Source organism: Shewanella sp. GXUN23E (assembly GCF_050865035.1).
In the GTDB taxonomy this organism is placed as follows: domain Bacteria; phylum Pseudomonadota; class Gammaproteobacteria; order Enterobacterales; family Shewanellaceae; genus Shewanella.
The window spans coordinates 1-87209 of record NZ_JBOZWP010000024.1; the positions used below are offsets into that span (position 1 = coordinate 1).

Sequence of the window (87209 nt, forward strand, 5' to 3'; positions counted from 1 at the left end):
AAAATTATCCACACAACCTATATTCAGGGCCGCTTCAAGCGGTATTTCAGCTTTGTGGATTCCCGCCTCCTCTGCTCAAAACCCACCTCAACTATTAAGTTGAAACGCAAACTCCGAGCCGGGCGAACAGGATTGGATCATTTATTGGCCACCCAAAGTCCTTTGAAGGTATTAACCTGTCAGGGCGCAGTTAATGTCCTTGTCTATATAGATAGAACCGGTAGTTCATCAGTCAGACAGCAAAACACCGGCAATTGCCGGTGTTTTTGAAAATAACGCCTGTTTATACAAGTAAGCCGATTTTCTCATAGACTTGTTTAAGCGTAACTTCAGCTCGAGCCTGCGCTCTTTGCGCGCCATCAAGCATCACCTGATTCAGAAATGCCTGGTCAGCACGATACTGGCGGAATCGCTCCTGCAATGGTTCCAGCATAGCGACAACCGCCTCACCGGTTGCAACTTTCAGTGGTCCATACATAGCTTGATCAGCATATTCGGCTTCTATGTCAGCAATGGTACGACCGGTAACACCGGACAGGATGCTCATCAGGTTGGCAATGCCTGGCTTGTTTTCGATGTCATAACGCACAACAGGCGGGTTATCACCGTCAGTCATGGCCTTCTTGAACTTCTTCAATACTGCCTTAGGGTCTTCCAACAAACCGACGACATTGTTGCGGTTGTCATCGGACTTGGACATCTTCTTGGTTGGATCCTGCAATGACATCACCCGGGCACCTTCTTTCGGAATAAAAGGCTCGGGGATAGTGAAAGTATCACCATAGATGTTGTTGAAGCGGGTTGCGATATCACGGGTCAGTTCAAGGTGTTGCTTCTGATCCTGACCAACCGGGATCTCATTAGCCTGGTACAACAGAATGTCTGCCGCCATCAGCACCGGATAACCAAACAAGCCAACGTTAATGTTGTTGGCATGCTTCTGCGACTTGTCTTTAAACTGAGTCATACGATTCAGCTCACCCATTTGTGCATAGCAGTTCAATGCCCAAGCCAGCTGAGTATGCTGTGGTACCTGTGATTGGATGAATACAGTGCTCTTCTGTGGGTCCACGCCACACGCCAGATACAGAGCCAAGGTATCCAAACAGGCTTCACGCAGTTTGATTGGATCCTGTCTTACTGTAATCGCATGCAAATCGACCACGCAATAAAGGCAGTCATGGCTATCCTGCATGGCAACCCATTGACGCAGTGCACCCAGGTAGTTACCAATGGTCAATTCACCGGACGGCTGGGCGCCGCTAAGTACTATGGGTTTAGTCATCGTAGTTCATGCTCCAATACTGCCTGACGAGGTATAAACCATCGTCAAAATTTCTAAAAAGTGGTCACATACGGCATCAGGGCCGCAAAGCTCAATATCTTCACCGTAGTTATAGCCATAGGTCAAGCCGATTGACGCCGCACCGGCGGCTTTGGCGGCGAGAATGTCATTACGGGAGTCTCCAATCATCAGCAACTCATCAGCGTTGACCCCCAAATGCCTCATTACGTGTATAAGTGGTAAAGGACTGGGTTTCATTTCGGCTAATGAATCCCCTCCCAATACCAGGTCAAAATATTGATCAATGCCAAAACCGCGTAACAGCGGCTCGGTGAAACGATAGGGTTTATTGGTTACCAGCGCCAGCGGCATGTTTCTCGCTTTAAAAGCCGTCAATACTTCAGTGACTCCTGCATATAAACGACTGTGCTGCTCCAGATGCTGACTGTAGTAGTGCATAAATTCCGGCATTACTCTGTCAAGTTCAGCATCAGTAACAGCGGCGCCACGCGCCCAGGTCAATGCCCTTTGCATCAGTGTTCTGGCACCATTTCCCACCCAGGTTCGCACCTGATCTTCCGTACATTCAGGTAAGCCCTGGGAGGCCAGAGTCAATCCGGTCGCAACAGCCAGATCCGGCACACTGTCGACAAGCGTGCCATCAAGATCAAACGCTATGGCTTTAATTCCAGAGAATTTCATATCAAGAATTCACCTTCGCCAACTCTGCACGCATATCTTCAATAACTGCACTGTAGTCAGGCTGGCTGAAAATGGCACTGCCGGCCACAAACATATCCGCACCAGCGGCGGCTATCTCAGCAATATTATCGGTCTTCACGCCACCATCAACTTCAAGTCGAATATCAAAACCACTGGCATCAATAAGCTCACGCACCTGACGAAGTTTATCCAGTGTTGACGGGATAAAAGACTGGCCGCCAAAACCCGGGTTTACCGACATCAGCAAAATGACATCCAGCTTATCCATCACATAATCCAGATAATGCAGCGGCGTTGCGGGATTGAATACCAAACCAGCCTTACAGCCGTGGTCCCTAATCAATTGCAAAGTGCGGTCTACATGCTCGGAAGCTTCTGGATGAAATGTAATAATAGAAGCGCCGGCCTTGGCAAAGTCAGGAATGATGCGGTCAACCGGTTTAACCATCAAATGCACGTCAATATCTGCAGTGATACCGTAATCTCTGAGCGCTTTGCAAACCATAGGGCCAATGGTGAGGTTCGGTACATAGTGATTGTCCATCACATCAAAGTGAACCACATCAGCGCCGGCATCCAGCACAGCTTTGACATCATCACCCAAACGAGCGAAATCAGCAGACAAAATTGAAGGGGCAATCAGGTAAGGGCGCATAGTGTTCTCACATATGGGATATAGGTAACAAAGACTGAACACCTAACCGAAAAATCAATGACTGATAAGGCCTTGTCTTTTTATGACATTGTGTTCAGCTTATTTTTTATGGGAGTCATTCTACTATCCGGGTACGGCATTTCTCCACCGCATATGGCAAATATTCACCAAATACCGGGTAAAAACCACTGCATATTGAATTCACTGATATCTGAGAATGACTCACTGTTCCGAGCACTACATTTACCCTTAATCAACATCAAGCACCAATGTGTTTAAAAAACACCCAACCGTTGATATACTCTGCTACCTATTATCGGTGAGATATTTTCAGGAAATCGATCAGGAAGGTCATTATGGCGATACTCAGGGCGTCAATAAAAAGCTGTATCAAGCCACTGTTGGTCGCAGTTATGCCTGTATTGCTGTTTATCGCCATCAGTGTTTCTGACTCTTCCGATTCAGTCATGAATCAAGCTTGCGTATGCGATGGTACAGTAAGTTATGACACTGCGTTACCCGCAAGTCATCCCAAAAACCTGTGTGCAGCAGAACGTCAGGATGTCAGTTGGATTGGATGGTTAACCGGGCAAAATGGCACCAGCCAATTCCATTTTGTTGACCTGTTTGAATTGTTGTACAAGAAGCACAGTAAACCCGCCGAGAAACTGCCCTCACACAATGGGTTAATGGGAGACTAAGTGCTCAGACTGTGGCAAATATTCAGCAGTACCCTGGCGGCGTTTTTCGGAGTACAGAATAATACCAACCGCCAACGGGACTTTCAGGACAGTTCTCCTCTGCCCTATATTTTTATGGGGATTCTGCTGGCTGCAGTTCTGGTGGGATTGCTGGTGTTGATAGTACAGCAGGTATTGAGCCAGTAACCCTGGCTCACACAGTGTCTTAACTCAATGCTTCGGTATGATAAGTTTCATCGTACAAGGCCATCAATTCATCAACCTTTACTCTGCCACTGCCCTTCTGGCTAATATTGCGCTGCACCTTAATGGATTCAAACCTGGCTCCATGATACAGCTCGCGAGTTAAGGCGATATCGTGATTACTGATTAACACAGGGATCCTTTTTTCGATGGCAATGTGCCTTGAGTATCTGGCCAACAGCGCCTGATCATCCAGAGAGAATCCCGCCCCGACATAAGTCGTGAAGCTGGCAGTTGAAGACAGTGGCGCATAAGGCGGGTCACAGTAGATCACATCGCCCGGCTCAGCCATATCAAAAGCCTGCTCATATCCAATACAAACAAACTCCGCCCGTTGGGCCTTAGCCGAAAACGCTCTTATTTCCTTCTCAGGGAAATAGGGCTTTTTGTATGAGCCAAATGGCACATTAAATTCACCCTTGCGGTTATAACGGCACAAGCCGTTGAAACCGTGGCGATTCAAATACAGGAAATAGACCGAACGTTGGAACGGATCCCGACTGGCGTTGAATTTTTTGCGCACATCATAGTAGGCCTCTTTATTGTTCATCTTGTCGACAAACAATGCCTGGGCCGCACGTATATATGCATCAGGTCTGTGTTTAACTATGTTGTATAACTCAATCAAATCCCGGTTGATGTCGCACAACAGGTAGCTGTCATAGTGGGTATTAAGAAATACCGAACCGGCGCCGACAAAAGGCTCAATCAGGCGCTTGCCAGCCGGAAGGTGACGGTTCAGGGCATCAACCAATTTAAATTTACCACCAGCCCATTTAAGGAAGGCTCTGTTTTTTATGCTCATTTAACCTGATTAGCGCCCAAAACAAAAAGAGTTGAAGATTGTACTCTGTTTGCCGTCAAAATTCACGGGCTCAAGGCTTATAGAGGGCGAGGCGTTGCATGGATGACCAATTTCGCACCCATGGTTGTCCCAGTCGGTACTCATCCTTCAATCTGAATGCCGCTATCTCTGCCTCAGATTTGCTCGCGTACTGTCCCTGCAGTACCAGCCACCATTGGCCGGATTGCAAAACCACTATGTCAGCCTCAGCCCTGAGAGAAGTCAGTATTTGCTTCAATGAATCAGCATGCTTGACCGAAGCCAGTTGGATCCCGTAACCGACTGCAGGCATTGCACTATCAAGGGCGTCAGTGTCAGCTGCAGCAAGCTCAATCCTGGGATCATCCATACCCGCCTGACTCAGCGGTGTATCAATCTGATGTGGCATGTCCGCCACTGTTTCGGCGGCGAGACTGGGACTCACGTTATTCTGGCCAGTGGCAGTAATTAACTCCTGGGGGAGCACCAATTCTTTCGTATCTGCAAGTGTGGCAGCAGGCAGAATAGTCAGAGCTGTGGTTAGGTCATCCATTTGGAGCCTATCGATATCGTCGTCATCCCGCAGTTGCCCGGGCGCTGTTTCTGAGTCTGCAGCCAAGTCCGGAATTGACATTGAAGCAAGATCAGCGGCAGACGCGCTTTCTGCCAATGATCCGCTTTCGAGCAAAATGCTGATGTCAGTCGCCGAAGATGAATTGGCTTGATATATGTTCACAACCGGCACAACCCCATCGGCGGGGGAACGGCTATCAAGCAGCATCGCCCCGCGCTGAGACAGACGTTCGAACTGCTGCTCCGATAATCTGATTGAAAAGTCCGGAGGCTCGGGTTCAGGTACAGAAACAAACGCCCACAGTAAAACAGCGACAACCAACGAGCTCATACCCGCTAAAGCCAGCCACCATCCAATTCTGCGCTTGGGCCGTTCTTCCTGAGGGAACAACACCCTCTCCAGCAGCGCTACAACTTCTGCTGGAGTTCCTGATTGTTGCTGTAACTGAGCATCAACTGCATTGCTGGCAAGAAACGGCGTTTCGCCGGTGCGCGCAAGCAACATATTGAACAACTGCTCACGCTCTGCCAACCCCAGATAACTCAAAGGCACAGTCAACATCAACTGCTGCTGCACATCCGTCATCTGAGCGGTGAGTTCTGCCATAAACGCTGTAGTCGCAGTAAAGGTAAGAGAGACAGGTTTGCCGCCACACTCAAGCTGACTGAGAACCAAGCACTCAGCCCAAAGTGTCATCGGCAATAGATGAGCATCATCAACAATGATATGCACAGGTTGAGTCAGTTCGTCCCTGAGGCGAAACAGTGAATCAGCAAGCGGGAGCTCATCATCAAATATGGCACTGGAAGTGAGTTGGACCAGGATCTTGCGACGAATTTCAGCGCAATCGGCATGCGCAGGGCAGATGACCAGCGCAGAATTATAGCCCTCCAGTTCATCTGCCAGCGCAGTCACCAGAGTCGTTTTCCCCATCCCTTTGCCACCGGTAACAACCTGTAATTGGCGGGTATAGCTGGCATTGAGATGCAGACGTTGCAACAGCGCCTGTTGGGATGGAAGCAAGGCGAACATAGCCGACACAGGAATATCCTTAACCGTGGCGGCGAATGATCTCCTCAAGCAAAGTGTCATTGTTTACGACGACAACTTCTGCTTTGCCGATATCCGTTGGCAACACCAACCTGAGTTGGCCAGCCAGTACTTTCTTATCTCGCCGCATATGTTTGATAAAACTATTAAAGTCCATGGAGTCAGGTGCTTTAATCGGTAAGTCAAATGCCGCAATAAGCGCCCGAATACGACAGAGTTTTGACTCATCCATAAACCCCATGGCTACTGAGGTCTCAGCTGCAAGAATCATTCCAGCGGCTACTGCCTCCCCATGCAGCCACTTGCCATAGCCCATTTCAGCTTCGATGGCATGGCCAAAAGTATGACCAAGATTCAACAGCGCCCGAACACCCTGTTCAGTTTCATCTTCACTGACAACTTCAGCTTTGATTTCACAACATCTTTTGATGGTATATGCCAGTGATTCGTTATCCAGGGACGTCAACATATCGACATTGGTTTCAAGGTAGTCAAAAAATGCACTGTCCCAGATAATGCCGTACTTGATCACCTCTGCCATGCCTGCCGCAAACTCTCTGGCGGGCAGAGTCTTGAGACACTCAGTGTCGATAATCACCTGTTTGGGCTGATAGAAGGCACCTATCATGTTCTTGCCAAGTGGATGATTTACTGCGGTTTTACCGCCGACGGAAGAATCAACCTGTGATAACAGCGTCGTCGGGACCTGCACAAAATCGACCCCACGCTGATAACAGGCTGCCGCAAAGCCGGTCATATCGCCGATAACCCCGCCACCCAGTGCGATAAACACACAATCACGGGCAAGATTATGCTCAAGTGCAGAGGTATAGATATCGTTGAGGTATTCCAGCGTTTTGAACTGCTCGCCGTCCGGCAGGATGATGACATCAGTGTGTCCCAGTGGCGCGAGAGCATTAACAAGAGATTGAAGATAAAGCGGAGCGACCGTTTCATTGGTCACAATAAGGAAGCGTTTGTTGAGGAAGCGGGACCAGGTCCCGCTCTCTGTCATCAAATTCCGGCCGATATAAATGGGATAACTACGTACACCTAGATCAACCTGAATTTGCTGCATTTTCCTGCCCTAGAAACCGAGTTGTTCGATAATCTGATTTGCAACGACTTTGGCGCTCTGATCGTCAGTCTTAACGATTAAGTCGGCAATTTCCTCATACAGAGGATTACGAACTTCAGCCAGATTTTCAAGTACTTCACGTGGATCATCCACCTGCAGCAGCGGGCGGCGTTTATCACGTTGGGTACGTGCAACCTGCTTGTCGATAGTGGTTTCCAGATAGACCACAATACCCCGTGCAGACAGGAAATTGCGGATGTCTTTGCTTTGTACGGAACCACCACCGGTCGCCAGTACAATGCCTTGTTTTTCAGTCAGGTCAGCAATGACCTGCGCTTCGCGACGACGAAATCCCTCTTCGCCCTCGACGTCGAATACCCAGCCAATATCCGCACCGGTGCGGCTTTCGATTTCCTGATCTGAGTCGTGGAATTGGAGATGGAGCATCTGTGCCAGATGACGGCCAATGGTACTTTTACCTGCGCCCATAGGGCCAACCAAGAAGATATTACGTTTTTCAGCCATTTCTTATACGTCTGAATCTGATGAAAGTATGCCTATGTCAGCCCAGAAACGGACCGACCAATGATTTGTTACCTTGCTCTAAAGAGACTTGACCGTGGATTATCTCAGTTTCGCGCCGGAAAAGGCAAGTAAAGCTCAAGAATTATCCCTGGATTGGTGAGTTGACAGGCACTTTCCATCAAGCGGCAAAAACGAAAAATCCGGCTCAAAAGGCCGGATTTTCGTGCCGCCATCCAGAGTTAGATGGACTCTGTCACTATCTTGGGAGTGACAAAAATCAGCAATTCCTGCCTTTCGTTTTGGTCGGTGGAATTTCTGAACATAAACCCAAGATAAGGAATGTCACCCAGCACCGGCACCTTGCTTACCCTGCTTATCAGGTTTTGCTGGTAGATACCGCCAAGCACAATGGTTTCACCATTATCCACCAACACCTGAGTACCGATACGCTGGGTATCGATTGCCACTGCAGGGCCTGTGGGGGTATCCACGGTTGTCCCCTGAGAATCCTGAGTAATTTCCAGGTCCAGAATAACCCGGTTGTCGGGAGTAATCTGCGGTGTAACCCGCAGCGACAGCACTGCCTTTTTGAAGGTTACTGAGGTTGCTCCACTGGAGGTGGACTGCACATAGGGGATTTCCACACCCTGCTCAATGTAGGCGGATTTCTGGTTGGATGTGGTGATCCGGGGGCTGGCGATAATTTCCCCCTTGTTTTCCTGCTCAAGAGCGCTCAGCTCCAAATCCAGTACAGTGCCATCCGCGAGCTTGGCGACATGGAATGCAATACTGGTCGGATTGCTGACCGCAGCAGGCAAGTTAACATTAAGTCTGTCGTCAATAGAGGGTACCTTGCCACCGGCAATGCTGTCAGCACCTTCCAGAGTACCGGAAGTACCTTTGCTGCCCTGCTGATCGGTAATCCCCCAGCGGATACCTATGTCTTCAGACACGTCATCTTTCACTGTCACCATGCGGGATTCAATCAATACCTGGCGGATTGGAACATCCAGCACCTGCACCAAACGCGCAACGCTTTCCAGCGAATCTGAGGTGTCTTTCACCAGCAATGTATTAGTGCGCTCATCCACGGCAACCGACCCTCTGGAAGACAGCAGGCTGGAGTCAGAGCCCTTGAGCAGGTCGGCAATATCATTGGCCTTGGCATAATTGATCTGAATAAACTCAGAGTACAGCGGTGCCAGTTCTTTGACTTCCTGCTTGTTCTTGAGCTGCTGACTTTCGCGAATAGCGATCTCCTCTGCCGGCGCGACCATCAGGATATTACCTTCAATCCGCTTATCCAGGCCTTTGGTTTGCAGGATAAGATCCAGCGCCTGATCCCAGGGCACATCATCAAGACGCAGGGTAATATCGCCTTCCACAGTGTCGCTGGTCACCAGGTTGAAGTTGTTGTAGTCCGCAATGATCTGCAACACAGTGCGCACGGGAATGCTCTGGAAATTAAGAGACAAGGCTTTGCCGTCATATTTCTTCTCTTCCTTGGCCGCGACTTTGGCCTGTTTAACTTTATCCACATCCAGCACAAATGTACTGCCCTGCTGTTGATGCTGATATTCATAAGCACCACCAACATCGACCAGAATGCGGGTAGTCAGGTCATCCCTGAAAGTTTCGAAACTTTTTACCGGGGTCGCAAAATCCTGCACGTCCATGACATACAAGAGATCATTTGGGATTGAGGTATTAAAGAACTTCAGCTCAAGCTTGGCGCCTATCTGCTCGACGTCCACGGCAACTGAAGAGTTGTCCATTTTGACCAGCAATTTACCCCCACCGTCTGCATTACGGCGAAAATCGATATTATCGACCCCATTGATATAAGAGACTTTTTTATCCTCTCCCGCAGACACGGCATCATTGATTGTCAACCGGTACACCTTACCGTCTACCGCAGATTGATAGGGCTTTACTTTGTCAAGGTTCAGGGTGACCTGCAGATCGGCTCCCTGCTGATCTGTGACCAGAGTCGTCACATCATATTTCTCAACGGGGATTTCGCGCTTTTGCAAGGCAGAAGCGGTATCAGCAAAATGCAGCAGCAAGCTATTGGCATTCAGAGTGACTTCAGGATTACTGATATCCTCGTTGAAAATAAATTCAAACTCCACCTGACGGTCAACCACCGCGTGATACTTAACATCGACAAGTTGATTGGCCGCCAACGCTACGGGAAGTCCAGTCAATATCAACAAGCTCCCCAACAGGCACTTGCCGCAGGCTCTTTGAACCCATGTGTTCAAGGTAATAAGTTCCATAATACCCTCGTCCTTCCCAGGATTATTCGCCTGACAATTCCATGCTGCTTGAACGCTCTGTCCAGCAACCGGATCCATCAGGTACCAACTCTTTAATTTCTATATTTCTGTCTGTCACAACGGCAATTTGCCCATGGTAGAGGCCAAGATAATCACCAATGCCCAAACGGTAAACGTTGCCATCACTGCTTTGCACCAATGCCCAAATCTGTTTGCCTTCGGTCAGTGTGCCCCGCATTTTGAGATTATCCAGCGCATAAGTTTCCAGCCGGCTCTTACGTCGCTTCAGATCCGGTTGTAAACAATCTTTACTGGTATCAATAACCTCTTCCGTTAACTCTCTTGATGGAGGTACAAACGGACTGCGTAATAACTCGCTCTGATAATTGAAATGTTCAAACTTAGGCGTTTCTTTCAGTGGCGGGATATACGCCACATGCTGAGCTTTGGTGGTAGTCACAAATAGTTCAAGATCACTGCGATCACCGCTGCATCCCCCCACCATCAGCAGCATCAGGGAGGTCATGAAATAGCGCATCATTTCCCTCCCTTCTTATCGTTCTTGGCATTTTTAGGTGGCAACTCCGCCCCCTCTTTAAAACGATAGGTTTTAGCCTGAATATCCATTTTCAGCAGACCGTCATTCTGCTTGGTGATGGTAAAGTCGTGCAAACTGACAATCCTCGGCAATTTGGCTACACCAGCGACCATATTGCCCAGTTGATGATAATCACCCACCACAGACATATTGATCGGAAACTCCTGATAAAACTCCCGATCAATTTCAGTTTCCCAGTTCAGGCTTTCCATCTTCAGGCCGGCATCCGTTGCCACAAATGTCAGATCATCCAACAGCCCGGGCATTTCATTTTGCGAAGGCAGCATCTTAAGTAACTCGGCAAACTGAACCTCCATTTCCTGCAATTGTTCCCGATACAGTTTGAGGTTGGCCGCCATCTGATACTTGGTTTTGAAGTCGGTCCTTAACTGCTGCTCAGTAGCTTCTTCGCGGTTTAGTCTGTCCAACGCATCGGACATAAACAAAAAGTACCCACCGGCGATAACACATACCGCCAGAAACACGGCAAACACCACTTTGACCTTAATGGGCCAGCCACCAATATTCTCAAAATCGATATCATTAAAGTCACTGAGATCTATTTTCATTTGCTGGTGCCCTCATTGGTACCGGCCAACGCTTTCAGTTGTTGTTCGTCTATCACTGAAATATTCAGATTAAAGCGTTGCAACTGTCTCATCGCCTCAGTTTGCGACACAATTGACTGCATATTGGGTTCACTCAGCCAGGGCGAGGTTTTTACCTTACGCATCATATTGGCGACGTTGTTGTTCGATTCGCTGCGTCCATCGATCCACAGCATGCTGCCTTTTTTCTCAATGCTGTTGAGATAAATACCGGGCGGCACGATTCGTACCACTTCATCCAACACGTGAGTTGGCAAATTTCTGGCCTGTTGCAGATCCAGAATGATTTCTGTCCGTCTTTCGATATCCTTTTTGCGTTCGCGGATTTCGCGGATTTCTTTAATTTGTTTCTCAAGCAGATTGATTTCAGTCTGCAGGTACTGATTTCTGCCCTGCTGCTCTTCTGTCATTAAATCAATTACCGTCAATGACAGATAGACCAACAGACTGCTGACCAAAAACACCAGCACCAGAATACCTATATATTCACGCTGTTGCTTTTCCCTGGCCTCTTCCCGCCAAGGCAACAGATTTATGTTCGCCATTGTCCGTAACTCCTCAGCGCCAGACCACAGGCCACCATATATTTACCAATATCCTGTCCAAGCTTGGTTTTCAGACTCTCATTGGCATGTAATGCCCCCTGAAATGGGTTCGCCAACACCGTCAGAGTACCAAGCTCATTGGTTAACAGGTTGGCCATACCCTCGAGCAAAGAAGTGCCGCCGCACAGAACGATATAATCAACTTTGTCACGGTCACTGGAAGTGCAATAAATTTGCAGAGTGCGTTTGATCTGTTGGACTAACTGGGTTTGAAACGGTGCGAGGACTTCAAACATATAGTTTCTGGGTAACTCGCCATCGACTTTGGCTTTCTCAGCCTGTTCATAGGACATGCCGTAAAACGACAGAATGGATTGAGTAAACTGCTCCCCCCCAAACGCCTGCTCACGGACAAACACAGTATCGCCCTTATCAACCACCGCAAAAGTCGTGATGTTGGCGCCTATATCAACCATGGCGATGACTTTGTTTTTGGCACCTTCAGGTAACTGGTCATAGATGAGTTCAGCTGACCGGCCCAAAGCATAACCCTCAACATCAACAACTTTGGCTTCAAGCTCAATGGCATCAAGCGCATCGACCCTAGAATCAATGATTTCAGTGCGACAGGCACTGAGCAAGACATCCACCTTGGAAGGATCGGTACTGTTCAGCCTCAAAGTTTCAAAATCGATACTCACTTCATCAAGTGAGTAAGGGATAAGGTTGTCTGCCTCAATCTCGATCTGCGCTTCCATTTCGGCTTCGCTCAACGAGGCATCCATATAAATCACTTTGGTGATAACGGCACTGCCGGAAACCGCCACCGCTGCGCATTTAACGCTTTTGGGTAACTGCCTGGCAATTTGTCGCAGACTTTCCACCACGGCTTCGGAGTCCCGAATATCATGGTCATTGACTGCGCCCTTCTTCACCGGGACGCTGGCGAAACCTTCAACTTTAAATCCATCTGCGGTCTGCCCCAATAACATGGCTTTGACATCGTGCGAGCCGATATCAATACCAACCATTTGTGGTGCCTGACGCTTCCATAGCTTAGCGAACATAGTCCTTTGCCAACTCAGTTATTTTTATTAGCCCAGCTTTGCTAGAGTAGCACAATTATCATAGGTTATAACCATTTGAATCAAATGTTACCACCTTTACTTTCAAGCGTTTTGGTTAACCGGCTATTTTGCTTCACGACAACCAGCGTGCCCGATATAATTACTGGCTTTAAAATTCTCAACGGGAAAATGCAGTGAAGTGGATAAAACGTGCCTTAATCGCTCTGTTTGCGCTGGCCCTTCTGGCTATAGGTGCGATTGTGGCTGCCTATCTGTATGTCAAACCGGATCTGCCTGACGTAGCGGCATTAAAAACAGTAAAGCTGCAAACACCTTTGCGGGTATTCAGTCAGGACGGCAAACTGATTTCCCAGTTTGGCGAAAAACGTCGTATTCCGGTGTCTCTGGACGAAGTTCCCAAGCCGCTGATCCAGGCTATTCTGGCTACGGAAGACTCCAGATTCTATGAACACCATGGTATTGACCCCATAGGTATTATTCGTGCTGCCGTAGTACTGGCCACCACGGGTCAGAAACGTCAGGGCGCCAGTACCATCACCATGCAGGTAGCCCGTAATTTCTTCCTCACCCGCGATAAAACTTATATCCGGAAAGTTAAAGAGATCTTTATCGCCCTGCACATTGAACAGCTGCTGAGCAAGGATGAAATCCTTGAGCTGTACATCAACCGCATCTATTTGGGTCAGCGTGCCTATGGTTTCGGCGCAGCCGCTCAGGTCTATTATGGCAAGACACTGAAAGAACTCACATTGGCCCAGCAGGCCATGTTGGCTGGCTTGCCCAAGGCGCCTTCGTCGATGAACCCCATTACCTCACCGGTTCGGGCGGAAAGTCGCCGTAATGTAGTGTTGATGCGGATGCAGGAAGTCGGCTTTATTACTCAGGCAGAATACCGGGAGGCGATTGACTCCCCCATTACCGCCCGTTATCACGGTGCGGAAATCGATCTGTATGCCCCTTATATCTCAGAGATGGTACGGGATTATATGGTGCAGAAATATGGGGAAGAGGAAGCCTATACCGGTGGTTATGACGTTTACACCACGATAGATTCCCGTTTGCAGCAGCTGGCGCAAAAAGCGCTGCGCAACAATGTATATGCCTATGATGAACGTCATGGCTATCGGGGGCCAGCAGCGGTGCTGTGGACTGGCAAGCGTCCTGATGACGCCACCATTTTAACTGAACTGGCTAAAGTGGAATCGGTCAATGAACTCGAACCTGCAGCCGTTGTGAAAGTTGATAATCAGCAGGCGGAAGTGATGCTGGCCAATGGCAGCACGTTGACCTTGCCCTGGGCGGGGTTAAATTGGGCCCGCAGCTTTATCACTGACATGAAGCAGGGACCACTGCCAAAAACCGCGGATCAAATTGTTAAAGTCGGAGAGCGTATCTGGGTTCGCCAAAATGGCGATATCTGGCAGTTGGCTCAGATACCTGAGGTTTCCAGCGCCGTAGTATCGCTCGATCCCCACGATGGTGCCGTTCGGACGCTGGTTGGTGGATTCAGCTTCAAGCAAAGTCAGTACAATCGTATTACTCAGGCCAAGCGTCAATTGGGCTCCAACATCAAGCCTTTCATCTACGCTGCAGCGCTGGAGAGAGACTACACGCTGGCGACCATTATCAATAATGCGCCAATCAATGAGCCCGATATCAGTCAGGGCATCGCCTGGCGTCCGAAGAACTCTCCCAACGTTTATGGGGGGCCAACCCGCCTGCGTATTGGTCTGGCGCAATCGATCAACGTGATGTCAGTGCGAACTATGCGTCATGTGGGACTGGACAACACCATCAGCAAACTGGAGCAATTTGGCTTCGATGCCGCCGATCTGCCACGCAACGAATCTATCGCTCTGGGCTCAGCCTCAGTAACACCTATGCAGGTTGCGGCAGCCTTTGGGGTATTTGCCAACGGTGGATATCTGGTAGAGCCTTATTACATTGATCGGGTTCAGGATGCAGAGGGCAAGGTCATTGAGAAGTCTCATCCGACACTGGCCTGCAAACCTGTAGCTGACAAGAGTGAAAATGCACAGTTGACCCAAGCCGGCGTGGTTGCCGGTGAGTCCGAAGCTCTGGCACAGCATGAATCAGAAATCACTCAGCTGGAGCAGGAAACCACGGCACTGGCCTCATGCGATGCGCCGGACAGCCGTCATGCCAAACAGGTCATTTCTGAACAAAATGCCTTCCTGATCACCGATACCCTTAAAAGCGTCATTTGGGGTGGCGGTAACTGGAGTAAAGGTACCGGCTGGAATGGCACAGCCTGGCGCGCGGCCCGGGTGATCAAACGCCACGATATCGCCGGTAAGACAGGTACCACCAACGAGTCTCGTGATACCTGGTTCAGCGGATATACACCGGATCTGGTGACAACCTTCTGGGTTGGTTTTGACGATCACAGCCGTGAGCTGGGACGTACCACCTGGCGGGAAAATGGTCCAAAAGATCAAATATCCGGAGCCGAATCCGGTGCTAAAACCGCCGGTCCGGGATGGAATGAGTTTATGCGAGACGCTCTGGAAGGTACGCCTGAGCATCAGATCACACCACCCGAAGGGATTATTTCGGTGAGAATTGATCGGGCTACCGGTAAGCTGACCCACAAAACAGACTATACCTCCCGGTTTGAGTATTTTGTCGATGGCACTCAACCCAGAGATTATGCCACTGAACATCAACCGGATACGGAACTGTTCAACGATACGCCGGTATCAGACGATCTGTTCCAATAAACACTTCCACCCCGACCCTATGTCGGGGTGGTTGCTTCAACCCTAATATTTATCGAGTGTATGTAAATCATGATGATGACAATGCTGGCCATAGTCGGTGGCTTTATTATTCTGACCGTTGGTGCTGAATCACTGGTACGTGGTGCCAGTGCCGTGGCGCTGCGTCTGGGGATTACCCCCCTGGTTATCGGTCTGACTATCGTTGCCTTCGGTACCAGCGCCCCTGAACTGGCGGTCAGCCTCAAGTCAGCTCTGGCCGGTAACTCCGGCATTGCCTTGGGCAACGTCATCGGCTCCAACATTGCCAACATAGGCCTTATTCTGGCGCTGACCGCACTGATCCGCCCAATCCAGGTACAGTCGCAAATGGTGAAACGCGATATTCCGCTGATGATTATCGCCAGTCTGGTTTTCTGGTTCATGCTGTTCGATGGAGAACTGGGCTTTGTCGATGGACTGATTCTGGTGATTGCGCTGTTAAGCTACCTCACTTTCAGCTATATGAGTTCCAAAAACAGTGATGAAGAGCTGGATGTCGATACCACACCCCAGCATCCGGCGCTGTCAGCCCTGTTTATCATTGCCGGTATTGCCATGTTGATTGGTGGCGGTGTGCTGTTTGTCGATGGTGCGGTTGAACTGGCTAAAGCATTCGGCGTCAGCGAAGTGGTAATTGGTCTCACCATAGTGGCCATTGGTACCAGTATGCCTGAACTGGTGACCTCTGTAGTGGCGGCCATGAAAGGGGAAAGCGATATCGCTATTGGTAACGTCGTCGGCTCTAACCTGTTCAACATTCTGGGGATCCTTGGTATCACCGCATTGGTGCAACCGGTATCTTCAGCCGGACTGGAAAACTTTGATTTCACTGTGATGCTGGCGTTGGCAGTGGTGCTGCTGCCATTTGCCTGGACCGGTCTGCGTATCGGTCGCCGCGAAGGTGCCGTCATGTTAGCCGCCTATCTTGGTTATATTGGCTATCTGGTGGTCAATGCTGCGTAATACCAATTTCATTTAATCGTTGATCTGTTTCAGCGGGAGCTCAATGCGCTTGAGGTAAGTTCATTGAATCAGAATCCCTGACACGTGCTGAATTAATCAAACGATTAATGAGGTTGGTATAAACGATAAACCAAATGAAACGGGCGCCCTGGCGCCCGTTTTTTATATACCGCGACGGAATTGACTCTCCTTCGGGCTGTGATGGCTTTTACGCCATTGCCTTGAGCCCAGTGTCTGATAGTATATGTATAAATTCACAGTAATTGAGTGCTAACGCCTTGCAGCGGCTGGATCTTATCCCCATTACAGAACTCAAAGGTGTCGCCGCCAAAATGGCTGAGCGACTGGCCAAGCTGGGTATCCACACAGTTCAGGATGTGCTGTTTCATCTGCCTGCGCGTTATGAAGATCGCACCCGCATTTTCCCGATTGCCGATTTAATCCCCGGCAGCTATGCCACCGTTGAAGCACAAATCCAGTCGACCCAGATAATCAACGGTCGCAAGCGCATGCTGATCTGCAATGTGCGTGATGATTCCGGCGCCCTGACCCTGCGTTTTTTTAATTTCTCCATGGCGCAGCGTAACGGTCTGCAAACCGGTATGACAATTCGTGCTTATGGCGAAATCCGTACCGGCATGCATCAGTTGGAAATCATCCACCCGGAATACAAACTGACCCAGCCCGGAGACTCACCGGTACTGCAGGAGACTCTCACTCCCGTCTACCCCACTACCGAGGGCGTTAAGCAGGCTGGCTGGATAAAACTCACGGATCAGGCCCTCTCGATGCTCAGCGACGATAATCTGCAGGAGCTGTTGCCGCCAGCGCTGCAACCCGGTGGCATCAGCCTGGCTGACGCCATTCGTTTGCTGCACCGGCCTCCGGTGGATATTTCTGTGTTTCAACTGGAGCAGGGGCAACATCCGGCACAGCTGCGACTGGTGCAGGAAGAGCTGCTGGCCCACAACCTGTCCATGCTCAAGCTGCGTCAGCGCAGTAATCAGGACAAAGCCGTTGTACTGCGGGCCACAGGCCAATTGCTCACCCCATTTCTGGCGTCGTTACCCTTCAAACCGACCAACGCCCAGCAAAGGGTAGTGAAGGACATCACCACAGATATTGAAAAGCCAACGCCCATGATGCGACTGGTGCAGGGCGATGTGGGATCTGGTAAAACCCTGGTCGCCGCCATGGCCGCGCTGCAGGCAATTGAAAGCGGCTATCAGGTCGCCATGATGGCGCCAACCGAGCTGCTGGCCGAGCAGCACGCCACCAATTTTCAACAATGGTTTGAGCCTTTGGGTATTCACGTCGGCTGGCTGGCGGGCAAACTCAAGGGCAAGGCCAGAACTCAGGCACTGGAAGACATCGCTTCAGGTCATGCGGCCATGGTGGTGGGCACTCATGCCATTTTTCAGGAACAGGTGAACTTTCACAAACTGGCACTGATCATCATTGATGAACAACACAGATTTGGTGTTCATCAGCGACTTGGGCTCAGGGAAAAAGGCGCCAGTCAGGGATTCCAGCCACACCAGCTGATCATGACCGCCACACCTATTCCCAGAACCCTGGCGATGACGGCCTATGCCGACCTTGACACGTCGGTGATCGATGAGTTGCCGCCGGGCCGCACCCCAGTTACGACTGTCGCGATTGCCGACTCCCGTCGCCAGGAAGTGATCGAGCGGGTCAGGCAGGCGGCGCTGAATGATAACCGCCAAGCCTATTGGGTCTGCACCCTGATTGAAGAGTCCGAGGTGTTGGAGTGTCAGGCGGCAGAGGATACAGCTGCGGAGCTGAAGTTGGCGCTGCCGCAACTGCAGATAGGCCTGGTGCACGGGCGCATGAAAGCGGCTGACAAGCAGGCTGTCATGGATGAATTCAAAGCCGGTAAATTGAACCTTTTGGTGGCAACCACTGTCATTGAAGTAGGGGTAGATGTACCCAATGCCAGTTTGATGATTATCGAAAACCCGGAACGACTGGGTCTGGCACAACTGCATCAATTACGGGGTCGGGTCGGCCGGGGCGCGGTGGCCAGCCACTGCGTTCTGCTGTACAAACCACCGCTGTCCGTCACCGCCACCAAGCGTCTGGGCGTACTGCGCCAGAGCAACGACGGCTTTGTGATCGCCCAGCAGGATCTGGAGATCCGCGGACCGGGTGAAGTGCTGGGTACCAAGCAAACCGGTATTGCCGATATGAAAATTGCTGATCTGGTCAGGGATCAAGCGCTTATCCCGCATATACAGAAACTCGCACGGCATGTGATGGAACAGGCACCGGACAATGTCGACGCCATCATCTATCGCTGGCTCGGTGACAGGGAACAATTCGTTCAGGCGTAATAGTGCAGATTAATTGCCGTTAGCCCTGGTAGGCATCCCTGGGGAATTTTGGCAGAATGAAATCCCGCAGTTTGCGTGTTTTCAGTTTATTACCTGTGATGGCCTGCGGCCGACACAACAGCTAAGGAAGTAACATGCAAGTCAATAATGAAGACAGATTGGCCCCGCAGGAGAAATCCTCTGGCACCAATGGCGTCGCGATTATCGCAATAATCCTGGTGCTGCTGCTCTCGGGCGGCGCGTATTTCTATTTCAGCAAAGACTCGGCTCCCGAGCCGGAAATTACGGTAGAGGAAATCACCCTGCCGGAGCAGGCTCCACCAGAGCCACTGCCGGTGGCAGAAGCGGTACCAGAGCCAGAACCAACGCCGGTGCCCCATCCCCAGCCAGAACCTCAGACGCCGGCTGCACCGGCGAGCGAGCCGCTGCCCAGTCTGAATGACAGTGATACTTTTATTGAAGACAAAACCCTGAAATTGGCTGATGGCATGGATATCAGCAAGTTGCTGGTTACCCAGAATATGGCACGCCAGTTTGTGGTGTTTGTCGACAATCTGGCTCAGGGGGAACTGGCCAGAAAAGTCAGCCCGCTCAAGGGCCCAAGCCAGATATTCACCGTCACTGATATCACTGACAAGACATATCTGAATCCGGACAGTTACCACAGATACGATGTGTATGCCGATTTTCTTTCCAGTCTGGATGAACAGCAATTGGTCGCCACTTATGACAAACTGCAACCACTGCTGAATGAAGCGTTCGACGAGCTGGGATATCAGAATACCGACTTCAACGAGCGGGTGACTCAGGCTATCGACCAGATGCTGGCAGCACCTGTGATCGAAGATCCCATTGAACTGAATACCATCAGTGTTAACTATCAATTTGTGGACCCTGAACTGGAGGCACTGCCTGCAGCTCAGAAACTGATGATCCGCATGGGACCGGAAAACAGCCGTAAAGTCAAAGCGGTATTAAAGAAGCTCAAGGCACAGCTGACGGCCCAGTAACAGACTGACTTTGCCTGAAAGGAGCCTTGGGCTCCTTTTTTTTGGTCAAATTTCGGCTTGAACCCAACAATTCATTAGAATAATCTAATCAAAAATCACAACACTGTATCCAACAATGAAGGAGTGAGATATGCAATCCATACCTCCCGTTGAAGTCGAGCTGACCAGTCCGGCAACATGTAGACAATGGGTCGGCAATCAATGTCAGATTATCGATGTCAGAGGAGAAGCGGAGTTTGCAATGGCCCACTATCCGGGTGCCTGCAATATTCCCCTAGATCAACTGGCCGACTGGGCCCGGCAAATCACTGACAAATCAACACCACGGATCTTCTATTGCGGCAAAGGTATTCGTGCACAGATGGCAATCAATCTGCTCAGGGAGCAGGGTTTTACTCAGTTGGCCAACGGCGGCTCACTGGAGCAGCTAAAGGCGACTCTGGCCTGACAGAAAGAAAAAACGCTGCCCGATTACTCGGGCAGCGTGTAGAGCCAAGGTTCAGAATTAATGTAACACTAACTTTGAACAGGGTTGATGATGGTATAAATGGCTCTGAAACCAAAAAGGCTTAATCAGCCTGATTGATGAGGGCTTCCAGCTCGTTTGCAGCCTGCTTCATGCTGGCCTTTGCCTGTTCCCCATCCATGTTTAATGCTTCGGCATAAACGACATCAATATCGTTAATACCTATAAAATTCAATACAGTCTTCAGGTAGGGCACAACATGATCCGTCGCCGCTCCCTGATGGATCCCGCCCCGGGTCGTCACCAGGATGACGTTCTTGCCCTGAATGAGCCCCTGCGGACCTGTATCTGTGTAGCGAAATGTCACGCCTGCACGACAGATAAGGTCTATCCAGCTTTTCAGTTGTACAGGTACGCCAAAGTTGTACATGGGCGCAGCTATCACCAAAGTATTGTGCCCCTGGATTTCAGCAATCAATTCATCCGACAATACCAGCGCCTCGCGTTGACGCTCACTGAGCGAATCTCCGCCCCGCAATCCCATCACCAATTCGCCATCAAGCACTGGCAAAGGGCTGGCAACCAGATCCCGGACCGTCACACTGACGCCTTTATCATGGTACAAAGATTCGGCATGATTCAGCAACTGGCCAGACTGCGACCAATCTCCCAAAATGCTTGATTTTACGAACAATACTTCTGACATACCTGGCTCCAATCTGGCTCATTTGATGATTTAGGCCAGTCTATTGTCAGTCTGTGCAGAATAAAATTACCAATATTGCAATCTAATGTTCGTATAAAAAGAATCGTTGTTCCCCAAAAAACAATCTGCCACAGACTTCTTATGCCTGGAAAATTGTTCACGGAACAGTCAGGAGCCCACTGTGGATGCAGAGGTTATCAGAAACAATAAATCAACACCATACAAACAGTTGCACATCAAATGTTGACTATGGGGAGGCTGACATAGATCCCCCGGAACTGAGCACAGGGGATACCTTCACAGCTAAGTGAAATCTGCAGCTCCTGCTTGAGTTTCTGACCTCGCCGCAATTTGCCGACATCGATATTGTCAAATCTCACAGACGCCACAGGCGCGCTGACAATAGGCGCCAGATAGCGGATATCTGCTCGGCCAAGAACGATATCCCCCTCAACATCTCCCAGTTGCTGTGCCAGCCAAACAGCCCCCCAGCCGGTCAGGGTACACAGGGTATAAATACTGCCGGCAAACATGGATTGGTGAAGATTGATATTCGGCTCTAGCGGCGCAGACACCGACAGCACGCCATTGTCGGCATCCACTGGCTGCAACTGCATAAACCGGCTCACCGGGATAGTCTGATGCCAGGTATGAGCCAGCTCGTTCAGCAGTGTTTGAATATCCTTATCCATATTTAATGCCTTCAAACCTGTAGATGGAAAGTCACCGGGCCGTCGTTGAGCAGCTCAACCTTCATGTCTGCCGCAAATTGACCGGTTTCAACCTGCATCCCCTGCGCCCGGCAATACCCGACAAATTCAAGATACAAGCTCTCTGCCAATGCGGGAGTACCCGCTCCGGAAAAGCTGGGACGAAGCCCCCGGCTGGTGTCTGCCGCCAGCGTGAACTGGGAAACCACCAACAGACTGCCGCCAGCCTGGCTGACGTTCAGATTCATCTTGCCAGCCTCATCACTGAACACCCGGTATTTCATTACCTTGTCGGCAAGCTTTCGCAGTTTTTCCGAATCGTCACCCTGCTCTACCCCAAGCAGTACCAACAGCCCTGTCCCTATGGCACCGATAACCTGATGCTCCACAGTCACACTGGCGCGGGATACCCGCTGAATTAACGCTATCACTGACCTTTCCTCGTTGGCAAAACCGCCGCCATTACCGGCACCGGAAAAACGGGGATCATAATGGGTCACATCGACCTGCGCCAGCCATCTGCTCAATCGCCATCTTCACCGCGGCAAACATGCGCGGATCGGCCAGTGAATGATGAGACGCCGGTACAACCCGCAATGTCAGATTGGCGGGGAAAGGTTGCAAACCACGTTTGAGCAAGGTCGCCGGACATACCCAATCATTCTCGCCCTGCAGAATGTCACAGCGAACAGCCAGGTTCCCAAGCATACTTTGCCAGCGGGAAAGGCCATCGAAGTAATGATGAATGGCATAATGGAGCTGAATGGCCGCCATCGCCAGAGTACGTCGGGTCGACTCCCAGTGCAGCTGGTTACCGGGCATGGAGAGCTCCGCCTCCCAGCTTATCCAGCGGCGCAGCGCGGCATCCCGCCGCTCTGCATCATTGCCATGTAAATCCCGGCCGAAGCTGGCCAGCAACTCAGATAATCTGGGCTGCAATTTACCGGAAAACCTATGATAAGCATCCGGAAACAGCAGCGCAGCACCATGTTCACCGTACAGCCAGTTAACTCCGGCCGCCGAGGGAATAAACACCCCCCACAGCAACGCATGAACAACCCGCCCTGGGAATTGACCGGCATACAGCAACCCCAGTGTTGCGCCGAAAGAGCCCCCGGCGATATACCACCGGTCAACGCCAAGGTGACCTCTTACCCGCTCTATATCTGCCAGCAGCGTGTCAAAATCATTATCACAGACACAACCCGACGGCGTGGATAAACCGGCACCGCGCTGATCCAACATGATCACCTGCCATACAGACAGATCCCAAAGCGAAATATCCGATGGCAGGCAGCCACTCCCGGGGCCACCATGCAGCCACAGCACAGGTTTGCCATTGGGGTTGCCATAGCGGGCCAGATGCAGCCTATGGCCATCCCCTACAGCAAGCCATTCACGGCTGACGGCATCAGGCATCATCGGTCACATCCTGGCGGTGTAACAAACTGTGCTCAAACTCCGGCAGTGCAGCCGTTATCACAGCACCCAGCAATACCACAATCCAGGACAGGTAAACCCAAACAAACAAAATCGGAATAGTTGCCAGCGCGCCGTAAATCGCCTCATAGCTGGGGAACTGAGTAACGTACAGCGCAAAGCCACGCTTGGTCAGCTCAAACAACAGGGCTGCGATAATGGCGCCCAGCAGTGCGTGCCAGAACTTCACCTGTTTGTTGGGCACAACCATATAGAGCAGCAAAAATGCTGCGATTGAAAACAGCAGCGGCAAACGCTCAACCAGCAGCGACACCAGGCCTGACAGGTGGGCGTCATGGAAGATCTGCAGTGATATCACGTAGGAGGTCGCAACCAGACTGGCCCCCATCAACACCGGCCCCAGTGTCAGCACCATCCAGTACATAGAAAAGGACACCACTGCCCGGCGCTTCTCCTTCACCCGCCATATCTTGTTGAGCGCCTGATCGATGGCAGAGATCAACATAATCGCCACCACCACCAGTGCGGCAATACCGACTGCAGTACCTTTGGACGCATTGCCGACAAACTGATTAATGTACTGCTGCACTGTCTCGCCAGCGGCCGGCAGAAAATTGTTGTAGATAAATGCCTCTATTTGGGTACGGATACCTTTGAACACCGGGAATGCTGACAGCATCGACATTGTCACCGCCACCATAGGCACCAGCGACAACAGGGTGACATAGGCCAGATGGCCCGCCCTGATATTAATTTGATCCTCTGCCAGACGCGCTTTCAGGTGCAGAATAAACTGCCAGCAGGTTATGGCTACGCCTTTAAGGTGGGCGATATCTATCTTGTTTTTCACGACTTTGTCTTGATTCGTTAGCTTCATGGACGATATCTTCGTACCATACCGCCCACAACAGCTTGTTTACAAGTGTGAGGATACTATCCATGTCACAACAAGGATCTGCCGGCAACGTTATTGCCGCCATTGCCAGCTTTTTTATCCCGGGTCTGGGACAACTGGTGCAGGGACGCATTCTGCCTGCGTTGCTGTTTTGTCTGTTTGCTTTCGGTGGCTATGCCCTTTGGTGGTTGATTATTCCCGCCATCATTGGGGGTATCGCCCATCTGTGGAGTATTATTGACGCCGCCCGCTATTCACCCCAGGACTGAATGATGAAAAAAATACTGACCATAGTACTGACGGCATCGGTACTGACATTGACCGGTTGCCAAAGCGCTTATTACAGCGCCATGGAAAAAGTCGGCTACCACAAACGGGATATCATGGTTGACCGGGTCGAGGCAGCCAAAGAGTCTCAGGAAGAGGCCAAAGAGCAATTCAGCTCGGCACTGGCAGAGATGCAGGCGCTGCTGAACCATGATGGTGGCGATCTGCAAAGTGCCTACGAAAAGGCCCGGGATGAATACGAATCTGCCCAAACGGCAGCAGACAACGTCAGCGACAGGATCAACAAGGTAGAAGATGTTGCCCAGGCTCTGTTTGAAGAGTGGCAACAGGAAATCGGTGAAATCAGCAAAGCCAGTCTGCGCCGATCCAGCGAAACCAAGCTGCGCGATACCCGCCGCAACTACGAGCAACTGGTGCGTACCATGCGCCGTTCAGAGGCTAAAATGCAACCTGTGCTCACCGCCATGAAAGACAACATGCTGTACCTCAAACATAATCTGAATGCCCAGGCCATCGGCGCCATCAAGGGTGAATTCAGCAGCCTGCAAACAGATATTTCCGGGCTGATTAAAGAAATGAACAAGTCCATTGACGAGTCCAACAAATTCATCTCGGCGCTCGACAGCAAGTCCTGAGCCCTGCTCGGAGCAACCATGACCGTCGCCTGATGGTCGTGGCTGCTGCCATCAAAAGTTCCATGTCCAAAGTTGCATCGCAACTTTTACCTTGATCTAACTTCTGGCAATAACAGGCTTTAAAACAAGATCTTTCCCACACTTCATTAAAGGCGTAAAAACCTTATCCCGGTTAAAGCGTCACAATGGCATGATTCCTTTTCCATTGTATTTTCCATGACACTGATTGAATCCCTGACATTGATGCTGGCGCTTGTTTATATCGCCGGACAACTCTTCTGGAGCGGCCATAAATATGGTGCCCTGGTCACCGGGGCCAGCCTGCTTGTCGCCACTGTCATCGCCATGCAGCCGCACCTGTTTGTCGCCCTGTTGATTGCCCTGCTCACCCTGATGGCATTGAAATTTGCCAGGCCGCAGCTGTTTGCCAGCGAGATTAGGATCAATCCACTCAGATTCTGGATCCAGCACCTGCTGGCTCTGTCTATTCTGCTGTCGGCGGTGCACTACACCATCTACCACCTGTTGCTGCAGCATTACGGGCAGGTCGACTGGATAGCCCGTCCCAATATTCTGGATGCATTCCTGCCGATTGCCGGTGGCATCGAAGTTCGGGCCATCAGCCAATATGGTTATTTTGACCGGGAACATCCGGCCGCAGCGGTAATGCTCGGCGCAGTATTACTCAGCGGATTGCTGTGCAAGCGCGCCTTTTGTGGCTGGGCCTGTCCTCTGGGATTAGCGGGAGAGTATATCCACAAACTGCGGGTCAAATTACTGCCCGGTGAATATGAGCCGCCCAAGTGGCTGGACTGGCCGCTGCGCATGGTCAAATACCTGCTGCTGGCCTTCCTGGTTTACGTCGTCATCGGCATGCCGGTGCAGATGTTGCCTATGTATCTTGGCGGTGAGTATCACAAAGTTGCCGATCTAAAAATGGCACACTTCTTCGTCTCTCCCGGTACAGTCACGCTGATCTGTTTTGGTGTCATACTGTCGCTGGCAGCCTGGCGACGTCAGGCATTCTGCCGTTATCTGTGCCCTTACGGGGCGGCGCTTGGTCTGCTTAGCCTGCTCAGTCCCTTAAAAATTCGTCGTAATGAGAACCAGTGCATCAAGAAGCTCAAAGGCATTCCCTGCAGCAAATGCACCAGAGCCTGCCCGGTCGGCATCAAGGTCGATGAACTGACCACAGTGCACAGTGACGAGTGTCAGGCCTGTTTGCGTTGCGTCGCGGCCTGCCCACGTAAAGAGGCGCTGGCACTGAGCCTGCCATCTGGACAACGACTGTCCCACCGTGGACTGGCAATCATGCTGCTGGTGATCCTGTTTGCCCTGCCGATGCTGGCCTATTTGCTGGGATACTGGGAAAGTCAGACGCCAGCCGAGTTGCGACTGTATTTGATGCAGCATCTGGATAAGATTGGTATCTGACGCTGATCCGTGTAACAAATTAAAGGCAGTATAATGATGTTGGCAATGTGAGCGTAAAGCACATTGCCAGCGGCTTTACTGATGGCTCCCAAAGGCGACAACACGGGCAACGGTATAACAAAGAGATGGCAGGCATCCTTGTTATTCCAGCAAAGGGTTACAGACAGCGTTCCTGAGGGCGGAAAGGGCCTTTCTACCGCGACCGCTTTACCCTTCCAGGCAAACTGCCAGCCTCGTTGCGCTGTCGTTTTCCTCGCCCGGAGATAATTTGAAAGTGATCCGGCCCAATGTATGGTCAGCGATTGTCCAGTTTATGAAGGTATAAAAAAACCCGCTTATTCAGCGGGTTTTTATTTAACTGGCTAACAACTATCAGGCGCGTGAAGCACGCTTACGATCGTTTTCAGTCAGGTGGCGCTTACGCACACGAATGCTCTTGGGCGTGACTTCAACCAGTTCGTCATCATCGATGAATTCCAGCGCCTGCTCCAGGGTCATCAGGATAGGTGGCGTCAGAACCTGAGCTTCGTCGGTACCGGAAGCACGCATGTTGGTCAGCTGCTTACCTTTCAGACAGTTTACAGTCAGGTCGTTAGAGCGGCTGTGAATACCGATTACCTGGCCTTCATAAACTTCAGTGGCGTGGCCAATCATCAGACGACCGCGATCCTGCAGACCGTACAGAGCGAACGTCAGTGCCTTACCGGTCGCGTTAGAGATCAGTACACCATTGGTACGCTGACCGATGTCACCGCCCTTGTATGGACCATAGTGATCGAAGCTGTGGTACATCAGACCGGTACCGGAAGTCGCAGTCATGAACTCAGTCTGGAAACCAATCAAACCACGGCTAGGAATGATGAAGTCGATACGCACACGACCTTTACCATCCAGCTGCATGTCTTTCATGTCAGCCTTACGGGTACCCAGACGCTCGATCACACCACCCTGGTGCTCTTCTTCCACGTCAACGGTCAGGGTTTCGTATGGCTCGCACTTTTCGCCATCGATTTCCTTGATGATCACTTCTGGACGGGATACCGCCAGCTCATAACCTTCACGACGCATGTTTTCGATCAGGATAGACAGGTGCAGTTCACCACGACCGGATACGCGGAAACGATCAGGGCTTTCGGTTTCTTCAACGCGCAAAGCCACGTTGTGTACCAGTTCCTGCTCCAGACGCTCAAGAATGTTACGTGAAGTCACGTACTTACCTTCTTTACCAGCGAACGGAGAAGTGTTCACCTGGAAGGTCATGGTCATAGTTGGCTCGTCAACAGACAGCGGAGGCAGGGCTTCAACCGCACCGGCAGCACAGATGGTGTCGGAGATCTTCAGCTCACCCAGACCGGTAATGGCCACGATATCACCAGCCTGCGCTTCACCCACTTCGTGGCGATCCAGACCCATGTAACCCAGTACCTGGCCAACTTTACCGTTACGGGTTTTGCCATCAGCACCAACAATGGTCACCTGCTGGTTGGTCTTTACGCTGCCGCGCTTGATACGACCAACACCGATAACACCTACGTAAGAGTTGTAGTCCAGCTGAGAGATCTGCATCTGGAACGCGCCCTCAGCATCGGCATCAGGTGGAGATACCTGATCAACGATGGTTTGGAACAGTGGTGTCATGTTATCGCTGTGCTCATCCGGATCCAGAGACGCGAAACCGTTCAGCGCAGAGGCGTAAACAATTGGGAAATCCAGCTGCTCATCGGTGGCACCCAGGTTGTCGAACAGATCAAATACCTGATCGATAACCCAATCTGGGCGTGCACCCGGACGGTCAATCTTGTTGATAACCACGATAGGCTTCAGACCCTGAGCAAAGGCTTTTTGGGTTACGAAGCGGGTCTGTGGCATTGGGCCGTCCTGCGCATCAACCAGCAGCAGTACAGAGTCAACCATAGACAGAACACGTTCTACTTCACCACCGAAGTCAGCGTGTCCGGGAGTGTCTACGATGTTAATGCGGTAGTCATTCCATTTGATGGCGGTGTTTTTGGCCAGAATCGTGATGCCACGTTCTTTTTCCAGATCGTTGGAGTCCATCACCCGCTCAGTCGCTTCGCCACGGGTTGCCAGGGTGCCTGACTGCGCCAGCAGCTTGTCAACCAGGGTCGTCTTACCATGGTCAACGTGCGCGATAATCGCGATGTTTCTTAATTTTTCCAGCACGGATAAACCTCTTACCATCAATAAATTGGATTTCGTCTAAACTCGCTGACGAGCAAGTCAAGACAAAGGGGGCGACTGCCGCCCAAAGGGGCCACAGTCGTAAAAAGTGGGGTATTCTACTCCACCAGCGCATTGTCGCACAGGATTATTTTTTGCACATTTCAATTGTGCACAAATTAACCAGTTTTCATGCATTGCCTCAGCGCACTAATTTGGTTCACCCATAGGTCATTGCACCAAACCAAAGCAAGCGCAGCACCAACATGGTGCAACCGGCGTTAAAGCTGGTGCAACCCCTAGCACATAAACTTTTATTTTCAAGTAGTTAAATTATTGGCACAGGTCTGGCATTATGTTTGGCACGCAAGAGCAAGCCAGCAACATAGCTGGTGCCCTACACAGCAGAATATTGATTTAAAGGTACCCTACCTTTTCCCAGCGGAGGCTTAGCATGTCATACGAAGCGGTTTTACAACAACTGGCAGACAACGAAGTAAAATTTGTGGATTTACGTTTTACCGACACCAAAGGTAAAGAGCAGCATGTTTCTATTCCTACCCATCAGGTAGATGCTGACTTCTTCGAAGACGGTAAAATGTTTGACGGCTCCTCCATTGCAGGCTGGAAAGGCATCAACGAATCAGACATGGTACTGATGCCAGATCCTGATACCTTCCTGCTGGATCCTTTCACCGAAGAAAGTACTGCCATTATCCGTTGTGACATCCTCGAGCCAGGCACCATGCAGGGCTACGATCGTGACCCACGCTCCATCGCCAAAAAAGCTGAAGAGTACCTGCGTGCCACCGGTATTGCCGACACCGTATTGGTAGGGCCAGAGCCAGAATTCTTCCTGTTCGATGACGTACGTTTCGGCACCGACATGAGCGGTACCTTCGTGAAGATCGACGCCAAAGAAGCAGCATGGAACTCTGCCACATCTTATGAAGACGGCAACACAGGTCACCGTCCATTCGTGAAAGGCGGTTACTTCCCTGTTGCTCCTGTGGATTCCTCTCAGGATCTGCGCTCTGCCATGTGTCTGGTACTGGAAGAGATGGGCCAGGTTGTTGAAGCCCACCACCACGAAGTGGCCACTGCCGGTCAGAACGAAATTGCGACCCGCTTCAATACCCTGACCAAGAAAGCTGACGAAATTCAGGTGTTGAAGTACGTGGTGCATAACATGGCTCACGCCTATGGCAAAACTGCGACCTTTATGCCCAAGCCAATCGTTGGCGACAACGGCAGCGGTATGCACGTGCACCAGTCTCTGGCCAAAGATGGCGTAAACCTGTTTGCCGGCGACAAGTACGGTGGTCTGTCTGAAACTGCGCTGTACTACATCGGCGGTATCATCAAGCACGCCCGCGCGCTGAACGCATTCACCAACCCAAGCACCAACTCCTACAAGCGTTTGGTACCACACTTCGAAGCCCCGGTAATGCTGGCTTACTCTGCCCGTAACCGCTCCGCGTCTATCCGTATCCCTGTGGTTCCAAGCCCGAAAGCCCGTCGTATTGAGACCCGCTTCCCGGATCCAACTGCCAACCCATACCTGGGCTTCGCTGCCCTGCTGATGGCTGGTCTGGACGGTATCCAGAACAAGATCCATCCGGGCGAAGCCATGGACAAGGATCTGTATGACCTGCCAGCGGAAGAAGCAGCAGAGATCCCAACTGTTGCCGAGTCTCTGGAAGTTGCTCTGGCGGCACTGGATAGCGATCGTGAGTTCCTGACCAAGGGTGGCGTATTCAGCAACGACTTCATTGATTCCTACATCAAGCTGAAGACTGCTGAAGCCGAGCGTGTGAGCCGCACCACTCACCCACTGGAGTTTGAAATGTACTACAGCCTGTAATTGTTGGCTGATTCCTACAGGACCCCGCATTGCGGGGTCTTTTGCTTGTAGGCCAGAATGTGCTGCTATTGCCCCAGCGTGGCCAGTTTTTCCGGTGGCAAAGAGTCACCATGCAATTCAATTGTTTTGTTCAAATCTGCCAGCTGCACATTGATCGCCTGTCCCCGCCGCGAAAAGGTCAGCTCCAGCATCGCCGCCTCACCACTGTTTTCCAGCTGTAATCTGAGATCGTCCCGATTGAATATTCTGACGCCGGCAACATGGGTCAGTACATCGCCATACTGCAGTCCAAGCGCTGACGCCTGAGCAGACATGGCCGAGCCAAAATAAAGTACGTTGGGGATCCCGGCGGCATACAATCCCTGCTGGTATTCCGTCTCATTGAGGGTTTCTTTGGCCTCCGCCCATAGCTCACGCCGCGCCTGCGCCAATTGAGTGTCATAGGCCCAACCTTCACGCAGTGCCTGCTTTTGCAGGGCGACATCGGCTTGCTGGATACGGGCGATAAAGGCGGTGGGATCGATACGACTGGCCGGGGCGGCGTCACCCGACTCAATGTCGGGACTGGTAGCAGAAGTGGGTGCCTGACTTGCAGAACGCTGTCTACCCGGCAGTTGCCGATAGGTCTCCATATGGGAAGCAATATCCCCCTTCAGACCAGCCTTGACCATCTTCAGCAGCAACTCATTTTCCAACTGCTGCATCTGCACTTCACGGCGCAGACGCGCCAGCTCCTGTTGTTCCGCCGACACCGCAGCCGCCTGTTCCGCGGCTTCCGGCTGCACCTGCGGCAAGCGCTCTGCATGCAACAGCAGCCAGGCTGCACTAAAACCAGCCAGCGCACCGGCAAGGCTGCTGAGGATTATCTGCTTCGCCATACTGCTCACATCCCTGAGTGTTGGAGATACTTAACGCTAGCAGTTTTCCATTGATTGATGAAGTGAGAATTGGAACTAACACATTGGTTTAATTAAACATAATGCACTAATTAATGCAGCTGCCGACGACAAAGGCACACATCTGCCGCCGCCAGTGGCACTCTGCTTATTCGGCTTCCTGAATGACAGCTATCAACCGCAGGATATCCGCCTGCGTGTTATAGATATGGGGAGAAATCCTCAGCCCATAGCGGCGACAATCTACACTGAAACCTGCACTGTTCAGTGTTAACAACAGAGCCTGATTATCCCTGCCATTGATAATGGCGGTACCACTGCGTTTGTCCGGCGCAACGGGAGAGACCAACATGCCCGGTAATCCCTGATGCAACAGATCCAGCAGTTGCTGGTTATGATGCCTGATATTGTCCACCCCAAGCTGCGTCAGATAGCTGATGCTGTGCGCCGCCATGGCATAGGGCGCTACAGATGGAGTCCCGCCCCAAAACCGCAATGCGCCGGGATGATAGCGAAACTGATGGATATCAAATTCAAAGGGATTTTCATGGCTGAACCAGCCGACATCTTTGGGCTGACACTCATCAAGCCTCGCCGGATTGACCCACAACCAGGCGGCACCAGGGCCACCGCAGAGCCACTTCACACAGGAACCCAGAACAAAATCCGCACCGAGCTTATCCAGCTCCAGCGGCAAAATGCCCGCCGACTGAGCCACATCCACAAGCATGATGATGCCTCTTTCTTTCGCTACTTGAGCAACATCCAGCACTGGCGCACACTCACCGGTATTGGAATACACATGGCTGACAAACACCAGATCCACCTCAGGCGTCAATCGCTCCGCCCATACCTGTGGGTCTGTGATATCCAGCCCGGCAGCAATAAAACGAATGTCAACATCCCCCAGCGCCTGTTGCATGGCAAACCCCATGCTGGGAAAATCCTGCTCACTCATCAGGACCACAGCGCCCCGCGACAGCCGGGGATGAGACATCAATACCTTGGTGAGCGCAGATGACAAATTTACCTGCGGACAGAAATTATCAGCATCTGTGCCATACAACTTTCCAAGCGCCTGACGAAATGCCTCAATGACCGTGAGCCACTCGCCCCAAGGCTCTTTGCCCGAAGTTTGCCAGGGAGCCCAAAATGCCTGCTCAAAAGCCTGCTGCGCCGTTTTAAGCGGTCGCCCCACGGAATGGCTCTGCAGGTAGGTTTCGTCAGGCAGAATAAAAGCATCGCGGCAGTTGTCATCCAGGAACTCTGCCATCATCCAGCGCTCCTTTCTGTCAGCAGAGTCCTGAGTCTGGCAATATCCTCATGGCGGGTGCGAATGTCACTGCGTACCGCCGCGCAGCGTCTGTCTCTGAGCTTTTCCAGCGCCCCAAGCAGCACAGGCAGCGGCGGACCACTGGCGGTCACCTTATCCAGATGCCGGGCTTCCATGGCACCAGCCGGCACGGCAATATACTTGGCAACCAGTTGGTCGTGATGCTGGATAGCAGTATCACCATGGCAGTCGCAGGCGCGCAGAAACAGCGCCAGATTGCGCTGAAACCACTGGCTGTCGCTGCTGTTATCCGCCGCAGCGAGGAAGGCATCCAGATAGTTGGGCATGCGCATGCAGTCACGCAGGATCTGTTGATCCTCAGGCATCATGTACAGGAATTTATCCACCAGCATCTGGGAATATGCAGGGTCATTGGCCACGCACAGCCCCAACAGCATATCGATGACATTGATACCGGCAAAATCACCGGCATTGGCGCCACGATACACCTGGCTGCCGACGCGATAGGGTTTGTAGTAAGGCCGCACCTGATAAAAGAACTCATCAGTATCCAGACGCGCAAACAACTCCTGATTGGAAGCCTTCACATCTTCCAGCGCACAGGCACAGACCTTCAGCAAATCGGCTGCAATCGGATGGGAGATCCCAAGCGCCTGCAACTTCAACAGAGCATCAGCTGCGCGTTTATAGGCCAGAATGCCTTTGGTGTTGTAATCCACAAACAGCTTTTCACTGTCCAGACTGGTAAAGCGTTTGTAGATACCATTGAATGCGCGGTTGTGAGTGGTCAGATGGGCGGTGGCAAATCTTGGTGTTACGCCGATGGAGGCGCCGATATGCATTGCCAATGCCGAGGCGTCACGCAGCGGTGATACCGTTTCCCGTGATGGCTCGGTAATGTCATGGCGACGACAGGCAGCCATAAACAAGCCCACATTACCAAGCAAATCGAAGGCAGAATCAAATCCTTCATCGGTATTGCCCTCGGCCAGCAGTGCTGCAATCAGGGCATTCCCCTCCTGCAACAGTGTCTGCTTCAACTCATCACCAACACCATCGACATTGCCTCTGTCTTGTTGCTGCCAATAAAGTGTTTCCAGAGCGGTATTCAATTCCACAAATCTGCTGCGGATCCAGTGGTCAAATGCATTGCTGTTTGGCGTCACCTGTCTGCCCTCAAAATCCATCTCGTTCCATGTCCTGATTCAACCTATCACAGCCTCGGCAGCAAAAAAGCCTGTCTGGCGACCAGATCTATGCAACAGGCTGGCAAGCTGCCGATACAACAGGCCTAAGCGAATGATTTAATGACAGATATTAGTAAATCCGGACGAAGCCCACCCTGAAACCACAGCAAATATCAGAATATTAGCAATTCAATCAACTACTTATATACAAGCCGAGAATGTCAGCAGGATACATTTTTTTACACTTACGACAAACCTGCTCCCTGCCTGATTTTTATCCAACATGGCAAGCAAAAAATTTCACAACAACAAAAAACACCTTGGACAGCAACATTTTGTTTACGCTAGACTTTAATTGTGACGAAGATCACGTATGCAAACCAGCAGGAGTTTTGTATGTATAAGAATTTATTAAACAAGTCAGTCATTTTCGGGTTGGCTCTGGCGGCGTCGGGTACAGTTGTGGCTCAGGGCACAGATACTGTGATCTGCAACGATTGCAACGCTGCCAAGATCGAACAACTGGTGAATCAGCACACCGACAACAACCTTTATGTGGTTGATTTTGTAAACGCAACCGCCCAGAAAGTAAGTCAGGGCCAAACTGTAAAGCTGTCAGTATCAGAACTGAACTCGCTGAACAACAAATACGACTACCGCAAAACCCCACTGCGGGCCGTTCGCTAATCTCCGCGGGTAAAGAGGAAGTCACTAATCCCCTTGCTCTTTACCCCATCTCATTGCTCTCCCACTGAAACCGGAAGACTGGCAATCTGCCGTCATCCCTGCGATGTTAAAGCATAAATGGTGATCTCACCCGGTGGCATCAAACATGGCTTCACCACTGTTGGTGAGCGTTTGTTTGACTCGCAAACCGGCAGTGACAAGGAGATGCAATGCTGGAATATTCCCCCCTAAACCACACTCTCTGGCTCAGCGCGGAGCATGAGTCTTTGGTCAGAAAACAACTCAAAGCCAGCTTCAATCATACCTGGGAGCTTTATGAGTCGCTGTTTTCCGTAATAAACGCCGATGATGCTTACTACCTCAAGGCTGAGCCACTGCGTCATCCGCTAATCTTCTATTTCGGCCATACCGCCAGTTTTTTCATCAACAAACTCAAGCTGGGTAAATATCTCGAGCACAGGGTTAACCCTGAATTTGAGTCCATGTTTGCCATTGGCGTGGATGAAATGTCCTGGGATGATCTCGATGAGCGTCATTATCAATGGCCTTCTGTTGCGGCAGTAAGAGCCTATAGAAACGAGGTTAAACACTGCATTAATCAGTGGATTGATGATATGCCACTGACGCTGCCCATCACTCAGCAATCTCCCGCCTGGGTTATCCTGATGGGGATAGAGCATGAACGTATTCATCTGGAAACCTCTTCGGTCATTATCCGCCAGCTGCCGCTGCAATATGTCACCGCTTCAACATCCTGGCCTGCTTGCCCGGATGTCGGCCCGGCACCTGACAATTCGTTGATCAGTGTCAGCAGCGGCAAAGTGATCCTGGGGAAGCGCGAGGAAGATCTCACCTATGGCTGGGACAATGAATACGGCGTTCGTCAGGTAGAGCTGAATGACTTCAGAGCCAGCCGCTATCTGGTATCCAATGGTGAATATCTGGAATTTGTTGAGGACTGTGGCTATCAAACCCCAAGATTCTGGAGCGAAGAAGGCAAAGCCTGGCTGGCCTTCAGCAAGGCAACCCACCCCAGATTCTGGCGTCGGCAAGACTCCCGGATATGGCAACGCAATCTGACCGAAGAGATCCCGCTGCCCCTGAACTGGCCGGTAGAAGTCAATCAACTGGAAGCCAAGGCCTTCTGCAACTGGAAAGCGGAAAAATTGCAGGCGCCGATACGTCTGCCAAGTGAAGCCCAATGGTACAAAATACGGCAGGAACTCCAGGGCGAAGCCTTCGAGTGGGCCGATATAAAGGCCAATATTGCTTTGTGCCATTATGCCTCTTCCTGCCCGGTGAACCGCTTTGAGCAGCAGGGATTTTACGATCTGGTCGGCAATGTCTGGCAATGGACAGAAACGGCTATCGATGGCTATGCCGGCTTCAAAGTACATCCCCTTTACGATGACTTTTCCACCCCGACATTTGATGGCAAACACAATCTCATCAAAGGCGGCAGCTGGATCTCAACCGGTAACGAAGCCATCGCCTCTGCCCGTTATGCGTTTCGCCGGCATTTTTATCAGCATGCGGGTTTCCGTTATGTCGAGTCCAGCGAAGCTGCCGACGCCGGCATCAGCGTCAATCCCTACGAAACCGATGAGCTGGTGTCCCAGTATCTGGAGTTTCATTACGGCAAGAGTTACTTCAATGTCGCCAATTTCTGTGTTCATGGCGTCACTACAGCGCTGGAGGAGATACAGCTCAAACAAACCCGCAAAGCTCTGGATATTGGCTGCTCTGTTGGACGTGCCAGCTTTGAACTGGCGCGCACCTTTGATCATGTGGATGCCATCGACTTCTCGGCACGATTTATCTCGCAGGCCTATGATCTGGTTGAACAGGGAGAGAAGCGATATACCATCCCCAGCGAAGGGGAGTTGGTCGAATTCAAATCCATCAGTCTGAAGGCGCTTGGTTATCAGGATATTGCTGACAAAATCGAATTTGTTCAGGGAGATGCCTGCAACCTCAAGCCAAGATTCACCGATTACGATCTGGTGTATGCTGCCAATTTGATAGACAGGCTCAATGACCCGGCGCGTTTTCTTGCCAGTATCAGCGACCGGATCAAGCCCGGCGGCTATCTGGTGTTGTCATCCCCTTATACCTGGCTGGAGCAATACACTCCCAGAGATAAATGGCTGGGCGGTATTAAGGTCAACGGCGAGAACTTCACGACCCTTGAAGGCCTGACGGAACAACTGATAGTGCAGTTTGAACTGGTGGCGGTGCGGGAGATCCCCTTTGTGATCCGGGAAACCCGGCGCAAATACCAGCACAGTTTGTCGGAAATGAGCATCTGGCGAAAGCGCTGACCACACGCAGAGCGCCGTACTATTTCCGCTATTAAGCACTGATTTTTATCTTACGAATCTGCATATTAAAGAAAAACACCCGCGCGAGCGGGTGTTTTATTTTAAGCATAGCAGCTTATAACTATTGTGAAAGTTTACAGACCGTAGGTATAGCTTGCCTGTAGACCCAGTGGAATACCCAGTCCCCAGTATGCCAGCAGGAACAACGTCCAGCCGGTGAGGAACACGATGGAATAAGGCAGCATCATGGCGATCAAAGTACCGATGCCGGTGTTTTTCACATACTTCTGGCAGTACACCACCACCAGCGGGAAGTAAGGCATCAGCGGCGTAATGATGTTTGAACCGGAATCACCGATACGGTAAGCCGCCTGAGTTAGATCCGGAGAGATATTCAGTTGCATCAGCATAGGCACAAAAATCGGCCCCAGCAGTGCCCATTTAGCCGAGCTTGAACCCACAAACAGGTTTACGAAGGCGGTCAGGAAAATAATGCCGACAATGGTCACGCCCGATGGCAATGCCATCGACTTGAGTACCTCAGCCCCTTCAATCGCCAGCAAAGCCCCCAGATTGGATTTACCAAACGCAGCGATAAACAAGGCGCAGAAGAACGCCATCACAATGTAATAAGCCATGCTGCCCATGGACTTGCTCATGGCATCAATCATGTCCTTGGTGCTTTTGAAAGTCCCCACGGTAAAACCGTAAACAGCCCCGGGGATCCAGAACAGCAGGAAAATCAAAGGCACGATTGATTGCATTAGTGGAGCCTTGAAATCAGTCAGTTCGCCATTGGCTGCACGCAATGGTGAGTCCGCCGGGCTGCTGGCCAGATACAGCAGCACCAGCCCGGTCAGCATCACAGCCGACGCCAGCTGGAACGCGCGCTTCTCTTTAGCGGCCACTTCATCAAATGAAGGCAGCGAACTGGTATCCCCATCAACCTGGGTATTTTGCAGCCGAGGTTCGATGATCTTATCGGTAATGTACCAACCCAGCAGCACGATAAACAGGCTGGACGCAGAGGTGAAGAACCAGTTGTTGAGCGGATTGACCGCAATTTGCGGATCAATAATCTGCGCGGCGCTCTGAGTGAAACTCTGCAGCAAAGGATCCAGACCGGAAGGCACAAAGTTGGCACCGAAGCCGCCACTTACCCCGGCAAAGGCTGCGGCAATACCCGCCAGTGGATGACGCCCCATGGCATAAAAAATCACCCCAGCCAGAGGGATCACCAGCACATAACCGGCGTCGGTTGCGGTATGACTGACAATCGCAATCAGAATAATGGATGGTGTCAACAGCTTGGCCGGCGTGACCTTGAGCATCAATTTCAGCGCCGTATTAATAAAGCCGGAGTGCTCAGCCACCCCTACCCCCAACATGGCCACCAGCACAACGCCCAGAGGAGCAAAACCGGTAAAGGTAGTGACCATGGACGACAAAAAGCCTGCCAGCGCATCACCTGTCATCAGGTTGTTTACCACCAGCGCCTGACCGGTGCGGGGATCGATGGTATCAAACTGAAATTGAGAGAAAATCGCCGATAAGAACCATATCAGTAACATGGCACACAGAAAAATCACTGCCGGATCGGGCAACTTGTTACCCACAGTCTCAATACTGTTCAATATCCGGGTGACAGCGCCCTTTGACTGTCCCGAATCTACTTGCTGTTGCATCACAGTCTCCTGCTATTTTTTGTTTTAAGTTGCTTATGCAACGCCCGCTCCCCCGTTGACCGGCGCAACAAAAGTCAGATAAACCGTGCCATGGTGTCAGACACAGATTTTATCGAGTGCGGTAAGATAGAGGTAAATGAGTACTGACTCAAGTGATTGACTTGTCTACTGTGCTCAACATCCTGTACGCATTTCATTTAAATCACAGGGTTAAATTCCCGCGATTGGAAATATCCCGTTTCCAAACGATGCTTTTTTCTACAAAAGCCATTAATCTTTAACCAGAAATGAACTGGCTGATTCTCCAGGTGGATAGATGAAAACATTACTGCTGACACTCGCGTTACTGAGCTTGCCGCTGCAGGCCTCCGTCTACAGATGGGTCGATGAGCAAGGTGTGGTTCACTATTCCGATACCCCGGTTGAGGGCGCAGTGATCATTGAACTGAAGGAAAATACCCACAACAAAATGGTATTGCCCAATCTTCCGGACACCCCTCAGGAGCAGGCCGATGCAGTTGGTTATCAGCTCCAGATAACCGAACCAGAGCAGGAAGCAACGATCCGAGACAATAACGGCGACTTCAATGTTCTGGCGGCAATCACCCCCCAACCTCCTGAAGGCACCCGTTATCAGTTATTATTGGATGGTCAGGCCTGGGGTACTGCTCAACCCCGGCCGGTATTTCAGCTGACCGGTATTGATCGGGGCGAACACACCTTGTCGATTAAGGCATACAGTGCGGCCGGAAAGCTGCTGGCCAGTACACCGGAACGGATTATCTACCTGCATCAGGCCTTCGTCAGACCCACATCCCGTCCTCAACCCAGATCCTGACCCTGACTCTGAACCCTGCACCAGAGCCATGAGTGCCATCTGAAAAAACGGCAGTGGTTTTGCATTATCTGGTATAGACCAGAGCAAACCTGTCTGGATTTCAGAAGGCCTGCTGACACATTGGCAAAGGACTGCAGATTTAATCCTTATTTTTCATAATCTTGCCAACTTTCACAGGTGTCTGAGCAGATGCGCTGACGCTTGCACACTGCACTAATTTGGCGCACCATAATGGTGCATACAATAATCAGTGGAAAATGAATGTCGAACCTCTCGCCAACAATTTTGTTGAATCATATGGTTACCGCAGTGCTGGTAATAGATCAGCAGCTGCAAACTCATTATGCCAACACCGCGGCTGAGCAGTTGTTTGGGCTGGGATGTCACAGACTCACTCAGGCACCGCTGACAGAAATGTGCGAACAATTGGGCATCGAAATGCACCGGCTGCAGGAAGCCGTGCTGCAGGCTCAGGGGCTCACCGTAAATACCGCTACGCTGATTACCCTGGATAACCGTCAGCACGCTGTAGACATTACTCTGGTACCCCTGGAACAAAGCCCACTGCCTCAAATATCCGGCCCACTTGGATTACTCGAGCTCAGGCAGGTGGATCAGCAAAGACGCATCCATCAGCAACTCAGTCAGGATGCGCAGCAACAGGCCGCACAATTTCTGGTCCGCAACCTGGCCCATGAGATAAAAAATCCCCTCGGAGGTCTGCGTGGAGCCGCACAGCTGCTGTCGCGGGAACTGCACGAACCGCACCTGCAGGAGTTTACCGGCATGATTATCGAGCAGGCCGATCGACTGCGCTCGCTGGTTGACCGATTGCTCGGACCACAGCGTCCGACCCCACACTGCATGCACAATATTCATCAGGTCTGCGAAAAAGTACTGCAACTTTCCAGACTGGCCAGCCCGGACAACATTGAACTCAAACGGGATTATGATCCGTCAATTCCGGATATGCTGATGGATGCCGATCAGCTGCAGCAGGCGCTGCTTAACATAGTACAAAATGCACAGCAGGCGCTGGAGAATCACGGGGGCGAAATCTGTATCCGCACCCGCACCCGTCATCAGGTCACCATAGGTCCGGTGCGCCATCGTCTGGTGCTGGAGCTGTCGGTCACTGATAATGGTCCCGGGATCCCCGCAGAATTGATGGATACCCTGTTCTATCCCATGGTGACGGGCAAAGAAACCGGCTCAGGCCTTGGGCTTTCTATCGCCCATAACATTACCCGCCTGCATGGCGGACGTATCGATTGTGAATCAGTTCCCGGACACACAGCATTCACCCTGTTGCTGCCGCTGGGCAGTCAACCTCATACCCAACCGGAGGAGAGCCTATGACAGAGCAGGTCTGGATCCTTGATGATGACAGTTCCATTCGCTGGGTATTGGAGCGGGCACTGGCCACCGCCAAAATCAGTTGTGCCAGTTTCGCGGCAGCGGAATCACTGTGGCAGGCTCTGCAAACCGCCAAACCCAGAGTGATCATCTCGGATATCCGTATGCCGGGTACCGACGGTCTGACGCTGCTGGAGCGCCTGCAACTGCATCACCCGGATATCCCGGTGATTATCATGACCGCCCACTCAGATTTGGACAGTGCTGTCAGTGCCTATCAGGCCGGTGCGTTTGAATATCTACCCAAGCCCTTCGATATAGACGAAGCCATCACCCTGGTCGAACGGGCGCTGAGTCATGCCAAAGAGCAGGCACCTTCCCTGCCTGCAGAACCGGAATTGAAAGCGCCGGAGATCATTGGTGAAGCGCCGGCCATGCAGGAGGTTTTTCGCGCCATCGGCCGCTTGTCCCGCTCCTCCATCAGCGTACTTATCAATGGTCAATCCGGTACCGGCAAAGAGTTGGTCGCCGGAGCACTGCACAAGCACAGCCCAAGACGGGATAAGCCCTTTATCGCGCTGAATATGGCCGCGATCCCCCGTGATCTGATCGAATCAGAACTGTTCGGTCACGAAAAAGGCGCCTTTACCGGCGCATCATCGGTGCGTCAGGGCAGATTCGAGCAAGCCAACGGCGGCACGCTGTTTCTCGATGAAATCGGTGATATGCCGCTGGATGTGCAAACCCGTTTGCTCAGGGTACTGGCCGACGGTCAGTTCTACCGGGTGGGTGGTCATTCGCCGGTACAGGTGGACGTCAGGATAATCGCTGCAACCCATCAGAATCTGGAGCAACGGGTGGCTGACGGTCAGTTTCGTGAAGATCTGTTTCACCGTCTCAATGTCATCAGGGTCCATCTGCCTCCATTGTCACAACGCCGGGAAGATATCCCCCAGCTGGCAATTCACTTTCTCGCCTCAGCCGCCAGAGAAATGGGCGTGGAAGGCAAAACGCTGGCGAAAGAAACAGCCGCCAAACTGCAGCAACTGGACTGGCCTGGAAACGTGCGGCAACTGGAAAACACCTGTCGCTGGCTGACGGTTATGGCATCCGGCCAGGAGATCCTGCCGCAGGACCTTCCTCCTGAGTTGCTGGAAAGCCCTGTCTCGGTTGGCAAAAAACCAGCCGTTGGCGGCGATTGGCAGGATGCCCTGCGTACTTTGGTGGAAGCCAGATTGAAAGCAGGTGAGACTGAGTTGCTCAACGAGCTGATGCCAACCTTCGAACGCATCATGCTGGAAGCGGCGCTCGAATATACCCATGGCCACAAACAGGACGCGGCCCGCTGCCTGGGCTGGGGACGCAACACATTGACACGCAAGCTAAAAGAGCTGGCAATGGAAGCCGAATACTGAACCTGGACTCAGAAAACACAAAGCCCGCCGATGATAGGCGGGCTTTGTTTTGCAGAGGATTTGCGCAGTGGTTACACAGGATCCTGATGCACCAGCACTTCGGCCTCCCCCAGATGCTGATGAATGCGCTGCTCTACGGCATCCGCAATGGAATGGGCCTCAAGCAGTGACAAATGACCATCCAGCTCCAGATGCAGTTGCACAAAAGTGGTTTTACCGGACTGACGGGTGCGCAGATCATGGAATCCCTTGACCCTGGGGTCCGCCATCACCAATTCAACTATCTGCTTGCGGGTATCGGCATCCAGCTCCCTGTCCAGCAGCGACTGGGCGCTGTCATAAGCCAGCTGTGCAGCCTGCCAGCCAATATATAAAGCGATAATGAACGCAAACAGACCATCAGCCCACAACCAGCCGAAACTGGCCAGCACCAGCGCCAGCAGCACCCCGGCATTCAGGAACAGATCCGATTTATAGTGCAGAGAGTCGGCGGCCACCACAGTGCTGCCGGTAGCCTCAAGCGCCTTTTTCTGCAACATCACCAGCGCCAGAGTCAACGCAATCGCGATGGCCGATACGCCAATCCCCACCCAGGCGTGTTCCAGTGGTTGTGGCTGCCCGAGTCGCTCAATCCCATGGATCAGCAACAGCACTGCCGACCCGAGAATAAATACCGACTGAGCCAGAGAGGCCAACGGCTCGGCCTTGCCATGTCCATACCTGTGGTCTTTATCGGCGGGCACAATGGCATAACGAATGGCCAGCAGATTGACAATGGAAGCCAGCGCATCGGCAAAGGAGTCAGTCAGGGAAGCCAGCATACTGGCAGAATCAGAATACAGCCAGGCAAACAATTTGATGATAATAAGGGTCAGTGCCGTGGCCACTGAGGCACGGCTGGCCAGCCTGACCCAATAATCGTAGCGGGAAGTTTCAGTCATAACGCCAATAATGTCTCCGTGTTATCGGCGTTATGTTACTTCAAAATCAGTTCTTTTTACCCTGATTTGCACATTTTTCCATACGCTGTTGCAGTTTCTGCTGCTGTTCTGCAGTCAGCAGGTTGTAGATTTTGTTCTGAGACTCGAGTTTTTTCAGCATCATTTCCTGACGCAGATTCTGCTGCTTTTCAATCAGGGCAGAGGCTTTGGCCTTGTCAAACTGTGGCGCAGTAATCAGCGCCTGCATTTGCTGATGATGAGCAGAGTTTGCTCCCTGATTATTGGGGCCTCTTTGCTCTTTGGCGATCGCCTTAATCTGAGCTTTCTGCTCAGCAGTCAGATCCAGCCCTCGGAACATACCATGCCCCATCAGATCGCAACCCTTGCCTTGCATTTGATGGCCGCCTTTATGCTGATGCCCTTCCCCGTCATGTGGGCCAGCCATCACAGGCGATGCCAGCAATACCGCACCGGTAACCCCTGCCAATACCAGCGATTTCAACGTAATAGCTTTCATTATGTCACCTCAGTTTGTTGATTTGGTTCCCAGTGTAAACAGCTATGAGTCAATCAGGGTTATTGGAAGGTAAATGAATGTAAAGTGCTGTGATCTTTACTCAGGATTACAAAGTCTGAATGCCGTTGACGGTAAAAATTGTATACTGCATCAACGCGATAAGTGATGAGGAAAACCATGAACCGGATTCTGTTGATCGATGACGATTTGGGGCTGTCAGAACTGCTGGGCCAGCTGCTTGAACTGGAAGGCTTCAAACTGACCATTGCCCACGATGGCCAGGCAGGGCTGGATCTGGCACTGAGCTGTGACTTCGATCTTATCCTGCTGGACGTCATGCTGCCCAAGCTCAATGGCTTCGAGGTACTCAAGGCCCTGCGCCTCAACAAACAAACTCCGGTAATGATGCTGACCGCCAAAGGAGACGAGATTGACCGGGTGGTTGGACTCGAGATCGGCGCCGATGATTACCTGCCAAAACCCTTTAACGACAGAGAGCTGGTTGCCAGAGTCAGGGCGATTATCCGCCGCTCGGGCTTGAGCGTTCAGGAATTGCAAAATCCCCATGGGCAGATCCTTGGTGATCTGCTGCTGGATCAATCCCGTCAGGAAGCCTACTGCAATGACAAACTGCTGGTACTGACCGCCACCGAGTTCAGTTTGCTGTATGTGCTGGCCAACAATGCCGGAGAGCTGATGACCAAAGAAGTCCTGAGTGAAGAGGTGTTGGGCAAAAAACTGATGCCGTTTGACCGCTCGCTGGACATGCATCTGTCGAACCTGCGCAAGAAGCTGCCCCCCAGAGATGATGGTCGCCCCAGAGTAAAAACCATCAGGGGCAAAGGTTATATCTGGATCCCCTGATGAAATACTCATTCACGCCCAACAAAATTTTCATCAAACTGCTGCTGGGTTTCTGGCTGTGCAGCTCGATGATCATCGCCATCGTTGCCCTGCTGCCACTGCTGCAGGAACGCTATGACAGGGCGCCGCTGCAGCCCAGGCTGGAGCTGCAATTGAGTAAAGCCGCCTCCTGGCTGCAGCAGGAAGCCGCAGGCAAATCCTTCCATATGCTTAATCAGTGGAACGGCCATCGCCCGGGAGAAGAGCGACCAGTTCGTTTTTACCTGATGGATGCGGATGGCCAGCTGATCAATGGCAAACGCAGTTCCAGACTGCTGCGCCAGTTTATGCTGATGGCAGAAGAAGCCGGTCATCCCATCAGTCACCAGTTCCGCAATGATCTGGTCTTCGGGCCCTATGAATTTACTATGCGAGGCAAGCAATATTCACTGTTCGGGCGGATGCCGGCGCACCATCCCAGACCCTTGTTCCTGTTCCTTGCTGACAACAAGCTGGCGACGTTGCTGCTGGCCATCGCCTTATCCGGCAGTCTTTGCGCGCTGCTGGCATGGCATTTGGGCAAGCCTCTGAGGCAATTGAAATCCAGTGCAGAAGCACTGGCCAAAGGCGAACTGGATTGCCGGGTCGACAGTCGCACAGCCAAACGCTCGGATGAAGTCGGTCAGCTGGCACAGGCATTCAACGCCATGGCCGATGCCATTCAAACGACCCTCAACAGTCAGCAGCGGCTGATCAGCGATGTCTCCCATGAACTGAGAACTCCCCTCACCCGTCTGCAGCTGTCGCTGGCACTGGCCCGTAAAAGAGGGTTGCAGGGAACCGAAATCGACCGCATCGGCTATGAAGCAGAGCAACTTGAATTGCTCATCAATGAACTGCTCGAACTGTCCAGGGTGAAAAGCCCGGATGCGCAACAGATGAAACTGCTGGATCTGTCCGAAACCCTGTGTCAGGTGCTGGATGACGCCGAATTTGAAGCTGAGCAGCAGTTCAAGCTGCTGCACATCGACATTCCCGAACAGCTTGAATTGGTTCACAACCCCAGACTCATCTCCCGGGCCATTGAAAACCTGCTGCGAAATGCCATCCGCTATGCCAGCGCCAGAGTCACTCTGATCGCCAGATCTGCAGGTGATTGGCTTGAAATCTGTATTGAGGACGATGGTCCGGGGATCCCTCCCCATGAGCTGGAAGCAATCTTTCGCCCCTTCTACCGTCCCGACAGTGCCAGGGAGCGGGAAAGCGGAGGCTGGGGATTGGGACTGGCCATTACGCAGGCCGCCATTCAGGCACACAATGGCGTCGTCAAAGCCGGAAATGCATCGCCGACAGGGCTGAGAGTAGTGATAAGACTGCCACTGGTACGCCACTCATGAAAAAGCGGGCCGCAGCCCGCTGTTTTGAAATGCTTTCAGCGATTAGGCGTTACAGCTGAACCAGTACCCGCCCGGTAATCTGTCCACGAATAATCCGGTTGGCATACTCTTCTACCTGCTCAAGGGTAATCGCCTCACAGGCCTGCGCAAAGAAACTGTCCGGCAGGATGTTCACAATACGTTCCCAGGCGGCCTGACGTTTGGCGAAAGAACAGTACACTGAGTCGATACCCTGCAGGCGTACGCCGCGCAGAATAAAAGGCATTACCGTGGTAGGCAGCGCAAAGCCACCGGCCAGGCCACAGATAGCAGCAACAGAGTCGTACTTCATCTGCGACAGGGCGGTAGCCAGCACCTTGTTACCGACAGTGTCAACCAAACCGGCCCACAGCTGTTTTTCCAGTGGACGGGCATCGCGGTCCAGCTCGCGGCGGTCAATGACGCGAGCAGCGCCCAGTGCCTCAAGCAATTCACCATTGGCTTCTACTCTGCTACTGCAGGCCACGACTTCATAACCCAGCTGTGCCAGCAAGGTTACCGCCACACTGCCGACACCACCACTGGCTCCGGTCACCAGCACAGGACCGGACTCAGGCTGAACGCCACCATCCAGCAGCGCCTGCACACACAACATGGCCGTCAGGCCAGCGGTACCAATCTGCATGGCTTTGGTTTCATCACAACCTGCCGGCATAGGCACCAGCCAGTCCGCTTTGAACCTTGCCTTCTGCGCCATGCCGCCCCAATGACCTTCTCCCACACCCCAACCGGTCAGAATGACCTTATCTCCGGCCTGATATCTGTCATCAGTGGACTCAACCACTGTGCCGGCGCAGTCAATTCCCGGCACCATAGGAAACTGTGTCACGACCGGCGCCTTGCCGGTTACCGCCAGACCATCCTTGTAGTTGATGGATGAACAGGCTACATCGACCAAAACCTCTCCCTCAGGCAGATCGTCGATGGCAATCTCAGTTAAACGGGCGATGGTCTTTTTATCTTCCTGGTTGAGCAGGAGAGCTTTCACCATAATCAGAATCTCTCTGGTTGGGCGCACGGGCGCATGGAAATAAGTGTTCCCGAAAGCGAAACAATTCACCATCGAGCATTAGCTGTTGCTACTATAAAACCGGATCCTACCTTTGTACGCCAGTACAAACTGTGATTGGCACTTGAGTTTCCCCTCCCAAGCCATTCGGCGCCGGTCTTGATATAATCCCTGTCAACTTACCGTCCTTTGCAGCTTCAGACTATGTTTCATATCGCACTTTACGAACCCGAAATCGCTCCCAATACCGGCAATATTATGCGCCTGTGCGCCAACAACGGCTGCCAGCTGCATCTGATTGAACCGCTCGGATTTGATTTGGAAGAGAAGAAACTGCGCCGCGCCGGACTGGACTACCGGGATATGGCCAATGTCACCCGTCACGCTGACTTTGACGCCTTTCTCACGGCCATGGCAGGCAAACGCATTCTGGCCTGCACAACCAAAGGCAGCCGACCGCATTCAGAACTCAGCTATCAGCCCGACGATGTATTGTTGTTCGGCCCGGAGACCCGGGGACTGCCAATGACAATCATCGACAGCATTCCAGCAGCGCAGCGCCTGCGGATACCTATGCTGCCTGACAGCCGGAGTCTAAATCTGTCCAATGCTGTGGCCATTATCAGTTATGAAGGGTTGCGTCAGTTGGGTTATCCGGGGGCCGGTTGATTCGCAGCGGTCCGGCTCAGGCCTATCCCCCGAATCACCTGATAATCGGTAAAGTCATCGTCAAGAAACTGCACCTGCTGCAACCATTGCCAGCCCTCAGGTACAGGTTCAAAAATCAATCGGATTAGTGCCGGTCGCTCGGTGACTTCACCTTCACCCAGCAGCGAAAAACCATCCTCCTGCTGATACAGGCTGAAGCGACGCACAACCGGTTCCAGTTCCCCTTTGCCAAGCAATAAACGCACATCATTTTGCTGCTGGGTAAACCACCAGGATTCAGAAGCATGTCCACGGATATTCAGAGCGATAAAAAGCTGCAGGCCGTCTGCGCTGCAAACGGCCTGCATTGAGGTTGATTTGGGTGACTGTCCCGGTTCAGCAGATGTACCCTGCCATGTACCGGACAGGGCTTCACACAGAGGAAAGAGCGGTGATTTTGCTGCCGTCACTGGCCATGCCAACAGGCATGACAGCAGCAACGCATTAGAATAATTCGATGTCATCCTCGGGTTCCAGGTGCTCATCCCGGTAAAGCGCCAGTGCTTCACTCAAGGGAGTTCCCTGAATCACAAGATCGAACATTTTTCGTTCACATTCAAGAGAGTAATTCATCTTAATCTCTTTCTGAATCGCCTTCCAGGACTGGGGTTTAATACGTCGCAATTCATCACTGAGGATGTCTTCTGTCAGTTCAAGCCCGGTGACTACGTGCTCAAGCCGCTGGGATAAACGGTCGTAAAACTGGAAAGCAATTACCCCTTCGTTGATTTTTGACTCAAGCACGTTGCCGTGGGCCATGATGTCAGCAGGGGTATCCGGAGAAGCTTTGAGGTGTTTGTTCACCTCACGCAAGTGCCCGGCCATTTCAGTAAAGAGCAGCCCAAGACCGGTTACATTGTGGTCACCATCGGTCAGGGTGAGTTCAATCTGGGCCATCGACAAGAGCAATAATTTGACGGTTTCATGGATATGAATCCAATCCACCACATGAGGCTCGGCGCCTTCGATATGGCCTGCTGTGTCCAGGTTACCCTGATCCAAGTTCAAATCTGCCATTATGCTTTCCCTGTATGCACTTGAATTCTGACTTGCGTAGTTCACACCGCAGAATCAACGGAATTTGATACAGAGTAAGTGTAGAACACTTCACTCAAAGTCGTGGGCGGAAAGGAAAAAAGCAGAAAAAAAAGCGCATATCATACAAAAGGGCTCGGATGAGCCCTTTCAACGCACAGCAATGACGAATATCACAATGCCCGACGGCGTCTAGCGACCAAAGCCCGGAGCCGTCATCTTCACCAGTCTGACATCGCCGTATTGAGCCGCGATAGGCGCAATCGCCCCGGCGTTGCCAATCAGCACAAACTGCAGGTTATCTTTCGGGAAATAGGCGTTGATCAGTCGCTGTGCGTCAGCCACTGTCAAGCCATTGACCCTAGCCTCAAAACTATTGATGAAATCCTCATCAAATCCATATAGATACATATCCGCCATTAACCCGGCCAGCTGCCCGCTGGTTTCAAATTTTGGCGGAAACTGACCTTTCACATACGCCTTGGCAGAATCCAGCGTGGCCTGATCTATACCTTGCTGCCACAGTCTGGCGTATGTCTTCAATGCCAGATCTATCGCCTGTGCGGTGGCGTCAGTCCGGGTGAACGTACTGATCCTGAAAGCGCCGTCCTGACTCAGAGGCAAAAAGCCTGAGCCGGCGCCATAGGTCAGGCCGGAATTAACCCTAAGCTCATCATTCAGCCAAGAGGTAAAGCGCCCGCCAAGCACAGTGTTGATTACCTGTACACCCACATAGTCCGGATTGTCACGGCGAATTCCCTTGCCACCGATATAAAATGTGGTTTCAGTAGCGTCGGGTTTATCCACCAGCAACACTCTGGGTTGCTGTGGTTCTGGAGCCGTCCCCAACTCTTTAACCCCAGCGGCATGCGCACTACCCGGCTCATTGCGCCAATCGCCAAACAGAGACTGCAGATAAGCCTTCATCTTTACCGGATCAAAGTCTCCGGCAATAGTGATCGCCGTATTTTGGGGTTGATAGTGGCGTTGATAAAACGCATTAATCTGGGCCAGCGAGATGTCAGCCACTGACTGAGAATCACCGGATGATGGATTGCCATAGGGATGATCGCCAAACAACTGCGCCGCGAAATAGTTGCCAATGACTGCTCTGGGGCTTTCTTTGGCCCGTTGCAACGATGCAACTTGACGCTGCTGCAGCTTGGCAAACTCAGCGCGGTCAAAGCTGGGTTCAAGCAAGACAGCTTTAATGAGTGGCAACATGATGTCAGCGTCTTTCGCCATAAAGTCTGCGCTCAGGACGCTGCCTTCGACACCGGCATCACTCTCCAGGCTGGCCCCAAGACTGTCCACCAGCAATTCTGTCTGTGCTTTATTTTGTTGACTGTTGCCAAGCAATAAACTGGCTGCGGTGAGCGAAGCCAAACCGGCAACGGGATCATCCACACTGCCAGCCCTGACAACTGCATTTACCGTAATTAACGGCACCTCATAACGTGGCATCAGCATGAGTGTCAGGCCATTGCTCAGGGTGACCTTTTCAAAGGCCGGCATAGTGAAACCGGATGCCGCTGGGCCGGAACTGACGGGCTGCGGAGCGCTGGAACAGGCTGCCAGTATCAACGCCAGAGATGCCATCATGGCCACTTGTCTAATCTTCTTCATTGATCCTGCTCCTCCTGAGCAGCCAACACACCCACGGTGCGATTGGCCCGGGTAAGATAAGTACCGGCCACTCTTTGAATATCTTCAGGTGTGACCCGGGCATAGGCTTGCGGGGCGTTGAACAGCTTGTCATAACTGCCAAAATAGAGCTCGTAACTGCCAATGGTATTGGCTTTGCCATTGATGGTTTCCATGGTGCGATAAAAATCCATCAACCGCAGATTCTTCACCTTGTCCAGCTCCTGCTGGCTCACGCCATCCCGGCTGATCGCTGCGATTTGCGCCAGCATAGCCTGCTCAAGCTGAGAGGCACTCACGTTTGGCGCTGCAACACCAAGGAAGTAAAACAGATTGGGGTCAAAGGACATGGGCAGATAGGTGTCGGCTTCCAGAGCAATCTGACCATCAACCAGCGATTGATACAGGCGTGAGCTTTTGCCTTCACCAAGGATGGCCGCCAACAGATCCAGAGCATAATAATCTGCGTCAGACGTTGCAGGAACATGGTAAGCGAGCATGACATTGGGCGTGCTGACGGAGGCCTTTTTGACGAATACCCGCCGCTCCCCCTGCTGCTGCGGCTCAACGGTTTTCACCTGCCGTGGCGGTTGCTGGGCGGGAATGGGCGCAAAATATTGGTTGGCCAGCCGTTTAACCTCTTCCAGCTGCACATCCCCGGCAATCACCACTACAGCATTGTTGGGGGCGTAGTTGGTTTTGTGGTACTGCTGCAAATCTTCCAGCGTCCAGGCGGCGATATCCGACTCATGACCAATCACAGACCAGGAATAGGGATGAGCACGAAACGCAGCACTTTTCACCTCTTCCTGAATCACCCGCCAGTTGGAATTCTCCAACCCAGTCAGGCGCTCCGAGGCAACTACGCCCCGTTCACTCTCAACCATGTCGGCATTGATATCCAGATCGGCAATGCGATCCGCTTCCAGATCAAAGATGGTTTCCAGCGCGCCGGCCGGGAACCAGTCGGTATAGACCGTAATATCTTCAGTGGTATAGGCGTTGTTGGCACCACCAGCCGCTTCCATGGTGCGATCAAACTGTTTGGGGCCATACTTTTTGGCACCGTTGAACATCATGTGTTCAAAGAAGTGCGAAATACCGGTAATGCCGGGGGCCTCGTTGCGGGAACCAACCCTCCAGAACAAATACATATTGGCATTAGGGATGGAGTCATCCTGCAACACCATTATCTTCATGCCATTGTCCAGCGTAAAACTGTTGATGTCCTCTGCACTGGTTGCCCCGGCCTCGCTCAGCCCCAGGGTCATCATCAGAGACATGCCTATCCATAACGATTTCATTGTATCTCCTTGTCAGCTGTCACAGCCCGGTTCGTGCTTCATCAAAAGCCATGACCGGCAGTTAATCAAGGTGAAATTGTTAATGTGACAGGATTATTTTGTAATTTTTCTTAATCACTCAGATGGCGCTGTACAGTCGGGCGCAGCAGGTTTGCGCAGTAACACCACATCTTTGCCGCTCAGCTCACAATGCCAGCCCAATCGTTCCGCCAGCCACTCAAAGGTGTCATCGGAGTAAAAACAGATATGGGTGGGATCGTTCTTGTAATGCCAACGGCTGAACGCATCCTGATCCAAAACCCGTTTGGTCATGACCGCCAGCCAGCCGCCCGGTTTGAGCAAAGCGTCAAGCTGCCTCACCAGCGCGGCTGCATCCGCAATATGCTCAATCACCTCAGTCAGGGTAATAAAGTCATATTGTTCCTGCAGCACTGCCGTGCCGGGATGATAGTAAAGGTCGTAATTGGCAACACGAACCCCATCCTGCGCCGCAACCTGACTCAGAACCGCACCTTCTCCGCAGCCAAAATCAAGTCCACGAATGTGCGTAAGTGGCCTTTGAAGTTGCCGCAGGCAGGCCAGCAATGGGTCCCATGTGCGCCGCAAAAAAGCCTGATAACCGGCATCGGCAAGCTGATTATTATGCTTGTCGTATTCGGCTTTTTCCGCCGTAGCAGTCAGATGCATGGTTGCCGGTACGCTCACCAGTGCACATTGGCGGCAGCGGAAATACTCGCGGCGCTTGTCCCGGCAAAACAGAGTGAGATGATCGCTGCCACACAGGGGGCAGCAACGAGGAAGGTCAGCCACACAGGCTCCGGATTATTGATCGGATTTGCGCGGTATTTTACGTTCTTTGGCGGCAGCTTCGCGAGCCTGCTCAAGATATTTCTGTTCCCGTGCGGAGCTGACTTGCGCCGCAGCCTGCGCCTTTTGCTGCTGTTGTGTCTGCCACTCACCTGACTGCTGACGGGACAACACCTTTTGTTCCCGCTCCCGGGTTTCAGCAGCCGCCTGCCTGGCTTTCTCCAACTGCTGCTGTTCCCATTGTTCAGGACGCTGGGTCTGAGGTGACATCTTCAACACAGGCTTACTGTCAGCTGCCTGCGCCAGCGAACCTATCAAGGTCAAGCACACGACCATCAGTCCTTTGTTCATTGGTTTCTCTCCCGTGAATACCATCAAAAATGCGGCAGCGGCCATCGACACATTGTTGCTGCCAGAATGACACAAATTCCGCCGCCGACAAAGGCCGGGAAAACAGGTAGCCCTGCTGGAACTTCACCCCTTTTGCCAGCAAAGTATCCGACTGAGCCTGAGTTTCCACCCCTTCTGCGATCAGCTCCAGATTCAGGGTTCTGGCCAGCTGCACGTAGGCGTCCAGCACCTGGCTGCGGTCATCGGAAATCAATAACGGCTCAACAAACAACTTGTCGATTTTCATTACATCAATATGCAGTTCCTGCAGATATGAGGCTCCGCCATATCCGGTTCCCGCATCATCCAGTTCAATACAGATACCCAGTTCCCGCAACCTGATAATCGATGCTCTTGCCATCGCCAGTTGAGTAATAGGCAAGCGCTCAGTAATTTCCAGGGCCAGTTGATGGCAGGGATATCCCTGACCTGACCAGTGCTCCAACGCCGTCACCAGTTCAGTATTTTCCAGATGGCAGGGCACCAGATTGACACTGCAGCGGAAATTGGCGGCCTGTGATAATACCGGTTTGAGATCAGTCGGAATTTGCTTGAGCACATCCAGAGTTACCCGGGTGATCAACTCACTTTGCTCAAGCTCATTGATGAAACGTACCGGCTGCTCCACAGAGCCATCGCCCCGTACCCAGCGAATCAGGGCTTCGGCACCGACAATCTCGCCGGTGGTGACATCGACAATCGGCTGATAATAGGGTTGCAACTCCCGGTTATGTACTGCCTGATACAGCCGATATCCCATACTGAGCCGGGCTTTATACACCAGCCTCAGCAAATACCCGCACAGCCACAGCAACAACAGATAAACAGGTAAAAACAGCAGTGCCAGCTCAACAACCTTATGATAAATCCGCGCCGAGGTTACCGCTGAGCTGAGGTAGATGGGGTAGCGCTCGCTATCTGTGCGGATAGTTTCCGCAGCCCTGCCGGTAAAGTTACCGATAACAAATACTTTATCGCCATTGTCCAGCCGCACTTCTACCCGGCGGTCATCCATCTTGTCATCTTCAAAGAAGGCGAAACTGTCTGGGCGGTTCATGCGCACCGAGCTGATTTTGTCATCGCCAAGGTATCCCACAAACAGGTGGCACTTCTCTTCCCCTTTGCGCTGATACCTGGCCATCGCCAGCAAGACCCTGTCTTCATTGTGGGCGAGCAGAGGTCTGAGCTTCATGCCTGCCTGCACATTGAAACTGACGCTGCCAAACATAGTGCAGTAATGCCAGGGTTTGGCATCGAGACGACGGATCAGAAACAATCCCCCGTTGAGGTGGTTATAAAAGAAATCCCGTAACTCTGCCTGGCCTTCGCTGTCGCAGCTTTCATAAGGCAGCGCGTCCAACTCCTTGACACTGGCAACCGCCTCATCGAGACGATGTTCAAGATATTGCAGCGCCACCTTGGCGTCACCTTCGACCTCATTGACCACCTGCAGGTAGGCAAACCCGAATAACGACACGAGAGACAACACAAAGGCCAGCAATAATGCCAGAGAAGAATTGATACGAAACAGCGCGCTCAAAAATACACCAGTACAAAATATCGAAACAAAAATAAAAAACGGATTGTTATACCGCCGCAATGACTACCATTCAAGTATTCATCTGGCAAACGGGATCGAGCCAGACATCTAAACTGGTTAGTCGTTGACAAAATAACCTGCTAATCGGATTTTTACCCGCATTATAAAAAGTATCCCTTGTATCTACCGCGTATTATTTTCAATTCCACTTAAAACGAGGAAAAAACAGCAAGAAATCAACCGTCAAGATTGAGTCTGCCGGTAAAACCGTTTACCTTTTACCCAGATTCCGCATAAGGAAGATACGAACTGCATCCTGCATCCAAGGTTTTCAATTTCGGACCATACGACCAGAGCACAGCATCGCACCTTCTTATGAAACTCTCGCTTGTCCAGGACTGGCACAATAAAGGTTTGATGGATAACAAAAATGTCTCAATGGTCACAACAACTGCATTCACTTTGCGCCGAAAGCCTGGCCATAGAGCAAGAGTTAGCACGTATCAGAGCCATCCCTGACAAACATCCTCTGGCCCTGCTTGACGGCGAGACCTTTATTGGAGCCAATGACACCTGCCTGAAATTTTTGGGTTACAGCTGGCATCAACTGGCCGGTACTACCCTGTCATCCCTGTCACCACGGTTACAGCACTCGGGGGTCAACAGCAAAGATGCTGCCCGGGAAACCATCTACCGCGCGCTGGATGGCAATCGGATCCATGCAGAATGGCTGCTCAATGACGGCGACAGTGAAAAGCCCACGCGTCTTACCCTCTGGCCCTGCATTTTAAAGCAGCATCCGGTATTACTGGTGTCTTTCACCCCCGGCGAACGTCGCCGGCAACAGCGGGAGCCAGTCAATCACGGCTTCAGTCAACTGCCACCGGATGTACTCTCCAGCGTTCTGGAACACAGTGATGAAGCCATCTATATTACCGGCAGCGATCAACGTATTCTGGCTGCCAACATGGCCATGTCACGCACCTGTGGCTACGGCTGTGACAAACTGATAGGGCAGCGCCCCGATTTCCTCTATGCCGACTCCCATACTCCCGAAGTGGAAAGCGCCTACCAACATGCTCTGGCAACCCGCAGTAACTGGCAGGGCGAGTTGCAAAAGAAACGCGCCGATGGCTCTTCATATCCGGTGCAGCTATCGACCCGTCGTTTCGACAGCCGCGACGGACACAGTTATCTGGTCACCCGTTTTACCGATATCAGCGCCCGCAAGCAACAACAACAAAGGCTGACCGAGCAGGCCATGTCGGATGCCCTTACCGGCCTGCCCAATCGCTACCAGTTGACCAAACTACTGAATCAGGCGCTGGAGCGACACCGGCAGACGCCTAGCAGCTTTGGAGCCTTGATGTTTATGGACCTCAATGGCTTTAAAAACATCAACGACAGTTTCGGCCACGGTGTCGGCGACCGGGTGTTGCAACTGGTTGCCGCCAGACTGGAAGCCCACTGTATCGGCGAGGCCGAAATTGCCCGGCTGGGAGGCGATGAGTTCACTCTGCTACTGGAAGACTGCCGCGATGAAGCTCAGGTTGAAACCGTTGCCCGGGAGGTACTGAGTCTGTTTGATGTGCCCTTTGAACTGGAAGGGCAAAAGTTCTTTCTTGGGACCAGCATAGGCATCGCGCTGTTTCCGCAACACGGGGATCAGGCCGGGCAACTGATCAGCCTTGCGGATACCGCCATGTACAGTGCCAAGAAACATCGCTCCCACATTCAGTTTTACAGCGAGGCAATGCAACAGGATGCAGAAAGGCGCATCCGTTTTATCAATAACCTCAGGCATGCCATGGGGTTGAAGCAGTTCACGCTCGCCTATCAGGGCATTGTGGATTTGGAAACCGGTCAGCTCAACGCGGTAGAGGCCTTGCTGAGATGGCAGAAAGATGGACATACCATGTTGGATGCCAAGGATTTTCTGCCTCAGCTGGAAGAAACCGGCATGATAGTCAAAGTCGGCCAGTGGGTACTGGATCAGGCCTGCCGTCAGGCTGCCAGTTGGCGCAGGACAGGACACAACCTGAAAGTATCGGTGAATATCTCTCCTCTGCAACTGGAGCATCCGGACTTTGTCACTATGGTGCAACGGGCGCTGAGCGCCAATGAGCTGCCGAGTAATGCGCTGATCCTGGAAATTACCGAGTCCACCCTGTTGCGTCAGCCGCTGCTGGCAAAAAAGGTGCTGTCGCAGTTACGTCAGCTCGGCGTACTCATTGCCATTGACGATTTTGGCACAGGTCTGTCGTCACTGAGTCGATTGGGAAGCCTGCCGATAGATAGCCTTAAAATCGATGCTGAATTTGCACAGCAGCTGGGTGATCCCCAGGGACAAAAGCTGTTTGCCGCCGTGGTGCAACTGGTTCGGGCGCTGGGGATCATCTATGTGGCAGAAGGGGTGGAAAACCGCGCTCAGCAGGCAATGCTGCAGTCCATGGGACAGGGCTACGGACAGGGCTTTCTGTTCGGTGAACCCATGGATGCCCACACGTTTTCAAAACGCTTTCTTTAATCCTGATACCGTCTGCGCACCGCCTCCGGCATGGCGGCCAGCTGACGCTCCACCATGGCATCAAAAGCGGTAAACAGGGGCGTCACGTCCAAACAGGGTTCCAGCTCCGACAGGGCATAAGCCGTGGCCTCCAGTGTCGACAGACTGTCAGGGCGTTTGGCTTTGCGGATACGATAGCGGCTCTGATAGTTGTCCCCCAAATGGACCGCCTGCAGTTCCTGCAGCCAGGGATTCAATTTGAACATCTTCAGCGCTTTACGCCAGGTGCCGTCTATTACCAGCAAATTAACCGGCTCATGGTCACCACCGCCAATACCCGGCCATTCCTGCAGATTGACACTGGCATCAGCCGGATACAACAGTAGAGTTTGGCGCCCATTGCCCTCAAGCTGACGACGAATGCCAGCAAAGTCAGTCTCGCTTTCCCCAACGGCCACAATGCAATCCTGCACCACCCGCTGCAGTAACCTGACACTGTTTTTGGCGTGTCCCACTTCCGATGGATGCTGCAATATCACCAGCGTCGCGGCGCAGCGCACAGGGGCGATGGCATGACACAGGCAGGCGCTCAAAGGGTAATCACAATGGGGACAATGGGGGCGTTTTGACATACCGGCCGTTACAAATATCCTGACGTTGCCGGGATTATATCAGCAATAAGTCTTATTCGTTTGCTCTGACTCAGTTGATAGTCTCTGGGACGGCGAGCCTAGTTGGTGAATCGCAAGGATATATAATCAAAAAGGAATTTATATGAATCGATATTTTCTGCCGTTGCTTGGGCTGCCTTTTTTAAGCATATCGGCCACCGCTCAGGATACCTTCCAGCATCAGGCCAATATCACCCTGGGGACGGTGGAGTGGGATGACAATCAGAGCGATGAGTTAATTGCCCTGAGCTATGACTACTATTTAGCACCAATCAGCACTGAAGGTCCCTACGCCCTGAATGGATTTCTGGCCCAAACATCCTCGCTGAATGCCAGTTTCAACAAAGCCGGTGGTGACGCCAAACTCTGGACCGCCGGCGGCACCTGGGTATTTGGCAACAACTGGTTTGTGCGCGGCAACTACAGCATTACCTCAGATAACCAGGCCGATTTTGATGTGATCAATATTGGCGGCGGCTGGTTTATCAACGACGCCACCGAAGCCAGCCTGCACTATATTTCGACCGATATCGACGCTGACTGCGATTGTAACTGGGGGACGGATACTTGGCAGGCGCAAATACGCAGTTTTGTGGCACTGCAAGCCACTGCGGGTGTGGATCTGTCAGCAAGCTGGCGCAACAATCGCGGCCAGTTTGAGAGCAGCGCATACTCATACGATGAAAGTGTCAATGCATTTGACCTGCAAGCTGACTGGTATCTCACCCGTTCGCTGGCGCTGGGAGCCGAGATAATACTGTTTGATGACAGTAACGTAGACAGCCAATATTCACTGTCGGCTCAGTACTGGTTGCCGCTGGGAAACACCTTCTCCTTGCAGGCCAGCCTGGCCCATGAGCTGCAATTTTCGACCTGGGAAGCCAGTGTCGGCGTGACCGGACGCTTCTGATCCCCGTCTTGGTCCCTAGATCAACAACAAGGCCTGCAGATGCAGGCCTTGTTTTTTAGCAGTCTGATATCAGCCGGCAACGGGCTCTCTGTGCCAGGCGGCGAAACGCTCCTGAGTCATAACCAACAACAGCAAAGCGCTGAGCAATGCCATCATGCCTCCGACGGCCAGTGGCGCAGGCAAGCCGGTTTGCTGCAGCGCAGCAGTCAGCAGCGCGGCACCACTCATCTGAAAGAAGCCAAGCATGGCGGCGGCCGTACCGGCACGATCACCGAAAGGTGCCAGTGCCATGGAAGTGGCGGGGCCAAGCAGCAGTGCGAACCCCACACACAGGAGGATCATTGGCAACATGTAAGCCAGTGCGCCACTCATGCCACTGACCGTCCCAAGCTGATAGAACCCCAGCTCCAGCAAGCCGGCCAGCAACATCAGAGACATGGCCAATACCACAGTTGGCCGGTTACCCAGATGGCGAATAACGATTGGTGCACCAAAACAGGCGGCAATATTGAATGCAGCATTCAGTGCAAACAGGCCACTGAAGGTCAGCTCATCAACCCCCAGCTGTCCAATCAGCCACATGGGCGAGTAAGACACATAGCTGAGGATTGCGCCCATTCCGGCCATACAGCAAATGGCATAGAACATGAAATGACTGTTGGACAACACTGGCTTATAGCGACTCCAACGATACAAAGGGGCACTGGTATCTGTGCTGGCAGGACGGGTCTCGGTAAACCTGAAATACACCACAAACAGCATCAGCAAGCCATAAGCAGCCATAAACACAAAGTTAGAGCGCCAGCCAAACTGCAGCGCCAACAGGCCACCCAGCGTTGGGGCAAGCGCGGGGATCACGCAAATGGCACCATTGAGATAGCTGTAGATACGGGCACTCTCGGCAGTGCTGTAACAGTCTCGCACGGCGCTGAACACCACAATTGATGCCGAGCAGGCCGCAAATCCCTGGGCCACCCGGGCCAGCTGCAACATGGAAAACTCCATGGCATAGACGGCCAGCAAACTGGACAGCACGTAAAACACAATCCCACCCAGCACCACCGGGCGACGGCCAAATTTATCGGCCATAGGGCCAATCAGTATTTGTCCCAGCCCCATGGCAGCCAGAAACAGCACCAAAGTGGACTGTACATCACTGTCAGACACGCCAAATTCAGTCGCCATTGCGGGCATGGAGGGCAAATAAATATCGATGGCCAAAGGGCTGAGCAGCACAATGGACATGAGTAGGGGCAGTAATCCTGGTCGCATTTCTATCTCTGAAATCTATAGTGGGAAAATGGGATGCCGGGCTATTTTAGGCAGGACATGGTATGAATAGAAGTGATATATATTCCTTACTAAAAATTCCTTTGAGGAATATCTGTGAAACTCGACAATCTTGCCAGAGTCGATCTTAACCTATTGGTTATCCTGCAAGTGCTATTGGAAGAGCAGAGTGTTACCCGAGCCGCCAGACGTTTGCATTTGACTCAATCGGCCCTGAGTAAAAACCTCACCCGTCTACGTGACATGCTTGGTGATCCATTGTTTCAACGCACCGCCAGAGGCCTGAAACCCACGGCGCATGCGCTGCAGATTGCCCAGCGGCTGCCGGGAATGCTCGAAAGCCTGTACGATTTAACCCAGCCCCCCGGCTTTACCCCGGCATCCAGCGAGCGTCAGTTCTCCTTTGCCATGGTGGAAAGTGCCTACGAGACGCTGATCCCCCAGTTTATCGGACCACTGCTGAAAGCCGCCCCCAACATCCGGCTGAACAGTTATGTATGGACCGAGAATTCCATGCAGGATCTGGTACTGGGCCAACTTGACTTTGCTATTGCCGGACGGGATCTGCATCCACAGTCAGGTTTCAGTGTTGAACATCTGCCGGAGGGCATAGAGCACGAGACCCTGTTCACCGACAAACAGGTATGCCTGGTGCGTGAGGGACATGAAGCCATTCAGGCGATAACGGCCGGGTACTGGGATCTGGACTATTACCTGAGTCTGTCTCATGTGCAGGTTCGCTGCGAAGGCAATGAGTGGTGGGCGCTGGACTATCATCTGGCCAAATCCAATCAGCGACGTCATTTAAGTGCCACCGTACCGGATTTCTATGGGGCGGCCAGTATCTGTGCCCACAGCGAATTGATATTCACCCTGCCATCCAGCTTTGCCCGTCACGCCTGCAAGCTCTATCCACTGGTCCAGCTGCCGCTGCCGCTGGACTTTATTCCGCTGGCCTATGTGTTGCTGTGGCACAGCCGCAATAACAGCGATCCTGGGCACCAGTGGCTCAAGCAAACCATACTGGATAAAGTGGATCAGGTGATCGGCAGCCCCATTGCCCCGCCGGAAGGGGGAGTTTCCACGTAAACAAAGGGTATCTGCGATTAATCAAGTCCGGCGTCAATCACCTTGATCACCCGTTTCACCAGCCAATCCAGATGAGGGTCTTCAACGCCCTTCATCTTGATTAGGTACAGGGTTGAACAGGGAAATTTCGCCAGCAGACGATCAGTTTCACGGCGGGCCAGTTTGCAGGAATGCAACTCAGGGATTTCGGAAAACTTGTCATACAGCGAGCTGTATGAAGTCAGCGCCAGCGCGTCACTGTTGATCAGATGGTCGATCAGTGACGATACATTGCGGATGGTAATTTCGGTCCGCAGCGGGATGCCCTCTCCCAGACAAAATCGCTGGAAGGCGCTGGCACGCTGCTCAGGCTTACCAAACTCAGTGTACACAAAAGGATAATCCGCAATCCGTTCAAAGCTGATGTCACCCTCGAGGATGGGATGTCCCTCCCGCGATAACAGATACATGTTCTCCATCTTCTTAATGGGGATCACATCCAATTTATCGCTGTAGGCTGTCAGCTGATCCCGGGAGTAATGGCAGAAGATGGCGAAGCTCAGGTTGCCGCAAAGTACTTCATTGATGGCATTGGTATTCCACAACTCCAGAGAAATGGAAAGCGGGTGTTCTTTATCGTAAATCAGATTGATGAGCGAACGCATCATGGTGCAGGAGATGGCATCCGGTATCGCAATCGGGTAGTCCTGGCGGGACTTCTGCACATGGGGATCCAGTTTGTTGAATGCCTTGGCGGCATCAATGATATGGCGCGCTATTGGATAGACTTCATCGGCAAATTCATTGGGGTGCATACCGTATCTTTGTCGGACAAACAGCTCGTTGCCGAAGGTATCTCGGAGCTGTTTTAAGCAACGGCTAATTTTAGGAGCTGGAATTTTCAACGCCTTAGAAGTCATGGTCGCTGATTTATTTTCATAAAGCAAAACTAAAATACTCAGGCTGAGTAAGTCAATTTTCTCAATATCAATTTCTCTGCCCATATTCTCACATCCTTGAAAGTCGCTCCCCTTACCCGGATTCTAACTATCAAGTTTATTAAATCAACAATTTCCGTCACCTAGCCTAATAACAATAAATCACTAATACAGCATTTGAGATTATTAGTTTTTGCAACATCAAATCGCAAATATACAATTCTGATTCTTATATTTAGTGTTAGAAATAGCTGGTTCTTATTTTATGTAAATCTGCGAAACAGCATTCCTTAAAATCACAATATATTGGAGATCAAGATTTAACGATAAAGAATACTGACGAAATTAAATTTCTGATATTTATATTCTCAGGATGTGACTCAAAAGAAGATGGAGGAAATTATTATGAGCACTTCAGTAATAGCCAGTTATGCGTTCGTATACTTTGTCCTGTTCATTATAGTGCCACTGGTAACAGTTTCCTTTGTGATGACTTGTATCAAGTTCTTCAAGAAGGAAATCGACCTGACCGAAGGACAGGTGAGTATTATCAAAAAGCCCAAGTTCTGCAACAAGCAAGTGCTGAATTACATTCATGACCTGAATGGTCTGTCCAGCGGTAAGTACGATGTACTCTACGGTCTTAAAATGGATGACCTGGTAGAAGTACAGGACAATGATGAACTTAAATCAGTGTTGCACGACTGTACTATCGACTATGTAGTTATCGATCATGATTCTGCTGAGATTAAACTGGTCATTACCAAGGAACAGGATCAGGAAAAAGCATCCTTCCTTAATAATGTATTTACCAAGTTCAATATTAATCATATTCAACTCAGAAAAGATTCACCTTATGACTTAGCCGAAATCCGTACAGCTTTGGCTGCCTGATATTAACCGCAGAGGAATGGTATATGTCAACGCTCAAAATATTGATCGCTGTTACCGGCATCATTCTTGGGGCTCCTGTTGAAGCAAACACCGGCAACTCTGCGGCAATGTCGGATATTCATAAAAGTCCCTGCATGAAATGCCACAAACGCAACGGCAACATGCAGGGAATACACGCGAATGTGCAAGTCGTCTCCTGTGTGGATTGTCATGGTGAGCAGGAGGGACATCCCAGAAAAGCCTCGAATCTGATTGCATTCAACTCTGAAGAGACCCCGGCGGCAACCCAGGTAGAGCCCTGCCTGAAGTGCCACGAGAGCAGCGCAATCGGCGATCTGGAATGGACCCACAATGTGCACTCCAATAAGGTCAGCTGCAGCCGGTGTCACCAGCTGCATCCGACTGACGATCCCATGAAAAGCATTACCGCAGACGACCGCGCCAAGCTGTGCCGACAGTGCCACCAAAGTAAGCAGGACTGAGCCATGGACAAGAGCAAGCGATTCTTTTTAAAAGGGGCGGGGGCCCTGCTGGCTGGAATGTGTGCCTATCAGGCCACCCTGGCCCGCGGATCCAGTAGCCCAATAACCCATAAACAATATGCTCTGCTGCACGACGAAACCAAATGCATAGGCTGTGATGCCTGCAGTCAGGCGTGCAGACAAACCAATCAGGTTCCCGAGGGAGTCAGCCGTCTGGAGATTGTCCGCAGCGGCCCCCACGGTGAATATCCCAACCAGAGTTATCACTTCGAGCGCCACAGCTGTCAGCACTGCGACCATGCGCCCTGCGTGAAAGTCTGCCCCACAGGCGCCGCCTATAAAGACGAGCAAACCGGCATAGTGAAAGTCAATGACTGGAAATGTGTCGGCTGCCTCTACTGTATCGCCGCCTGCCCCTACAAAGTGCGCTTTATTAATCCGGTGACCAAGGCCGCAGACAAGTGCGATTTCTGCTTCGAATCCCGTCTGGTTAACGGCCAGCCGCCAGCCTGTGTGACCGCCTGCCCAACTCAGGCTCTGATATTTGGCGATCTTAACGATCAGCATTCCGAACTCTACAGCCAACTGCGCTCAAATCCGGTTTCCCGCGATAAATTGTCGCTGGGCACCGCACCTAAACTCTTTAAAATCCGCGCAGCGACCGGGGAGGTTATGTTATGAGTGCATTCCACTTCGACGGCCTGGTATGGCACTGGCCAATTGCTATCTATCTGTTTCTGGCAGGTATGTCTGCCGGTGCTATCTTCTTTGCCATCCTGCTCAGATACTTCTGTCTGGGCCAGGAGGCCTGGCGATCACGTTTTGTGCGCGCCGCCGCCATCATCGCCCCACTCGCCATCTGGGGCGGTCTGGGAATTCTGGTGATAGATCTGACCAAACCTTTTGATTTCTGGAAAATTCTGGTGTTCTACAACCCGGTTTCCGTCATGTCGCTCGGCGTCATGGTACTGATGGTATTTCAGGTCTTCATGTTTGCCTGGCTGCTGCTGTTATTCCGCCAGCCTCTGCAGACACGGCTGGCCGACAAGTGGCCCAGATGTGTCAGCGCACTGGAGTGGCTGCGTCCCTATGAAGCCACCATCACCGGGTTGACCATGATTCTGTCGTTGGCTCTGGGGGCTTATACCGGCTTTTTGCTGTCGGCATTACCCGGCTATCCCCTGCTCAATAACCCGGTACTGCCGGTGCTGTTCCTGATGTCAGGTCTGTCATCGGGTGCCGCCGGAGCACTGCTGCTTGGGGTGCTGCTCAAAGGTCAGGCTGACAGCGCCGAAGTGAAGTTTATTCACAAAATAGAAATCCCCCTGATCCTGATTGAGCTGCTGGTCATCTTCACCTTCTTTGCCGGCCTCATCCTCAGCGGCGGCCAAAAGCAACAGGCTGCCGCCAATGCCCTGGGGCTGGGATTCTGGGGATGGGTATTCTGGGGAGGAATTATCGGTCTTGGCCTGTCGGTGCCGCTGGCGATGAATCTGTTTATGACAGCTTCAGCCAAGCGCCGCTTCGGCTATGTCGCCTTTACCGCCTGCATGAGCCTGCTCGGTGTACTGTTACTGCGCAATTTTATTCTGTACACAGGTCAAATGACTATGTTGTAAGCCTGCCAGCGGCAGGCCCCGTGTCCTCGTTGATGGATTAAGCCAAAACCAGTCCACAGCCGCTCTCATACTTGTCAGCGGCTGCTTTTTTGGGCTACAGACAAGCCAGCGATTAACGCTGACAGATGAAAAATCATTCACTCGATCTGCTGCTGCCGGCACGGCACACTGACGGCGCAACGATAAAAGAGGAATCCCTGATGTATCGAGCCCAATTCACTCAACTGACTGGTATCCAGAGATTTATTGCAGCTTTGGTTGCTGCATCCATGCTGTTTGTCGGCCTGCTGGCACTGCCGGTGTTACTGGCTGCAGGCGCCATCGCGCTGCTGGGTATGATGATTGCCGGTCGGATCGCGCTGGCAAGAATAAAACGCCGCTATGCCGCGAAAACAGAGCAGACAGTCAACTGGGAAGTATCCAGTGACTATGAAGCACCGGACTTTATGGCAAAAGACAGCTTCAAACCCAGACCTCACGTCGGTCAGACCTACGAGAACGGTCAGTACTGAGCTATCGGCTCAGCTCCTTTATTCTCTGATTCAGGCCAGTAATTCTCTGGCCCGTTTCAGCGCTTTGGTCTGCTCCCTGTCCGTTGTCAGCGGCAATACCTTATCAATTTGGGCCTGCAGTGAATCTGCCAGTACCTGCACTATGCCCGACTCCTGGGGATTCGCCCGGCTGCGGGCCAGCGACAGCAAGGCCGCCGCCCCAACCACATCGATACGTCCCAGAACACCATCTGCCAGCGCCGTACTGAGTTCCAGCATCGCAGGCACACTGTGTCCATAGCGGATAGCCTGGCGCAAATAGCTTTCGGCTTTGGAGAGATCGCTGCCAAAAGCGCTGTCATCATTGAGCATATGCCTGGCACGCTCCACCATGGCATCCAGATTGCCATGCTCTGCAGCTTCCGCCAGCCAATATTCGCTGGACTCCAAATCCTGCTGACAACCTTCTCCCCTCGCCAGCATCAATGCCAAATGATATTGGGCGTTGGCAAAACCTTCCCGGGCGGCGCGGCAAATCCAGTAATGAGCTTTGGCCATCTCACCACGCTGATACCAAAGCACCCCCAGATTCGACATGGCTTCAATATTACCGGCATCGGCAGCCTGCTGCAGCCAGGTCTGCGCCTTGGTCTCATCTTTAGGGTGACATTCACTGCCCACCAGATAGAAATACCCCAGCAACGCCTGGGCTTCCTTTACCCCTTTGGCCGCCGCTTCGGCAATAGCCTGCTCACCGGCAAAGGGATCCGGTGCAGAACTGTAGCCATGCAGCAGCGCCACACCATGTTCAAACAGGGCTTCGGGGATATGTACTGCCGATAGTGAAAACCAGTATGCGGCCTTGGCGAAACTCTTGTCAGACTGAACAGGCAGCAACACATCGGTGCTGTCGGCCAGCGCCTGCTCCTGCTCCAGTTCCATCAGGGCCTTGGATTTCAATGACATCGCCAGCAGATACTGGGCATCAGCGTCATCTTCCATCACCGCCCGGTAGCACAATTCTTTGGCGGGCAAAGTCGCAGTGGCATCAAACTGGTATTCCGGCGCTGGCTGGCGACGCCACTTGTAATGCAGATGCTCAAACAGCGACAGGCAATCACGAATTGCTTTGTTCGCCAGCGTCTGCAGCTGATCGCGGGTCAGATGGTATTTTTCCGGGTGAGCCCCACGATTGCCGTGGCCCCGCAGTTTATGCAGTGCGCGGGCGGTAGGTACGTCAATCAGGCGAGCCTGATTGAGCTGCTCAATGCGGTCGTAAAGATTGGGACTGTCAAAACTGAGTTTATCCCCGGCCAAACGTCCGGTCAGCTTGTGGGCGAGCGTGCGGATATGCAGCAGCGCCTGAGTCGGGACATCGCCCACATACCCTTTGGCTTCTTCATAATCCTGTGCCAGCTCCGGCACCAGCTGGCGGACAAACTCAGCATCCTTCATGTCCGGCGTCCTCAGTTCACAGCAGGTGGGTTACGGGTCACCATGTACAGACGGAACAGGGCGATATTAACGAACAACCCGAAAAACGCCGTCAGGGTTTCAATGATGATCTGTGCCGGCAATCCCAGTGCGCCTGCCAGTTGGCTCAGGCTGCCACCAATCAACGAAACAGGCACATACATCAGCAGCACCAACATGGTTTTCATCACAATGGGACCGCTGAAACTGAAGCTGGATTTAATGGCCACCAATGGTGTCAGTTTCTCGGTGACCACCATGAAATTGACATAAGCCAGTCTGGCAAACAAATAGGCACTGATCCCAAGACCGATGATCCACAATGGCCCGAATGCCGCAGCCAGCATAGTGGGCGCAATGATAGCCATGCCGGAAAACACCCCGGCCAACAGCAGCGTCGGAACAAACTGCAGGCTGCCGAACAACACCTGATTATTGGTCGGCTCATGCCCGGCTGAACGCCAGTCCAGAAATGCGGTTAATGCCGCAATCAACCAGGAAAATATCAGCAGCAGCGCCATCATGGCCGCCATATGACTGAAACTGAATTCAGGGTTTTCGACATCCATCTGCTGTAATTGCATCCCCAGCCACAGCTGGATCCCAACCTGCAACAACAGCAGGGGACCCGTCAAAATCGCCAGTTGACGCAAATGGTTACGGAAAAAATAGAGGGCTTCACTGAAAATGGCAGACAACGACATGGCCTTCCCAAAATATTGTTGTGTATTGACGAAAACCGCGCTCAGGCCGCTTCACAAATGCAAACCCAAACGCCGATTCCACAGGATTCTGCGGCTAAGAATACCCAAAATCCCGCGCCCTTGCACCGTCTGTAAACAATCCGCTCCGGATACCCGGCAGCCCGCCACCGCAACAGACAGAAAACTATGCAACCAAAATGTAAAACAGGCTAATATGAGGCTCTTTGGAACCACAGGAAGGTGCTATCACCATGAAAAAATCCATCAGCGGCAGCCTGTTGCTGCTCAGTGCGCTGACGCTGCCGGCTCATGCCGGTTGGTTTGACAATCTGTTTGGCGGCAGCCAATCACAGACAGAATCCAGCAAACCCGCCACTCAGGCGCTGGCCGACAACCCTCTGGTCAGTGATGTCATGGGACAACTGGGACTCAACCAGCAACAGGCAGAAGGTGGCTTGGGGACATTGCTCAATGTCGCCAAATCCTCACTGGATGGTGGTCAGTTTTCCCAACTTACCAAAGATATTCCAGGTGCCGATCTGTTGATGGCTGCAGCCCCATTGCTGAACCAGAGCGAAGGTATGTCCGGACTGCTGTCTCAGGCAGGTGAACTGGGACAATCCCTGCAGGGCGGCGCCATGATCTATGATGCCTTTGAAAAATTGGGAATATCCAAAGATCTGGCCATGCCGATGATCGAATTGGTGAAACAGTATCTGCAACAGAACTCGGGAGCTGAATCGGTCAATCTGCTGACTCAGGGGTTAAGCAGTTTCCTGTAAACCTTGTCGGGGCGATGCCCTCGCCCCGTCGCGCTATCTGATTTTCCCGCCCTGATTAAACTGGTTTCATCTCTGCAGCATCAACAGGCTGCTGATGCTGTGTTGTGCAACAAGATTTGCTAATCTTAGGCCATTACGCCAATGATCCAGGTTACCTATGATTGCCAAGCTGAAACAATTCCTGACCGCTCATCTGCATGCGCAAACCCCCGAAGAAAAGCAGCGCCATCTGGATTTGGCTGCCGCCAGTATGCTGCTGGAAGTGGTCTATGCCGATGACGTTTTGTCGGCAGAGGAGGACAATCTGCTGCCAAAAGTGATGCAGCAGACTTTAGGGCTTACTGAACAGGATGCCAGCGAGCTAATCGCCGAGGCCAGGGGGCACCAGCAGCAGGCAACCTCCCTGTACGAATTCACCAATGAGATCAATGATGCCTTCACCCTGGAGCAGAAACAGAAGCTGGTGCTGGCCATGTGGCAACTGGCCTATGCCGACGGCAAGTTATGCCAGTATGAGGATCAAATCATTCGTCGGATGTCAGATCTGCTTTACCTGAAACACTCTGAGCTAATCCAGCTGAGAAATCGCGCCATGGCAATGCGCTGATACCAGCGGCGTCATATCAAAGAACAAGCCGGCAAATGCCGGCTTGTTTGCAATCAATTGGGGGCTTGCGATTGTCTGTGCCAATCAGGCCAGCATCTTGCCAATTTCATATCCCTGTCCACGGGAGGCTTCCAGAGTCTTGGCCAGATCCGACATCTGCAGTCTCAGGCCAGCGTTGGCGGCCTGCTGCGAAATCCAACTGGAGCGGTCGGTTTCACATACTTCATCCCAACCGGCGATAATGGCCTTGGCCGTATGCAGCAAACCAGCCAAAGGCGAATAGGGACGGGAACGTTTGGGTTGATACTGAAAACGGATCCCATCCACCAGCTGTAATGGAAACTTCCAGTTCTCAGCAAGCAGCGCTCCCAGCGCAGCAGAATCAAATCCCAGCACCCGTTCTTCAGCTTCAGGTTTACTCAAGCCACGGGCAATTTCATCTTTGATCTCCAATATCTTGTCGGGTGCGACAACGGCGATCAGCATGTCACCAATATTGTGCAGAATAGCGCAGGTAAATGCGGCGTCTGACTCAACACCATCCACTTTCTTTGCCATGGCCTGACAGTGCACTGCAACTTCAAAGGTATGGCCCCAGAAGTCAGCCAGATCAAAACCCTCTATGGAGGGCATGGCACTGACCACTGACGATGCGATCACCAGTGTACGCAGTTTCTCCATACCAAGGCGGATAACGGCTTCATCCAGCGTCGCCACCTCCCGACTGCGACCAAAATAGGCCGAGTTCGCCATACGTAAAACCCTGGCAGTAATCAGCTGATCTTTTGAAACTTTTTCAGCAATCCCCTTGATAGTGGCAGACTCATCATTCACTGCGTCCAGCAATTCACTGATAGCCTTGGGCAACCGGGGCAGGTCGTCGATTCGTTGCAGTAGCGCCGCAGATCCCATAATTTTTCTCCTTTTCTCGCCTATAGGAAAATATAGACGAGGGGTTTTGCATCTGCGTTTTTTTTATACTGCAGTTAAGTGTCACCCCACTCCGATGATTGATCAACACTGTCAGTCAAGGGACGAAATTATCAGTGGGGGATTAACGGGTTCTGTGCTCGTACCCGACTTCGTATATACAGGCCAACCGCCACCAGTGACGTAATCACGACCCCATACAACATATCGCCCCCCAGACTCCAGGCCATCAGGCAGCAAAAGCCCACGCCCAGCCACATTGCCCAGCGATAGCCCGCAGGCAACAATCTGAATGCCGACAACATAGCGCCCAGATAGATGATCACAAACACCCCGTTGACCCACACCACCAGCGATTCAAGATCCACCTGCCACCAGTGCACCGTCGCAGTAACAACGGTGGCCGCAACCAGCATCACCGACATAGCCACAACTGGCACCCGCTGCTTGTTTGTGCGGCTGAGCACAGCGGGCAACACACCCTGCTCGCTGAAACTTGCCATCAATCTGGCCGTTCCTGCGCAGTAGACATTCACAGTCGCCAGACTGGAGGCCAGGCCAAGCAGACAAATGACCCATTGCCCCTGCCCACCCACCAGCTCATCGAAAATCCCGGCCATCGCCAGAGATTCATCATTGGGATAGGACAACACCAACCAGGTACAGGCCAGATACAACAAGCCTACCAACACCGTGCCACCTATCATGGCAAGCTTCATATCCTGTCTTGGCGATTTAAACTCTGCCGCCAGATGGGTCATGGCTTCGAGCCCCAGAAAACTCCAGAAGGCGATGGCGAGTGCCGACATAACGCCGTCCCCCATGGCTGCAGACCAATGACTGGTTTGCCGCCCTTCCAGGGTGCCGGACATCACCAGCATCAGTACCACCACGGCAACCATCGCCAGTGTCAGAGCCATCTGCATTCGTGCCGACAGTTGCAAACCCGGCCAGTTGATCAGCAGCAGAAAAACCAGAGTGCCAAGTTGTATATACAAGGGAGTATCACCGCTGAATGGATACAAGGCATGCACAAACTCATAGCCCATCAACAAGGCAGCAGGCATCCCCAAAGGCACAACCAGCAGAAAAATCAGCCCCACTGTCCGCCCTGCCCTGACCCCGAAAGCCTTCTCCACAAAATACGCCGGACCTCCGGCATGGGGATAACGCCCAGCCAGCCCGGCAAAGACGATGGCGACAGGAATAATCGCCAGTGTCAGCACCAGCCAGGCTGTTAAGGCCTGTCCACCCGCAGCTGCTGCGGTCAGCTGGGGCAAGATGAACACTCCGGTTCCCAATAGGGTGGTCGCCACCAGACTGGCCCCTTGCCAACGACCGATTGTCGCACTCATGTCAAACTCCATGACGTTCAAATTGTCACCAGTATATTGAACATCCCCCCGCCGAGAGAATGCCTATTCGAGCCACAGCAATAAACTGATACCAATCCGCATCGAAGATTGATCTCATCAGAGCCATGTCAGCCATTCGAGTACAAGCGAAATTGGTGACGACATAGTGGTTCTCTGACAAAAGCAATTTGATGCAGTAATCGTGTGGCCGACTTACCTCTCGAAGGGCGAGTTTTAAAAGGCGTGCATACTGCCCAGAGCCTGCTGTTGTAAACAAGAGGTGATTTATCCCGATAGATCTTTGATTGCTCTGATTGTCTTCACACCTTTAAGTTCTCGCTGAGTAACTAAACTCCTATGCGAATTGGTATTACTGCGGCCAGAATATGGAAAGCCTGAGTGCCCCGAGCACTCGAGCTACTGGCGCAGTGAAATCCTATGCAGCTTATATACACAACTATTCACACAACAGCGTTGGATCCGGACATTTCCGGTCAACCATTCCCGGCCGAAAAACCAATGCCTGTCAGCCTCTGTGCGCTCTGCGCCGATTTTGCACAAAACTTGTTGATCGAGGTCAAAAAACGACCAAATAGTCGGTTTCAGCTGCTGGTCTAGTCTGTGAGTTCGTGCCTACTATGACCTGGGGAATGCTTGCGAAGTCTCGGGGCATGGGCGATGACATATGCCTCGAATCCAACACCCGGAAAGCTGCACAGCACATCCACCGGACAGATTGGTGCATTCCCCCGGCGACTGACATTCAAACAACTCCGCCTGCCCGAAAATGGAAGACAGGCAGACTCCTGACCGTGGAGATGACTATGGCACGCAAAAGATACGCTTCTGAAATGGAAGAAACCAAAATCGACATGACGCCACTGCTGGATATCGTGTTCATCATGTTGATCTTTTTTATTGTCACTACCTCGTTTGTAAAGCCGACCGGAGTCGCCTATGACTCGCCGGAATCCAGCTCCCAGCCCAACTCCAAAAAGGGTGAAAACATTCTGATCACAGTCAACAAGACAGGTATCATCAAAATCGCCAACCGTCAGGTCGATATTGAGCGGCTCACCGCCAATATTGAGCAGATGCGTGCCGAAGCCCCGGAAGCATCGGTATTGATCCTGGCCGACAAAGAAACCCGTCACGGTCTGGTGGTGAAAGTAATGGATCAGGCAAAAACCGCCGGGGTTGAAAAGGTCTCTGTCGCTCAGTCCAGAGAACAGTAAATGTAATTCTTTTTCCGCACTCGTTTTATCAAGACCGCATATCCAGAATGCGGTTTTTTATTGCAACAATTCCCTCAGCAGCCCCTGGCAGCAAAACCTTAATCCACCGGTTTCACTTCACCGGTGACAACGCACCTCAGTGCCACCAAACACTCTGTGCACACATTTATCATCGGATAATTAACGCGTTAACAATCAGACATCCACTCAGCCTCACTGCGCTTCGGCCTCAATGCCGACCCATTTGTGGCGGGCTTCAATGTCGCCAAACAGCGGGTGCCCAGAGTCATAATAAGCCTCTGGCATCACATGCCTCAGTCCGGCGGTGGTTAACCTGGCATCTTCACTTTTGGTTACGCGTCTGACCCGATAAAGCCTGGCGATCAGCGCAATAACGGCGCAGGCATCAGGCTTGGGCAGTTGCGTCAGCTCACGATAGATCACCGCCATCGGGACAACATGTTCAAATACTCTCGGCTCATCAGGATTGGCAGCGGCATATTTTGACAGTGGCGCACTCTTTTTGTATTTATCCAGCGCCCGCTGATCGCTGCGGGTCACCAGACCAAATACATGGCAAAACACGCCATTAATCGGCTCGCGAAACGATGCGGCACCATCAATGCCCGCCGCCAGCATAGCGACAATCGCATTAGCATAACCCATTGCCTTGGGATCGGTTAATTTCATGCAGACTTTCATTAAATCCAACTACGCAGCGCACAAATAGCTGAGCAGCTGGCAAACAGCAGCATTAATCAGCTCAAGGCTGCCAAGTGTCTGTAATGGCACGATGCAGAACAATCAGTTATCCGGGATAACCGTACATTGGCCGCGGATACAAACGGCGGCCCCCCCCCCCTGGGGTACTGGCAAATATTAGCAGCAGATTATATTTGTAAGCTGTCGATAAATGTCTGACTATGCAATGACTGACGCCATGCTCAGGGCAATAGCCGGGTTACCGGGCCCGCGCCTTGAGCACCTCCATTTATGCTGAATCACAAGGACTGAATCGATGAAAGGAATGTCTCTGATATTCGCAGTGCTCTTACTTCAGGGCTGCACCTCAAGCTGGATTGGTTTATCCAACCACGACAAGGAGGGTCACCGCGATGGCGAGGCGGACGCCGCTGAGCTGATCATTAATGTTCCCCGCGCCATTGCTGGTGCAGATCCCTGCAAAAACGGCCACCCGGACGACATTAAAAAATGTCAGGCTGAACGTCAAAAGCAAACAGAGGCATTGAATGACAGCATCCGCAACCGGACACAAAACTGATCCGTCTGCGCCGCGGCTTACTTTCACCCCATACAGATCTGGCGACAATGACATCCAGCGCCTTAAACGTGGATCACCTTGTCACTGCCCAGGGTGAAGCGGCTCAGTTCCACCAGAGTGCTGATCTGCGCGCCTTCAATCAATCGGGACTCATCCACGCCACGCATCTGGCAGCAGGTTTTGCACAGATGCACCTCAACACCCTGCGCCATCAGAATCTCCAGCATCTGACCTATGTGATAGCTCAAATCCGGGGTGTGCTGACCGCTTAACGCCGCCACCACGGCATCCGACATTAAGAACAGTCGTTGCCTGATTGGCGTGTCAGCGTGCTCCTGCAGCGCCAGCGCAATACGCAGCGCGTTATAGGTTTTCTCACTGCCATAAGGGCTGTCGTGCAGTACCGTCAGAATCGTGGTCATGTCTGTTTCTCGCATGAAAATAATCTCGACCTACAAGATAACGCCAGCCAAGGTCGATGCGCTATACGTCAGATCAATGCATTGATGGAGGTGGCTTTTGCGCCACCAATGGTATGGACTTGTTGCCCTTGCAGGGCATGCCGCTGAAAGCGGCGGACATCGAAGCCTTCCAGGCTTCACCCGGGCAAAGTGCTTTGCTTGCCCAAAGCACTCTGCACACGAAAGGGCACCCCAACCGAAGTTGTTACCCATCGTGCATCGCATGCAATTGACGTAACCGGCGTCGATTCACCGTCCATGGCTCAGCGCCGCCTATGTCATCATCCCTGATGACATTTACTATTGCATCCAATCCCCTCTGGCAACTTCGGACGGGGACTCGGTGCAATCTGCATATCCACTGCAATTCTGTTGCTGGCGGCATAAAGACTTTCTAAAGCTATCCGCTCTATCAAGCGCCCAAATTACCAACAGCATCTTTGTGTTTATTTTCCCTTATAGCCAGAGGTTTTAAGCGCGGTTTCAGCACCAAAAGGCGATCGTCTTATGCCTGCAATCCTCAACAGGATATTCAACCAAAACAACAAGATGTGAGATATGGCTTACATACCCACCACACGCATGCTGATAAATTAACCGCACAAATCACAAACACCCTGCCTACCGGAGCCAAACCGATGGGCGGTAGCGTACGTTATGGATGACACCCCGTTCATGGAGATTAAGCAAGTCTATACAAACAGCTACACCTCCAAACCTTAGAAAACCCTTAACCAAGAACAACGCATCACTACAACACACTAACAGAAGCCATTCTGACAGGCCTTAACACTACAAAGAAAAAAATGCGCAGCACGCCAAACCAAAAAACGTAGTTATGAGACTTTTCCTACAGATTCAATCACTTCAAAATGGTACATTAGCAGAAATTACTTACACCGCTGCTAGCCGGAGCCAAACCGACGGGCGGTAGCTTGTCAAAATTCTATGGATTTAAAAATCTGCCCAACATGAAAGCTCAAACACCTTCCATTAGGGAACATATTTTCGACAATCCAAGATATATGCAACAACAGTTCAAGTATTTACAGGTAAAAATACAAAAACGTCACATAATTTTGGCAAGGCATATAATCTGCTTAAATATAAGTTCTTCCACATTTGTAAAAATATAATAAGCCACTGAATTATGTGGTCATAGAAAATGTCAATAAACTGTAAAGAGTTCAACTTCCTTATTGATAGGAAATCTGTATTTTCATCCAGCGACATACCATCATTAGTTGCTTATAACAAATGTCTAACTAATGAAATAGACTCTCTGATATCGACTACTAAAAAATTAGAGAAAGATTTGGATGATAGTAAGAAAAATATAGAGTTATTATCACAATCAATTGCATACAATCGAAAAGAATTTGAAAGTAATGTGAATAAAGCTACTGAAATCCAACAGCAAAACTATCAAAATTTCTCAAATATGTTCGAGAGTTCTCATGCAAGTTACTCGAATCATCTAACGGCCATGGGTGTCATACTCGCTCTCTCTGGAGCGGCTTTTATTTTTTCTTTAAGGGCATATAAAAATAGAGAAATTCAACAACTAAAAGACGAAACTCTTTCAGAGGTCACAGCAGCAATCACTAAAAAAGGTGTAGTTAAGAATCTTGTAGAGGTGTCTTTAACAGAATCTAAGATAATTGACATTTTAGATACCAGATTAAATACCATTGCGAATGGGTTAGAGCAACAAATTATAAATAGAATAAAAGATAAAGAACTATACCAACAAAATAATGGAAATTCAGGCCCGGCGTTGTCCGATATTATAAAATAAACAGTGAGGGAGAGGTTATGCTGATAACTGTCAACAAAAAAATCACCTTTTCTGAAATAAATGAAATAACTTCTGCTCAAGATATACTCAGAAAAGTATATGGAGATCTAGACTCGATTGAATTGCCAATTGATGTTGATTTCATTATTGGAACAATTGAGGGGGTGACTCTCAATGAGCATTTAGACTTTGACAATTTGGATACCGCTGGCTTTGTCAAAGTTAAACGTGACGATACTAATAAAGTGAGTAGTGTATCTATCTGGGCAAACCCAACAGAATGTGAAACTAGAAAACGATTTACTAAAGCACATGAGGTTGGACATCTTGTTTATGATATATTCCCTGCCTTAGATGATTGCAATGCAAATGAAACAATCATAGACCGTCTAGATAGAAAAGATGGTTGTAATAGTTTTGTTGAACAAAGAGCGAATAGGTTCGCCGCTGAATTATTAATGCCAGCAAATTTAGTTCATAAAGAGGTATCAAAGCTAGTCGATCACTATAAATCGAAAAATGAAAAAATTTCTTTAGATGAAGCAATTCAGGCATTGTCACATAAATTCAAAACATCTAAAGAAGCGATGAAATTTCGTTTAAAGAACCTATCCATAATATAATGAATACCAGCATAATAGAAAGAAGCCACTGATATAGTGGCTTTTTTTTTAGAAGTCTAAAAACCACTCACAGAAAGCCCCCCCCAGACGATAGCGCTAGAATACCCGACAAAACACTTCACTTAAATTCACTTCGATATACAGGCGCCTCAGCGACAAGCCCTGCAAGGGCTAAACTTGTCCCGCAGGGACCTGTGACGGCACGTCACACCCAACTTTGCGAAGCGCCAAACATCAAACCAAGTAAAGATGGTTAAAAAGAAAGATGGAAGAAAGATGGGACAGCCATAACTTTCACTCCGTAGCTGCAAAATACACCAGTCCCCGTCCGGAGTTGCCGGAGGGATTAGGTTGTAATAGCGGGCGCTGTCATGGATGACAGCGTAAATGTCGCTGAGCCATGGACGGTGAATCGACACTGGTCGCGTCCATTGCAAGCTAATCACGATGGGTTACAACTTCGGTTGGGGCGTCCTTGGGGTTGTTAGGGGTATTGGACGAGCAATACCCCTGACCCGGGTGTGGGCTGGAAGTCCACGACGTTAGGTCGCGTCAGCGGCCATGTCCCGCAGGGACAAACCTACCTCTGTGGCTGAAAGCCACATCAAGCAAGTGACTCTGGCAGTCACCCTCTGCCCTACCTACACCATGTTTCTCGAACTATTGCGTCTTTGACGATACAAACCCTCCAACTGCTCACTGAACTTAATCATCTGCTCGCGCTGCAGTATGGCGTGGTCGTCCAGTGATTCGGTGGCGGTATCCAGCGCAATGCGTTTGGCCAGTGCCAGGATGAGCTGCTCGGCCTGACTCAGGCCGCCGGACTGCACTTCTTTGATGAACAGCAGGCGGAAGCAGTCGTGGAACACCGAGATCAACATGCTGTTCGTCAACATGAATCTGTCTGAACGCTCGGGGTCTTTGGCAAATCTGGCATCATCGGCCTGATAGCTCATGGCAGCGATCAGGTTGCAGACTGTGGTCAACGAAGTCGCGCCGCCAAACAGCTCGGCTATGCCTGGTCTGGATGCCAGCTCCAGCGCCAACTGATGGGCAAACTCCGCCTTGCTCCACTGATCGCCAAGGGCGTTAATCACACTCATACATCACTTCCTAAAAATACCTGCCTAAGCGTCTAGCACGTTCAAAAGCAATCTACCACAGAGCGCTGCGCTACACAGAGAACACTGAGGAAAAGCGAGTAAGCACTAACGCTTTAGCCTTTCTCTGTGACCTCGGTGGTTCAAACTTTTGCCTTTTAAAAGCAATCCACCACGAAGCGCTTCGCTACACAGAGAACACGAAGGAGAAGCGCTAACGCTTTGGCTTTTCTCAGTGACCTCTGTGTCCTCTGTGGTTCAGGCTTTTGCCTTTTAAAAGCGATCCACCACGAAGCGCTACGCTTCACGAAGAGCACGAAGGAGAAGCACATGAAGATCAGATTATGAGCCTTCGCTTGTCTTCGTGTCCTTCGTGGTTCAATGCTTTCGCCTTTAAACCGACCTACTACGGAGCACTTCGCTGCACAGAGAGCACTGAGGAAAAGCGAGTAAGCACTAACGCTTTAGCCTTTCTCTGTGACCTCTGTGTCCTCTGTGGTTCAGGCTTTTATTCTTCAGTGCATTGTGTCGCTTTTGTGGCTGACCAATTGAGCTTCCAGCTGTGCCTGCAGGGTTTGCAGGTAGTTCAGGGTCAGGGGTGCCAGTGCGCGGTAGAAATCGGTTTTGGCATTGGCGGCCAGCAGCTCAATACACTTGGGTGCAAATGGCATCAGGTATTCGCGCAGTAGGCGGGCCGTCCAGGCGGTGCTGAAAGCGACATCATCATAAGAGTCCATAAAGGCCGGGATCGCACCTTCTTCTGTCGCCAATGCATTAGCGATGACGGCCAGCATCAACCCCAGATGATCGACCGGCTCATTGCGGGTGGAGTCCAGCTCCAATCCGGATTCACGATAGAAGGCCACCAGCGCCTGAGTGCTGACATCATTCAATAATCCGGTCTCACACAGGTACACACTGCCCCATGGCGGACACAGAGGCACACCCGGGCCAACAAACAGGCGGGTGTAATCCAGCAGCAGTTCATCCATGGTCGCACTCTGCTTGTCCATCAGCTCACAGGCTTGCATCACCTCTGGGGAGCTGTCGCCCAGCGGCCACTGCTCGGCAAAGGGGATTTCAGCCACCATCTCCATCAGGCCTTCTGACGGGCGCTCAAACCACAGGTTGTGAAGGATCTGAGCCATGGCCTGCATTTCGTCGCGATCGATATTCATTAATTCTTAACTCTGTAAAAAGGCTTGCCTAATCGCCCAACTTCCTCATCGAAAGTACTCATCTATAAAACTCTTCTTTGCTTCAAAGAGATGCCGTGCTTTCGATTTGAACTTGAACGATTATCCGTCGCCCGTGTAACCGTCAGGTATGGTGCGAACCTGAGACAAAAGAAGGTGCATTATGCACCTTCCCTGGTCAAAGCCGATATGTTCCATATCCGCTTTTGATACTGAATCTGATTTTTGTGTTGGCACGCTCAATCGATGCGCTTCGTCAGAGGCTGACCGTCGAAAACATGGGTAAGTGTTTATCCCAGATAAACGTGCTCACGAACGAGAGCCATGGATGGCGAACTGGCTCTTGTTCATGGACGAATTTGTTTTCGCCGAGCGTCCAAGGATGGATTCACCGCGTGTCAGCTGAGACGAAGGGCATCGCAAGATGCTAATGCAGCCTTTAAACCTCGGCTGGGTTCAGAACGCTGCCCTCAACCAAGTTGAGTTTTGGCTCACTGCCCACTGGCCATGGCTGGCTGTAGCAGATCCCCAGCGTCTCTTTCACCGGACGACCGTGGCGGTTGGCCTTGATGATCAGGTTCGGCTTGGTGATCTCAGGGGATGGCAGCGGCGCGATATGACCATCGCCATTGCCATACTTGGCCTTGAGGTTATCCATGGTGTCGAAATCCAGCGCGCGCAGCGGGCAGGACTCCACACAGATAGGCTGACGGCCAACGGCCAGACGCTCAAAACAGCCGTCGCACTTGGTCATCACCTTGCGCTCAGGGTCCAGCTGCGGCGCATCGTATGGGCAGGCACAGGCGCAGCTTTCACAGCCGATACACAGCTCCTGGTTCACGTGCACCAGGCCATCTTCCTTACGCTTGTGCATGGCACCGGTCGGGCAATATTTTACGCAGGCTGGCTCGTTGCAGTGGTTACAGCCGATAGACATGTAGTAAGCGAACACGTTCTGCTCGAAGGTGCCATCCTCTTTGGTGACCCACTCGCCACCGCCGTACTCGTACACGCGGCGCCACAGCACGCCCTTCATGGCAGAGATGCCTTTGGCTCCCTCACCCTGACCACGCTGCTGGCCGACCATGCGATCTTTACAGGCCACGTGGCAGGTCTTGCAACCGGTACACTTGGTGGTGTCGAGGTAAAAACCATATTGAACTTGAGGTTTCATGGATTATGCCTCCTTCTTCGCGGCAATCTGTACACGGTTGGTGTGCTGTGGATTCCCCTTCACAATCGGGGTTGGGTGGTACTTGGTCAGCACGTTCAGCGCGCCGTTCACATCCACAGGACGACCTTTCTGGTCTTTGTCTGTGCCTGGCTTGTACCAGCGGCCTTCACCCATGGCGACTACGCCCGGAGCGATACGCGGGGTGATGCGCACCGGCAATTCAGTCATGCCGCGATCGTTCCACACCCGCACGGTTTCGCCTGAGGTCAGGTTGCGCGCGCTGGCATCCATTGGGTTCATCCATACCGCGTCTTCCGCCGCTTCACGCAGCCAGGGCACGTTGTCGTAGCTTGAGTGCACCCGGCCTTTGGTGTGGTAACCAATCAGTTGCAGCGGATACTGGGCAGCAGTTTCTTTATCTTCATAGCCATCCCAGGTCACCACGTACTGAGGCAGAGTAGTGATCTTGTAGCGATCGGCCAGTTGCTCAGGGCTGAAGCGCTGACGCTCCTCAGCACTCCAGTAATCCTGCAGCTGCCAGTTGGCGCGCTTGTCGGCCATCAGCAGGGAGAAGATCTCAATCTTTCCCGATGGGGTCTTCACGCCGTAGGCATCTTCCTTACCCTGTACCCAGTCCTGCAGCACCACAAAGCTCTCCGGCATGTACTTACGGAATACGCCCTGCTTGGTGGCCTCTGTGTAGGTGGCTGGCAGGCCGATATCCGGGTTGTTGGCGCGGGTCTGGGCGTACAGCTCGTTGTTCCAGTCAGCTACGGTTTTGCCTTCTGTGTAGTCATCGCAGTTCATGGCCTTGGCCAGACCAGCACAGATGTCATACATGTTTTTGGCTTCGCCCAGCGGCTTCACGCCTGTGCTCATCATGGTCATGTAACCCATTTGACCTGAGGCGTAGGAGTCGCCGGCCAGATCGTCGGATTCCAGCCAGGTGGCGGCAGGCAGAATGTAGTCGGCGTAACGGGCAGATGGGGTCATCCAGCAATCACACACCACAATCAGTTCACACTTGCTGGTGTCGGACAAAATGGCGGTGGTGCCATTGATATCTGAGTGCTGGTTAACGATGGCGTTACCCGACACATTGATAATGGCCTTGATGTTGGAGTCCAGCTTATCCGCACCTTTGAGGTTGTGGGTGTAAGGGGTGAACTCAGTGCCGCGCTCAATCGCTTCGGCAAAGGTGAATACCGGAATGGTGGCCTTGACCGCATTGTCACCGATATCGATACCGGCGACGCCCAGACCATAGTTCATCGGCATGGCACCGGTATTTACGCCGGGCTGACCCAGCTTACCTGTCAGGATTGGCAGCATGTACAGGGCACGCACCGCCTGATCGCCGTTGGCATGACGGCTGACACCGGCACCGATACTGATGTAAGGCGCTTTGGCATTCATGATGGCATGGGCCAGCTCACGAATTTGCGCAGCGCTGATACCACAGCGAGCCGCCGCCCACTCAGGAGTGCGCGCAAGACCCGTGTAGGTGCCCAGAATGTAATCTTTGTAGTTCTCTTTCGGATCCACCAAAGCCGCATAGCGCTGCTGCTCGGCATCATCTGAGGCAGCCCACTCGGCCTTGAAGGTTTCCAGCGAGGCAAAGTCATAACCCAGACAGTGCTTGTCGAGGAAGGCCTTGGAGTTGGCATCGATCCAGCCAGAGGTAATCATCTCGTGGGCGATGGCTTCGGCCAGCGCCGCATCGGTACCGGGGCGGATTGGCAACCACTTGTGCTCTTTACCCAGCATGGAGTCGGTGTAGCGGGTATCGACCATGTACACCTTGATGTCGCCCGGGTGGTTATTCAGCGCCTGCACGAAGTCATAGCCTTCGCCGCTGCCACTCATACGCATTTCGTTGGGGTTGAAGGCCACGCCAACAAACAGGTCAGCGTTGGCGATTTCTGCCAGACGCGAGCCATAGTAAGCATGACCGGCATCACCGAAGGTGGCCTCGGCTGCCGAGTACAACTGCGCCCAGGAGTAGTCCCAGTGGTGATCCAGATAGCCGCCGGTTTTGTTCAGCAGACGCTGCCAAACCTGATAACCGGCAAAGCCGTAGTAAGCGCCACTGCGGTAGTGGAAGTAAGTAGACGCAGGGCCGTGCTCGGCGCGGATTTTAGCCAGCTTTTCGCCGACTTCCTGATACGCCTGCTCCCAGCTGATCGCCACAAACTGGTCGACTTCGCCGGTGCGGGTGGCGCCGATGCGCTTCATCGGGGTACGCAGACGGTCCGGTGCATAGGTACGCTGGCGCAGTGAGCGGCCACGGGTACAACAACGGATCTGATGGTTGTCGCCGTACTGATCTGAGGTTTCATGATCAGTTTCGATGCGGGTGATCACCCCATCACGGCTGAATACTTTAATCGGGCAGTTTGAACCACAGTTCACCAGACAGGCAGACCAGTTCTGCACTTCTTCACCTGTGGGCTGCACCGGCTTGGTGAACACCTTGTCTTTGGTGTTCGGGGTACAGGCACTGACGGTTGCGGCACAGCCCATGGCTGCACTCATTTTCAAGAAACTTCTGCGTTCCAATTTACTTATCCTCTCAGGACAATGTTCAGCTTTGGGTCGGCGGCGCTAGTATGCCGGCCCACGGCAGGTATCCGGGGTTGGGGAGCCTGGGTCTGTTGCCACAGGTTTGATGTCTGTCAGCGCGGGCAAAGATCCAAAACGCTGCAGGCGCTGCCATCTGGCAGAAATGTGGAGGGTTTCACTGAATATCTGGCCCCTGAAGACCTGTGCGCGACACCTTGCTCCCAACGGATCGATTATTAATCTTCCAGCAGAGGTATTCTAAAAGAGGGATTTGCCAAAATTGGATTTGTTATATTCCGTAGGTGAAATATTGAGGGCGGACGCGCATAACCTGATGATTTGCGGAGACGATCACAGTTCACCATTACCGACAGGCAACCTGAGCGCAAATGCAACTGAATGAATTTTTGATATTTTTCGCTCGGCGGCAATTTCCCGCATCACAAATATCAAAAAAACGTGATCGCTCTGTAACAGACACGCGCAAACACCGGCGCACCTGAGTGTGAGCCAGTTCAAAAAACAAAGTCAACACTTGGGAAGGAGCGAATAAGTCCCGTGCGTGCTCTGCGGGGACTTGTTCGCACCTTCCCTTATGCCCGGCCACAGCTGGCAAATGCAAATGCTTATCAGCTATGGCTTATTCCGGCACTACTGGCCGCAACATGTATCAGCGGAACAGTCTGGCGGGCGTCACCACCACACTGAAATCCTCGCTCAGCTGCGTGAGGAAATCCTCCGCCAGCAAGGCCACGCCAAAGTAGAACTCCGTCTGCGCGTGCTCGGCGGCCAGCTCCAGGCAACGGCCTGACCAGGGCAGCAGATGCTTGCCCAGCAGCAACTGCACGAACTGCTTCAGCTCGGTGTTGCCCCGCTCCTGCGCCAGTCGTCCCAGCGTCGAATCCAGCACGGCAAAGAAAAAGCCAATATGGTCCACCGGCTGATGATTGGGCAGCTTGAGCTCAACCCCGTGTACCTTGTAGAAATCCATCAGGGCCACTGTACTGCGGTCATTGAGCAGTTGCTCTTCGCCCAGATACACAGAGCCCTGGGGGACAGCCCTGGGCTCACCCGGACCAAAAAACAACTGACCATAGTCCAGCTGCAGCTCAGTCAGCTGGCTGTCGTCCCACTGCTGCAGGAAGTGGCTCAGCGCTTCGCGGCCGACACGATTGGCTTCACGGCTGCCAGTGTCACCGGCAAACGCAGGCCAGGTCGCCGGCACATCGTTGTCGATAAAATCCCGAATTAACTGAGCATCGGGATACTGGCTGAGCAAATGAAACAGGATGCGGGCAATACCCTGATATTCTTCAAAAGGCAGATTGGTAAATGGTGTTTTCATTTATCTTTCAACTAAATCACTTGAGCCAGGCTGGCTATCCCAAAAACGTCTGCCACAAACGGTTTTGGGATAGCAAACAGTTAAACAGTTAGTAAGAGACGCGGCCTTATCAGCCAAACGTCTCTTATACCTGTCATCCCCCGCGACTGCAGGGGACTACATCACACTTCTGATGGGTTCAGTACCTTACCAGCACCGCTGCCTGCCGGCTGACCATTGCGGTTGGCCTTGATGATCAGGTTTGGTGAAGTAATGCCTTCGCTTGGCAGTGGCGCAATATGACCGTCACCCTTGCCGTATTTCTCTTCCAGCACATCCATTCTGTCGAAGTCCAGCGCACGCAGCGGGCAGGACTCTACACAGGTCGGCTTCTTGCCGGCTGCCAGACGCTCGTAACAGCCGTCACACTTGGTCATTACCTTGCGCTCACGGTCGATTTGTGGCGCATCGTAAGGACAGGCACGGGCACAGCTTTCACAGCCGATACACAGGTCTTCAGCCACATGCACCAGACCATCTTCACGACGCTTGTGCATGGCACCGGTTGGACAGGCTTTCACACACACAGGCTCAGAGCAGTGGTTACAGCCAATGGACATGTAGTAGGCAAATACGTTGTTCTCGAACACCTTGGTCGCAGGGTTCATGGTGCAGCTGCCACCGCCGTATTCGTATACACGACGCCAGGTTACGCCTTTGAGGCTTGGCACGCCGCCGTTCATTGGATTCTGATTGCCACGGATCAGGTCCGCCTGACGATCCTTACAGGACACATGGCAGGCCTTACAGCCGGTGCACTTGGTGGTATCAACATAGAAACCGTATTGAGTTGGTTGAGTCATTTACAAGTGCTCCCTTAAGCTTTGCGGATCTGAACACGGATAGTCAGCTGTGGGTTACCTTTGGCAACCGGACTTGGCATGTAGCGGGTCAGGGTGTTAACCGCGCCGCCGATGTCAATTGGACGTCCCTGAGCGTCTTTGCCGCCCTTGGTGTCGGCCAGATACCAGGCGCCCTGCCCCAGAGCCACTACGTTAGGTGCCACACGTGGGGTGATCTTCACCGGTACCTGAATGGCACCGCGAGCGTTGTACACCACAACCTGATCACCTGCGCCCAAACCGTAAGCGTCAGCATCAATCTGGTTCATCCACAGGGCATCTTCCACCGCTTCACGCAGCCATGGCACGTTGTGATAGCTGGAGTGGGTACGGCCCTTGGTGTGATAAGTCGCCAGCTGCAGCGGATACTCCTGCGCAGTCTCGTTATCTTCATAGCCATCCCAGGTCACTGTGTACTGAGGGATCGCCGTGATGGTGTCCCCCTTCACTTTGTTCTGTTCCCAGTTGACAGCGCGCCATGCCAGCTCGGCTGAGTAGATCTCAATTTTGCCGGATGGTGTAGACAGTGGCTTGCCACCGTTAACGAAGCTGTCCAGCGCCACATAGTTCAGGTTCATGTCTTTGCGGAACACACCGACTTTCTGCGCTTCGGCATAGGTCGCCGGGAAATCCACACCGCTGTTCTTGGACATTACAATCGTCTTCTGATACAGCTCTTCCAGCCACTCGGCTTCAGTCTTGCCTTCGGTGAATGATGCGCCAACGCCCATCTTGTCAGCGATCATGGCGGCGGCTTCGTACATGGACTTACAGTCCCACATTGGCTCAACAGCGGCAGACATGGCTGTCAGGTAACCCAGCGCACCGGCGGCGTAGGAGTTGTCCACCAGATCGTTGGACTCCAGCCAGCTGGTATCAGGCAGGATGATGTCAGCAAACTTGGCACCCGGGGTCATCCAGCAGTCACAGGACACGATAAACAGGTCCGGTGCTTCACGCAGAATGCGGGCGGTGTTGTTGATCTCGGCGTGCTGGTTCAGCAGCGAGCTGTCAGACGCAGAGAAGATAAAGTGGATATTGGTACCCAGCTTCTCATCCAGATCTTTGGTGCCACGGATAGCATGGGTGCGGGCAGTAAAGTTGGCACCATTTTCAACCGCTTCGGTCCAGGTAAAGAAGGAGATGGATTCTTTCACCGGGTTGCTGAGCGCAGGAATACCGGCGCGGCCCATACCGCTCATGTATGGCAGCTCACCGTTGGACACACCGCGCTGACCCAGCTTGCCGGTCAGCACTGACAGCATGTACAGGGCACGCATGTTCTGCTCACCGTTGGCCTGACGGTTTACACCGGCGCCAATCACAATGTACGGACGCTGGGCATTCATCAGATCGTCAGCGATCGAGCGGATCGCCTGAGCAGAAATACCACACACCTGCTCGGCCCACTCAGGCGTGCGCGGCTCAGTGTAAATACCCTGACCCAGAATGTAATCACGGTAGTTGTCAGCAGGGTTCATATGCTTGGCATATTCCACCAGCTTGGCATCGCCACTGGCTGCAAATTTGGCTTTTTGCGCTTCGATAGACGCCGCATCAAAGCCCACAGTGTGCTTGTTGATGAAGTCCAGCGAGTGGGTGTCAACCCAGCCAGTGCTGATCATCTGGTATGCCACGGCTTCAGCAAAGGCCGCATCGGTACCCGGACGGATTGGCAGCCACTGACCTTCTTTACCCAGCATGGAATCGGTGTAGCGCGGATCGATCATCACGATCTTCAGATCCGGATTCTTTTCCAGCGCCTTGATGAAGTCATAGCCTTCACCGGAGCCGGACTGACGGATTTCGTTGGGGTTGTAAGCCACACCCAGGAAGAAATCACTGTCTTCGATGGTGTTGGTGGACGAGCCATCGGTACAGTAAGTGCCGAAGGTATGCTTGGCCGCTTCCATCATCTGTGCCCAGGAGTAGTTACCATAAGCATTCAGACAGCCGCCCACCAGGTTGAACAGACGGTTGAAGTTGGCATTGGAGGCAAAACCGTAATAAGCACCTGAGCCGTAAGAACGGAATACCGCCTTGTTGCCGTACTGGTTGATCACCCGCTGCAGGTTGTCGGCGATAGTCTGAGTCGCTTCATCCCAGCTGATTGGCACAAACTTGCCTTCGCCACGCTCACCCACACGCTTCATCGGTGTCTTCAGACGATCCGGCGCATAGGTACGCTGGCGCAGTGAACGACCACGGGCACAGGCACGGATCTGGTGCAGGCCGTAGTTATCTTCCACTTCATGGTCGGTCTCTACCCGGGTGATCACGCCATCACGGCTGAACACCTTGATGGGGCAGTTGGAGCCACAGTTCACCAGACAGGAAGACCAGTTAACCTTCTCTGCGCTGACAGGTGGCTGTGGTGGCACTACGTTGGCGTCCTTCGAGCTGGAGTTACAGCCGGACACGGTTGCCGCGCAGCCCAGTGCGGCACTCATTTTCAAGAAACTTCTGCGTTCCATTGTA

Annotated in this window: 82 protein-coding genes; 34 read left to right on the plus strand and 48 right to left on the minus strand. The window is 52.1% G+C overall.

What is annotated here, in order from left to right:
- Positions 1-270 (plus strand): hypothetical protein (locus tag ACRRUX_RS17235; RefSeq protein WP_432532610.1); only part of this gene is annotated, 270 nt, incomplete at its 5' end.
- A gap of 13 nt (positions 271-283) precedes the next feature.
- On the opposite strand, the gene trpS is transcribed toward ACRRUX_RS17235, so the two are convergent.
- The 3 genes from trpS to rpe are packed head-to-tail and all read right to left on the minus strand — an operon-like array spanning position 284 to position 2663.
- Positions 284-1285, minus strand: a complete 1002-nt coding sequence (gene trpS, locus ACRRUX_RS17240; protein WP_432532612.1) for a tryptophan--tRNA ligase — start codon at positions 1283-1285, stop codon at positions 284-286.
- Positions 1286-1291: 6 nt separating this feature from the next.
- Positions 1292-1987, minus strand: coding sequence for a phosphoglycolate phosphatase (locus ACRRUX_RS17245; protein ID WP_432532614.1), 696 nt, complete (start codon positions 1985-1987; stop codon positions 1292-1294).
- 1 nt (position 1988) lies between these two features.
- Complete coding sequence (gene rpe, locus ACRRUX_RS17250) at positions 1989-2663, minus strand: ribulose-phosphate 3-epimerase (protein ID WP_432532616.1); 675 nt, start codon at positions 2661-2663, stop codon at positions 1989-1991.
- Between the two features lie 356 nt (positions 2664-3019).
- Between rpe and ACRRUX_RS17255 the strand changes: the two genes are divergently transcribed.
- Both ACRRUX_RS17255 and ACRRUX_RS17260 read left to right on the plus strand, forming a co-directional pair.
- Positions 3020-3364 (plus strand): hypothetical protein, encoded by a 345-nt coding sequence (locus tag ACRRUX_RS17255; RefSeq protein ID WP_432532618.1) that lies wholly within the window; start codon positions 3020-3022, stop codon positions 3362-3364.
- On the plus strand, positions 3365-3550 hold the full coding sequence (locus tag ACRRUX_RS17260; RefSeq protein WP_432532620.1) for a DUF2970 domain-containing protein: 186 nt from the start codon (positions 3365-3367) through the stop codon (positions 3548-3550).
- Between the two features lie 19 nt (positions 3551-3569).
- On the opposite strand, the gene ACRRUX_RS17265 is transcribed toward ACRRUX_RS17260, so the two are convergent.
- The 9 genes from ACRRUX_RS17265 to ACRRUX_RS17305 form a co-directional block, all read right to left on the minus strand.
- Complete coding sequence (locus ACRRUX_RS17265) at positions 3570-4412, minus strand: Dam family site-specific DNA-(adenine-N6)-methyltransferase (RefSeq protein WP_432532622.1); 843 nt, start codon at positions 4410-4412, stop codon at positions 3570-3572.
- A gap of 70 nt (positions 4413-4482) precedes the next feature.
- Entirely contained in the window at positions 4483-6036 is a 1554-nt protein-coding gene (locus tag ACRRUX_RS17270) for an AAA family ATPase (RefSeq protein WP_432532760.1), read from the minus strand.
- Positions 6037-6055: 19 nt separating this feature from the next.
- Positions 6056-7132, minus strand: a complete 1077-nt coding sequence (gene aroB, locus ACRRUX_RS17275; RefSeq protein WP_432532624.1) for a 3-dehydroquinate synthase — start codon at positions 7130-7132, stop codon at positions 6056-6058.
- Between the two features lie 9 nt (positions 7133-7141).
- The gene (gene aroK, locus ACRRUX_RS17280) at positions 7142-7657 is read right to left on the minus strand and encodes a shikimate kinase AroK (protein ID WP_432532626.1); all 516 of its coding nucleotides are present in this window, start codon (positions 7655-7657) and stop codon (positions 7142-7144) included.
- Between the two features lie 239 nt (positions 7658-7896).
- Positions 7897-9936 carry a type IV pilus secretin PilQ gene (locus ACRRUX_RS17285; RefSeq protein WP_432532628.1) on the minus strand — a complete coding sequence of 680 codons (2040 nt, stop codon included), beginning with the start codon at positions 9934-9936 and terminating at the stop codon, positions 7897-7899.
- Between the two features lie 22 nt (positions 9937-9958).
- Entirely contained in the window at positions 9959-10474 is a 516-nt protein-coding gene (locus tag ACRRUX_RS17290) for a pilus assembly protein PilP (protein WP_432532762.1), read from the minus strand.
- Positions 10474-11103: a type 4a pilus biogenesis protein PilO gene (locus ACRRUX_RS17295; protein ID WP_432532630.1), complete on the minus strand. Its 630-nt coding sequence runs from the start codon at positions 11101-11103 to the stop codon at positions 10474-10476. The genes ACRRUX_RS17290 and ACRRUX_RS17295 overlap by 1 nt, the downstream gene beginning before the upstream one ends.
- Positions 11100-11687, minus strand: coding sequence for a PilN domain-containing protein (locus ACRRUX_RS17300; RefSeq protein ID WP_432532632.1), 588 nt, complete (start codon positions 11685-11687; stop codon positions 11100-11102). The genes ACRRUX_RS17295 and ACRRUX_RS17300 overlap by 4 nt, the downstream gene beginning before the upstream one ends.
- The gene (locus ACRRUX_RS17305; RefSeq protein ID WP_432532634.1) at positions 11675-12754 is read right to left on the minus strand and encodes a pilus assembly protein PilM; all 1080 of its coding nucleotides are present in this window, start codon (positions 12752-12754) and stop codon (positions 11675-11677) included. Before ACRRUX_RS17305 ends, ACRRUX_RS17300 begins: the two co-directional genes overlap by 13 nt.
- Positions 12755-12948: 194 nt before the next feature.
- Between ACRRUX_RS17305 and ACRRUX_RS17310 the strand changes: the two genes are divergently transcribed.
- The 5 genes from ACRRUX_RS17310 (at position 12949) to ACRRUX_RS17330 (ending at position 20330) form a co-directional block, all read left to right on the plus strand.
- Positions 12949-15516 carry a penicillin-binding protein 1A gene (locus ACRRUX_RS17310; protein ID WP_432532636.1) on the plus strand — a complete coding sequence of 856 codons (2568 nt, stop codon included), beginning with the start codon at positions 12949-12951 and terminating at the stop codon, positions 15514-15516.
- Positions 15517-15588: 72 nt separating this feature from the next.
- Positions 15589-16518 carry a calcium/sodium antiporter gene (locus ACRRUX_RS17315; RefSeq protein WP_432532764.1) on the plus strand — a complete coding sequence of 310 codons (930 nt, stop codon included), beginning with the start codon at positions 15589-15591 and terminating at the stop codon, positions 16516-16518.
- 263 nt (positions 16519-16781) lie between these two features.
- On the plus strand, positions 16782-18872 hold the full coding sequence (recG, locus tag ACRRUX_RS17320; RefSeq protein WP_432532638.1) for an ATP-dependent DNA helicase RecG: 2091 nt from the start codon (positions 16782-16784) through the stop codon (positions 18870-18872).
- A gap of 134 nt (positions 18873-19006) precedes the next feature.
- Positions 19007-19882, plus strand: a complete 876-nt coding sequence (locus ACRRUX_RS17325; RefSeq protein WP_432532640.1) for a DUF3014 domain-containing protein — start codon at positions 19007-19009, stop codon at positions 19880-19882.
- Between the two features lie 130 nt (positions 19883-20012).
- The gene (locus ACRRUX_RS17330) at positions 20013-20330 is read left to right on the plus strand and encodes a rhodanese-like domain-containing protein (protein ID WP_432532642.1); all 318 of its coding nucleotides are present in this window, start codon (positions 20013-20015) and stop codon (positions 20328-20330) included.
- A 121-nt stretch (positions 20331-20451) separates the two neighbouring features.
- Here ACRRUX_RS17330 and ACRRUX_RS17335 read toward each other — a convergent pair whose 3' ends face one another.
- The 5 genes from ACRRUX_RS17335 to ACRRUX_RS17355 form a co-directional block, all read right to left on the minus strand.
- The gene (locus tag ACRRUX_RS17335) at positions 20452-21054 is read right to left on the minus strand and encodes an FMN-dependent NADH-azoreductase (RefSeq protein WP_432532644.1); all 603 of its coding nucleotides are present in this window, start codon (positions 21052-21054) and stop codon (positions 20452-20454) included.
- Positions 21055-21290: 236 nt separating this feature from the next.
- Complete coding sequence (locus tag ACRRUX_RS17340; RefSeq protein ID WP_432532646.1) at positions 21291-21746, minus strand: YiiD C-terminal domain-containing protein; 456 nt, start codon at positions 21744-21746, stop codon at positions 21291-21293.
- Positions 21747-21757: 11 nt separating this feature from the next.
- On the minus strand, positions 21758-22195 hold the full coding sequence (dtd, locus tag ACRRUX_RS17345) for a D-aminoacyl-tRNA deacylase (protein ID WP_432532766.1): 438 nt from the start codon (positions 22193-22195) through the stop codon (positions 21758-21760).
- A 55-nt stretch (positions 22196-22250) separates the two neighbouring features.
- Complete coding sequence (locus tag ACRRUX_RS17350) at positions 22251-23186, minus strand: alpha/beta fold hydrolase (protein WP_432532648.1); 936 nt, start codon at positions 23184-23186, stop codon at positions 22251-22253.
- A complete protein-coding gene (locus ACRRUX_RS17355; RefSeq protein ID WP_432532768.1) occupies positions 23176-24054 on the minus strand; it encodes a virulence factor BrkB family protein in 879 nt (292 codons plus the stop codon). The genes ACRRUX_RS17350 and ACRRUX_RS17355 overlap by 11 nt, the downstream gene beginning before the upstream one ends.
- An 89-nt stretch (positions 24055-24143) precedes the next feature.
- Between ACRRUX_RS17355 and ACRRUX_RS17360 the strand changes: the two genes are divergently transcribed.
- The 3 genes from ACRRUX_RS17360 to ACRRUX_RS17370 all read left to right on the plus strand — a co-directional run bounded on the left by ACRRUX_RS17360 (position 24144) and on the right by ACRRUX_RS17370 (position 26456).
- Positions 24144-24368, plus strand: coding sequence for a hypothetical protein (locus tag ACRRUX_RS17360; RefSeq protein WP_432532650.1), 225 nt, complete (start codon positions 24144-24146; stop codon positions 24366-24368).
- 3 nt (positions 24369-24371) lie between these two features.
- On the plus strand, positions 24372-25022 hold the full coding sequence (locus ACRRUX_RS17365; RefSeq protein WP_432532770.1) for a DUF2959 domain-containing protein: 651 nt from the start codon (positions 24372-24374) through the stop codon (positions 25020-25022).
- Positions 25023-25238: 216 nt separating this feature from the next.
- On the plus strand, positions 25239-26456 hold the full coding sequence (locus ACRRUX_RS17370) for a 4Fe-4S binding protein (protein ID WP_432532652.1): 1218 nt from the start codon (positions 25239-25241) through the stop codon (positions 26454-26456).
- A 372-nt stretch (positions 26457-26828) separates the two neighbouring features.
- Here ACRRUX_RS17370 and typA read toward each other — a convergent pair whose 3' ends face one another.
- On the minus strand, positions 26829-28640 hold the full coding sequence (gene typA / locus ACRRUX_RS17375) for a translational GTPase TypA (RefSeq protein ID WP_432532654.1): 1812 nt from the start codon (positions 28638-28640) through the stop codon (positions 26829-26831).
- Positions 28641-29091: 451 nt separating this feature from the next.
- Between typA and glnA the strand changes: the two genes are divergently transcribed.
- Positions 29092-30501: a glutamate--ammonia ligase gene (glnA, locus tag ACRRUX_RS17380; RefSeq protein WP_432532656.1), complete on the plus strand. Its 1410-nt coding sequence runs from the start codon at positions 29092-29094 to the stop codon at positions 30499-30501.
- A gap of 65 nt (positions 30502-30566) precedes the next feature.
- Here the strand turns inward: glnA and ACRRUX_RS17385 are convergent, their stop codons facing one another.
- From ACRRUX_RS17385 to ACRRUX_RS17395, 3 genes are all read right to left on the minus strand, one after another.
- Positions 30567-31379, minus strand: coding sequence for a hypothetical protein (locus ACRRUX_RS17385; RefSeq protein WP_432532658.1), 813 nt, complete (start codon positions 31377-31379; stop codon positions 30567-30569).
- Between the two features lie 166 nt (positions 31380-31545).
- Positions 31546-32673, minus strand: a complete 1128-nt coding sequence (locus tag ACRRUX_RS17390; RefSeq protein ID WP_432532660.1) for an aminotransferase class V-fold PLP-dependent enzyme — start codon at positions 32671-32673, stop codon at positions 31546-31548.
- Positions 32670-33878, minus strand: a complete 1209-nt coding sequence (locus ACRRUX_RS17395; RefSeq protein WP_432532662.1) for a PrnB family protein — start codon at positions 33876-33878, stop codon at positions 32670-32672. Before ACRRUX_RS17395 ends, ACRRUX_RS17390 begins: the two co-directional genes overlap by 4 nt.
- A 396-nt stretch (positions 33879-34274) precedes the next feature.
- Here ACRRUX_RS17395 and ACRRUX_RS17400 point away from each other — a divergent pair, with 396 nt between their 5' ends.
- Entirely contained in the window at positions 34275-34565 is a 291-nt protein-coding gene (locus ACRRUX_RS17400) for a hypothetical protein (protein WP_432532664.1), read from the plus strand.
- A 209-nt stretch (positions 34566-34774) separates the two neighbouring features.
- The gene (gene ovoA / locus ACRRUX_RS17405) at positions 34775-36886 is read left to right on the plus strand and encodes a 5-histidylcysteine sulfoxide synthase (RefSeq protein ID WP_432532666.1); all 2112 of its coding nucleotides are present in this window, start codon (positions 34775-34777) and stop codon (positions 36884-36886) included.
- 134 nt (positions 36887-37020) lie between these two features.
- Here ovoA and ACRRUX_RS17410 read toward each other — a convergent pair whose 3' ends face one another.
- Positions 37021-38571: an AbgT family transporter gene (locus tag ACRRUX_RS17410; RefSeq protein WP_432532668.1), complete on the minus strand. Its 1551-nt coding sequence runs from the start codon at positions 38569-38571 to the stop codon at positions 37021-37023.
- 316 nt (positions 38572-38887) lie between these two features.
- Between ACRRUX_RS17410 and ACRRUX_RS17415 the strand changes: the two genes are divergently transcribed.
- From ACRRUX_RS17415 to glnG, 3 genes are all read left to right on the plus strand, one after another.
- Positions 38888-39409 (plus strand): DUF4124 domain-containing protein, encoded by a 522-nt coding sequence (locus ACRRUX_RS17415; RefSeq protein WP_432532670.1) that lies wholly within the window; start codon positions 38888-38890, stop codon positions 39407-39409.
- Positions 39410-39670: 261 nt separating this feature from the next.
- Positions 39671-40768, plus strand: coding sequence for a nitrogen regulation protein NR(II) (gene glnL / locus ACRRUX_RS17420; RefSeq protein WP_432532672.1), 1098 nt, complete (start codon positions 39671-39673; stop codon positions 40766-40768).
- Positions 40765-42180: a nitrogen regulation protein NR(I) gene (gene glnG / locus ACRRUX_RS17425; protein WP_432532674.1), complete on the plus strand. Its 1416-nt coding sequence runs from the start codon at positions 40765-40767 to the stop codon at positions 42178-42180. Before glnL ends, glnG begins: the two co-directional genes overlap by 4 nt.
- Before the next feature lie 71 nt (positions 42181-42251).
- On the opposite strand, the gene fieF is transcribed toward glnG, so the two are convergent.
- On the minus strand, positions 42252-43121 hold the full coding sequence (gene fieF, locus ACRRUX_RS17430; protein ID WP_432532676.1) for a cation efflux pump FieF: 870 nt from the start codon (positions 43119-43121) through the stop codon (positions 42252-42254).
- Between the two features lie 46 nt (positions 43122-43167).
- Entirely contained in the window at positions 43168-43638 is a 471-nt protein-coding gene (locus tag ACRRUX_RS17435; protein ID WP_432532678.1) for a Spy/CpxP family protein refolding chaperone, read from the minus strand.
- A gap of 177 nt (positions 43639-43815) precedes the next feature.
- Here ACRRUX_RS17435 and ACRRUX_RS17440 point away from each other — a divergent pair, with 177 nt between their 5' ends.
- Together ACRRUX_RS17440 and ACRRUX_RS17445 are read left to right on the plus strand one after the other, a co-directional pair.
- Positions 43816-44502, plus strand: a complete 687-nt coding sequence (locus ACRRUX_RS17440; protein ID WP_432532680.1) for a response regulator — start codon at positions 43816-43818, stop codon at positions 44500-44502.
- Positions 44502-45878, plus strand: a complete 1377-nt coding sequence (locus ACRRUX_RS17445; protein WP_432532682.1) for an ATP-binding protein — start codon at positions 44502-44504, stop codon at positions 45876-45878. The genes ACRRUX_RS17440 and ACRRUX_RS17445 overlap by 1 nt, the downstream gene beginning before the upstream one ends.
- A gap of 49 nt (positions 45879-45927) precedes the next feature.
- Here ACRRUX_RS17445 and ACRRUX_RS17450 read toward each other — a convergent pair whose 3' ends face one another.
- Complete coding sequence (locus tag ACRRUX_RS17450) at positions 45928-46908, minus strand: MDR family oxidoreductase (protein ID WP_432532684.1); 981 nt, start codon at positions 46906-46908, stop codon at positions 45928-45930.
- 222 nt (positions 46909-47130) lie between these two features.
- Here ACRRUX_RS17450 and trmL point away from each other — a divergent pair, with 222 nt between their 5' ends.
- Positions 47131-47595 (plus strand): tRNA (uridine(34)/cytosine(34)/5-carboxymethylaminomethyluridine(34)-2'-O)-methyltransferase TrmL, encoded by a 465-nt coding sequence (gene trmL, locus ACRRUX_RS17455; protein ID WP_432532686.1) that lies wholly within the window; start codon positions 47131-47133, stop codon positions 47593-47595.
- Here the strand turns inward: trmL and ACRRUX_RS17460 are convergent.
- The 7 genes from ACRRUX_RS17460 to ACRRUX_RS17490 all read right to left on the minus strand — a co-directional run bounded on the left by ACRRUX_RS17460 (position 47577) and on the right by ACRRUX_RS17490 (position 54354).
- Entirely contained in the window at positions 47577-48098 is a 522-nt protein-coding gene (locus ACRRUX_RS17460) for a hypothetical protein (RefSeq protein ID WP_432532688.1), read from the minus strand. The genes trmL and ACRRUX_RS17460 overlap by 19 nt on opposite strands.
- Positions 48079-48651, minus strand: a complete 573-nt coding sequence (locus ACRRUX_RS17465) for a hypothetical protein (RefSeq protein WP_432532690.1) — start codon at positions 48649-48651, stop codon at positions 48079-48081. Before ACRRUX_RS17465 ends, ACRRUX_RS17460 begins: the two co-directional genes overlap by 20 nt.
- A 210-nt stretch (positions 48652-48861) precedes the next feature.
- Positions 48862-50295: a M16 family metallopeptidase gene (locus ACRRUX_RS17470; RefSeq protein ID WP_432532692.1), complete on the minus strand. Its 1434-nt coding sequence runs from the start codon at positions 50293-50295 to the stop codon at positions 48862-48864.
- The gene (locus ACRRUX_RS17475; protein WP_432532694.1) at positions 50292-51617 is read right to left on the minus strand and encodes a M16 family metallopeptidase; all 1326 of its coding nucleotides are present in this window, start codon (positions 51615-51617) and stop codon (positions 50292-50294) included. The genes ACRRUX_RS17470 and ACRRUX_RS17475 overlap by 4 nt, the downstream gene beginning before the upstream one ends.
- Positions 51618-51731: 114 nt before the next feature.
- Positions 51732-52427, minus strand: a complete 696-nt coding sequence (locus tag ACRRUX_RS17480) for a class I SAM-dependent methyltransferase (RefSeq protein WP_432532696.1) — start codon at positions 52425-52427, stop codon at positions 51732-51734.
- A 12-nt stretch (positions 52428-52439) separates the two neighbouring features.
- Complete coding sequence (locus ACRRUX_RS17485; RefSeq protein ID WP_432532698.1) at positions 52440-52775, minus strand: hypothetical protein; 336 nt, start codon at positions 52773-52775, stop codon at positions 52440-52442.
- On the minus strand, positions 52714-54354 hold the full coding sequence (locus ACRRUX_RS17490) for an EAL domain-containing protein (RefSeq protein ID WP_432532700.1): 1641 nt from the start codon (positions 54352-54354) through the stop codon (positions 52714-52716). Before ACRRUX_RS17490 ends, ACRRUX_RS17485 begins: the two co-directional genes overlap by 62 nt.
- Positions 54355-54784: 430 nt before the next feature.
- Between ACRRUX_RS17490 and ACRRUX_RS17495 the strand changes: the two genes are divergently transcribed.
- Positions 54785-56881, plus strand: coding sequence for a sensor domain-containing protein (locus tag ACRRUX_RS17495; RefSeq protein ID WP_432532702.1), 2097 nt, complete (start codon positions 54785-54787; stop codon positions 56879-56881).
- Here ACRRUX_RS17495 and ACRRUX_RS17500 read toward each other — a convergent pair.
- On the minus strand, positions 56878-57492 hold the full coding sequence (locus tag ACRRUX_RS17500) for a tRNA-uridine aminocarboxypropyltransferase (protein WP_432532704.1): 615 nt from the start codon (positions 57490-57492) through the stop codon (positions 56878-56880). The two genes, ACRRUX_RS17495 and ACRRUX_RS17500, sit on opposite strands and share 4 nt — an antisense overlap.
- Before the next feature lie 142 nt (positions 57493-57634).
- On the opposite strand from ACRRUX_RS17500, the gene ACRRUX_RS17505 reads away from it, so the two are divergent.
- The gene (locus tag ACRRUX_RS17505; protein WP_432532706.1) at positions 57635-58441 is read left to right on the plus strand and encodes a putative porin; all 807 of its coding nucleotides are present in this window, start codon (positions 57635-57637) and stop codon (positions 58439-58441) included.
- A gap of 69 nt (positions 58442-58510) precedes the next feature.
- On the opposite strand, the gene ACRRUX_RS17510 is transcribed toward ACRRUX_RS17505, so the two are convergent.
- On the minus strand, positions 58511-59713 hold the full coding sequence (locus ACRRUX_RS17510) for a multidrug effflux MFS transporter (RefSeq protein ID WP_432532708.1): 1203 nt from the start codon (positions 59711-59713) through the stop codon (positions 58511-58513).
- 114 nt (positions 59714-59827) lie between these two features.
- On the opposite strand from ACRRUX_RS17510, the gene ACRRUX_RS17515 reads away from it, so the two are divergent.
- Positions 59828-60820: a LysR family transcriptional regulator gene (locus ACRRUX_RS17515; RefSeq protein ID WP_432532710.1), complete on the plus strand. Its 993-nt coding sequence runs from the start codon at positions 59828-59830 to the stop codon at positions 60818-60820.
- Between the two features lie 17 nt (positions 60821-60837).
- Here ACRRUX_RS17515 and ACRRUX_RS17520 read toward each other — a convergent pair whose 3' ends face one another.
- The gene (locus tag ACRRUX_RS17520; RefSeq protein WP_432532712.1) at positions 60838-61803 is read right to left on the minus strand and encodes a LysR family transcriptional regulator; all 966 of its coding nucleotides are present in this window, start codon (positions 61801-61803) and stop codon (positions 60838-60840) included.
- 423 nt (positions 61804-62226) lie between these two features.
- Between ACRRUX_RS17520 and ACRRUX_RS17525 the strand changes: the two genes are divergently transcribed.
- From ACRRUX_RS17525 to ACRRUX_RS17545, 5 genes are all read left to right on the plus strand, one after another.
- Complete coding sequence (locus ACRRUX_RS17525; RefSeq protein WP_432532714.1) at positions 62227-62631, plus strand: hypothetical protein; 405 nt, start codon at positions 62227-62229, stop codon at positions 62629-62631.
- Positions 62632-62654: 23 nt separating this feature from the next.
- Entirely contained in the window at positions 62655-63113 is a 459-nt protein-coding gene (locus tag ACRRUX_RS17530) for a cytochrome c3 family protein (RefSeq protein WP_432532716.1), read from the plus strand.
- A gap of 3 nt (positions 63114-63116) precedes the next feature.
- Complete coding sequence (locus ACRRUX_RS17535) at positions 63117-63794, plus strand: 4Fe-4S dicluster domain-containing protein (RefSeq protein ID WP_432532718.1); 678 nt, start codon at positions 63117-63119, stop codon at positions 63792-63794.
- Entirely contained in the window at positions 63791-64732 is a 942-nt protein-coding gene (nrfD, locus tag ACRRUX_RS17540; protein ID WP_432532720.1) for a cytochrome c nitrite reductase subunit NrfD, read from the plus strand. The genes ACRRUX_RS17535 and nrfD overlap by 4 nt, the downstream gene beginning before the upstream one ends.
- 200 nt (positions 64733-64932) lie before the next feature.
- Positions 64933-65244 carry a hypothetical protein gene (locus ACRRUX_RS17545; RefSeq protein WP_432532722.1) on the plus strand — a complete coding sequence of 104 codons (312 nt, stop codon included), beginning with the start codon at positions 64933-64935 and terminating at the stop codon, positions 65242-65244.
- Between the two features lie 30 nt (positions 65245-65274).
- Here the strand turns inward: ACRRUX_RS17545 and ACRRUX_RS17550 are convergent, their stop codons facing one another.
- Together ACRRUX_RS17550 and ACRRUX_RS17555 are read right to left on the minus strand one after the other, a co-directional pair.
- Positions 65275-66678 (minus strand): DUF4145 domain-containing protein, encoded by a 1404-nt coding sequence (locus tag ACRRUX_RS17550; protein ID WP_432532724.1) that lies wholly within the window; start codon positions 66676-66678, stop codon positions 65275-65277.
- An 11-nt stretch (positions 66679-66689) separates the two neighbouring features.
- Positions 66690-67400, minus strand: coding sequence for a hypothetical protein (locus ACRRUX_RS17555; protein ID WP_432532726.1), 711 nt, complete (start codon positions 67398-67400; stop codon positions 66690-66692).
- 251 nt (positions 67401-67651) lie between these two features.
- Between ACRRUX_RS17555 and ACRRUX_RS17560 the strand changes: the two genes are divergently transcribed.
- Both ACRRUX_RS17560 and ACRRUX_RS17565 read left to right on the plus strand, forming a co-directional pair.
- Positions 67652-68182 (plus strand): DUF2780 domain-containing protein, encoded by a 531-nt coding sequence (locus ACRRUX_RS17560; RefSeq protein WP_432532728.1) that lies wholly within the window; start codon positions 67652-67654, stop codon positions 68180-68182.
- Between the two features lie 157 nt (positions 68183-68339).
- A complete protein-coding gene (locus ACRRUX_RS17565; protein WP_432532730.1) occupies positions 68340-68789 on the plus strand; it encodes a TerB family tellurite resistance protein in 450 nt (149 codons plus the stop codon).
- 84 nt (positions 68790-68873) lie between these two features.
- On the opposite strand, the gene ACRRUX_RS17570 is transcribed toward ACRRUX_RS17565, so the two are convergent.
- Both ACRRUX_RS17570 and yjeH read right to left on the minus strand, forming a co-directional pair.
- Complete coding sequence (locus ACRRUX_RS17570) at positions 68874-69701, minus strand: HDOD domain-containing protein (RefSeq protein ID WP_432532732.1); 828 nt, start codon at positions 69699-69701, stop codon at positions 68874-68876.
- 131 nt (positions 69702-69832) lie between these two features.
- On the minus strand, positions 69833-71074 hold the full coding sequence (gene yjeH / locus ACRRUX_RS17575; RefSeq protein WP_432532734.1) for an L-methionine/branched-chain amino acid transporter: 1242 nt from the start codon (positions 71072-71074) through the stop codon (positions 69833-69835).
- Between the two features lie 824 nt (positions 71075-71898).
- On the opposite strand from yjeH, the gene ACRRUX_RS17580 reads away from it, so the two are divergent.
- Entirely contained in the window at positions 71899-72309 is a 411-nt protein-coding gene (locus ACRRUX_RS17580) for an ExbD/TolR family protein (RefSeq protein ID WP_432532736.1), read from the plus strand.
- Between the two features lie 213 nt (positions 72310-72522).
- Here ACRRUX_RS17580 and ACRRUX_RS17585 read toward each other — a convergent pair whose 3' ends face one another.
- A complete protein-coding gene (locus ACRRUX_RS17585) occupies positions 72523-72999 on the minus strand; it encodes a hypothetical protein (RefSeq protein WP_432532738.1) in 477 nt (158 codons plus the stop codon).
- A 328-nt stretch (positions 73000-73327) separates the two neighbouring features.
- Here ACRRUX_RS17585 and ACRRUX_RS17590 point away from each other — a divergent pair, with 328 nt between their 5' ends.
- Positions 73328-73591 carry a hypothetical protein gene (locus ACRRUX_RS17590; protein ID WP_432532740.1) on the plus strand — a complete coding sequence of 88 codons (264 nt, stop codon included), beginning with the start codon at positions 73328-73330 and terminating at the stop codon, positions 73589-73591.
- 62 nt (positions 73592-73653) lie between these two features.
- On the opposite strand, the gene ACRRUX_RS17595 is transcribed toward ACRRUX_RS17590, so the two are convergent.
- Positions 73654-74013: a DsrE/DsrF/TusD sulfur relay family protein gene (locus ACRRUX_RS17595; protein ID WP_432532742.1), complete on the minus strand. Its 360-nt coding sequence runs from the start codon at positions 74011-74013 to the stop codon at positions 73654-73656.
- Between the two features lie 1354 nt (positions 74014-75367).
- Between ACRRUX_RS17595 and ACRRUX_RS17600 the strand changes: the two genes are divergently transcribed.
- A complete protein-coding gene (locus ACRRUX_RS17600) occupies positions 75368-75850 on the plus strand; it encodes a hypothetical protein (protein ID WP_432532744.1) in 483 nt (160 codons plus the stop codon).
- A 17-nt stretch (positions 75851-75867) separates the two neighbouring features.
- A complete protein-coding gene (locus ACRRUX_RS17605) occupies positions 75868-76473 on the plus strand; it encodes an ImmA/IrrE family metallo-endopeptidase (RefSeq protein WP_432532746.1) in 606 nt (201 codons plus the stop codon).
- Positions 76474-77114: 641 nt separating this feature from the next.
- Here the strand turns inward: ACRRUX_RS17605 and ACRRUX_RS17610 are convergent.
- The 7 genes from ACRRUX_RS17610 to ACRRUX_RS17640 form a co-directional block, all read right to left on the minus strand.
- Positions 77115-77576, minus strand: a complete 462-nt coding sequence (locus ACRRUX_RS17610) for a hypothetical protein (RefSeq protein ID WP_432532748.1) — start codon at positions 77574-77576, stop codon at positions 77115-77117.
- 512 nt (positions 77577-78088) lie between these two features.
- Positions 78089-78751 carry a TorD/DmsD family molecular chaperone gene (locus ACRRUX_RS17615; RefSeq protein ID WP_432532750.1) on the minus strand — a complete coding sequence of 221 codons (663 nt, stop codon included), beginning with the start codon at positions 78749-78751 and terminating at the stop codon, positions 78089-78091.
- Between the two features lie 457 nt (positions 78752-79208).
- The gene (locus ACRRUX_RS17620; RefSeq protein ID WP_432532752.1) at positions 79209-79943 is read right to left on the minus strand and encodes a DMSO/selenate family reductase complex B subunit; all 735 of its coding nucleotides are present in this window, start codon (positions 79941-79943) and stop codon (positions 79209-79211) included.
- A gap of 3 nt (positions 79944-79946) precedes the next feature.
- A complete protein-coding gene (locus tag ACRRUX_RS17625; protein WP_432532754.1) occupies positions 79947-82502 on the minus strand; it encodes a DMSO/selenate family reductase complex A subunit in 2556 nt (851 codons plus the stop codon).
- A gap of 673 nt (positions 82503-83175) precedes the next feature.
- Positions 83176-83850 (minus strand): TorD/DmsD family molecular chaperone, encoded by a 675-nt coding sequence (locus tag ACRRUX_RS17630; protein WP_432532756.1) that lies wholly within the window; start codon positions 83848-83850, stop codon positions 83176-83178.
- A 161-nt stretch (positions 83851-84011) separates the two neighbouring features.
- Complete coding sequence (locus ACRRUX_RS17635) at positions 84012-84692, minus strand: 4Fe-4S dicluster domain-containing protein (protein ID WP_432532758.1); 681 nt, start codon at positions 84690-84692, stop codon at positions 84012-84014.
- 14 nt (positions 84693-84706) lie between these two features.
- Positions 84707-87205, minus strand: a complete 2499-nt coding sequence (locus ACRRUX_RS17640; RefSeq protein WP_432532772.1) for a DMSO/selenate family reductase complex A subunit — start codon at positions 87203-87205, stop codon at positions 84707-84709.
- Positions 87206-87209 lie beyond the last annotated feature (4 nt).

What these genes read in the sequence shown, in the direction of transcription:
- rpe (WP_432532616.1), bottom strand. Translation starts at nt 2,663, where the DNA reads ATGCGCCCTTACCTGATTGCCCCTTCAATTTTGTCTGCTGATTTCGCT.
- ACRRUX_RS17630 (WP_432532756.1), bottom strand. Translation starts at nt 83,850, where the DNA reads ATGAAAACACCATTTACCAATCTGCCTTTTGAAGAATATCAGGGTATT.
- yjeH (WP_432532734.1), bottom strand. Translation starts at nt 71,074, where the DNA reads ATGAGTGCGACAATCGGTCGTTGGCAAGGGGCCAGTCTGGTGGCGACC.
- ovoA (WP_432532666.1), top strand. Translation starts at nt 34,775, where the DNA reads ATGCTGGAATATTCCCCCCTAAACCACACTCTCTGGCTCAGCGCGGAG.
- ACRRUX_RS17325 (WP_432532640.1), top strand. Translation starts at nt 19,007, where the DNA reads ATGCAAGTCAATAATGAAGACAGATTGGCCCCGCAGGAGAAATCCTCT.
- ACRRUX_RS17640 (WP_432532772.1), bottom strand. Translation starts at nt 87,205, where the DNA reads ATGGAACGCAGAAGTTTCTTGAAAATGAGTGCCGCACTGGGCTGCGCG.
- ACRRUX_RS17470 (WP_432532692.1), bottom strand. Translation starts at nt 50,295, where the DNA reads ATGAAGAAGATTAGACAAGTGGCCATGATGGCATCTCTGGCGTTGATA.
- glnG (WP_432532674.1), top strand. Translation starts at nt 40,765, where the DNA reads ATGACAGAGCAGGTCTGGATCCTTGATGATGACAGTTCCATTCGCTGG.
- ACRRUX_RS17580 (WP_432532736.1), top strand. Translation starts at nt 71,899, where the DNA reads ATGGCACGCAAAAGATACGCTTCTGAAATGGAAGAAACCAAAATCGAC.
- ACRRUX_RS17560 (WP_432532728.1), top strand. Translation starts at nt 67,652, where the DNA reads ATGAAAAAATCCATCAGCGGCAGCCTGTTGCTGCTCAGTGCGCTGACG.
- ACRRUX_RS17255 (WP_432532618.1), top strand. Translation starts at nt 3,020, where the DNA reads ATGGCGATACTCAGGGCGTCAATAAAAAGCTGTATCAAGCCACTGTTG.
- trmL (WP_432532686.1), top strand. Translation starts at nt 47,131, where the DNA reads ATGTTTCATATCGCACTTTACGAACCCGAAATCGCTCCCAATACCGGC.
- ACRRUX_RS17305 (WP_432532634.1), bottom strand. Translation starts at nt 12,754, where the DNA reads ATGTTCGCTAAGCTATGGAAGCGTCAGGCACCACAAATGGTTGGTATT.
- trpS (WP_432532612.1), bottom strand. Translation starts at nt 1,285, where the DNA reads ATGACTAAACCCATAGTACTTAGCGGCGCCCAGCCGTCCGGTGAATTG.
- ACRRUX_RS17245 (WP_432532614.1), bottom strand. Translation starts at nt 1,987, where the DNA reads ATGAAATTCTCTGGAATTAAAGCCATAGCGTTTGATCTTGATGGCACG.
- ACRRUX_RS17285 (WP_432532628.1), bottom strand. Translation starts at nt 9,936, where the DNA reads ATGGAACTTATTACCTTGAACACATGGGTTCAAAGAGCCTGCGGCAAG.
- ACRRUX_RS17390 (WP_432532660.1), bottom strand. Translation starts at nt 32,673, where the DNA reads ATGATGGCAGAGTTCCTGGATGACAACTGCCGCGATGCTTTTATTCTG.
- ACRRUX_RS17270 (WP_432532760.1), bottom strand. Translation starts at nt 6,036, where the DNA reads ATGTTCGCCTTGCTTCCATCCCAACAGGCGCTGTTGCAACGTCTGCAT.
- ACRRUX_RS17315 (WP_432532764.1), top strand. Translation starts at nt 15,589, where the DNA reads ATGATGACAATGCTGGCCATAGTCGGTGGCTTTATTATTCTGACCGTT.
- ACRRUX_RS17605 (WP_432532746.1), top strand. Translation starts at nt 75,868, where the DNA reads ATGCTGATAACTGTCAACAAAAAAATCACCTTTTCTGAAATAAATGAA.
- nrfD (WP_432532720.1), top strand. Translation starts at nt 63,791, where the DNA reads ATGAGTGCATTCCACTTCGACGGCCTGGTATGGCACTGGCCAATTGCT.
- ACRRUX_RS17385 (WP_432532658.1), bottom strand. Translation starts at nt 31,379, where the DNA reads ATGGCGAAGCAGATAATCCTCAGCAGCCTTGCCGGTGCGCTGGCTGGT.
- ACRRUX_RS17565 (WP_432532730.1), top strand. Translation starts at nt 68,340, where the DNA reads ATGATTGCCAAGCTGAAACAATTCCTGACCGCTCATCTGCATGCGCAA.
- ACRRUX_RS17595 (WP_432532742.1), bottom strand. Translation starts at nt 74,013, where the DNA reads ATGACCACGATTCTGACGGTACTGCACGACAGCCCTTATGGCAGTGAG.
- ACRRUX_RS17410 (WP_432532668.1), bottom strand. Translation starts at nt 38,571, where the DNA reads ATGCAACAGCAAGTAGATTCGGGACAGTCAAAGGGCGCTGTCACCCGG.
- ACRRUX_RS17350 (WP_432532648.1), bottom strand. Translation starts at nt 23,186, where the DNA reads ATGATGCCTGATGCCGTCAGCCGTGAATGGCTTGCTGTAGGGGATGGC.
- ACRRUX_RS17620 (WP_432532752.1), bottom strand. Translation starts at nt 79,943, where the DNA reads ATGAAACCTCAAGTTCAATATGGTTTTTACCTCGACACCACCAAGTGT.
- glnA (WP_432532656.1), top strand. Translation starts at nt 29,092, where the DNA reads ATGTCATACGAAGCGGTTTTACAACAACTGGCAGACAACGAAGTAAAA.
- ACRRUX_RS17435 (WP_432532678.1), bottom strand. Translation starts at nt 43,638, where the DNA reads ATGAAAGCTATTACGTTGAAATCGCTGGTATTGGCAGGGGTTACCGGT.
- ACRRUX_RS17500 (WP_432532704.1), bottom strand. Translation starts at nt 57,492, where the DNA reads ATGTCAAAACGCCCCCATTGTCCCCATTGTGATTACCCTTTGAGCGCC.
- ACRRUX_RS17340 (WP_432532646.1), bottom strand. Translation starts at nt 21,746, where the DNA reads ATGGATAAGGATATTCAAACACTGCTGAACGAGCTGGCTCATACCTGG.
- ACRRUX_RS17365 (WP_432532770.1), top strand. Translation starts at nt 24,372, where the DNA reads ATGAAAAAAATACTGACCATAGTACTGACGGCATCGGTACTGACATTG.
- ACRRUX_RS17265 (WP_432532622.1), bottom strand. Translation starts at nt 4,412, where the DNA reads ATGAGCATAAAAAACAGAGCCTTCCTTAAATGGGCTGGTGGTAAATTT.
- ACRRUX_RS17505 (WP_432532706.1), top strand. Translation starts at nt 57,635, where the DNA reads ATGAATCGATATTTTCTGCCGTTGCTTGGGCTGCCTTTTTTAAGCATA.
- ACRRUX_RS17520 (WP_432532712.1), bottom strand. Translation starts at nt 61,803, where the DNA reads ATGGGCAGAGAAATTGATATTGAGAAAATTGACTTACTCAGCCTGAGT.
- ACRRUX_RS17590 (WP_432532740.1), top strand. Translation starts at nt 73,328, where the DNA reads ATGAAAGGAATGTCTCTGATATTCGCAGTGCTCTTACTTCAGGGCTGC.
- ACRRUX_RS17370 (WP_432532652.1), top strand. Translation starts at nt 25,239, where the DNA reads ATGACACTGATTGAATCCCTGACATTGATGCTGGCGCTTGTTTATATC.
- aroK (WP_432532626.1), bottom strand. Translation starts at nt 7,657, where the DNA reads ATGGCTGAAAAACGTAATATCTTCTTGGTTGGCCCTATGGGCGCAGGT.
- ACRRUX_RS17555 (WP_432532726.1), bottom strand. Translation starts at nt 67,400, where the DNA reads ATGTCGTTGTCTGCCATTTTCAGTGAAGCCCTCTATTTTTTCCGTAAC.
- ACRRUX_RS17550 (WP_432532724.1), bottom strand. Translation starts at nt 66,678, where the DNA reads ATGAAGGATGCTGAGTTTGTCCGCCAGCTGGTGCCGGAGCTGGCACAG.
- ACRRUX_RS17475 (WP_432532694.1), bottom strand. Translation starts at nt 51,617, where the DNA reads ATGAAATCGTTATGGATAGGCATGTCTCTGATGATGACCCTGGGGCTG.
- ACRRUX_RS17445 (WP_432532682.1), top strand. Translation starts at nt 44,502, where the DNA reads ATGAAATACTCATTCACGCCCAACAAAATTTTCATCAAACTGCTGCTG.
- ACRRUX_RS17300 (WP_432532632.1), bottom strand. Translation starts at nt 11,687, where the DNA reads ATGGCGAACATAAATCTGTTGCCTTGGCGGGAAGAGGCCAGGGAAAAG.
- glnL (WP_432532672.1), top strand. Translation starts at nt 39,671, where the DNA reads ATGTCGAACCTCTCGCCAACAATTTTGTTGAATCATATGGTTACCGCA.
- ACRRUX_RS17295 (WP_432532630.1), bottom strand. Translation starts at nt 11,103, where the DNA reads ATGAAAATAGATCTCAGTGACTTTAATGATATCGATTTTGAGAATATT.
- ACRRUX_RS17460 (WP_432532688.1), bottom strand. Translation starts at nt 48,098, where the DNA reads ATGACATCGAATTATTCTAATGCGTTGCTGCTGTCATGCCTGTTGGCA.
- ACRRUX_RS17450 (WP_432532684.1), bottom strand. Translation starts at nt 46,908, where the DNA reads ATGGTGAAAGCTCTCCTGCTCAACCAGGAAGATAAAAAGACCATCGCC.
- ACRRUX_RS17335 (WP_432532644.1), bottom strand. Translation starts at nt 21,054, where the DNA reads ATGTCAGAAGTATTGTTCGTAAAATCAAGCATTTTGGGAGATTGGTCG.
- ACRRUX_RS17615 (WP_432532750.1), bottom strand. Translation starts at nt 78,751, where the DNA reads ATGAATATCGATCGCGACGAAATGCAGGCCATGGCTCAGATCCTTCAC.
- ACRRUX_RS17535 (WP_432532718.1), top strand. Translation starts at nt 63,117, where the DNA reads ATGGACAAGAGCAAGCGATTCTTTTTAAAAGGGGCGGGGGCCCTGCTG.
- ACRRUX_RS17395 (WP_432532662.1), bottom strand. Translation starts at nt 33,878, where the DNA reads ATGGATTTTGAGGGCAGACAGGTGACGCCAAACAGCAATGCATTTGAC.
- fieF (WP_432532676.1), bottom strand. Translation starts at nt 43,121, where the DNA reads ATGACTGAAACTTCCCGCTACGATTATTGGGTCAGGCTGGCCAGCCGT.
- ACRRUX_RS17330 (WP_432532642.1), top strand. Translation starts at nt 20,013, where the DNA reads ATGCAATCCATACCTCCCGTTGAAGTCGAGCTGACCAGTCCGGCAACA.
- ACRRUX_RS17440 (WP_432532680.1), top strand. Translation starts at nt 43,816, where the DNA reads ATGAACCGGATTCTGTTGATCGATGACGATTTGGGGCTGTCAGAACTG.
- ACRRUX_RS17510 (WP_432532708.1), bottom strand. Translation starts at nt 59,713, where the DNA reads ATGCGACCAGGATTACTGCCCCTACTCATGTCCATTGTGCTGCTCAGC.
- ACRRUX_RS17530 (WP_432532716.1), top strand. Translation starts at nt 62,655, where the DNA reads ATGTCAACGCTCAAAATATTGATCGCTGTTACCGGCATCATTCTTGGG.
- ACRRUX_RS17545 (WP_432532722.1), top strand. Translation starts at nt 64,933, where the DNA reads ATGTATCGAGCCCAATTCACTCAACTGACTGGTATCCAGAGATTTATT.
- ACRRUX_RS17635 (WP_432532758.1), bottom strand. Translation starts at nt 84,692, where the DNA reads ATGACTCAACCAACTCAATACGGTTTCTATGTTGATACCACCAAGTGC.
- ACRRUX_RS17415 (WP_432532670.1), top strand. Translation starts at nt 38,888, where the DNA reads ATGAAAACATTACTGCTGACACTCGCGTTACTGAGCTTGCCGCTGCAG.
- ACRRUX_RS17570 (WP_432532732.1), bottom strand. Translation starts at nt 69,701, where the DNA reads ATGGGATCTGCGGCGCTACTGCAACGAATCGACGACCTGCCCCGGTTG.
- ACRRUX_RS17290 (WP_432532762.1), bottom strand. Translation starts at nt 10,474, where the DNA reads ATGCGCTATTTCATGACCTCCCTGATGCTGCTGATGGTGGGGGGATGC.
- ACRRUX_RS17525 (WP_432532714.1), top strand. Translation starts at nt 62,227, where the DNA reads ATGACTTGTATCAAGTTCTTCAAGAAGGAAATCGACCTGACCGAAGGA.
- ACRRUX_RS17485 (WP_432532698.1), bottom strand. Translation starts at nt 52,775, where the DNA reads ATGAACAAAGGACTGATGGTCGTGTGCTTGACCTTGATAGGTTCGCTG.
- ACRRUX_RS17585 (WP_432532738.1), bottom strand. Translation starts at nt 72,999, where the DNA reads ATGAAATTAACCGATCCCAAGGCAATGGGTTATGCTAATGCGATTGTC.
- ACRRUX_RS17400 (WP_432532664.1), top strand. Translation starts at nt 34,275, where the DNA reads ATGTATAAGAATTTATTAAACAAGTCAGTCATTTTCGGGTTGGCTCTG.
- aroB (WP_432532624.1), bottom strand. Translation starts at nt 7,132, where the DNA reads ATGCAGCAAATTCAGGTTGATCTAGGTGTACGTAGTTATCCCATTTAT.
- ACRRUX_RS17360 (WP_432532650.1), top strand. Translation starts at nt 24,144, where the DNA reads ATGTCACAACAAGGATCTGCCGGCAACGTTATTGCCGCCATTGCCAGC.
- ACRRUX_RS17610 (WP_432532748.1), bottom strand. Translation starts at nt 77,576, where the DNA reads ATGAGTGTGATTAACGCCCTTGGCGATCAGTGGAGCAAGGCGGAGTTT.
- ACRRUX_RS17465 (WP_432532690.1), bottom strand. Translation starts at nt 48,651, where the DNA reads ATGGCAGATTTGAACTTGGATCAGGGTAACCTGGACACAGCAGGCCAT.
- ACRRUX_RS17495 (WP_432532702.1), top strand. Translation starts at nt 54,785, where the DNA reads ATGTCTCAATGGTCACAACAACTGCATTCACTTTGCGCCGAAAGCCTG.